The sequence below is a fragment of the Flavobacterium sp. S87F.05.LMB.W.Kidney.N genome (assembly GCF_004366435.1).
Classification (GTDB): domain Bacteria; phylum Bacteroidota; class Bacteroidia; order Flavobacteriales; family Flavobacteriaceae; genus Flavobacterium.
Genome location: NZ_SODX01000004.1, coordinates 576,714 through 692,056, shown reverse-complemented (window position 1 = coordinate 692,056; position 115,343 = coordinate 576,714). Strand labels below are relative to the sequence as shown.

The window sequence follows — 115,343 nt, the reverse complement described above, 5'->3', positions numbered from 1 at the left end:
TTTGACAGCCGAAACGCCATAAATATCTGATTTTTCATAAATGGTTAAAATATTGCCGCAGAAATTAATATCCGGAATTTCTTCAATATCAGAATCTCTAAAGCATCCAATAAATACAAAATTCACATCTGGATTTGCTAAATAAGTCGAAACGTATTGGGCAATATAACCGCCTTGTGAAGTTCCAATTACTGTAATATAATTTGGAGGGACACCTTTTTTAATTAATGCTTTTACCTGTTTTACGATCTTTTCTGCGTACTCAGCAGAATTTGTGTTTTTCTTTCTTTTTTCACTAAAAACAATAAAATTATCTTTTCTGAATGATTCTAAAATCTCATTGTATTCTGCTTTTCCATATTCAGGATGAGCTGCGTTTAAGGGATTTTCTTGAACAAATTTGTTGTGAAAAAAGAAAATGTAACGTTGGTGCTCATTTTTTGCCTGGCTAAAAGATAAAATGCTAGATAAAATTGTAAGCGAAAAAGTTAAGGCTTTAATGAGTTTTTTCATTTATTAAATTTGGTTTTTTGTTTGATCACATGTGAGATTTTTATTCGTAATCAAAAAGTTAAGTTTGAACAGACTGCAAGTAAAAATAAAGCGCTAATAAAACAATAAGTTTATCAGCGCTTTAAATATTTTAAATGATATTACAATTTCAAATCTTCAACATCATTGTAATGTACTTTTTTGACAACAACGCCTTTGCTTAGAACAACGATACTTGGATTGGCTCTTTCGATTGTTTTTAAAGTTGTTGCATCACAGAAATAAAAATCGGTATCTAAGTTGTATTGTTTTTTAGCTTTTGAAATTTCATCAGCACCAGAAGCAGTCATTGCAATTACTTTATAACCTTTTGCTTTGGCATCTGCCGAAACTTTAGCTAGTTTTTTCATTCCTTCTGGATTTGATTTTGTCAAATCGTAAGTAACAAAAATAACCAATTTTGGCTCTTGAAGTAATTCTTCTTTATAATCAGAATCATCTTTTGTCATTGTGAAATCGTGAATTGGCGGTACATAGCCTTCTGTAATCACTTTGTCTTTTCTATCTACAAATGTTGCTCCTTCTGGAATATTCATTAAATCTTTTTCTGTAAATTCTTTGTCTACACCGTTTACTTTGTAAACGAAAATCATTTCTACAACAGATTTTGGAGCTCCTTCGGGAATTTCCATTCCTTTTGGGATACTAGAACCTACTTTAAACGGACGAAAATCTTTGATCGGATTATGATTTAAAACCCAAACTGCCATAAAAACGCACAAAACAATGCTTATTAAAGTAATTAAGTTGGTAACTAATTTTGAAAATAAAGGTTTTACTAATTTCTTATTAACGAATAAAATCAAAATAAAGAAAAGTAAAACAACGTCTTTTGTGAATGACTGCCAAGGTGTTAAATGCAAAGCATCTCCAAAGCAACCGCAATCTTTTACCACATCAAAATAAGCAGAGTAGAAAGTAAGGAATGTGAAGAAAACAATTAAAAGTAATAATGCCCAAATCGTTAATTTTGATTTATAGCCAACTAACAGCATTACTCCTAAAACTACTTCTAAAATTACCAAGAAAATTGCTAAACCTAAAGCCAACGGTTCTAAAAACGGCATATTGAAAACAGGCTCGCTAAAATATTCGGCCAATTTATAAGAGAAACCAACAGGATCGTTTAGTTTTATTAATCCGGAAATGATAAATAATACACCGACAAATAATCGGGAGAATTGAGTAATGATGTTTTTCATAAATATTAAATTTAAAATCCAATTTTAAAATTCCAAATTCCAAAATCATGTTGAAAAGTTGGAATTTGGAATTTATTTTTTGGAATTTTTATTGACTGATTGGGTTTAAAATTAAAGCAAAAACAGAATAATTAATCATATCCTGATAATTGGCATCGATTCCTTCAGAAACTAACGTAAGACCTTTGTTATCCTCAATTTGCTTAACGCGAAGTAATTTTTGCAGAATCAAATCTGTTAAAGAACTTACACGCATGTCACGCCACGCTTCGCCATAATCGTGATTTTTTGCTTCCATCAAATCTTTGGTTAACTTTACTTTAGCATCATATAATTCAGTTGCTTTTTCAACGTCAAGATCTGGCTGATCGACAACGCCTAATTCCAATTGAATCAAAGCCATAATAGAATAATTGATGATTCCGATAAATTCTCCTTTTTCATCTTCATCAACTTTACGGACATCATTTTCTTGTAAACTTCTGATTCTTTGTGCTTTTATGAAAATTTGATCGGTCAATGAAGGAAGTCTTAAAATTCTCCATGCACTGCCGTAATCTTTCATTTTATTGATAAATAAGGTGCGGCAAACCGTAATTACATTATCAAATTCAAGGGAAGTATTCTTCATTTATTGCTGTATATTTGCTAAAATTTCTTCAAAAATAAGGATAATTTTTTAAGAGTTTCAAGTTTAAGGTTCGCTTTGTTTCAAGTTTTTTCTAAACAAAGTGTTAACGCTAACTTGAAACTCGAAACCTGAAACAAAATAAACAAATGACAATTAACTGCAAAGGCGAACTTATAGATTTATCGATTCCTAAAGTAATGGGAATTTTAAATGTTACGCCAAATTCTTTCTTTGACGGAGGAAAATATAAAAACCAAGACGAAATTATTTCGCAAGTAGATAAAATGCTTTCTGAAGGTGCGACATTTATTGATATTGGAGCTTATTCCAGTAAACCGAGTGCCGAATTTGTATCGGAACAAGAAGAAATCGACCGAATTGTTCCAGCCATAGAATTAATCTTAAAGCATTTTCCGAATGCATTATTATCAATTGATACTTTCAGAGCTGAAGTTGCAAAAGCAAGTATAGAAAGCGGCGCTACTATTATAAACGATATTGCTGCGGGCGAATTAGACGACAAAATGTTTGATGTAATTGCAAAATACAATGTTCCTTACATTATGATGCACATGCGCGGTAATCCGCAGACGATGCAGAGTTTGACACAATACGATGATATTATTAAAGAAATGCTTTTTTACTTTTCTGAAAAAGTTAAAAAAGCAAGAGCTTTAGGAATCAACGATTTGATTTTAGATCCTGGTTTCGGTTTCGCCAAAACAACCGATCAAAATTATGAAGTGATGCAAAAAATGGAGCTTTTCAATATTTTAGAATTACCAGTTTTAGCAGGAATTTCTAGAAAATCTATGATTTATAAAACACTTAATATTACAGCACAAGAAGCTTTAAACGGAACAACATTTTTAAATACTATTGCATTGACAAAAGGCGCTAAAATTCTTCGTGTTCACGATGTGAAAGAAGCGGTGGAATGCGTTACTTTGTTTGAGAAAATGAATTCATAATTTACCACTTGTCATTTCGACGAAGGAGAAATCACACTCGAAACTCGACAAAGATTAGCAATTCTCTTTGAGGAATTCCTAGTGTGATTTCTCCTTCGTCGAAATGACATACTTTGTGTAAAATGAACTTTAAAATTATGAGATACTTTACCCTAATCATCGCTTTTCTTCTTTTCTCCTGCGGAAAAAAAGAAGACGTTCTACTTCCAAAATCAAACATTACGATTGTAAAAGACGTACAAGATCTTTCGCCAATTTACATCTTTTTTAAAATCGAAGGAAAAGATACAATTGCAGATGTAAATAGAAAAAGCAGTATAATTTCGACCAATTGGATTTTGAACATTGACAAACGTTTGCCATTAAAATTGGTAATTCCAGAGGTGATGAAATTGCAGGAAAAAAAGCGAGCTGACAGCGCGCATAAAAACGAAAATGCAGAGAATTATTATTCCTACGCAGATTCTGTTGGAAAAAATTTAGCCTTTTTGCCTTTCACGAAAGTGTTTTATAAAATGGAGAAACCTGCTGCGGGAAGTTTTGTGGTTTATTTTAGTAAAGGGAAAAAACGAGTTTTTATGAGAAATCAGGAGATAAAAATATCAGAAATACTAAAACATTTTTACAGTATAAAGTTTGCGAAAGTACCAGATTTAGTCTTTTTATTTGATAAGAATATGAGTTATGAGGAATATATTCAATATAAGATTCTACTCCAAAAAGATGTGACTCACAATCTTGATACGCTTCCAGTGGAATTCATTTTCTAAAAACTTGAAACAAAGAAAACCTGAAACAAAAATATTATTGATGATGATAAGGTTCATTTCGTAAAATGGTAAATCCGCGGTACAATTGCTCTATAAAAAACAAACGAACCATTTGATGCGAAAACGTCATCAGCGAAAGCGAAATTTTTCCTTGGGCTTTGCTGTAAACTGTATCTGAAAATCCGTAAGGGCCGCCAATTACGAAAACAAGCGTTTTAATTCCGGAATTCATTTTCTTTTGTAATTCTTCAGAAAAACCAACGCTGGAGAAGTTTTTTCCGTTTTCATCCAATAAAATCAATTGATCGGTTGGCGAAAGTTTAGACAGAATCAATTCACCTTCTTTTTCTTTCTGCTGACTTTCAGATAAATTCTTCACGTTTTTGATATCAGGAATAATTTCCAAATCAAATTTGATGTAAAATGACAAACGTTTGGTATAATCGTCAATCAAAGTCTGAAGAGATTTGTTATCTGTTTTGCCTATGGCGATAAGTTTGATATTCATTAGTTATTTTTTTGCCACAAATTACACGAATTATATTTTTTATAGATATACATGGACAAACCTAACAGGTTTTAAAAACCTGTTAGGTTTAGAGTTTAATTTTTAGAAAACTTCGCTTCAAAAGTTTTAAATCTATTATCAAGATCTTTGATCAATTGCTTTTTAACGGCTTCATCCTGAATAAAACTGTAATTGATGCTGTTGTAAACATATTGTTTTATTGTGGCATACGAAACATCAGGATATCTTTTAGCTAACAAAACATATTGCTCTGTCATATTGCTTCTCAAAATTCCTGCATCGTCTGTACTAATTACAATTGGCACATTGAACTCTTTGTAAAGTGTAAACGGATGTCTGTTTTCTTTCACTTTCAAAATGAACTCATTACTTACTAAATTGATCTCGATCGGAATATTGTTTTTAGACATATATTTCAATAAATCATACGAATTTGCTTCGTAAGCAATGTCAACTCCATGACCAATTCGTTTAGCGCCCGCGATATAAATCGCGTCATTAATATGCCATGTTAAATCTTCCGGCTGTACCAAACCTAAAGTCAGTTCGCCCGCATGAAGCGTATATTTTACATTTGGAAATTTAGAATTACAGTATTTAAACATCACCATGTGTAACCAATAATCTTTCATGGAGTTTTCGCCATGTTCAGGAGAAACGATATTTACGCCTGCAGTTAGTTTGCTTTCGTTTGATGAAATAAAAGCGATAACCAGATTTTTAAATAGATCAACCGGTTCCATAAAACGCAGTACAAAGTTTTGATAACGCATTGTAAAACGCTCATCGTCAATTTTTAAGTCTTTGTGAAGTTTTGCTAGGAAATTATTGTTGAAATCTTCCGCATATTTTTTAGCGTCTTTTTTCTGAATTGATTTATACAATTCGTCTAAAAGTTTTAAAACTCCTTTTTCATCTTTTTGAGCAGATGCTTGACGAAGTTTCGCATTGAAATCTGTCAAATCTGAAACATTCATATCGCATGGAATTGTTGATAATTGTGTTTCGATATAAGATAAGTTTTCAGCAATGGCACGCTTTTTTAATTCGAGCATTCCTTCAGCAAAATGACCTGCAATTGTAGGTTCGAATTTCATAAAAGAATCAAAAAACTGATCATCAGAAGGTACAGAACCATTATAATCTTTAACCGACCATGTCTGCATAATTTGTTGTTCGTAAAATGGTAATTTTTCTTTAAGAGATGAAAAACGCTGCCAGTTTCCTTTTTCAGGTTTGGTTTTCGAAACTGCCATAGTTTCCAAATTCAAATAAAAGTCTTCTGCAATGGCTCTTTCCAAAAGCGGTTCTGCATAAATTGATCCTGAAAAATGGTGGTGTAAATCGCCTCCTTTTGGCATTTGTTGAAAAAAAGCTGTTAAGAGAGCTTCATTATTTCTGATTTTTTCTAAATAACTTTCAGCCGATTGAGAAAAGCCGATTTGTGCTATAAAAATACAGAAAAGCGTAATTATCCTTGTCATACTCTAAGTTTAAATTACATGCAAATATACGACTTTTCGGAGAAATTTAAAAATCGAATTTCTTTGTGTTTGTTTTTTAACGCAAAGAACGCAAGGTTGTATTCCAGATATCGCTTAATATAAATGCAAAAGTTCGCAAAGCTTTGCCTAAAAAAACTTTGCGAACTTTGCGTAATTCTTTGTGTGCTTTGCGGTTAAAAAAATCTTAGAATCTTAACAACTCAGAACCTTAGCATCTCTTTTAAGAAAGTACATCACGTATTTCCTCAACCTTATCAAAAACACTTTTTGCAAAAGGACAGAGCGGAATAATTTTTACATTGTTAGCTCTTGCATAATCTACAGCGGCTAAAACTAATTTTTTACCTACACCTTTTCCGTTAAAATCTGGACTTACTTCTGTATGGTCGATTATGAATTTTGAATCTCCTGCCCAAGTGTAAGTCATTTTTCCTGCTTCTTTTCCGTCTTCTATTGCTTCAAAATATCCTTTTCTTGTATCGTTTATTTGTTGAATTTCCATGATTATTATATTAATGTAGTTTTAATTTCTATTGAATGCGTAAGTGTTTTATGAATCGGACAGCTGTTTGCAATGGTTTCCAAACGTTGCTTTTGTGTTTCGTCGACTTCGCCTATTACTTCGATTTTTCTTGTGAATACTGATACACTTCGCTCAGCATCTCTTTCAAAATCAATTTTGACATTTATTTCCGAAACGTCCCATTGTTTACGATTGATGTACATTCGTAACGTAATTACGGTGCACGAAGCCAATGAAGCTGCTAAAAGTTCTGTTGGATTCAATCCTAAATTTTTGCCTCCCAATTCTTGCGGTTCATCAGAAATTAGAACATTATCGCTCGCTGATTTTACTTCCGTTCGATACAAACGTGTATCTATTTTTGCTGAAATTGTATCCATATTTATTTGATTCTTGGTTCTGGTAATGGAACAAATTCTGTTTCACCCGGAACTTTTGGGAAAGTTTGGTTTGTCCAGTCTGTTTTTGCTTTTTCGATGAGGTTTTTATCCGAAGAAACAAAATTCCAAAAGATAAAATGTTCTTCAGGAAATGGCTGTCCTCCAAAGATATAAACTGTAGAATTTTCAGCAATTTCAAACTCACAAAGTGTACTGTCGTTTGTAATCAAGATTTGTTTCGGATCGTAAACGTGTTCGCCGCTTTTGATACTTCCTTCTAAAATATACAAACCGCTTTCGCCGAATAAATGATGTCCGATATTGATTTTTTTTGCCTCAGTACTTTTAATTTCAATAAAATAAAGCGGACTGTAAACAGGAACGGGAGATTTTTTGCCAAAAGCTTCACCTGCAATTAATTTATAAGATACGCCGTCTTCTTCCCAAGCCGGAATATCGTCTGCTTCGACATGCGTAAAATTTGGGTCCATTTGTTCCAATTCTTTCGGAAGCGCCACCCAAATCTGTAATCCGTGCAGCATTTTATCTGAATGTCTTAAATATTCAGGCGTTCTTTCTGAGTGAACAATTCCTTTTCCGGCCGTCATCCAGTTTACGGCGCCAGGTTTTATTTCTAATTCTGTTCCTAAACTATCGCGGTGCATAATGCTTCCTTCAAACAAAAAAGTTAGAGTCGAAAGTCCGATATGCGGATGCGGCGGAACATCCATATTTTCATGATCACTTAAATGTGCAGGTCCCATATGATCGATAAAAACAAATGGACCAACAGCTCTTTTTTCACGGAAAGGCAGTAAACGGCCTACCATAAAGTTGCCAATACTGGCAGCACGTTCTTCGATAATTAAACTGATATTTGACATGTGGTATTTTGATTTGATTTGAAAACAAAATTACAGTTGTGATAGAAATCTGTAACTTAATTTAGGTTAAGAAAAGTTGTTTTTGGATTTTCGAATTATAAAAGTAAGGAAAATCGTTTATTAAGTTTTTATATATTTATTAAATTAAGTTGATGAATGTAGTCACAGCGGGACGAAATATTTATAGAAAAAGAATACCCTAATCGTAAAGCTCCAGTGGACCGAAATAATTTCGCTCCGCTGGAGCTTGTTGTTTGCGATGTACATTCTCAGTTGATTTTGATGTTTTGATGTTTTTTTGTGATTTCGACGAAGGAGAAATCTTCGCAAGAAACTCGACAAAGATTGGATTCTCGTTGCGGAGCTACTTGTGGAGATTTCTCCTTCGTCGAAATGACAAGTAGACGACTAAAACTTGATTATTTGCGAAATTTGTTTTTTTTAATCAATCAATTCAAACTCTAAAACTTCACTTTCAGTTCCATTTATGATAATCGACAGTTGATGATTTCCTGTATGAAAAACTCTCGTCGTAATTAACTTAAAAGACTGATTTCTTTCAATTTTAGTTAATTGATTAGGCTGATAGATTTTCTCGCTGATTTTAAAAACTTTTTTTGCCAAATGCCCTTTTGCTTTTTTATAATGAACAGCATATTCTAAACGAACGGTTTTAGGTTCTTCGTTTTTATTATTGAGATGAAATTGAAACTGAAGATAGTCTCCAATTTTTACAGTTGGTGTTTTAATTTCAAAATTAGAAAGTTCAATATTAGTGCTTTCTAGGCCATAATGACTTAAAATTTCTGGATGACCTTGTTTTAATAAAGTTCTGCTTCCGTGTTTTATGATTGCGTCGGTTTCTTTGGTGTGACCTTTCCATCTCGAAGCAATTTCAAGTACAATCTGCGGATTATCTTTTGCAATATCATTTAAATTATTAGCGACACTTCTTCGAACATATTCTGAAGGATCGTTTTTTAGATTTTCTAAAATAGGCAGAATAGAAGAAGGGTCTTTTTTTAAAAACGGAATAGCCATTGCCCACGGTAATCTCGGGCGTGAACCTTCGCTGGCTAATCTTCGTACGTGATGATTTTCGTGAAGTGACCATTTTACCATTTCGTCAATCATTTGTTCTTTATACTTTAAAATAAAAGGACGAACAGCAAATTCACAGCTTATAAATTGTGTTATCGAAACAAAGGCTTTTGCTGAGGTTTTAAAATCGTCTAAACCGTACATTTCGATATAATCTGCAAAGAATATGAATGCGAGATTGCCCTCAGTAAATTTATTTTTCTTGAGATTTTCGATGATTTTATCAATTACAAAAACAGCTTCAGGAAAATTTTGAGGCATAAATTGGTGTAACACAACTGTGGTGTGTTTCATTCTTTCTTTCCATTCTTTTTCAGCAAAATCGCCTTCGTAAATTGCTTCAATAAATTTTTGTTTGTTGAATGAAGGATGGACTTCGGCGACAGCCTGACTAAATTTTTCGTAAAAAGAAACCGAATAAATGTCTTTAATTAACCCCATAAATTTTCTTGATTGAACCTCAAAGATATTTAATGTTTTTAATTGATGATGTAGATTGTGCTAGAAAAATTAATACATAGCGATATAGGTTTTTATAGGAACATTCAATAAAAAGTTTAAAAAAAAATCTAGATTCTAACATATAGTTTATAAGCGCTGCTATGTGAATTTATATAAGTGAACGTCTTTTAAAAGTCTGCAAAAATCTATGTTCCTATGTGTTTAAAAAAATAGGCGATTTAAATATAAATTTAAGTTAATAAGAAACTTTTTGCAGAAAGTAAACTTTCAAATCCATAAAATATATCCTAATTTAGCATCTTATTAAAAATAGAAAAATGATTAGTGAAGCCCAATTTCAAGCAGAATTACAACTTTTGATAAGCAATGCCATTAGAGAAGATGTTGGTACAGGTGATTACAGTTCGCTTGCCTGTATTCCAGATACTGCACACGGTCAGGCTAAATTATTGGTAAAAGACCAGGGAATAATTGCCGGAGTTGAAGTCGCCAAAATGATATTTGAACATGTAGATCCAAAATTAAAAGTAAAAACTTTTATCGAAGATGGAACGCATGTAGAATATGGCGAAGTTGTTTTTGAAGTTTCGGGAAGTTCGCAGTCTATTTTAAAAGCTGAGAGAGTAGTTTTAAACACTATGCAGCGAATGTCGGCTATTGCTACTAAAACTAATCAATATGTTCAGCTTTTAGAAGGAACTGGTGCTAAAATATTAGATACACGTAAAACAACTCCAAATTTTAGAGCGGCTGAAAAATGGGCGGTAAAAATTGGAGGTGGAGAAAATCACCGTTTTGCGCTTTATGACATGGTAATGCTAAAAGACAATCATATTGATTTTGCAGGCGGAATTACGCGCGCAATTTCGAAAACAAAAGAATATCTGAAAGAAAATAATCTGGATTTGAAAATTATTGTTGAAGCTCGTAATTTAGATGAAATAAGAGAAATTTTGTTGAGCGACGGCGTTCACAGAATCTTGATCGACAATTTTAATTACGAAGACACAAAAACGGCAGTAAAATTGATTGGTACAAAATGCCAGACAGAATCTTCGGGAAATATTAACGAAAAAACCATTCGCGAATATGCTCTTTGTGGTGTCAATTATATATCATCTGGCGCTTTAACGCATTCTGTTTACAACATGGATTTGAGTTTAAAAGCTTTTTAGTGGAGTTTTGAGTTATAAGTTATGAGTTAGGTTTGCAGTCTAAAATCTAAACTCAACAATCTAAAATCAAAAAAAATATGTCGCAGGAGATAGAAGCTCGGATTGAAAAATTGCCTGTAATACGCAACCTGGCCCGACTTTTAAAAAGAATAAAGCTGCCTTGGCTCGAAGGTTTCTCATTATATGATTTGCTTGAAATGTATACTTTAGGAATTCTTGAAGGAGCATTTTCATATCATGCAAGTGCGGTTTCTTTTAGCTTTTTCATGGCTTTATTTCCTTTTGCGCTGTTTATTTTAAACTTGATCCCGTTTATTCCGATAGACAATTTTCAGGAAGATTTTTTGCAGTTTGTGCAGCAGAGTGTCCCTCCAAATACATACGATGCGATTAGTAAAATTATCAGCGATATTTTAAATAATAGTCACTCTGGCTTATTATCGTCTGGATTTTTGCTTTCTATTTTTTTAATGGCAAATGGTATTAACGGAATTTTAAGCGGTTTTGAATCTTCTAAACACGTTTTTGATAAACGTGGTTTTTTCAGTCAGTATTTGGTTGCATTGGCAATTTCGCTTGTTATGACGATTATTTTGTTTGTGACAGTGGCAACAATTGTTGTTTTTGAGGTATTCATTCAAAAAACAATCATTCAGGATGTTTTAAGTGACAGGATTCCTCTGATTATTTTAGGACGATATTTATTTGTTATTTTAATGATTTTGATAACATCTTCAATATTATTGCGTTATGGAACAAAACAGTATAATAAAGTTCCTTTTATAAGTATAGGTTCTGTTTTTACCACGATCTTAATTGTTATATCTTCGTTCTTTTTTGGGATTTGGGTTATAAAATTTTCAAAATATAACGAACTTTATGGTTCTATTGGAACATTATTAATTCTAATGTTTTATATTTGGATAAACTGTATGATTCTGCTTTTAGGGTTCGAATTGAATGCTTCTATCAGAAAATTAAAACAAAAAAAAGAAAAATAATATGAAAAATTTGATGCTAACTATCGGAGTGTTCTTCTTTGCCCTGACCATGCAAAGTCAAAGTGTAATTGGAAAATGGAAGACCATTGATGACGAAACAGGTGAAGCAAAATCTATTGTAGAAATCTACGAAAAGTCAGGAAAAGTTTATGGAAAAGTTATAGAAATTCTTCGTGATAGTCATAAAAAAGATCTTTGTACTAAATGTGATGGCGCAGAAAAAAATAAACCTATTTTAGGAATGGTTATTATTAACGGCCTTAAGAAAGATGGTTCTGAATATAACGGAGGAACAATTCTAGACCCAACAAGCGGTAAAAAATACAAATGTTATATTGCACTAGAGTCTGCTGATAAATTAAAACTTCGTGGTTATGTGGGAGTTTCTATTATGGGAAGAACACAGTATTGGACACGTGTGAAAAATTAAATCAAAATAATGCGAAAATTAGCTTCAATAATTTTATTCTTAGTCATAGCTTCAAATAGTTTTGCACAATCTAAGAATTCGCCATTACAAATAAGTCATCTTACAGGTGACTTTTATGTTTATAGAACTTTTAGTGATTATCAGGGAACAAAGATTTCTGCCAATGCCATGTATCTGGTTACAGACAAAGGTGTTGTGTTATTTGATGCGCCTTGGGATAAAACTCAGTTTCAACCGTTATTGGATAGTATAAAAACAAAACATCATAAAGAGGTTGTGATGCTTTTTGCCACACATTCTCATGATGATCGTGCTGGCGGATTAGATTTTTATAGAAAAAAAGGAATCAAAACTTACACTATAAAATTAACGGACGATATTCTTAAAAAGGAAAGCAAACCAAGAGCAGAATTTATAATTCCGAATGATAAAACTTTTACAGTCGGACAGTATACTTTTGAAGTTTATTATCCAGGAAAAGGACACGCATCAGATAATATTGTAGCTTGGTTTGAGAAAGAAAAAGTACTTTACGGAGGTTGTTTTATTAAAAGTGCCGATGCCAAAGATTTAGGTTATTTGGGAGATTCTGATGTAAAAGAATGGAAGCAATCAATAGGTAAAGTAAAGTCAAAATTTAAAAATCCAATTTATATTATTCCAGGTCACGAAGATTGGACTAATACAGAATCTTTAAATCATACTTTAAAATTGGTTGATGAGTATTTGGCTCAAAAATCTTTAGGAAAAAAGTAATTTTCCACTCATATATATAATTGCATGTTTTTTATAGAAGTTATTTTACCGCTTTCTTTAGCAAAAACCTTTACATATCGCGTTTCTGAGGCAGAATTCCATTTTATTAAAAAAGGAATGAGGGTTGCGGTGCCTTTTGGTAAAAATAAAATCTATACGGCGCTTGTTCTGGATATACATGAAAATGCACCAACATTATATGAGGCAAAAGAAATTCACCAAATCTTAGATGAAAAGCCAATTGCAACCGAAACCCAGATCAAGCACTGGCTTTGGGTTGCTAACTATTATATGTGTGGAATTGGTGATGTGTATCGTGGAGCTTTTCCAACTGGATTATTGTTAGAAAGTGAAACAATTGTCTCGCATAAACCAGAAGTTATTGTCAATGATTCTGAACTTTCTGACGATGAATTTTTGATTTATGAAGCGCTGCAACATCAGAGTTCGCTTAAAGTTCAGGAGATTGCTTCAATTTTAAATCGAAAAAATATTCTGCCAATTCTTCAAAAATTAATCGCCAGAGATATTATAGTTTTAGAAGAAGAAATAAAAGAAACATATAAGCCAAAATTGGTTCGCTATGTGAAATTGCATGCGCAATACGAAACAGATCGAGGTTTACAAGAATTGCTTGAAGTTTTGAAAAGTAATAAACAAAAGGAAATTGTTTTGGCTTATTTTCAAATTAGCGCTTCAGAAAAGAAACCTGTAACCGAGAAAAAAATAGTAGAAGTTTCAGGCTGCACTTCGGCTGTTATAAAAACTCTGGTTAAGAATGAAATTTTTGAGGAGTATTATCTGCAGCACGATCGCGTTTCGTTTAACGGAGAAAAATCTGAAAAAGAACTTCAGTTAAGTGAATCGCAGCAAAATGCCTTTACGGCAATTAAAGAAAGTTTTTCTGAAAAAGAAGTTTGTCTGCTTCACGGCGTTACTTCGAGTGGAAAGACGGAAATTTATATTAAATTAATTGAAGAATATCTTCATACGGGAAGACAAGTTTTGTACCTGCTTCCAGAAATAGCGCTTACAACACAATTGGTTTCTCGTTTACGACTTCATTTTGGAGATAAAGTTGCAGTTTTTCATTCGAAATACAGTAATAATGAAAGAGTTGAGGTTTGGAAACAAACACTCGAAAATTCAGAGAAAGCACAAATTGTAATAGGAGCAAGGTCAGCTTTGTTTCTGCCTTTTAATGATTTAGGCCTGCTGATTGTTGATGAAGAACATGAGCAGACTTTTAAGCAGACTGATCCAGCACCTAGATACCACGCAAGGGATGCGGCAATTGTTTTAGCAAATTTTCATAATGCTAAAGTTCTTTTAGGTTCTGCAACTCCAAGTATTGAGACGTATTTTAATGCTCAAAATGAAAAATATGGTTTGGTTACGCTTACAGAGCGTTATAATAATGTTCGTATGCCCGAAGTTGTTTTGGTTGACTTAAAAGACAAACATTTCAGAAAAAGAATGACAGGTCATTTTAGCGACCTTTTAATAGAAGAAATTGCAGAAGCCTTATCTTTAGGCGAACAAGTAATTTTGTTTCAAAATAGGAGAGGATATTCTCCCATAATAGAATGTTTGACTTGCGGTCACGTGCCGCATTGCCAGCAGTGCGATGTAAGTCTGACTTATCATAAACATAAAAACCAGCTTCGCTGTCATTACTGCGGCTATTCTATCGCAAAACCTACCAATTGTCACAGCTGTTCCAGCATCGATTTGACTACAAAAGGATTTGGTACCGAGCAGATCGAGCAGGAGTTAATCTCTCTTTTTCCGAAGGCTAAAACCGCTAGGATGGACCAAGATACCACTCGAGGTAAATATGGTTTTGAAAAGATTATTGATACCTTTAAAAATCGAGAAATTGATATTTTGGTCGGAACTCAAATGCTGGCCAAAGGCCTGGATTTTGATAATGTAAGTCTGGTTGGAATTATGAATGCAGATAATATGCTGCATCATCCAGATTTTCGGGCTTTTGAACGCAGTTTTCAAATGATGACTCAAGTTGCCGGAAGAGCCGGAAGGTCTGAAAAACAAGGAAAAGTAGTGATTCAAACCTATAATCCAAACCATAATACAATTCAGCAAGTTACAAACCATAATTATATGGGTATGTATAAAGAGCAATTGTATGATAGGCAGATTTATAAATATCCGCCTTATTTCAGAATTATAAAACTGACTTTAAAACACAAGGATTTTGATAAACTAAAAGAAGGATCAATGTGGTTGTATCAGGTTTTAAGCCAAAATTTAGGAATGCCTGTTTTAGGACCAGAAGAGCCTGCTATCAGCAGAATTCGAAATGAGTATATAAGGACTATTTTAATTAAGATTCCGCAAAACCTCCATCTCGGAAACACAAAAAAAACTATTCAGAAAATGTTGAATAGTTTTGAGGCCGTGGCTCAATACCGAGCTATAAAAGTTGTGAGTAATGTAGATTTCTATTAATGATAATTAAGAAGAAGTAGAAAGAGCTCTTACTAAATCTTCTTTTTTGTTACGGCTTAACGGTATTTTGGTTATCCCAATTTCAGCAAACTTGCTGTTGAAGCGCTCTACTTTATCTATGTTAATAATGTACGATTTGTGCACACGAATGAATTTATCTTTTGACAAATCATTTTCGAAAGACTTCATTGTTGAAAGAACAAGATTGCTGTCGTCTTCTGTCACAACTCTTACGTAATCTCCAAAAGCTTCAATCCATTTAATTTTAGAAGTGAAAATTTTAAGTTTTTTTAGATTACTTTTGATGAAAATATGTTCACCCTCTTCTTCTTTGACATCTTTTTTAAGCAAGTGCATGTCGATTGCTCTTTTAACAGAGGCGTTAAAACGATCTACCGCAATAGGTTTCTGTAAATAATCTGTTGCATCATAGTCGAAAGCTTTCAAAGCATATTCAGCTTTAGAAGTAATGAATATAATTTGAGGTTTTGATTTTAGGCCGTCTAAGAAGTCAAAACCATTAATAACAGGCATTTCTATGTCAAGGAATATTAAGTCGATATTATTTAAAGAGATACAGCTTTTCGCTTCAATAGCATTAGAGAAGTCACCAATTAAATGCAAGCCTGGGTGATTATTAACCAATTTGGCAATAATTGTCCTTTGTATAGAACTATCATCTACAACAACACAGTTTAGTTTCATAACATTTACATTTAGAATAAATTCAGGATAGCAGTAGTAAATGTATTATTTTTTTGGAAAAAAAACTAAAATGAGCGCACATTTTTTGCATTATGACGAATAAAAGGAAAAAAGTGTTGTATATATAAATATAATCATTACTTTTGCACCCAATTTTAACAAATAAAATTTTTATTTATGAATCATTATGAAACTGTTTTCATTTTAAATCCCGTTTTATCTGAGGTTCAGGTGAAGGAAACAGTAACGAAATTTGAAGAATTTCTTACTAGTAGAGGAGCTGAAATGGTATCGAAAGAGGATTGGGGTCTGAAAAAAATGGCTTACGAAATCCAAAACAAAAAAAGTGGTTTTTACCATTTATTCGAATTCAAAGTATCTGGAGAAGTTCTAATTGCTTTTGAAACTGAATTTAGACGTGACGAAAGAGTTATGCGTTTCTTAACTGTAAGTTTAGACAAGCATGCTATTTCATGGGCGGAAAGAAGAAGAGCAAAATTAAAATCTACTAAAGCTTAATTATTATGTCTACAATAGAGCAATCTGCAAAAGGAAAAAAAGACGGAGATATCAGATATTTAACGCCTTTAAACATTGAAACTAACAAAACTAAAAAGTATTGCCGTTTCAAAAAATCAGGAATCAAATATATCGATTATAAAGATGCTGATTTCTTATTGAAATTCGTTAATGAGCAAGGAAAAATTCTTCCTCGTCGTTTAACTGGAACTTCATTGAAATACCAAAGAAAAGTTTCTGTAGCTGTAAAAAGAGCTCGTCACTTAGCTTTAATGCCATACGTGGCCGATTTATTAAAATAATTAAAAACTCTAGTCGCTGGTTTCTGTTGAAACAGAACCTAACTTCTAAAATATAAGGACAACAACATGGAACTTATTTTAAAACAAGACGTACAAAACTTAGGATTTAAAGATGATGTAGTATCTGTAAAACCTGGTTACGGTCGTAACTTTTTAATTCCTCAAGGTTTTGCTACTTTAGCAACTCCTTCTGCTAAAAAAGTTTTAGCTGAAAACCTAAAACAAAGAGCACATAAAGAAGCTAAAATTGTTGCTGATGCAAAAGCATTAGCTGAAACTTTAAAAGCTCTTGAAATTAAACTTACTGCAAAAGCTGGTGGAGAGAAACTTTTTGGTTCTATCACTAACATCGATATTGCTGAAGCTTTAGAGAAATCTGGAAATGCTATCGATAGAAAATTCATCACTAGCGGTATCGTTAAACGTACTGGAAAATACAACGCAAGCATCCGTTTACATAGAGATGTAATCGTTGACTTACCATACGAAATTATTGCTGAAAAGTAATAGTTTTAAAATCTATACTAAAATCCCGATGTAAATCGGGATTTTTTTGTTTAATGAAATGATTATTAATTATTAGACTTGATGTTGATGGTTAAAGCATATTGCTTCTAGCGTACAGCGTAAAGCATAAAGCCTAAAAAAGAAATGAAATACGCAAGATTAACAAAGGAACAATTTGATGAACTGCATGCAGAATTTGCAAGTTTTTTAGCAACGCAGGCAATTGATAGAAAAGAATGGGAAGAGCTTAAAATTAACAAACCTGAAGTTGCTGAGCAGGAACTTGATGTTTTTTCAGATTTAATTTGGGAAGGCGTATTAACTAGAGCTGAATATCTAGAACACTTTTCAAAAAATCATATCTTTTTGTTTCAATGTTTTGATACTTACATAAAATCAATTGTTTTAAAATCGCTTTCTCCTGAAACTGATTTTTTAACTAAAGAAGGACTTCAATTGTTAAGTGATAATATGTTTACTGATAATATCGAAATGAAAGTAGGGAAAAAAGTATTTACTGAAGAACGAAATAGTTCAATTTTTGAATTGATAAAACAGGGTGCATTTTTAAGTGATGGCCAGTTATTTAATCAGATTAATACAATAATACAGTCGTAGTTTACTAAAATTTAGTGTATATCAATTTTGAAAAGGCAAACAGTTGATTGTTAATTGTTTGTCTTTTTTGCTTCTTTTTAACTTTTGTTTAAACTTTAATTTAAAATTTTACGCGTACATCTACCTGTTTTTTTTGAATCTTTCAATATTTAGTAATTTACAAGCGATTTTTAAATTTTAGATGTAGTTGGTCTAGATTGCGGATAATTTTGTCGATAAAATTTCAATAAATGTAAGATTAATATTTCAATTTTGTTTTTTAACATATTTTGTTTAACTTTTATTTAGGAAATTTTTTACATCATAAAAATGTTAAAATAGTAGGTTTTTCTGATGTTTCAAAGGCTTGAAGGTTCTTTGTTTTTCTTTTTAAAGGTGAAACATAAGAATTTTACACTTGTTTTGTGTTTGTGTTTTTTCTAATTTTAGAATACAAAAGTTAAACAAAGTTTTGCTTTGGTATTTTTTCAAAAACATAACGATAAAAAATAGTTTTTCATACTTCTAAATTATTATTCAAATTATGTTTTATTGAGATAGAAATTTACAATTATTTATAACTTAATAGACCTGCTTATGGAATTGACAATTACTTTCTTCATCAAATTTACTTTAGTTGTTCATTTTATTTTAGCTTTAGTTTTTATTCTATTAAGCTTACTTCGTCTTAATAATGATGAGATGAATCGTTATGCGATTTTTAAATCTAATTTTTTAACTAAAACTCCACATATTCTATTACCGTGTCTTTTCTATCCATTTCGGTGGCTTGGGAAAGAGCTGTAATCTTTTATATTGTTATAATTATTTCAAGTCTTAAATATCTTTTTTGTTTAAGTAATCTCAGAATGACTAATCAACTTTCTTAGAAAATTGGATTTAATTATACAAAAACAGAATTCCCCAATTCTGCTTCAACTAAAAATTTTCATTATGAAAATTAGACCTGCAACAAATCACTCCTCTAGGAAAACTGACTACAATCATTTTTCCTCACAAAAACTAGAACGTTTTTTATCTGTTCGAGATAAGATATGTTCTATGGCATATTTTGATATGTCGAATTCAACATAATTTTTTTAATAAACATAATTTGAAAACTTTTTTTTAAGATTTTAAATTTTGTTTTAACTATTTGATTTTTAACTGATTGTTTAATTGCGTAGGTGCTTGCACTTACTGCGAGAGGTGTTTTATTGTCCATTTTCTAATCTTCCAAATTATGAAAAAAAATTTTACTTTTTGTAATCTCAAACTTCAAAAGAGATTATTAGGACTTTTAACTTTATTCTTTTTATGCACTAATGCATTTTCTCAGACTATTTGTAGACCTGTGTCTCAAACTAATAGTCAAGGTGGGTTATTGTGTGTAGGTTTAAATGTTAGTAGTCCTGCCAATGCTTATGACAGCGCTGGCTTAACGACATTCGCAACTTTGACGAATGCCGTTGGTGTAGGTTGCTTTGTTGAAGAAACAGTAACCTTGAATCAGACGGCGAGGGCCGGAGATCAAATTGCTATTTACTTTGGCACGGGTAATGGCTTGCTGGATGTGAGTTTGTTAGCGAACGCGACTATTCAGGCAAAAAATTCAGGTGTCAATGTAGGTTCCAGCGTGCCTTTAAACAGTCCGCTGCTGAACCTAAACCTGTTAAATGGTAACACAGTTGCAGTCGCAAGATACACTTTGACAGGTGATGCGAATCAAATTCAAGTTCAAGTCGGCGGACTATTAAGTTTGTTGGTGAGTTTGAGGATTTATGATATTCGTTTAGAATTTGCTCAGCCAACGGTAACTGGTGGTCTATCGCAAACAGTTTGTGCTGGTTCTCCAACCACTCTTACTGCGACTCCGGCAGCAGGAACTACTCTTGCATGGTATGATTCTGCGGCTTCTACAACACCATTGGCAACAGGAAATACTTATACGACTCCTGCTTTGACAACTACAACTACTTATTATATAGGAATATCTAGAGTTGCAGGATGCGAAGGAAATGTTCGCGTCCCTGTGGTTTTAAATGTTTCTAATCCGGTTGCACCGGCAATTAATAATACCGGACTTACGGTTTGTTCTACAGGACCAACACAGCAAACGACATTGTCAGTTTTAAATGCTGTGCCTGGAACTATTTATACTTGGTATTCTGCAGCGAGCGGAGGTACAGTATTAGCAACGGGAACTACCTATTCTCCAACGGTTTCTTTAGGGACAACTCCATTTTTTGTAGAAGCCTCTATTGGAAGCTGTATTAGCCCAACGCGTGCGCAAGTAAATGTTGTTTCTACAGCAGTACCTGCGACTCCTACAGTTTTAACACAAAGTGTTACAATTCAATCGGGTCAGAATGCAACTTTAAACGCAGCTACTTCTGAACCAGGAGTACAATTAAATTGGTATGAAGCACCTTCAGGCGGAACGGCAGTTGCGACGAATACAGCTACTTTTATTACACCAATTTTAACTGCTACAAAAACATATTATGTTGAAGCAGAAAGTCCAAACGGAAATTGCGTCAGCGCAGCTAGAGTTCCTGTTACAGTAACGGTTCAACCAGCAGCTTTAGGAGGATGTCTTGAAGCAAGCAGTCAATCTACCACACAAAACGGTTTATGTTTATTGTGTAGTTCTACAAATCCTAATAACTCTGTAGATGGGAATCCTGCAACAGCGGCAAGACTTACAGTTCCTGTTGGATTAATTAATGGCTGGATACAGCAGACTTTGCAATTTACAAATCCAGGTAAAGCTGGTGATATTGTAGATGTAGAGTTGGAATTACCTGGCGGTTTAGCAGACGTTGCATTATTAGGAGCTGTTAATTTGGCAACTTACAATGGAGCCACTTATAATAATGATAGAACTGCAATTAATAATCCATTAATTACTTTGCAGCTATTAAGTGGTAATCGTTTTAGAGCCAGTGTTGTTGCTGGAGCAAATTTTGATCGTGTGGAAATTCGATTGGGAGGTTTGGCAACAGTATTAACTAGCGTAGATATTTATCAGGCAACTTACAGATATAAGGCTCCAACTATTACTGGAGACACAAGTGTTTGTAGTGGTCAAACAACAACATTAATAGCTTCACTTGCTGTCGGTGAAACTGCTAATTGGTATAGTGCTGCTACAGGCGGAGCTTCGTTGGCATCTACTGCAGCATTTACAACTCCTGCTATAACTGTACCAACAACTTATTATGTTGAAATAACGAGAAATGGATGTGTGAATGGCGAGCGTACTCCAGTTGCTATATCAATAGTTAATCCAGTATTACCTGTTGTTACAGCAGTTCCATCCACCATTTGTAGTGGGCGTTCAACGACATTAACAGTTGATACTCCAGTTGCTGGTACTACTTACAATTGGTACGATGATGCAACAGGAGGGAATTTATTATTTACTGGTACATCTTTTACCACACCTGCTTTAACAGCAAATGTAACTTACTATGTGGAAGCTGTTATTGGAAGTTGTTCAACACCAACACGTACTGCTGTACCATTAACTATTAGCCCTATTCCAGCCGTTCCAACTTTTGCTTCGTCAGATGTTATTATACAATCTGGACAAACAGTAACATTATCAGTTTCTAATCCTGTTGCTGGAGTTAGATACAACTGGCTGGATGCGCCAACTGGCGGGAATGTCTTAGCATTTAATACTACATCATATACACCAAGTCCAGCTTTAACTGCGAACCAAACGTATTATGTGGAGGCTTCAAGTATAGCGACTGATTGTGCTAACCCAACGAGAGGGGCTATAAATGTAATTGTGATTGCTAATACAAGTACATGTTTGCAGGCGGGAACTCAGGTAACAGATTTTAATCCAGCGATATGTGTTTTATGTTCTGTTGCAAATCCGAATAATTCTGTAGATGGAGATATTAGTACATATGCTCAGCTTTCTGTTCCTATTGGTACTGGAGGATATATCGAACAACAATTAATTTTTGGTAATCCAGGTCAGACTGGTGATATTATTGATGTTGAATTAGAGGTCCCAGGAGGTGTGCTCGATGTAAGTGCATTATCTTTTATAAGTTTAGCGACCTTTAATGGAACCACTTATAATAGTGACAGAACGGCAATCAATAATAATTTAATTAATATTCAATTACTCTCAGGAAATAGGTTTAAAGCTAGTATTATTGCTACAGCACCATTTGATAGAGTTGAAGTAAGATATAATGCAGGGGTTTCACTATTGACAAATTTATATATTTATCAGGCTTCTTACAGATTCCCAAATGCGACAATAACTGGAGCATCTACTCCAATTTGTGCAGGACAAACAGCATCTTTAACAGCTGCTTCTACTGGAACAGAAACTTTTACATGGTATGATGCACCAATTGGAGGCAATATTGTAGCGGTTAATCCAACTCTTCCTTTGACTTCAACTACAACATATTATTTAGAAGGGACACGTGGAGGAACTTGCGTAAACAGTTTGCGTCAGGGAGTTACGGTTACAGTAGTACCGCTTCCTACCGATGCCGATGTCGTTGTTACAACTCCTATTGAAGCTACCTGTGCGGGTGGGGCGGTTATAGCACCAACCTCTACTATTGCTGGAGCTCAATTTAAATATTATACAGATCAAAATAAAACTCAGGAAATAATAACAGGAACAACAGTAGCAGCTCAGCCAGGAGTAACATTCACAAAAGATGCTACTACGGGAGCACTTACAATCGCTGGTTTAAGTACTAGTGGAGCTCCTTTCAATTATTTTGTTTCTATTTTGAATGGAGGAACTTGTGAGAATGTAAACGGAACATTAAAACAAGTAACTATTAATGCTCCGTCAACTACTACTTTAAGTGTAATTGCAACTCCGTTAGAAGGTTGCGGAAGTGCTAGTTTAAGAAATGCTATTACTAACTTTGATGTATCAGGAAATACAACTTATACTTTCTACGATTCATCAAATAATGTAATAACTGCTGACGCAGCTGCCAATATTACTACTAGCGGAAATTACTCAGTTGAAGCTCAGTTGAACACTGATACATGTCCTTCAGCAAGAGCTACTATAGCAGTAGTTATAAGAGCATTACCAAGTTTGGTTGTAACTAATCCGCAAGAATCTGTGAACGTTGGTTCAAATGTTACTTTAGCAGCAGTTTCAACTGGAACAATTACTTGGTTTGATCCACAAGGAAATGCATTAACAGGACCTACATTTACAACTGGTGTTTTAAATACACCAGGAGTTTATACTTACACTGCTGTTGCTAATGATGGATTTTGTACAGCAACTGCAACAAAAATAATTAATGTTATCGATCTTAGCAGTTGCCAAACATTAGCAGAGAGAGTGTATGCAAATGCTCAGTCAACTGGAAATATAATTACTGGGACAGTTTCTAATCCTGCAAATGCTATCGATGGAAATCCACAAACATTTTCAACAATTACTACAGGATTAGGTCTTTTAGGAATTGGTACAACATGGCAAAATTTAACTTGGGCAAGTACTGTAACAAAAGGAACGCCAGTAACTGTTAAACTTGGATCTGAATACAGTTTATTGGCTGTGGGTCAAAATCTATCTGTAGTCGGAACTATTGGAGGAGTTGATATCGGAGCAATGCAGCCAGTATCTGGATCTCTATTAAATTTAATTTCAGGAGATAATACTTATGAATTTACTTTTGTTCCTTCAGATGCATCAGGTCCACAAGATTATGATGGAATTCGTATCCAGTCAGCTTCACTTGTAAGTGTTGCCCAAAACACAAAAGTTTTTGATGCACACTATAATAGACAAGTTACCAGTGTAGCTTGTACGCCTGGAGATATTCAGGATATTTTTTACGGAACGACCGACTTAGGTCTTCCTGTGGGAGCTGTAACCACTGCAGTAGGAGTAAGTGATGCATGGAATGTCGCAGATAATGATGTGACAACTTTTGCAACTATGTATAGCGGCGTTGGTGCATTAGCAGCGGCTGATTTAACAGTGCAATTTAAAACTCCATCTGTAGTGAGTGACTCTCTAAGAATAGTAATTTCTAAACCTGGAGCGCTTTTAGATGTTAATTTACTTACTGGATTTACAATTCAGCGTTATTTAGGGAATGTTGCCGTTGGAGCTCCAATTCAGAATACGAGTAATTTATTAAGCATAAGATTGCTGCCAGGTAACTCTTTGGCAATGGTACTGGTATCTTCACCAACAGAAATTTACGACCGAGTAAGAATTCGTTTAGGAGGTGTTGCAGGAGTATTAGATTTCTTAAGAGTTCATACTGTAGAAAGAACAGCAAACACAACAGTTATTGGAGCAGATCCTCAAAATAAAATTACGGTCTGCCCAGGAACAGACATTACACTTCAAATTCCAGAAGAAGCCTGTTCAACTTATATTTGGTATGATGCTGAAACTGGAGGAAATCCGCTTGCTACAGGTCTTACCTATACAATACCAGCAAATTTAGCTGCAGGAATTTATAAATATTATGTACAGCCAGTACGTTATGGCTGTGAAAGTTTTGCTAGAGGGGAAGTAACAGTTGAAGTAAAAGCTTCTGCTCCAGTAAATGCTTTGACTGATATCACATTAAATGGTGGCACATCAACTTCAGTTTGTTCTGTGTCTGGAACTGTAACTTTAGCAACTGGTTTAAGCGGAACGCCTGTTTTAACTAATCCAGTTTATGCATGGTACAGCTTTAATGGAACAACAAGCGTGTTAATTCCTGGCGAAACAACAGCTCAATTAGTAGTAAACGGATTAGCTCCGGGAACTTATACATATTATGTAGGAGTGAGTTCAGATCAATTTTGTGAAACTGCAGCAGCAGATAGAAAACAAATTACATTCACAATTCTGCCTCCTTCAACAGTAAATGATATTTTGGTTGATGATTTAACTATTTGCCATAGTTTACCAGCATCATTAACACCAACAGCACCTTCATTAACAGCACCTGTATTTACTTGGTATTTAGATGCTAACAAAACGCAGCCAATTACAAATGGTGCAGTTATTAATAATGTAACTTATACAATAGATGCTGCGGGCGTTCTTACAGCTGTAGGACTAACAAAAGCAATGAGTCCAATTACATATTATGTAGCTGTTTCAAGTACTAATACTTGTGAAAATCTTGCAGGAACATTGCAAGACGCAGTAATAATGATTAGTGATCCAAACACACCAACAACGACAGATGATACTCAGGATTTCTGTTTGTCTAATGCGCCAACAGTTGCTAGTATTCAAGTAAACGAAAGCAATGTTGTTTGGTACGATGCACCAACAGCAGGAAATGTAATTGCTTCGACTACAGCTTTAACAAGCGGTACTTATTATGCAGCAGCAACAGACGCTGTAACAGGCTGTGAAAGCAGTGTAAGATTAGCCGTAACGGTTACAGTTACTAATCTTGGAACACCAACATTGGTAACAGCAGGAACACAGAATTTCTGTTTAGTAAATGCACCAACATTTGCAAGCATTCAGACTAATGAAACTAATATTGTCTGGTACACAGCTTTAACAGGAGGAACTTTAATTCCGTCAACAACAGCTTTAACAACAGGACAGTATTTTGCAGCTATTTCTGATCCGGTTTCTGGCTGTGAAAGTGGTACAAGATTGACAGTTGATGTAATTGTGAATGATCCAGCAACACCAACATTGGTAACAGCAGGAACACAAAACTTCTGTCAGGAAGATGCGCCGACATTTGCGAGTATTCAGACTAATGAAACTAATATTGTCTGGTACACAGCTTTGACAGGAGGAACTTTAATTCCATCAACAACAGCTTTGACAACAGGACAGTATTTTGCAGCAATTTCAGATCCAGCTTCTGGCTGTGAAAGTTCTGCAAGATTAACAGTTGATGTAATTGTGAATGATCCGGGAACACCAACATTGGTAACAGCAGGAACTCAAAACTTCTGTCAGATAAATGCTCCTACATTTGCAAGTATTCAGACGAATCAGGCTAATATTGTGTGGTATACGGCTTTAACAGGCGGAACAGTTATTCCATCAACAACAGCTTTAACAACAGGACAATATTTTGCAGCAATTTCTGATCCAGTTTCTGGCTGTGAAAGTGCTTTAAGATTAACAGTTGATGTAATTGTAAATAATCCGGCGACACCAACATTGGTAACAGCAGGAACACAAAACTTCTGTCAGGTAAATGCACCGACATTTGCAAGTATCCAGACTAATGAAACAAATATTGTCTGGTACACAGCTTTAACAGGAGGAACAGTTATTCCATCTACAACAGCTTTAACGACAGGACAATATTTTGCAGCTATTTTAGATCCAGCTTCTGGTTGCGAAAGTGCTGCAAGATTAACAGTTGACGTAATTGTAAATGATCCAGCGACACCAACATTGGTAACAGCAGGAACTCAAAACTTCTGTCAGGAAGATGCACCGACATTTGCAAGCATTCAGACAAATGAAACAAATATTGTATGGTACACAGCTTTAACAGGAGGAACTTTAATTCCATCTACAACAGCTTTGACGACAGGACAGTATTTTGCAGCGATTTTAGATCCAGCTTCTGGCTGTGAAAGTTCTGCAAGATTAACTGTTGATGTAATTGTGAATGATCCGGGAACACCAACATTGGTAACAGCAGGAACGCAGAACTTCTGTCAGGTAAATGCTCCTACATTTGCAAGTATTCAAACGAATCAGGCTAATATTGTATGGTACACGGCTTTAACAGGCGGAACAGTTATTCCATCTACAACAGCTTTAACGACAGGACAATATTTTGCAGCAATTTCTGATCCAGTTTCTGGCTGTGAAAGTGCTGCTAGATTAACAGTTGATGTAATTGTAAATAATCCTGCAACACCAACATTGGTAACAGCAGGAACACAAAACTTCTGTCAGGTAAATGCACCTACATTTGCAAGCATTCAGACTAATGAAGCTAATATTGTATGGTACACAGCTTTAACAGGCGGAACAGTTATTCCATCTACAACAGCTTTAACGACAGGTCAATATTTTGCAGCAATTTTAGATCTAGCTTCTGGCTGTGAAAGTGCTGCTAGATTAACAGTTGATGTAATTGTGAATAATCCAGCGACACCAACAACAAATGCCGCAGCACAGACATTCTGTTCAGGAACAAATCCGACAGTTGCTAACATTCAAGTGAACGAAAGCAACGTAGTTTGGTATACAACTCAAACAGGAGGAACTGCCTTAGCTTCGACAGCCGCTTTGACAACAGCAACTTATTTTGGAGCTATAAAAGATCCTGCAACAGGTTGTGAAAGCAGTGTGAGATTGCAAGTAGCAGTAACAGTTGGAAACACAATAAATCCGACAACTAACAATACCGCTCAAACTTTCTGTTCTGCAAATGCACCAACAGTTGCCAGTATTCAAGTTAATGAAAGCAATGTAACTTGGTTCTCATCTGCTACAGGCGGAACTGCAATACCAGCTACAACAGCTCTTACTTCTGGAATTTATTTCGGAAATATTGTAGACGCTGTAACAGGATGCGAAAGCACAACACGTTTACAAGTGACAGTTACAGTTGTTAATCCAAGTGCGACACCAACAACAACTAGTGCAACGCAAAATTTCTGTACTTTAAATTCACCAACAGTGGCGAATATTCAAGTAAATGAAGCAAATGTAGTTTGGTACAGCACACCAACAGGAGGAACAGCAATTCCAGCTGCAACAGCATTGACAACAGGTACTTACTATGGTGCGGTTTCTAGTGCTATTGGTTGTGAAAACCCAGCTAGATTAGCAGTAACAGTAAATGTAAACACACCAAGTGTAGTTACAACGCCAAGAACGACTCAAACATTCTGTTTGAATGCAGCTCCAACGTTAGCTAATATTTTAGTAAACGAAGCAAATGTAGTTTTCTATACTAGTGCAACAGGAGGAACACCATTAGCAGCAAACACGCCGCTTACAGCAACAACGTATTACGCAAGTTCATTGACAAATACCTTTAATGGTTGTGATAACGGACCAAGATTAGGAATTACTATAGCATTCGAAAATGATGCTGCAGTTCAAATAGCAACTACAGATGATACTCCATGTGTATTCAAAGGAGTAACCTATTCAATTGCAAATGGAAAATCTAATTATGTTTGGACAGTTAATGGAGGAACAATAATTACTGGTGGAGGTACAACCGACGGATCTGTTACAGTTTCTTGGTCTGATATTGGCCCTGGTACAGTTACAGTAGCTTATGTTAATAATTGTGATGAAAGAACAATTAAAACATTAAATGTTAGTGTAACAAGCTGTTCAGATTTAACAATTACGCATACAGTAGATAACCCAACTCCAAATTTTGGCGATCAAGTAACCTTTACTATAACGGTTAACAATGTTGGAGAAGGAGATTTCATAAATACTATAGTTAGTGATTTACTTCCAAGCGGTTTAGAATTAGTAAGTTCATCTGCAACTTCAGGAACATATGATCCGAATACACAACTTTGGACAATGCCAAGTTTAAATGCTGGCCAAAGCGTAGTATTGACAATTGTTGCAGAAGTATTGCCTAACGGAAATTATACAAGCGTTGCAGCTGTAGAAATTTCAACTCCTTTAGATGTTGATGCTTCTAACAATTCAGCTTCGGTTACATTAGTACCAATTTGTTTAACAGTTTACAATGAGTTTACGCCTAACAATGACGGGAAAAATGATCTATTCAGAATTGATTGTATTGAAACTCATCCAAACAACGAGTTGAAAGTATTCAACAGATGGGGAGCATTAGTGTACAGCAAAGTGCATTATGAAAATGATTGGGACGGTACAGCAAATGTATCCGGAGTTGTTAATAGAGGAGATATGCTGCCAACAGGTACTTATTTTTATGTGATAACCATTGGAGATGGAACGGTTAAAAAAGGCTGGTTGTCTATTATGAGATAATCCACTTCTATTAATCATCTAATTAATTAAACTAAATAAGTATCGTTATGAAACTATATATAAAATCATTAGAAACGTATTTCATTTTAATATGTTCTTTTATCACGTTTTGTGCCACAGCGCAACAAGATCCTCAATATACACAGTATATGTATAACACTATGGCGGTAAATCCAGCTTACGCTGGATCTACCGGAACCATAGAAGCAGCACTTTTATATCGTTCACAATGGATTGGAATTGATGGAGCTCCAGAAACACAATCCTTCTCCATTCATTCTCCTCTTCGAAATGAAAAAATAGGTTTGGGTTTGAGTGTTGTAAATGATAAAATTGGTCCTTCTGATGAACTGTATCTTGATGGAAATTTCTCTTATTCAGTACCATTAGGTTATGAAAAAAGACTTGCTTTTGGATTAAAAGCAGGAATGAGAATGTTAAACATAGATTGGTCTAAAGGAAGATACTACGACAATGATGATGTTTTGTTAAATCAGAACATCAATAATCAAATGAAATTAGCAGTCGGAGCCGGAATTTATTATTATACTGATAAATGGTATGTAGGGCTTTCTGTTCCAAGTTTTATTAGAAATGATTACTATGACGATGTTCAGGAATCTATTGATTATGATCGTCTGCATTACTTTTTAATGGGAGGTTACGTTTTTGATTTGAATCCAAATTTGAAATTTAAACCAGCATTTTTAGTAAAAGCAGTAAGCGGAGCACCACTTACGGCAGACATATCAGCAAATTTTATGATTCAGGAAAAGTTTGTTATAGGAGGAGCGTATCGAACAGATGATTCTGTGAGTATACTGGCAGGTTTTCAAATTTCACCAAGTTTTTATCTTGGATATGCTTTTGATTACACTGTAAGCCAATTGAATAAATACAATGATGGTTCGCATGAAATCATCTTGCGTTATCAATTTGTTAAAAACCAAAGCAAAATTAAATCTCCTCGATTCTTCTAAAAATAAAACCTATGAGAAAACTATATATCCTATGTTTAATTTTGAGCGTTACGTTTAGTTTCGCTCAAAAAACAAACTTAAAGAAAGCAGATGCCTTGTTTAGAAACTTTTCTTATCTAGATGCTTCTAAAGCTTATGAGGAATGTTTGCAGAACATAAAAGATCCTTCAGCTCAAACCCTGAAAAATGCTGCCGATTCTTACTATTTCATTTCAGATTCTAGAAATGCACTTAAATGGTATAGAAAGCTGTATGAAGTTCAAGGAAATAATTTGACTGACATTTACTATCTGCGTTATATCCAATCGATGAAAGCCGTTATGGATTATGATGAAGCAGATAGAGTTACAAAAGAATATCTGGATAAAAAGGGAGATAAAAAAGAGATAAGCAGATATGTTGCCCAAAAGAAATATATGGACAGCGTGGCAAAAGCAAAACCTCTTTATACCATTAAAAATTTAGATATTAATACTAGTAAATCAGATTTTGGAGCCACTTTTTTCAAAGACAATGTGGTTTTTACATCGGCTCGTGACACTACTAAGTTTAGTGAAAAACTATATACTTGGAACAATCAGCCTTTTCTGAATTTATATCTTGCGGAAAGAAATCCTGCCGATGGAAGTTTGTTTAATGAAACAGTATTTCTTCCAAATGTAATGACTAAATATCACGAGGCAACAGCAAGTTTTGATACTCAGGGAAAAACGATTTACTATTCGACAAATATTGTAAAGAAAAACAAATTAGTTGTTGACGATGCAAAAATCAATAATTTTCAGATTATCAAAGGATCAATTGTTGATAATAAATTAGAGAATCCGCAGAAAGTATTTTTTGACAGTGATGATTATTCCGTAGGACATCCAGCATTAAGTGAAGACGGGCAGTGGCTTTTCTTCGCATCAGACATGCCAGGAGGATTTGGTGAAACAGATTTGTACGTGGTAAAAATCGCAGCTGACGGAACTATGAGCTCGCCTTTAAATTTAGGACCTAACATTAATACAATTGGTAACGAAGTATTTCCATTTTTTCAAAACGGGACTTTGTATTTCTCTTCAGACGGACATTATGGCTGGGGAGATTTAGATGTCTATGAAAGTAAATTTCTGGGAGATGGAAATTTCACGACCCCTAAAAATCTTGGTGCACCAGTTAATAGTAACAAAGACGACTTTTCTTTTATAATTGACAGAACAGATGGTTATGGATATTTTTCTTCTAATAGAGCAGGAGGAAAGGGCGATGATGATATCTATTCTTTCGTAAAAGGAAAACCAGTCTGCAATCAGAGTATTTCTGGAATGGCTATAGATCGTAAAAGCAAAAAACCTTTGACTGATGTTACGATAATGGCTTATAACTCTTTCAGCGAAGTTCTTGGAGAAACAAAAACCAATTTCGATGGAAAATATGCCATAGAAGTTCCTTGCAACAAAGTAATTAAAATGATCGCGGCAAAACCGAACTACAGCAGTGATGATAAAACGGTTGAAACCACTAAAGAAAATGGAGGCGAAATCAAAGATGTAAATTTTGAATTGAGTAACTACGATGACTTAGTTGTTAAAAAACAAGGGGTTGAAAAAGTCGATGTAAATCCAATTTATTTCGATTACGACAAATACGACATTACGCCAAAAGCAGTTGAAGAATTGTCTAAAGTAGTTTTTATTATGCGAAAATTTCCAAACATCAGAATCAAAATTGAATCACATACAGATTCTAGAGGAAAAGACGCCTACAATTTAAAACTTTCAGACAACAGAGCTAAATCTACAAGAGATTATATTGTCTCTCAAAACATTGATCCTTCTAGAATTGAAAGCGCAATTGGTTATGGCGAAACTCGTTTAATTAATAAATGTAAAAATGGTGTAAAATGTACAGAAGAAGAGCACCTGTTAAATAGACGTTCAGACTTTATCATTATTCAAAAATAGTTTTATGTTTTCGTGGTAATTTATTGATTATCATTCTAAAACATGTAACGTCGAAACCATTTGGAAGTTGGTTTTTATTAATTCTTTTTTTAAGAATAATGGACAAGGAGAAAATCAGACTGCATGAATTTGCAGTCTGATTTTTGATTTTTTAAAACTTTCAATTTTTATGCTTTTGAACAAAAATAAATTCTAATTTTGATATTCAGTTTATCACAATTATAATTTGCAATATTTTATGAGCATTCAAGAAACCATTCAAACATTACGAAATGAACTTAATCAACACAATTACAACTATTATGTGTTAGATAATGCAACGATTTCAGATTATGATTTTGATATAAAACTGAAAGAACTTCAAGATTTAGAAAATAAACATCCAGAATTTTTTGATGAAAATTCACCAACACAACGCGTTGGCGGAACAGTTACCAAAAATTTTAAAACCATAGCACATCAATATAGAATGTATTCTTTAGATAATTCCTATTCTAAAGAAGATTTGCTGGATTGGGAAAACCGCATTCAAAGAGTGCTCGGAAATGTTAATCTGCAATATACCTGCGAATTAAAATATGATGGTGCTTCAATTAGTATTTCCTATGAAAACGGAAAGTTAGTTCAGGCCTTAACGCGCGGAGACGGTTTTCAAGGCGATGAGGTAACCAATAACATTAAAACGATAAAATCAATTCCTTTACACTTAAAAGGAAAATATCCAGATAAATTTGATATTCGAGGAGAAATAATTCTGCCGCTTGCTGGTTTTGAAAAAATGAACCAGGAATTAATCGAAATTGGAGAAACACCTTATTCAAACCCAAGAAATACAGCTTCAGGAAGTTTAAAATTACAAGATAGTGCTGAGGTTGCAAAACGACCGCTAGAATGTCTGTTGTATTTTGTAACGGGAAATAACCTGCCTTTTTCGTCACAATTCGAAGGCTTAGAAGCCGCAAGAAGCTGGGGATTCAAAGTACCGAAAGAAGCAAAATTAGTCAATAATATGCACGAAGTTTTTGACTTTATTGATTATTGGGATGTGCACCGTCATAATCTTCCTTACGAAACAGATGGAGTTGTAATAAAAGTAAACAGCATTCAGCATCAGGAAGAATTAGGTTATACTGCAAAATCACCACGCTGGGCAATAGCTTACAAATTCAAATCAGAACAGGTTTCAACCAAATTAAAATCAATTTCCTATCAAGTAGGAAGAACTGGCGCCATAACTCCAGTTGCGAATTTAGAACCTGTGCAGCTTGCTGGAACAATTGTAAAAAGAGCTTCTCTTCACAATGCCGATCAAATCGAAAAATTAGATATTAGGGTAAATGATACTGTTTTTGTAGAAAAGGGCGGTGAAATTATTCCAAAAATCATTGCAGTAGATTTAGCCAAACGCCCAGAAAATTCAGAAGTAACACATTATATTTCCTATTGCCCGGAATGCCAGACTGAATTAGTTAGAAATGTGGGTGAAGCCAATCATTACTGTCCTAATTTCTACGGTTGTCCACCGCAGATTATAGGTAGAATTCAACATTACATTTCTAGAAAAGCTATGGATATCGAAGGTCTAGGCGGAGAAACTGTGGCGTTACTTTTCAAAAATGGCTTAGTACACAATTATGCAGATTTGTATGAATTGAGAGTAGAAGATATTCTGCATTTAGAAAGAATGGCTCAAAAATCTGCCGAAAACTTGGTAAATGGAGTTCAGAAATCAAAAGAAATTCCGTTCGAAAGTGTATTGTTTGCACTTGGAATTCGTTTTGTCGGAGAAACTGTAGCCAAAAAATTAGCCAAACATTATAAAAATATCGATGCTTTAAGCAAAGCTTCATTAATGGATTTAATTTTGGTTGATGAAATTGGAGAAAGAATTGCAAGAAGCGTTGTTGAATTTTTTGAAAATGAAGAAAATCAAAAAATCATTGAGCGCTTAAAAAATTATGGAGTTCAGTTTCAAATTGAAGAAAGAGTAAATCCAAATGCGACCGAGAAATTTATTGGAAAAACATTTGTGGTTTCTGGAGTATTTAGTCAATTTTCAAGAGATGAATTGAAGAAAGCAATAGAAGATAACGGAGGAAAAGTTGGAAGCTCTATTTCTGCAAAAACAGATTTTGTTGTAGCAGGAGATAATATGGGACCAGCGAAATTAGAAAAAGCCACTAAATTAAATATACCTATATTATCAGAAGAAGATTTTATAAACAAATTAAATGAAACCGAATAAACCGTCGTTAATTTTGTTTTTTCTGGCATTGTTATGTACAATCATTTTTGATTATACAGAACAAGACTTTTTTGCGACGTATGCCAAAGCAATAGTTCTCCCGTCTATTTTTATTTATTTTTTAATTAGCAATGAATTCAAAATTGGAAAATCAGAAGGTGTGATTTTCTTTTTTTGTTTTGTAGGGCAGGTATATGACTTAATGGATATTGAAAGTTCTGAAATAGGAGGAGTATTATGTTTTTTAATCGTTTACCTTTTAATTATTAGAATCTTCATTCGAGAGCACGAAAGAATAAAATTAACAAAACGCGATATTCTGCCTATTTCTATTGTGGTGGTTTTTATTGTCTACTTATTAGTTTCTGTCTTGAGTTTACAATTAGACAGTATGAAACGGTTTCACATAATTTACACTTTCTACGGAATCGTTTTAAGCGTCTTAAGTTATTACTGTTTTGTAAGTTACATCACCAAAGGAACGCATATTACTTTACTGATGTCATTAATGGCAGTAAGCTATATCTTCTCAGATATTTTCTATATTTTCAATGAATACTTCTCGTACTCAATCGTTTTGGTTTTAATACGAGACATAACTCAAATTCTAGCTTATTTCTTTATGGTAGAATACTTTTTAGAAAAAGCTAGAATTCAAAATAAAGCTACACCACAATAGTTGTACCTTGATTTGTATGTGCTTTGTCTTTATCAAAATAAAAATCTATTCGACCTAAATTGATTCCGTAACAGCCTACCTGATTTACCAATACCTCTTTACCAGCTTTATTTTTTACAATAGTTGGTTTGTCTAAAAAAGTATGAGTATGACCGCCAATAATTAAGTCAATATCTTGAGTTTGTTCAGCAAATTTCAAATCGCTTATTTTAGTTGGATCATCTTTATATTTATATCCCAAATGCGAAAGACAAATTACTAAATCACATTTTTGTTCCTTTTTCAAAAGCTGTGTCATGTCCTGCGCAATTTCTACAGGATTATTATAAACAGTTTCCTTGTATAATTGCTTGTCTACCAAACCTTGTAATTCAATTCCAACTCCAAAAACACCAACCTTAATTCCGTTTTTATTGAAGATTTTGTACGGTTTTACATGTCCGTCCATAACCGTATTTTTAAAATCATAGTTAGAACAGATAAAATCAAAAGTGGCGTGAGGAAGCTGAGCGTATAAGCCATCAAGGCTATTATCAAAATCATGGTTTCCAATAGTCGAAGCATCATACTTCATCATACTCATCAATTTAAACTCCAATTCACCGCCATAATAATTAAAATAAGGAGTTCCCTGGAAAATATCTCCTGCATCTAAAAGAAGCACATTCGAATTTTCTTTACGAATAGACTCAATTAATGCCGCACGACGAGATACACCGCCCATATTAGGATTACGCGGATCATCAGCAGGAAAAGGATCAATGTGGCTGTGCACATCATTAGTATGTAGAATTGTCAAATGCTTAATATCGTTAGTTTCAAAACTGCTTAAAGACAATCCTAAACTTAATAGGGCAGTACTTGCTGCTGTTTTTTCGATAAACTCTCTTCTTTTCATTTTATATTTTTTTTGCAGGAATGCTTACTTGTTTCTTTGATTTTTATTCTTCTGTAATTCTGATATTTTTCGGAGCCACAACTGTGTCTACATCTTTAAAATAATCAATCAATACATTTCTAAGTTTATAGTTTAAGTCAAACTTTTGGGTGCCTTTAGCAAAGAAAGTCATACTGTCACCGCCATTTGCCAAATAATCATTTGTAGCTACATAATAAGTCTTGTTCAGATCTAGCGGTTTTCCTTGAACTAGGATGTTTTTTGCAGTATTGTCTTTTGCAATTGTAAAAGTCATTCCAGACAGAGGCTGCGGTTTTTTCTCCTTAATAATATAGGCTGCAATTTCTAAAATTTGTTCCCCTTTTAAAGCTATAACAACCAGATTGTTTTCGAAAGGCATAATTTCAAAAGCGGTTCTCGTAGTTACATTTCCTTTAGGAAGAATTGCGCGGATGCCCCCATGATTTAAAAGACACAAATCGATATCTTTATTTTCACGGGCTTTAAAAACGGTATTTCCTCTTTGAAGGCAAACATCAGCCAATAGACTTCCAATGCTGGTCTGCCATTTTCCTGTACTCTTGTCTAAAGTTTCAGGAGCATAAGCCAAAACATTATCCAAATCTTGGTTAATGTGATCACGATAAGGTTTAATAAAGTTTTCAATTGCTGGAGTTTCAGCAGTTTTTTCAGTAACAGGAAGTTGTTTCCCTTCAATTTTGTTTAGATTATAATTTTTTTGACTACAGGAAACTGTAAAAAAAAGTGTTAAGAATATAACAAAAAGTTTCAAAAATCCGTTATACTTTTTTAGTTTTACCATTTTAAATGCAACTTAAATAATTAATTTTGTAATCTAGTAAAAGTACTATGTTTTTAAATTATATAAAGGAATTTTTTGTAAAAAAATCATTAAAAAATAACTTAAGTAACAATAAAAACGAGGTCTTTTCTAAGAACGTTCAAACAATTGGTTTATTGATAGATGAAAGTAATTTTGACCATTCTGAAGCGCTGATTAACGAATTAAAGCTTCATGGAATTGCTTCAGAAAACATAAAAGTTGTTGCATACAGAGGAAAAATTAACGAGAAAGAAACGTATTTAAGACCTACTTTTGGTAAAAAACATATCAATTGGAAAGGAGAAATTACCGAAGATTTTTTGAACAAATTTGTGAATTCAGAATTTGATCTTTTGTTGAGTTATTATAATGTCGAAAATGTCATTTTAATGATGATCACCAATAAATCAAAAGCTAAATTTAAAGTCGGATTTTCTGCTGTAGATCAAAATTTAAACCGCTGGATGATTAGTACAGAATTAGAAAATTACAAACTATTCGTTTCAGAATTGTTTAGGTATTTAAAAAATATAAAATAAATTACAATTAAAATATGCAATCATTAATAGGAACTGGTGTTGCTCTTGTGACTCCATTTAAAAAAGATTTTTCAGTTGACATCGAAGCTTTACAGCGAATTGTAAACTTCTCTATAGATGGCGGAGTGGAGTATCTTGTTGTTATGGGGACTACAGCAGAAAACGCTACCCTTACAGCAGAAGAGAAAGAATTGGTTATAAAGACTGTAATCGATGTTAATAAAGGAAGACTGCCTCTAGTTTTGGGAGTTGGCGGGAATAATACTATGCAGATTGTTGAAGAATTAAAAACAAGAGATTTTTCTGCTTTTGAAGCAATATTATCTGTTTCACCATATTATAATAAACCAACACAGGAAGGAATTTACCAGCATTTTAAAGCAATTGCAGAGGCTTCTCCAATTCCTGTAATTCTATATAATGTTCCAGGAAGAACATCAAGTAATATGCTTCCTTCAACCGTTATACGTCTTGCTAATGATTTTGAAAATGTTGTAGCAATTAAAGAAGCTGCAGGAGACATGGCGCAGGCAATGCAAATTATTAAAAATGCACCAAAAGATTTTCTAGTTATTTCTGGAGATGATATGCTGGCACTACCAATTGTTTTGGCGGGCGGCGCTGGTGTTATTTCTGTAATTGGACAAGGTTTTCCGAAAGAATTTTCAGAAATGATTCGTTTAGGATTGAATAAAAAAGTGGCAGATGCGTTCAAAACCCATTATTTCTTGTCAGACAGTATTGATATGATTTTTGAGCAGGGAAATCCAGCTGGAATTAAACAAATCTTCCAAGCCCTTGGAATTGCTGATAATACCGTTCGTCTTCCTTTAGTAAGCGTAGATGATTCATTGGCAGAAAGATTAAATGAATTTGTAAAAAACAGTATTAAATAAACGTAAGTTTTACGGTATTTTATTATACTAAAAAATATTTTGTAGTAGCTAAATTAATAACTAAATTTGCCACCGAAACTTCGGTGTGATTTTGCATTGGCAAATTGTCTGAGAGATCATAATAAAAGTAAGAAAATGAAAAGAATAGTATCGCTGTTAATTGTTGTGGCCCTTTTTTGTTCTTGTAGTGAGTATCAAAAAGCATTAAAAAATGAAGATGTTGCGGCTAAATTTGAGATGGCAACCAAAATGTATGATGCTGGTAAATATTCAAAAGCGATTCGTCTTTTCGAACAATTGGCTACATCTTATAGAGGAAAACCTCAGGCAGAAAAGCTATTTTACATGTTTTCGCAATCTTATTATAAAACAAAACAATATTATTTAGCTGGTTACCAGTTCGAAAGTTTTGTTTCAGGTTATCCACGAAGCGAAAAAGTGCAGGAAGCTGCTTTTTTAGGTGCATATAGCTATTCAAAACTTGCACCAGTTTACAGTTTAGACCAAACAGATACCGTAAAAGCATTAGAAAAATTACAAGCTTTTATTGATAATTATCCAAATTCAGAATATGTAGCTCAGGCAAATGAAACTGTGCAGCTGTTAAATGGTAAATTAGAGAAAAAAGCATACGAAAATGCTAAAGGTTATAATACAATTTCAGATTACAAATCAGCTTTAGTTGCTTTTGATAATTTTATCGCTGATTATCCTGGAACACCTTTTAAAGAAGATGCGCTGTTTTATAAATATGATTCAGCATATCAATTGGCAATCAATAGTGTGCCTTCAAAAATGGAGGAACGCTTAAATGTTGCCAAAGTAGCTTACAATAACTTAGTTAAGTTTAAAAGCGACACAAAATACAAAGTTAAAGCAGACGAAATGAATGCTAGAGTTGAAACAGATTTACAAAAATTTACTAAATAAATAAAGTCATGGATTTAAAAAAGACGAATGCTCCTGTTAACACAATAACTTACAACAAAACAGTTATTGAAGAGCCAACAGGAAATGTGTATGAGGCAATTACCATTATGGCTAAAAGAGCAAATCAAATTAATTCTGAGATTAAAAAAGAATTGACTGAAAAATTAGAAGAGTTTGCTACTTATAATGATAGTCTAGAAGAAGTTTTTGAAAATAAAGAACAAATCGAAGTTTCTAAATTTTACGAAAAATTACCTAAACCACACGCTTTAGCTGTTCAAGAATGGTTAGACGGTAAAACTTACCACAGAAGTTCAAACAAATAACAGTATAAATGTCAGTTTTAAACGGGAAAAAAATTTTACTGGGAGTTTCTGGTGGAATTGCAGCCTATAAAACAGCCTCATTAGTACGACTTTTTATAAAAGCAGGTGCACATGTCCAAGTGATAATGACACCTGCTTCTAAGGATTTTGTAACTCCATTAACTTTATCTACGTTATCTAAAAATCCAGTACATTCAAGTTTCTTTAATCAAGATGATGAAGATGCAGTTTGGAACAATCATGTTGAATTAGCACTTTGGGCTGATCTTATGTTGATTGCTCCCGCTACAGCCAATACATTATCGAAAATGGCTACAGGAAACTGTGATAATCTTTTAATTGCAACCTATTTATCGGCCAAATGTCCAGTTTATTTTGCACCTGCAATGGACTTGGATATGTATAAGCATCCTTCAACTTTATCGAGCTTTGCGGCATTAAAACAGTTTGGAAATGTAATGATTCCAGCTGAAAATGGCGAATTGGCTAGTGGCTTATCTGGTGAAGGACGAATGGCTGAACCTGAAAATATAATTGCTTTCTTAGAAGCTGATTTAGAGAGTAAACTGCCGTTAAAAGGAAAAAAAATACTAGTTACTGCAGGACCAACATACGAAGCGATAGATCCCGTACGTTTTATAGGAAATCATTCTTCTGGGAAAATGGGGTTTGATATTGCCAATGAAGCTGCAAGTCTAGGAGCAGAGGTGTTTTTAATTGCTGGTCCAACGCATTATAAGGCTAAGAATGCTTTAGTAAAAGTTGTGGATGTTGTATCTGCTCAAGAAATGTACGATGCTTGTCATTTGTATTTTAATGACGTTGATGCAGCAATCGCGGCGGCAGCTGTTGCAGATTATAGACCGAAATTTGTTGCAGACCAAAAGATTAAGAAAACTGCAGCTGAGTTTTCGATAGAACTTGAAAAGACAAAAGATATCTTGTCTTCTTTAGGAGCTATTAAAAAAAATCAGTTTTTAATTGGATTTGCATTAGAAACTGAAAATGAAATTGAAAATGCTAAGTTGAAAATTCAGAAAAAAAACTTAGATTTGATTGTTTTAAATTCCTTACAAGATAAAGGAGCAGGTTTTAAAAAAGAGACCAATAAAGTAACCTTTATTGATAAAAATTTTGAAATCGAACCAATGGAATTAAAATCAAAAGAATCTGTAGCGGCTGATATTTTGAATAAAGTTATTCTGCATTTTTCAAAATCTTAGATTTAAAATATACGCCGAGAACATAAATCCGAACAATTTATGTTTAAATTTAATATTTATACAATTATGAATAAGATAGTTACGCTGTTAGTATTTCTAAGCTTTGGTTTTGTGCAAGGGCAGCAGCTAAATTGTACAGTAACTATTAATACAGAGCGACTTACGAACCCGAATAATCAGGTTTTTAAAACGCTTCAAACCTCATTGTCTGAATTTGTAAACAAAACAGACTGGACAGGTTCAATTTTAAAACAAAACGAAAGAATTAACTGTTCGATGTATATCACTTTATCATCTAACAGTTCAGATCAATTTACAGGGACTATTCAGGTTCAATCTTCAAGATTGATTTTTAATTCTACGTATTCTTCACCTGTTTTAAATTACAACGACAAAGATTTTAATTTTAGATATACAGAATACGAACCATTGCTATTTAATCCAAATACTTATGACTCAAATTTAGTTTCTGTTATATCTTTTTATTGTTATATGATTTTAGGTATGGATGCTGATACTTTTCAAATGGGTGCAGGAAATCAATATCTTCAAACTGCTCAAAACATTGCTAACGTTGCGCAACAAGGCGGATTTAAAGGCTGGAATCAATCAGATGGGCTTCAAAATCGTTATTATTTGATTAATGATATGATTGCGCCAACTTACAGTGATTTACGTCAAACGATGTACGCTTACCATACTGGTTTAGACGGTATGAGTTTAGATTTAAAAGCCTCAAAAGAAAAAATAAAATCTGCATTAATGCTTATTGGTAAATTAAATTCAGTTAAACCAAATGCGTTTATAACCCGAGTTTTCTTTGATGCAAAATCAGATGAAATTGTTTCTATTTTTTCTGGCGGACCAAATATTTCTGTTACCGATTTAACAGATGTTTTAAACAAAGTTTCGCCATTAAATTCTACTAAATGGTCACAGATTAAATATTAAATCTGTTTCATTTTTAAAACCTACTTTAACCTTTATTTTTACAAAATTGCTCTATGATCACGTCACTGTCAATTAAAAATTATGCTCTTATTGAAAAACTAGCGATAGATTTTTCTAAAGGTTTTTCTATAATTACAGGTGAGACAGGAGCAGGAAAATCAATTATTTTAGGTGCTATTGGTCTCGTTTTAGGTAAAAGAGCAGATCTTACTTCTTTAAAAAATAAAGAAGAAAAATGTGTTATTGAAGCGCATTTTGAAATTTCGAAATACAATTTAAAAGACTTTTTTGAAGCTAATGATCTGGATTATGAAGATGAAACGATCATTAGACGTGAAATTTTGCCTTCTGGAAAATCGCGTGCCTTTATAAATGACAGTCCTGTTAATCTGCAGGAACTTCAAGATTTAAGTTTGTATTTAATAGATATTCATTCGCAGCAGCAAACTCAGGAATTGTCAGATGAAAATGTGCAATTCAAGATTATAGATGCTATTGCCAATAATGGAGGAGTTATTGCAGAATATCAAAAATTGCTTAAATCTTATAAAGCGGATAAATCAAAATGGAATGCTTTGATTAAAAAGCAGAGTGACTCAGGAAAGGAACAGGAATACAATACATTTTTGTTAAATGAATTAGTGTCTGCACAATTGAAATCTGGCGAACAAGAAGAGTTAGAGGCTGATTATGAAAAGCTAAATAATGTTGAAATAATCAAAGAATCTCTTGATAAATCGCTTACAATAGCAAACGAAGAACAGTTTGGTGTTTTTCATAATTTAAATGAAATTAAAGCAGCTTTGCAGAAAGTGGCTCCATTTTCACCAGAATATCAAAACTTATTTGAAAGAGTAACAAGCCTAGCTATTGAATTTGATGATGTTTCTAAAGAACTGGAAAATTGTTCGGAAAAATTGCTGAATGATCCGGTGCAATTAGAATTAGTAAATCAGAAATTGCAATTGATTTATAATTTGCAGAAAAAACATCAAGTAAATTCTGTTGATGATCTGCTTCAAATTCAAGCTGAATTAGGTAACAGTTTATTGGAACTCGATAATATGGATGAAGAAATAGCAGCTTTATCTAAAATTATTGAGGAGAAAACTATAGAACTAGATAATTATGCAGTTCAAATTCACCAAAACAGGGTAAATGCAATTCCGAAGCTTTCAGAACAATTAATTTCTATTTTAGAAACTTTAGGAATGCCAAATGTTCGTTTTAAAATGGAATTATTACCTTCTGAAGTTTACTTTCAAAACGGAAAAGACGAATTGCAATTTTTATTTTCTGCCAACAAAGGAACGGATTTTGGTTTGTTGAAAAAAGTAGCATCTGGAGGAGAGATGTCTCGTATTATGCTGGCTGTAAAAGCTATTTTAGCAAAATATTCGAAATTGCCAACCCTTATATTTGACGAAATTGATACAGGAGTTTCTGGAGAAATTGCGATTAGAATGGGTGAAATTATGAAAGAAATGAGTGCAAGCATGCAGATATTTGCCATTACGCATTTGCCGCAGATTGCAGCAAAAGGAGATTCTCATTTTAAAGTTTCAAAATCAACAGTTGGAGATGATACGCAGTCTGAATTAAAGCTTTTATCGCAGGAAGAACGAATTTTAGAAATTGCGCAGATGTTATCTGGAGCAAATATTTCTGATTCGGCTTTAAACCATGCAAAACAATTATTGAATTAAAAACATAGGAATGGAAAGTTTGAGTTTTTACGAAAATCAATTTATAAAAGCAGATGCGTTAATTTCTGAGGGAAATTCGGCAGACGCAAAAGAATTACTTGAAGAAATTTTAGCGCAGTATCCTGATTTTGGAAAAGCTCACAATCATTTAGGATGGATTTATTACAATAAATTAAGTGATTATGAGAAAGGAATTTATCATTACAAACTTGCGATGAAGTTCGATACTAAATATCCTGCACCTTATTTAAATTATACTTATTTATTAATTGATATTGGCAGATATGCCGAAGCAAAAGAGCATATTAATTTTACTTTGGCTAATTTAGAAAATGCAGATAATTCTACTTATAATAGTGAATTAGGTAGAATGGCAGAGTATGAAAGTCAATATATTATGGCTTATAATTATTATAAAGCAGCAACCAAAAATGCATTAAACCCAAATTTTATTGACAATATGAATGCTAATATGAAAAGGGTTAAGGATAAAATGTCTATTTTTGAAAAATTAAAACTGAAATTGAAATAATACAAAAAAAAATAATTGCAAGATGATTATAGAACCTAGAATGAGAGGATTTATTTGTTTGACTGCCCACCCAACGGGAGCTGAGCAAAATGTTAAAAATCAAATTGAATATGTTAAATCTAAAGGAGAAATTGCTGGTCCTAAAAAAGTTTTAGTGATTGGTGCTTCTACAGGTTTCGGATTGGCCTCAAGAATTACTAGTGCTTTTGGTTCTGGTGCTGCAACAATTGGAGTGTTTTTTGAAAAACCGCCGGTTGAAGGAAAAACTGCTTCTCCAGGATGGTATAATTCTGCAGCATTTGAAAAAGAAGCTCATAAAGCAGGTTTATATGCAAAAAGCATCAACGGAGATGCGTTTTCAAATGAAATTAAAAAAGAAACTCTAGATTTAATCAAAGCTGATTTAGGACAAGTAGATCTTATTATTTATAGTTTAGCTTCGCCAGTACGTACAAATCCTACTACCGGAGTTACACATCGTTCAGTTTTAAAACCAATTGGACAAACTTTTACAAACAAAACTGTTGATTTTCATACAGGAAAAGTTTCTGAAGTTTCTATCGCTCCAGCAAATGAAGAAGATATTGAGAATACAGTTGCTGTAATGGGTGGTGAAGACTGGGCAATGTGGATCGATGCGTTAAAAAATGAAAATTTATTAGCAGAAGGAGCTACAACTGTTGCTTATTCTTACATCGGGCCATCTTTAACAGAAGCGGTTTACCGTAAAGGAACGATAGGACGTGCAAAAGATCATTTAGAAGCTACAGCGTTTACAATTGGAGATTCTTTAAAATCTATTGGAGGAAAAGCTTATGTTTCTGTAAATAAAGCTTTAGTAACTCAAGCAAGTTCTGCAATTCCTGTAATTCCGTTATATATTTCTCTTTTATACAAAATAATGAAAGAAGAAGGAATTCATGAAGGTTGTATCGAGCAAATTCAACGTTTATTCCAAGATAGATTATACAATGGTTCTGATGTTCCTGTAGATGAAAAAGGAAGAATTAGAATTGATGACTGGGAAATGCGTGAAGATGTTCAGGCTAAAGTGGCTAAACTTTGGTTAGAAGCAACTACAGAAACATTACCAGAGATTGGTGATCTTGCAGGTTATAGAAATGATTTCTTAAATTTATTCGGATTTGAATTTGCTGGTGTTGATTATAATGCAGAAGCAAATGAAGTTGTTCAAATTGAAAGTATCAAATAACAATATTTACTTACTAGTAAGCAAAAACCATCAACCAAAAGTTGATGGTTTTTTTGTGAATATACCATATCTTTGTTAAAATTTTGAAACCTAAAAAATATACCCTTTAATAACGCGCATTCTGCTATGATTTTTTCCTTAATTATACCCGTGTATAATCGTCCAGATGAAGTTGATGAACTTTTAGAAAGTCTCTCAAAATCTGATTATAATGAAGCTTTTGAAATTGTTCTTGTCGAAGATGGATCTTCAATACCATGCAGAGATGTGGTAATGAATTATCAAGGAAAATTAAATATATCCTACTATTTTAAACAAAATTCAGGACCTGGAGATTCTCGTAATTTTGGAATGCAAAAGGCGAGAGGAGATTATTTTATCATTTTTGATTCAGATTGTATTATTCCTTCCAACTATTTGACGGAAGTACGTAAAGCATTAAATGAAAAATATGTTGATTGCTTTGGAGGACCAGATAAAGCGCTTGATAGTTTTTCGGATATTCAGAAAGCAATCAATTTTGCAATGACTTCTTTTTTGACTACAGGAGGAATTAGAGGTGGTTCTGAAAAGATCAATAAATTTCAGCCGCGAAGCTTTAATATGGGAATTTCTAAGAAAGCTTTTGAAGCTTCAAAAGGTTTTGGAAACATTCATCCAGGTGAAGATCCTGATTTATCTATCCGTTTATGGAATTTAGGATTCGAAACAAGACTGTTTTCTGAGGCTTATGTGTATCATAAACGTCGAATTGACTGGGAAAAATTTTCTCTTCAAGTAAAAAAATTTGGTATTGCAAGACCGATTTTAAATAGTTGGTATCCAGAACATAATAAGCTGACTTTCTTCTTCCCAACCGTCTTTATATTAGGTTTATTATTAGCTTTTTTATTGTTAATTTTCAATATTGATATTTTATTACAATTATATTTCGTATATTTCGTTATAATTTTTCTTACATCAAGTGTCCAAAATAAAAGTATTAAAATTGGATATCTTTCTGTAATAGCAGTGTGGAAACAGTTCTATGGCTACGGAACAGGATTTTTGGAATCTTTTATAAAAGTAATTTTATTAAAAAAGAAACCTCAGGAAGCTTTTCCACGTATGTTTTTTAAAGTATAATAATGACAAAAGTTATTGGTCTTACAGGAGGGATTGGAAGCGGTAAAACAACTATTGCAAACTATTTTGCAGCAATGGGAATTCCAGTTTATATCGCAGATGATGGAGCCAAAAGAGTAATGCAGTCAGATGTTATTCTTAAAGAAGTTAAAGCTGTATTTGGCCAAGATATTTTTGACGGACAAGTTTTAAATAGAGCAAAGTTAGCTCAGATAGTTTTTAATGATAAAGAACAATTAGCAAAATTAAATGCAATTGTGCATCCAGCAGTAAAACAAGATTTTAGATTATGGATGCAGGAGTATAAAAATTTTGATTATGTAATTTATGAAGCGGCCATTTTATTTGAAAGCGGACGTTATAAAGAATGCGATATAATCATAACGGTTACAGCTCCAGAAGAAGTAAGGATTGAGCGTGTTATTGAACGAGATAAAACTACAAGGGAACAAGTTTTAAGCAGGATGAAAATGCAATGGAATGACGAAAAACGAATTTCTATGAGCAATTTCGTGATTAATAACAATAATCTTAAAATTGCTAAAGAAGAAGTTGTTAAAATTCTTAAAATTTTGAATATAAAACAAAATCAGTCTTAAATGTTAATATTTGGTTAATGTATTATTTAGTATATTGTTAAAATATTAATTTTGTTTCGATGAATAAATTATTTTTTAGAATACTTGTTTTATTGATGAGTTTGTCCTTAATCGGGATAATTCTGGTACAGGTATTTTGGTTTAATTCTTCGTTCAAGAATAATGAAGAACAATTTAAATACCACGTTACTCAAGTAATTGGAAATGTTGCAGACAAACTGGAACAACAAGAAGAGTATAGTTTCTACGACAAATACAACCGTATAAAAGATAGTACGGGTAAAATTCCAAAAAAAGAAGATTTACTTGAAGTACTATATGTACAGAGAAACACTAAAACGAATAAAACAATTGTTTATTCGAATACCTTGACATCTGAAGATTACGATATTAATGGTTCTATTTTTAACAAAAAGTTCAGCAGTGAACGTTTTAAAAATTTTAGTTCAAAAAGAGTAACTGAAGTTTATAATAACAATGGGATTGATAATAATAGTTTAGGACAAAGTATTATTCCAGATATAAGGGATGAAAAATCTGGAAGTTTGGATATTTTAAATAAAGTTCAACAGCAGATTCAATATAAAGACATTGCCTCTTTGACTCCAATTGAAGGAAGAATTACAAAAGACAAGCTTTCTAAATTATTAAAGAAAGAGCTGGAAGAATATGGAGTTAAAACCAAATTTGAATTCGGAATTTATAGCAGCGGCGTTCCAACAAAAATAAAATCTGACGGATTTCATTATGACAAGGATGCAACTTACAATATTCCAGTTTATACAGATAATGAAGGAAATAGTAAATATGAATTGTCAGTTACTTTTCCGCATAAAAAGAAATTTTTATTATCTGAATTATTAAGTATCACTATTTTATCAATAGTTTTTACCTTAATTATAATTGTTGCTTACACGAGTGCATTAAATCAATTACTGCGTCAAAAACATATTTCTGAAATCAAAACAGATTTTATAAACAATATGACGCATGAGTTTAAAACTCCAATTGCAACTATAAATTTAGCATTAGATGCTATTAAAAATCCAAGAATTATAGAAGATAAAGAAAAAGTTTATCGCTATCTTCAAATGATTCGAGATGAAAATAAAAGAATGCATGCACAGGTGGAAAATGTTCTTCGTATTTCTAAATTAGAAAAAAGAGAACTTGACATCACCAAAGAGCCAACTGTAGTTCATGATATTATTGATGATGCAATTGAACACGTGAATCTAATTCTAGAGGATAGAAAGGGTACTGTAGTAAGACATTATAATGCAGCGAGAACAACCTGTTTGATAAATGAAGTTCATTTTACAAATGTATTGGTTAATATTTTGGAAAATGCCATCAAATACTCACCAGGTACACCAGAGATTGAAATCTTTACAGAAAATGTAAAAGATATGATTTTGATAAAAGTAAGAGATCATGGTTTGGGAATGAGTAAGATAGCTCAAAAACGAGTTTTTGAGAAGTTTTACAGAGAGCATACAGGAGATTTGCACAATGTAAAAGGCCACGGTTTAGGTTTGGCCTATGTTAAGAGAATTGTTGAAGACCACAACGGTCAAGTATATGTAGAAAGCGAAAAAGGAAAAGGTAGCACCTTTATAATAAAAATACCATTAATAAATTAAAATATGGAAAATACTAACAAAAGAATACTTTTAGTAGAAGATGACCTAAATTTTGGGGCAGTTCTTAAAGATTATCTAATGTTAAATGACTTTGAAGTTACTTTAGCTAAAAACGGTATGGAAGGTTTCGAAAAATTCAAGAAAGACGTATACGATCTTTGTATTCTTGACGTAATGATGCCTTATAAAGATGGTTACACTTTGGCCAAAGAAATTAGAGAGAAGAACAGTGAAGTGCCAATTATCTTTTTGACAGCCAAGTCTATGAAAGAAGATGTTTTAAAAGGATATAAAGCTGGTGCAGATGATTATTTAAATAAACCTTTTGATTCTGAGGTTCTTTTAATGAAAATTAAAGCAATCATTCAAAGAAAATCAGCAGATACAAAAGCAGAACAAGTACAATTTGAATTTAACATTGGTAAGTTTCATTTAAATTCAAAATTGAGATTCTTGACTTTCCAAGATGAAGAGCCAATCAAATTATCTCCAAAAGAGAATGAATTGCTTAAAATGCTTATTCTTCATGAAAATGACTTAATGCCAAGAGAGTTAGCTTTAACAAAAATCTGGAGAGATGACAACTACTTTACTTCAAGAAGTATGGATGTTTACATCGCTAAACTTAGAAAATACCTAAAAGCAGATGAAGATGTTGAAATCTTAAACATTCACGGTGAAGGTTTTAGATTAGTAGTAAAAAGCAAAGTTACTGAATAACAAATTCACACTAAAAAATATAAGCTCTGAGAAATCAGGGCTTTTTTTATGCTCCATTTTTTAGCTTACAACTCTAAATCTTGGATTCGTATGATTTTTTTCTTGCTGAAAAGAGAGAAAAACACATAGAATTATTGCTAGAGTTAGGGTTTTGATTTTTAGATAGATAATCTAGTTTTTATATATTTAGAATTCATCAATTATTTTTTTAGATGTATTTTCTTTAAATAAATTTGGAAAATCAAAAAACAATTCTGAATATTTGCAGACGAAAAAAATAATAACCCTTTAAAACGAAGAAAAAATGTTTGTACTTACATCGACATCACAAAGCTTCACACCAAACAAATTTGGTGCAGCACTTCTTCGTGGCTTATTTCAATCTTAGAAATACATTTTTAGATATATAAAAAAGCCCGAAGACATTTAGTTTCGGGCTTTTTTTATTCTAGACACTTCAAATTTTCCCGAAAAAAGATTCAAAATAATTATCCGGAAGGATAAAAAGTTTGTATGCTTAAATTTTATTTAATCCTTTTTGTATTAAGTGGACTTGGGCATGCTGTAAATAGTAGTATAAAAAATTTATGGGAAATAAATTATCTGGAAAAGACCTGATCAAATTAGGCTTTCCAAAAAACAATTCAATAAATATCGCCTTAGGGCAGATAAACAGATATAGAAAAAGAGAAAAAAAGGAATCTATTCTAACAGAAGCAAAAGACGTCTTGCTAAATCCTGAAAAGTACGAAGGAAACGGAACTTGGGGGAAAGTAGCCGAAGGCTTAATAAAACCAGTTCAAGTAAGGATGCATCAGTTGAAAACAACCAGAGCTCCTTTTACAATTTTTGGTGAAAATGAAATCGATCAGCAGGCAAAATTTCAATTGTATGATTCTTTGAAACTGCCAGTCTCGGTTGCAGGAGCATTAATGCCAGACGCACATTCTGGATATGGTTTACCAATCGGCGGTGTTTTAGCAACCGATAATGCTGTGATCCCATACGGAGTTGGGGTTGATATTGGGTGTAGAATGAGTCTTTCAATTTTTGATTTGCCAGCTTCTCATTTCAAAGGAAGAGAGCATCAACTAGAAGCTATTTTAAAAGACAATACCAAGTTTGGGATGTATGAAACGCATGCGTCAAGAGTAGACCATGATGTTTTTTATAAAAGTGAATTTCAAGATATTCCGCTGTTGAAGAATCTTTTACCTAAAGCTTACAAACAATTGGGATCTTCAGGCGGAGGAAATCATTTTGTAGAATTTGGAATTGCTAAAATCGATAATCCAGAAAACGAGTGGAAGCTCGAAAAAGGGGGGTATTTCGCTGTTCTTTCGCATAGTGGTTCACGTGGTTTGGGCGCAAACATTGCCAAACATTATACTTATTTGGCGACAAAGCAATGTCCGTTACCAAAAAATGTGCAGCATTTAGCATGGCTGGATTTGAATACACATGATGGTCAGGAATATTGGCTTGCAATGAATTTAGCTGGAGAATATGCAAAAGCTTGTCATGATGATATTCATAGAAGAATTGCCAAAGCTATTGGAAAAAGAGTAGTAGTAACGATAGAAAATCACCACAATTTTGCTTGGAAAGAAATGGTAAATGGTCAAGAATGTATTGTTCATAGGAAGGGAGCAACGCCAGCAGCTGAAGGTCAATTGGGAATTATTCCGGGTTCGATGACTGCGCCTGGATACATTGTAAAGGGTAAAGGAAATGCAGAAAGTTTAAACTCTGCCTCTCATGGAGCTGGCCGTTTGTTTTCGAGAGCAAAATGTAAAAGTACTTTTACGCAAAGTGAGATCAAAAAGGTTTTGAAAGCCAATGATGTAACCTTGATTGGAGGAAATATTGACGAAGCTCCAATGGCGTACAAAGACATTACAAAAGTTATGGCGAATCAAACCGATTTAGTAGAAGTTTTGGGAACTTTTACGCCAAAAATCGTTAGAATGGATCGTTAAAAAGAGATTAAAAAAAAATGGAAAGAATAATTCAGATAACAGCGGGTCGCGGACCTGCAGAATGCACTTGGGTTGTTGCCCAAGTGCTTAAAAAAGTTTTGGAAGAAGCTCAAGATCAACAATTAGAAACCGTTTTACTGCAGCGAGAAGCAGGTCAGGAAAATGGAACGGTTGAAACGGCTTCAATTGCTGTAAAAGGAAAAAATGCTGAGCAATTTGTAAAATCGTGGATTGGAACGATTCAATGGATTGGGCAGAGTCAGTTTAGAAAAATGCATAAACGCAAGAACTGGTTTATTGGAATTTTTGAAATCGAACCGCAGAAAAAGACAGCGGTTTCAGAAAATGATATTCAATATCAGGCAATGCGTAGTTCGGGAGCGGGCGGTCAGCATGTAAATAAAGTGAGTTCGGCAATTCGGGCAACACATATTCCAACAGGAATTGCAGTTGTTTCGATGGACAGTCGTTCTCAACACCAAAACAAAAAACTAGCAACAGAAAGATTATTAAAAAAATTAGAAGAAGAAAAACTGATTCAGCTTAAAAATCATGTTGGTAAACAATGGGAAAATCAACTCAATGTTGAGCGTGGAAATCCTGTGAGAGTTTTTACCGGAAGTGATTTTAAAAAGAATAAAGTGGAGAAGAGTTACAAAGGAACTCGTCAGAAATTAAAAAACGATTTACGAAATGAAAACAACTGATAAATATCTTTTTCAGGCCTTGGATAATTATCCGTTTTGGCTTGAAGGAACAATAGAATCTTTAGATTACGCTTTTTCTTATGATGATAAAACACAATGGTTTTGTGTTTATACGCACGAATTCAGGCAGAACAATTAATGAATTACGAAGAAGCAAAATCTTATTTTCAGCAAGCGTTAGCTATTAATATTCATGCTCTTGAAGTATATCCGTATTATTTGCAGACATTGATTGTGAATGAAGATTATGAAGAAGCTGAAAAGCTAATTGATTTTGCTTTGACTGTAAAAGGAATAAACAAGTCTGAAATTTATATCAAAAAAGCAATTTTATTAGAAGTACAGCATAAATTTAAAGATGCTTTAAAAGAAATTAAGCAAGCAAAATTACATTCTATTCAACATGATTATGACTCTGGAATTAGTGAAGTTGAGAAAAGAATTAAAGGTAAACTTGATTTGTTGAAAAAGAAGAAAGATAAAAAAACAAAAAAAGATTCTAAAAAGAAATCGAAATAATTTTAAACAAAAAACGATGCAATTTTGCATCGTTTTTTGTTTAATTAAGTTACAAACAAAGTTTGTCATTTCGACGAAGGAGAAATCTTCGTAAGTAATTCCACAATCAAAATAGTCAATCTTTGCAGAGCTTCTCGCGAAGATTTCTCCTTCGTCGAAATGACAATATTGAGGAATGTCAGATTTAAAAAACCTTTATTTCCAATGCAATTCCAAAGCAAAACATGTTTTTTCGCCTTTTGTAATACTGAATGTTGCTTTTGTATGATCGTCATCTTCACTTTCGTGAATGACAACATTGTCTTGTAATGAAAGCTCTTTCATGAAGTTCATTTCGAAACTTTTCACTTCTTGTTTTAAAATTCTTTTCGGATCAACGTGATCTATGCACCATTCCAGATATTTTACGTTATTAACGTGATTTACAATATCCAGATCTGATAAATAAACTGTTTTTTCAAAAACAGCTTCTTTTTCGTGGTTGATGTTTATTTTAGAAAAACCTTCTTCTGTAGCTCTATTTTCGGGAAATAATTCAAAGTGTTCATATGGTAAAGCCAACGCTTCTGGACGGCGCGCCTGCGTATTGAAAACAGCCCAATAGGTTTCACATCCTACAATTTTTTTTCCGTTTACATACATTTCAAGAGCACGAACTGAACGTGAATTTTCTAAACTATTAATCCATGTTTTTACAGTTACGACATCCTGCCATTTTGGTAAAGCATAAACTTCAACGCGCATTCGGCTTAAAACCCACGCTTGGTTAAATTCCTGCATATCATAGAAACTAATGCCACCAACTTCTGAATGTGCTGCAGCAGTTAATTGTAAAATATTACACAAATCGGTATACTTTAAATAACCAGCGGGCGTACATTGTGTGAAATTGATTTCCCAGTCTTTACTTAAAACTGATGTGAAATTTGGAGATATTGGCATTTTTTAATTTTAGATTTTTATTTTAGAAAATAGAAGGAAGATGAAAGAAAATAGATTTTTACTTTAGAAGATTTTCTATATAGCTTATAATTTCCTTTCTATCTGCCGCGTAATCAAACCATTTAGTGTTTTCATTACGTTTGAACCACGTTAATTGTCTTTTGGAAAATCTTCGAGTATTTTTCTTGATTTCTTCTATTGCAAAAGGCAATGTAAATTCTCCGTCAAAATAACTAAATAATTCTCTATAACCGACCGTTTGCAGAGCATTTAACGCTTTATTAGGATACAAGGTTTTGGCTTCTTCAAGTAAACCTTCGTTCATCATAATATCAACACGCTGGTTGATTCGGTTGTAAATGATTTCTCTTTCGGCATCTAAACCAATTAGAATAGGAGTGAAGCCTCGATTATTTTTCTTTTGATTTAAGAATGAAGAATACGGTTTTCCTGTTCCAATGCAAACTTCTACAAATCGCATCATTCGCTGCGGATTTTGTAGAGTTTGAGGATTTTCGATAGTTATTTTTTGGTAATAATCTGGATCTAGATTTTTTAGTTGTTCCTGAAGATATTCAATTCCGAGTTTCTCGTAATTTGAATTTACTTCTGAGCGAACTTCTGGATTGATTTCTGGAAATTCATCAAAACCTTTTAAAATGGCATCTACATATAATCCTGATCCGCCAATAAGAATTGCATAATCGTTGGTTTGAAAAAGTTCTTCGATTTTTACTAAAGCTTCTTTTTCGTAATCTCCAACAGTGTAATTTTCAAAAATGGATTTATTTTGAATGAAATGATGTTTGGCAGAATTCAATTCTTCTTGATTGGGGACGGCTGTACCAATAGTCATTTCTTTAAAAAATTGACGGCTGTCGCAAGAAACGATTTCGCATTTAAAATGTTGTGCCAAAGCAATACTTAAGGCTGTTTTGCCTATTGCTGTTGGTCCGACAATGGTTATTAGGTATTTCATATTTTTTAGCCCAGATGGAAATGAAAACCCCGGACTTATATTTGTTCGTTTTTTTTGGTGTAAAAGAGCGACCAGCGGAAGCTCCTTTTATGCCTTAAAAAAACAACAAAGATAAGGAGGAGTTGCAATGTACAGCTGGATTAGCTTCTAAAATTAATTATTTGGCAATTCTGTTCCACATTCGTAGCAATATTTTGCGCTGTCAAAATGGACTTGGGAATTGCAGTTTTTGCATGTTTTTTTGGTGCTTACTGCACTGTTTCTCAAACTGCTTTTGGCGAATTCTGCGGTAACAATTCCGGTTGGAACCGCAATTATTCCATATCCTAAAATCATTACTAATGCTGCAATAAATTGTCCTAAAGGAGTTTGCGGCGAAATGTCACCATAACCCACCGTCGTTAAAGTTACAATCGTCCAATAGATTCCCATTGGAATGCTTGTAAAACCAGATTCTCGGCCCTCGACTAAATACATAATCGTACCGATAATTACAGTGCTAATGAGTACAAAATATATAAAAACCAAGATTTTTTCTTTGCTAGCTTCTATTGCCTCTTTTAATTGCAGGGATTGATGTGAAATTTGCGGAATATGTAAGATTTTGAATAATCGCAAAAAACGTAAAGCTCTTACGATAGACAAAATACTTGCTCCAGGGAAAAATATAGATAAATACATGGGTAAGACTGCAAGCAAGTCTATAATTCCGTAAAAACTGAAGATATATTTAACAGGTTTTTGAATTGATATGATTCTTAAAATGTATTCTATTGTAAAAAAAACGGTGATAACCCATTCGCAAATAAGAAGTTGTTCATGACATTTTGAACTGATTCCTCTAACTGTGTCCAGCATGATTAAAAGAACGCTCAATAAAATTAAACCTAGCAGGACTAAATCAAACATGCGCCCTAAAATGGTATCGGTGCCATATAGAACTACCTTGACTTTTTCTCGAAAGATTTCGTATTGTGATTTTTTATTTTTCATATCCACTAAGATAATGAAAGTTTTATATTGTTAAAAATTTAAAATCTTAATAGATTTACTTTTACGGAGGTAGCTTTGAAGAATGTTTTTTACATCGCGGTTGTGCTCCATCGGAATCAAGATGTTTTTGAGAATTTCAATGTTCGTAATTTGATAATTAAGATCATAGTAAGCATAACCTTTATAGATTCCATTTTCGATTAAAATGGCGCTTCGTTCGTTTACGTTACGGCCTTTGTCAATCAGAATCATACTTTTATTTTCAAAACTATTTTCGGAAATAAATTGCTGTACTCTTAGATTGTAGACTTCAGGAGTTATTTCACCAATACAGGCGCCGTCACATTCTTTGATTGAATATTGAAAACACTCTTTCTTGCTATGATACAATCCTGTTAACTTTTGGCACAAATGATATTTCGCTGTGAATTTAAAAAGTGCATTTTTGCCTTCTTGCACAGAAACAAACGATGTGATGTCTTTTTTTCGTCCGTCAGCTTTTTCAAGTTTTAAATTGAGATAACCATTCGAGTCTTTCTCGGCATATAATGCAAAAGGAAATACTGTTTTTTTCTGCGAGCGATTATGTCTCGGACGATTAATTTTTACTTCCTGACTTTCTTTTAAAAGTGCAATTAATTCACTTCCTGTTTCATCGTAGGTTATGGTAAAAACTTCGGCCTGGATTCTTTTACTTTTAGTTGTAATTCCAGTAAAATGCTGGTTGACTCTTTTTTTTATGTTATGGCTTTTGCCAATATAAATTAAGGTGCCACTTTCATTATAAATATAATAAACACCAGTTTTAGCCGGCATTTGACTTAAAAGATCTAAGAATTTAGGGGCAATTCCTTTTTCGACTTCGAGTTTTATAAAATCTTTTACGATTGTTTTTTCTACGTCTTTTTCCAAGAGCATTTTAAACAGTTTTGTCGTAGCCATTGCGTCTCCGCTGGCACGATGTCTGTCTGCCATCGGAATTCCAAGTGCACGAACCAATTTTCCTAAACTGTAAGAAGGTTGTTCAGGAATTAGTTTTTTTGCCAATTCTACAGTACAAAGCGTTCTGGCTTCAAAATCGTAGCCTAAACGTCTGAATTCTGTTCTTAAAATTCGGTAATCGAAAGAGGCATTGTGAGCCACAATAACGCAGTCGGATGTTATTTCGATAATACGTTTGGCGACTTCATAAAACTTTGGTGCAGAACGCAGCATAGCATTATTGATTCCGGTTAGCTTTACTACGAAAGGCTGAATCGGAATTTCAGGATTGACAAGGCTTATGAATTGGTCAATTACTTCGTGTCCATCAAATTTATAGATGGCGATTTCAGTAATTCCTTCTTCGTTAAACTGCCCTCCAGTTGTTTCTATGTCTAGTATTGCGTACAAATTTAGTGTTCGGTCTCAGTTTTTAGTATTCAGTTTTTGTATAGGCGCGTATCCGTCCTTACGAAATGTGGTTTTTGATAATCAACGGCCTCCAAAAATGCTGCTTCCAATGCGAACCATTGTGCTGCCGCATTCTATTGCAAGCTGATAATCTCCAGACATTCCCATAGAAATTGTAGAGACGCATTGCAATGCATCTTTACCATATCCGTCAATGTTTTTTAATGAGTCAAAAATGGATTTTAAATGGGTAAATTCTTTTTTAATTTGGTTTTGATCTTCTGTGAAAGTTGCCATTCCCATTAAACCTAAGATACGAATATTTTTTAACTCTTTGAATGCTGAAGAAGTTAAAAGTTCGTTTAATTCGTTTTCGTCAAGACCAAATTTAGTTTCTTCTTCGGCAATATACATTTGAAGAAGACAATCTATAGTTCTATTATTTTTTAAAGCTTGTTTATTGATTTCCTGTAATAATTTCAAACTATCTACACCATGAATTAAACTCACAAATGGTGCCATAAATTTTACTTTATTCGTTTGAACATGACCAATCATATGCCACTGAATATCTTTTGGCATTTCTTCCCATTTTTCTGTCATTTCTTGGATTTTGTTTTCTCCAAAAATACGCTGGCCGGCTTCATAAGCTTGCATTAAATCTGAAACAGGTTTTGTTTTAGAGACAGCAACAAGAGTTACATGTTCAGGTAAACTTGTTTTGATTGTATTTAAGTTTGATGCTATTGACATTTTTATTTTATTTTTTTGAAAGCAGAATATGTAATCTTTCCTTTCTTTCCGATGGAATGTAAAAATCGATCTTTTTGTTTTCCATTTTTAATTGAGTATCGAATCCAGGACCTTTTGCATCATCTTCTAAAGGTGTATAAAACGATCCCATATCACTTTGAAAAAGACTCCCGAATACTTTATCATAGCAATCAAAGGAACCACAAGTATAACCTACTACTTTTTCATCAAGATTTACAACTATTATTTCAAAGTTTGATTTTATATCTAAATCTCTTAAATATAAAATTAAAAAATTGTGTTTTCGTTTTTTATCAAAACTTTCGGTGCTTTTAAAGACGCAATTATCATACTTTTTGTTATTGATATCTAATTGATAACCGTTTTCTTGTTTTAAAATTCGGGCTATTCCAAAGAAATAATTAATAGTCACTGGTTTGTAATAATAAAGAGCAACTAAACTAAAAACTATTAAAATGACTAATAAAAATATTTTTTTCATTGAATAAGCGAGATTTTACAAAAACTGCTTAGAGATTTTCTCTGCTTTTTTACTTTCACTATAATCATAAAAACCTTCTCCAGATTTTACGCCTAGTTTTCCTGCTCTTACCATATTAACCAATAATGGACAAGGAGCATATTTAGGGTTTTTGAAACCTTCGTACATTACATTTAAAATGGCAAGGCAAACATCAAGACCAATGAAATCAGCTAATTGAAGTGGGCCCATAGGGTGTCCCATTCCTAATTTCATTACAGTATCAATTTCGTAAACTCCCGCAACTTTATTGTATAACGTTTCAATTGCCTCGTTTAGCATAGGCATTAAAATTCTGTTGGCTACGAAACCAGGATAATCGTTTACTTCAACAGGAACTTTTCCTAATTTCTCAGATAAATCCATGATGATCTTTGTGACTTCATCGCTTGTGTTATAACCGCGGATGATTTCAACTAATTTCATAATTGGCACTGGGTTCATAAAATGCATTCCAATAACACGTTCAGGATGAGTTACAACAGAACCAATTTGTGTAATCGATATAGAGGAAGTATTAGTTGCTAAAATAGTATTATGAGAACAAGCTTCGTTTAATTGCTTGAAAATATTTAGTTTTAATTCTACATTTTCTGTTGCAGCTTCAACTACTAAATCAACACCCACAACACCATCTTTAATATCTGTATAGGTAATAATATTGGTAATAGTTTTAGCGACGTCTTCTTGTGTAATTGTACCTTTTGCAAGCATACGGTCTAAATTGGCCGCAATAGTTGCCATTCCTTTATCTAATGATTTTTCTGAAACGTCGATTAGTTTTACGGTAAAACCACTTTGTGCAAATGTATGAGCAATTCCGTTACCCATTGTTCCTGCACCAATTACAGCTATAGTTTTCATTTAATTTTGGTATTTAAATTTTAAAAGTTAAGGTTTAAAGTGACTTTTCTGCCAGCTTTAAACCTTAAAAATAATGAGTTATATTTTTTATTATTTATCGAAACAATCAATAATCTGGTAGGCTACACGCAAAGCATCTGTTGCTTGTTCTAGTGTTACAACCGGCGTTGTATCTGTATTAATTGCATGTGCAAAAGATTCTAACTCGTCCAGAATAGCGTTGTTTTGTTCAACATCTGGATTAGTGAAATAGATTTGTTTTTTTACACCTTCTGCATTTTGCAGAATCATATCAAAATCTCCAGGAACTTCCGGGGCATCTTTCATACGGACTACTTCACATTTCTTTTCTAAAAAGTCAACAGAGATATATGCATCTTTTTGGAAAAAACGAGATTTTCGCATATTCTTCATCGAGATTCTGCTGGCTGTTAAGTTGGCAACACAGCCATTTTCAAATTCAATTCTTGCATTGGCAATATCTGGCGTATCGCTGATAACAGAAACACCGCTTGCATGAATATCTTTTACTTTTGAATTTACCACACTCAAAATGGCATCAATATCGTGAATCATTAAATCCAAAACCACAGGAACGTCTGTACCACGAGGATTAAATTCTGCCAAACGATGCGTTTCTATAAACATCGGGTTTTCGATCATGTTTTTTGTTGCGATAAAAGCAGGATTAAAACGCTCAACATGACCAACTTGACCTTTTACATTGTACTCTTTAGCTAAAGCTATGATTTCTTCAGCTTCTGCTACAGTATTGGCAATTGGTTTTTCTATAAAAATATGTTTTCCTGATTTGATTGCCACTTTTGCACATTTATAGTGCGAAAGCGTTGGAGTCACAATATCGATTACATCGACAGCATGAATAAGTTTTGCAATTGTGCTGAAGTTTTTATAGCCAAATTCTTTAGAGATTCTTTCGGCATTTTCTTGATTTTCGTCGTAAAATCCAACTAATTCGTATTTGTCAGATTGTTGTAATAAGCGTAAATGTATTTTACCAAGATGACCAGCACCTAAAACTCCTACTTTTAACATGAGAATGTATTTTAAACAAAAATATAATTTATTTGTCGAAAGTGAAAATGAATTTAACTAATTGTGAGTTGTGAGTTATGAATTGTAAATTATCAGCTAGGGCTTTTGATTTTCGGCTTTTGACTTTCGATATTATTAATTTAATAATTAAAAATCAATATTTGATTTCCTTTTTAGATTCTTTACTTTTGCGAAAATAAAACCTACCCATTTTGAAAGACACTGCCAAACATCAAGGACTTCGTAATCAATTAGTAAGCACTTTAGAACAAAAGGGAATTACTGATAGAGCGGTTTTAGAGGCGATAAAAAAAATCCCAAGACACCTTTTTTTGAATTCAAGTTTTGAAGATTATGCTTATCAAGATAAGGCTTTTCCTATTGGAGCGGGTCAAACTATTTCGCAGCCTTATACGGTTGCCTTTCAATCGCAGTTATTAGAAGTGAAAAAAGACCACAAAATTCTAGAAATTGGAACTGGATCTGGATATCAAACTGCTGTTTTGTTTAATCTTGGAGCAAAAGTTTATACTGTAGAAAGACAAAAAGAATTATTTAAACAGACTTCTATTTTGTTTCCAAAACTAAATATTCGTCCTAAACATGTATCTTTTGGTGATGGCTACAAAGGGTTACCAAATTATGCTCCCTTTGACAGTATTATAGTTACAGCTGGTGCACCATTTATCCCGAAACCGTTAATGGCGCAGCTTAAAATAGGAGGAAGGCTTGTGATTCCGCTTGGAGAAGATGTTCAGATTATGACTTTATTAATTAGAAAGAATGAAACGCAATTTGAAAAACATGAGTTTGGAGAATTTAGGTTTGTTCCTTTATTAGAAGATAAAAATTAAAGAGAAAGCCCGGTTTATACTGGGCTTCTTTTATTTTTCGACTAATTGTATAGCCTTTTGTAGATTTTCCTTTTCAATTTTCAAGATATGATTAATAAAGATAGATTTATCGTTCTTAATTTTGCTTTCTTCTATAATAGATAGATATTCATCTATAGTATTTTGATTCTCTTCAACTGAAGCATACACATAATCATGTTGAAGCAAAATCCAATTTAATATCAAATTTGATATTTGGAGATTTCCGTTTTCAAAAGGACTAATTTCAAGTACTTTTAAATGTGCTTCAGATGCAAGAATTATTGGATGAAGGTTATTTTTATGTGATTCATACCAATTAAAAAATAAATTCATTTCTCTTGTAATCAACGAATCATTTTTATATTTTCCTGAATTTTCATTTTCAATTCCTTTAAATATTAGATTATGAATAAAGATCAATTCCTTTTCGTTTATTGATGTTTTCTTTTGACTTAAATCTTTAATATACAATGTTGTTTCTGAAAAATTAATTGCTTCAAGATGATTCTGTATACTTTTTCCAGCAATAGTTGATCCATCATTTATAACAGATTTAGTTTCTTCTAATGTTAAACTGTTTCCGTTTAAACGAATGCTCTTAAAAATAAAATCTAATTCTAAAGTTTTTGAAATTTTGCGTAATTCAAAATGATTAAAAGATTGAATTTTATTTTTTAATATTTCGATCTCATCTAAGATTGTTCGAATCGAAGATGATACAATAGTGTTAATTTCCTTTTTATTATTGTGAATTTCTTGTTCAGCTAAAAGTAGAGCCTTCAAAGCAAATTCTTCATCACCAATTTCATAAAGTATTTTTTCTTTAAGCCAGGCAATCATTAAGGTTTCATAATCAATTTCTAAAAGTTGCGCTAATTTTGAAATCTGTTCTTTAGTCGGTTTTCGGGTTCCCGACTCAAATTTGCTGATTAATGCCTGATCTATTCCTGCAAGCTGTGCCAGTTCACGGGTTTTTAAACCTTTTTGTTCTCTTGCGTTTTTTAAAAGCGATTTCATTATGAAAAATTTAGTCTTGACAAATTTAGTCAATTTTTTGTTTGTAAAAAAAGCGACCTTAAAGTCGCTTTTTTATATCTTTTATTTTGGAGGTAATGAACCGTCTTTTCTCATTTCTTTAACTACAGCCTGCATAATAGCATCAACTGTTTGTCCTAAATCTGTGACATATTGAGATTCTGTAGTTCCTGTCCAGATTAATTTATTTTCTTTTAATGAAAAAATATTGGTCTCTACCATATAGGATGTTGTTTCCTGATAATATCCCGGATCGTAGAAGTTTGGAGAATACATTCCGTACCAATTCCCAAAACCATAACCATACATTCCTGCATACATGCCGTCAAAACCTCCATAATACATTCCAGTGTAAGTTCCAGGAACATAGGTTGTTTCTTTTTCTTTACTAACTAATCGCATGGTTATTACTCCGTCAAAATTTTCATCTTGAAGTATTTTTAACTTCTGTTCTTTAGTAAGGTCTTTGGTAGATTCGTTTAAGTATTGGTAAGAAGTTTTGAAAATTTCGTTACCAGCAGCAATTCTGTTTTCCGTAACTCTTCGTGAAGCTTCATCTTTTACCAAAGCGACGACTAAAACCTTCTTGAAGTTTTCTTGAGAAACGGTAATTTTTGGATCTCTCCAGCTGTTTACGATCGAAGTATTACTGCCGCAACTTGATAACACCACTACAGTGAAAAACAAAAATAAATACTTTTTCATATTTTACAGTTAAATTGGTTATAAGTAAAAATAACGATAAAATATTAATAAATAGGAATTTACCTAAATTAAAAAAGCTTTTTAATTAAAAGCTTTTTTAATACGGTCTAAATCACGTTTAGTATCTTGTTCTTTTAACGATTCTCGCTTGTCGTAATTTTTCTTTCCTTTACACAGACCAATCTGAAGTTTTGCTAAACCTTTTTCATTTGTGAATAATTTTAGCGGAACGATAGTAAGTCCTTTAGCCTGAACACTTTTGTGAAGTGTTTTTAATTCTTTTTTATTTAAAAGCAATTTTCTTTCGCTTCTAGATTTATGATTGAATTGATTTCCAAATGAATACTCTTCTATGTAAGTATTGATAGCAAAAAGCTCCATACCGCTAAACTCGCAAAAGCTCTCTGTAATGTTCGCTTTTCCTAAACGTATCGATTTGATTTCGGTACCCGCTAAAACAATTCCAGCAGTATACGTGTCGATTATTTCATAATCAAATCGGGCTCTTTTATTTAATATATTGACTGATTTTAACATGTGTGCAAATGTAAGACAAAAATGAAAAACTTTATGAAGAGCTAAGATAATTAAAGTTTTTTTTTAATCTATGATTTTAATCAGCTGCGACAAAAATGCTTCCTTTTAAGTTTGCTTTATAATTCAAAAACAAAATTAAAATGAAAAAAATTGTAACACTGGTAAGTATTGTATTAATTAGTTTAACAGCTAAAGCCCAAGATTCAAGTCAAGGTATAAAGGGAACTTGGTTTGCAACATCTCAATTTGGTTATCAGCAGACGAAATCGGCTGATGCGAAAAACACCACTTTATCTGTACTGCCAATTGTTGGAACATTTGTAACGCCATCAGTTGCTGTTGGTGCAGGAGTTGGATATATTAATATTAAAGCAGATTCTGATGCAGGAACAGCCGCCAAAACAGATTTGTTTGTTGCGCAGCCTTTAGTGAGAAAGTATTGGAATGTTGCGGGTTCTCTTTATTTCTTTGGGCAGGTGGCAGTTCCAATTATTACTGGTAAAGAGAAAGAAAGTGAATTAAAAGTAAATCAGGTTGGTGTATCGCTATCAGGAGGATTCGATTATTTCGTAACTAAAAATTTCTCTGTCGAGTTTTCTTATGACTTGGCCAACTTTACATCGACAACAATTGATCCAAAAACGGGAGAAAAAACAACAGTTACCAATTTTGGTTTAGCTCATGTTGCAAATGTAGATCCGTTTTACAATACAGCTTTAGGAGGAAGTAATCCTAATTTAACGTCTCCAATTTCTGTTGGATTTAAATTCTTGTTCTAATTATTTTTTATTTGATTGATGTAAAATTCTATTTAGTAATTTTGCAAAAAAGAAAGACCGTACTTTTTTATAGTACGGTCTTTTATATAATTTAAAAAGTATAAAATGCAAAATCAGTCCAAAGATCCTTTACACGGAATCACACTTCAAAAAATTGTAGAAACTTTAGTAGATCATTATGGTTTTGATACTTTAGGAGAACTAATTCCAATTAAATGTTTTCAATCAAATCCAAGTATTAAATCGAGTCTTACTTTTTTAAGAAAAACAGATTGGGCTCGAAAAAAAGTTGAAGAACTTTACGTAAAATCGTTGCCCAAATTCTCTAATTTATAATTTATACGAAATCATTACGCCACCACGGTAAGGAAGCCATTCGCCGCTTTTATTCCAATGCACCGCTTTTTCATATCTTCCTGGAGTTCCATCGTTGTAATACCCATGATAAAAACCTTGATGCCAGCCTCCGCCAACGAAAAAGTCTAGTAAAAATTTGTCGTTTAATTTTAGGTTGTAACCTACAGTAGCACCAAGCCTATAACCGAACCCATCTTCATAATGATTACTATTCCAGTAATTCCATTTTTGTAATTCATATTTATCAGCTCCTATATGACCGCCTAAATAAAAGCCATTATATTTTTCTTTAAAATGGTAACGAATTTCTGGAGTTACAGTAATAAATTTCATTGGATTATAACCATTAAATGATTCCCAAAAAGAAGCCATTACATCAGCACTAAAAGTCATTTTTTCGCCAATACTTGTTTCAATTCCAACATTTGGGATTGCAAGCAAAGCAGTTGCTCCATTAAATTTTACAAAAGTCTGACTTTGCAACTGTATACAAAATAAAAGAACAAATAAGGCAGGTATTTTTTTCATAAAAGTGTTTTCAGGTTCAAAACAAGCAATTTTAGCTAATTTCGAGCGCAAATATAACGTATAATGGTAGATAACTATTGTGTAAAAAGTTACTTTAACAAGAAGAAAAGTTTATCTTTCTAGTAATGAATAAATTACCTTATCAAGAAATTTTCCTTCATAAAATTCAGCTTCTCTAAGATGGGCTTCCTTTGTAAAACCACACTTTTGGAGTACTTTTTCTGAAGCATAATTTTCTGGATCAATAACAGCTTCAATAGAGTGCAGTCTCAAGTCTTCAAATCCGAATTTTATAAGTCGAGTAACAGCCTCTGGAACTAAACCTTTTCCTTGAAATTCAGGTAAAATAATATAACCAATTTCAGCACGGTAATTTTCTGGCTGTAATCTGTAAAAACCAATAATTCCGAGAAGTTTAGAATTATCCTTCAATCGAATAGCCCAATTTATTCCAGTATTATTTTCAATTTTTTCCTTTATCATTTTAATATGTTCCAGCGCATCTTCATGATCCTTTACCAAAGGTCTTGGAATATATTTCATGGTTTCAGGATTAGAGCGTAGTTCAAAAACTTCTTTTACGTCTCCATCATTGACTTCATCCAAAATTAAACGCTCGGTTTCTACGACTGGGAACGGACTAAAATTAAAATCTAACATTTTGTTGTGTTATAATATTGTGATACTAAATTTTGCAGAGAAGTTTTTATTTTCTTCTAAAGTCAAAATTCCTTCTTTTTTATATAAATCTCCTGAGTTTTCGTCAGTATCGGAATATCCAAGCCATGGTTCAATGCAAATAAAAGGTGCATTTTCTTTGGTCCAAATTCCTAAACTTGGGAAATCATTATAAGCTACTTTTACATAAGGTTTTGAATCTTTAAGAATAGTCAAAGATTTTGATTCTAATGTTTTAAAGATCAAAGCATCATTTTTAAATAACTCATAATTCAAAGGCACAATATTATGAGTAGTTTCTAGAATTTTGGTTTGAGATGAAATCAAATCATTTTCAAGAATATAATATTTTAGTGCTTCTTCTTTTTCGAATTCAAGAGCGTAATCATCGAAATTTCCAGGAAGTGCAATTGCAGGATGTGCACCAATAGAAAAAGGCATAGTGGTATCTCCTTTATTAATAACCTTGTATTCTAAAGTTAGTGAACTTTCGTTAAGCGTATAAATAAGTTGTAGTTCAAATTCGAAAGGATATTTTGTCAATGTTTCTGTAGAAGACTGCAGTGAGAAAACTACTCTATTTTCGCTCTTATCGATTAATTCGAATTCCAGATCACGAGCAAAACCATGACGGGGTAAATGATATTCCTTATCGTTAATTTTATAAGAATTGTTTTTTAAAGTACCAACAATCGGAAAAAGAACAGGGGAGTGCTTGCCCCAGAAATCTGGATTGCCCTCCCAGATATACTCATTGTTTTGGTTGTTTTTTATAGAAAATAACTCAGCTCCAGAATGTTTTATAGAAGCGCTTAATATTGAATTTGATATAGTTGTAGTCAAAATAATAAGGATAAAATGAATGTGTTTATATACTGATGTAAATATATTTTATAAAATTTAGTTTTCTAAGAAAAAGGCTTAAATTATTTTATTGATAAAATTTTGCTAAAATTGAATTTATGTTTTAAATTTTCTCTGTGAATAGCTTTTTTTTTCATTAATTTGCTACATAAACAGCTAAAAAATATGAAAAAGCAATCTGCAAAAGCCATTTTAACCGCGGCTTTATTTTTTGGGATTTCATCTGTTTGGGCGCAGCAAACTCCGTCAGCGACAACAGCAAATCCAGTCAATAATTACAATTATCATGATGCCTTTGGTCCACATTTTTATACAAAAAATGGAACTACAACTCGTGCTGCGAGCGGTCAGCCTGGGCAGGAATATTGGCAGAATAGAGCCGATTATCAGATTACGGCAAAATTAAATGCAACTACAAATGAGATTGTAGGTACAGACGAAATCACATACACAAATAATAGTCCAGATAAATTGTCATTTGTATGGTTGAATTTAGATCAAAACTTATTTAAGGAGGATTCTAGAGGAAACGCTGTTGTGCCATTAACAGGAAGCCGTAACGGAGCTCAAGGGCAAGTTTTTGACGGTGGAAACAAAATTAAATCAGTAAAAGTAATTTCTGTTGGAAAAAAGAAAACAGAAGTTGATGCAAAATATATTATAACAGATACAAGAATGCAGATTTTTCTTCCAGAAGAATTGGCTGCAAAAGGAGCATCTGTAAAAATTAAAATCGAATTCTCTTTTATCGCGCCTTTCGAAGGGTCTGATAGAATGGGGGTTTTAGAAACTAAAAACGGAAAAATCTTTACAATCGCACAATGGTACCCGCGTATGTGTGTGTATGATGATGTAAGAGGGTGGAATACTGCACCTTATTTAGGCGCTTCTGAGTTTTACTTAGAATATGGCGATTTTGATGTGAAATTGACTGTTCCAGGAAATCATTATGTAGTAGCTTCTGGAGAATTATTAAATGGTCAGGAAGTATTTTCTGGTGATCAATTCAAAAAATACAAAGAAGCATCTGACAGCGATAAAACAGTTACAATTCGTTCTGCAGAAGATGTGGCAGCGACAGCAAATACAAACGCTGGAACAGAAAAAACTTGGCATTATAAAATAAAAAATGCACGTGATTTTTCTTGGGCATCGTCTCCAGCTTTCATTTTAGATGGAGCAAAAATAAACTTGCCTAGCGGTAAAAAATCTTTGGCATTATCTGCTTATCCTGTAGAAAGTGCTGGTCAAGGTGCTTATGGACGTTCTACAGAATATGTAAAAGCATCGATTGAGCATTATTCTAAACAATGGTTTGAATATCCTTATCCAGCGGCGACAAACGTTGCAGGAAATGAAGGAGGAATGGAATATCCTGGAATTGTTTTCTGTGGATGGAAATCTAAAGGGCAAGATTTATGGGGAGTTACAGACCACGAATTTGGTCATATCTGGTTCCCAATGATTGTTGGTTCAAACGAGAGATTATTCGGATGGATGGATGAAGGATTTAACACTTTCATTAATTCACTAAGTACAGAAGCGTTTAATAATGGAGAATACAAAGAGCCTGCAACAGATTTACATGAATCAGCAGAATCTTTTACTCGTCCTGATCTAGAAACAATTATGAGTTCTCCTGATAATATGAAGGAAGCAAATATTGGTATGTTGTGTTACTTCAAGCCAAGTGCAGGTCTTATTCTTTTAAGAGAACAAGTTTTAGGAAAAGAACGTTTTGATATTGCTTTTAGAACTTATATCGAACGTTGGGCTTATAAACATCCACAGCCAGATGACTTTTTCAGATCTATGGAAAATGTTGCTGGTGAAGATTTAAGCTGGTTCTGGAGAAGCTGGTTTGTAAATAACTGGCGTTTTGATCAAGGAATCAATTCAGTTAAATATGTAAAAAATGATCCGTCAAAAGGAGCTGTAATTACAGTTGAAAACTTTGATAAAATGCCAATGCCGATCGTTTTAGATGTTAAAGGAAAAAGCGGTAAAGTGACAAGGGTTAATCTTCCTGTAGAAATCTGGCAGAAAAATAAATCTTGGTCTTTCAAACATAATTCTACTGAAGAAATTGAAAGTATAACATTAGATCCAAATCATGCTTTTCCCGATAATAATGAATCAAACAACGTTTGGACAGCGGGAAAAGGTAAATTAGAGAAAGATATTATTTTAGACGGATATTTAGGAAATTATAGTACTTCTAAATCACCTCTAACAATTGAATTGACAGAGAAAAACAGTGTGCTAAATGCAGAACTTCCAAATTATCCAAAATTTGCTTTAGATCCTGTTGCAAACGAAAAAGATACATTTGAGTCGCAAAGAGCTGGATTAAAATTTAAATTTAATGAAGCCAAAACTGGTTTCGATATGATACTTTTAGGAAACGGTCAAGTAATTCCGTTTACGAAAAAGTAAAATTGTAAAAATATAAAATATTTAAAACCCGATAATTAGCAATAATTATCGGGTTTTGCTTTTGTGTTTATTCACAAAACGTAAAAAAAATGTTAGTTTTTTATTTTTTTGTCTTGTAAATAAAAAAATAATGTACTTTTGCACCGATGAATAAAATAAGTTTACATATAACTTCTTTGTCACGGACAAACTCACCGATTACTTCTCCCGAAGTACGGATACTATCTCTATAGTATTCACTGAGTTTTATAGCCGTATATTTATTCATATCCATTTTTCATTTTGAAATCACATAATTTGTCCATTGGACAAACATATCCTAAAAGTATTTATTATTTTGTAAATTTTCTGAATCAACATTTTGATTTTGAATATGTTACTTCTATTTTGATTAATTTTATTGGATTCAATTCTGGATTTCAAAACAAACAATATTCTTTAATTTTTAACTCTAACTTCAATTATTGAAATGAAGATCTCTATTGTTGTTACCCAGGAAGAACACTTCAAATTCGCACAAGAAATCTGCGATACGATAGAATCATCTGCCTTATTAAGAGGTACGGGGATTGCTAAAAGAACTCCTGAGTACATTCAGAAAAAAATGTCGAATGGTGATGCAATGATTGCTCTGGCAGACGGGAAATTTGCAGGTTTTTGTTATATCGAAAGCTGGCAGCACGGAAAATTCGTGGCACATTCGGGATTAATTGTACATCCTGACTATAGAAGTTTAGGTTTGGCAAAAAAAATTAAGTCGAAAGTGTTTGACTATTCTTTACAGAGATTTCCAGATGCAAAAATATTTGGTATTACCACTGGCCTTGCTGTAATGAAAATTAATTCTGAATTAGGTTACAAACCTGTTCCTTTCTCTGAATTAACGACAGATCCAAGTTTTTGGGCCGGCTGTAAAACTTGTACCAATTTTCCTATTTTACAAAGCAAAGAAAACAAAATGTGCCTTTGTACGGGGATGTTATACGACCCAAAAGAAAAACAAAAAACACCGCCGAGACACCCTTTTAATGAGGCTGTTTTGAGCAGACTTAAAAAAATTAAACAGGCTTTATTTTTAAACAAATTATTGTCGTTTGTTTTTTTATTCAAAATTTAATTAAAAAGAAATCTCAAACTGCTAAATACGAAAGTATTAGCCAAAATTATAAAAAATGAAAAAAGTAGTATTAGCTTATAGCGGAGGATTAGATACCTCGTATTGTTTGAAATATTTAAAAAATGAAAAAGGATACGAAGTTCATACTGTACTTGTAGATACAGGAGGATTCGATGCAGAAGAGTTATCAGCCATTGAAAAAAGAGCCTACGAATTAGGAAGTGCCCAGCACGCAAATCTTACAATCGTTGACAAATATTATGATAAAGCTATAAAATATTTGATTTTCGGAAATGTATTAAAAAACAATACTTATCCCTTATCAGTAAGCGCAGAACGTGTTTTTCAAGCAATTGAAGCTATAAAATATGCTAAGAAAGTTGGCGCAAATGCAATCGCACACGGAAGTACGGGCGCAGGAAATGACCAAATTCGTTTTGATTTAATTTTCCAAACCATCGCTCCGGAAATCGAAATTATTACGCCAATTAGAGATTTAAAACTTTCAAGACAAGAAGAAGTAGAATACCTTCAAAAAAATGGTGTGAGCTATTCTTGGGAAAAAGCACAATATTCTATCAATAAAGGACTTTGGGGAACAAGTGTTGGAGGAAAAGAAACTTTAACATCAGGGCAGCCATTGCCAAGTGAAGCTTATCCTTCTCAATTGCAAAAAGAAGGTGAAGAAAAAGTAACGCTTCATTTTGAGCAGGGAGAATTAGTTGGACTTAACGGAAAAACAGATAAACCTTCAAACAATATTGTAGCCCTTGAAAAGCTAGCAAATGCTTATGCAATTGGAAGGGATATTCACGTTGGTGACACTATTATAGGAATTAAAGGAAGAGTTGGTTTTGAAGCTGCTGCACCATTAATTATCATTAAAGCGCACCATTTATTAGAGAAACATACTCTTGGAAAATGGCAGCAATATTGGAAAGAACAATTAGGAAACTGGTACGGAATGTTATTTCACGAAGGTCAGTTCTTAGATCCAGTAATGCGTAATATCGAAACGTTTTTGCAAGACACGCAAAAAACAGTAAACGGGACTGTAACGGTTTCACTAAAACCATATCATTTCTCACTTGACGGAATTGAATCTAAAAACGATTTGATGAACACAGGTTTTGGCCAGTATGGAGAAATGAACAACGCATGGACATCTGAAGATGCAAAAGGATTTATCAAAATTCTTGGAAATGCACAAAACATATTTTCATCTGTAAATCAATTAGATCATGATTAATGTCGGAATAATTGGTGGTTCAGGCTATACAGCTGGAGAACTCATCAGAATATTAATGTATCATCCCAAAGTAAACATAGATTTTGTTTACAGCACGACAAATGCGGGAAAACCACTTTCTGTGGCGCACCATGATTTGATGGGTGATATTGAAATGAGTTTTACTGATATAATCAATCCTGACGTAAATGTGGTATTTTTATGTTTAGGACACGGAAAATCAATTTCATTTTTGCAGGAAAATAAATTCGCAAGCCATACAAAAATTATCGATTTAGGAAATGATTTCAGATTGAATAAAGATGCTCATTTCGAAGGAAAAGATTTTATTTACGGTTTGCCAGAATTGAACAAAGCTGAAATTAAAAAAGCAAATTATATTGCAAATCCAGGTTGTTTCGCGACAGCTATTCAGTTGGCTTTATTGCCTTTAGCGAAACATAACGGACTGAATAATGATGTTCATATTAATGCTACAACTGGAAGTACAGGTGCGGGCGTAAGTCTTTCTGAAACTTCACATTTTAGCTGGAGAAACAATAATATGTCGCATTACAAAGCTTTTGAACACCAGCATTTGGGAGAAATCGGAGAAAGTTTGGTGCAGTTACAAGAAGATTTCGAAAGCGAATTACTTTTTATTCCGAACAGAGGAGATTTTCCAAGAGGGATTTTTGCAACACTATACACACTTTCAGATGATAGTTTGGAACAATTGGTTGCGAAATACGAAGATTTCTATAGAAATGAACCTTTCGTAACCGTAACCACAACAAACATCAACATGAAGCAGGTGGTGCAAACGAATAAATGTATCATTAGTTTATTGAAAAAAGGAAACCGGGTTCTCATAACATCAATTATCGATAACTTAACCAAAGGTGCATCAGGACAAGCGATTCAAAACATGAATTTAATGTTCGGATTAGAAGAAACCACCGGTTTACATTTGAAACCAAGCGGATTTTAATAATAGTTTCAAGTTTAAAGTTTCAGGTTACACGTTCTGCGAGCAACTTGAAACATGAAACCTGAAACAAAATAAACAAAACAAAAATGAACTTATTCAACGTTTACCCATTATACAACATAACTCCAGTAAAAGCAGTAGATTGTACAATTATTGACGACAAAGGAGTAGAATACTTAGATTTATACAGCGGACATGGTGTGATTTCTATCGGACACACACAGCCTGATTATGTAGCAAAATTGAAGAATCAATTAGACCATTTAGGATTTTATTCCAATGCGATTCAGAACCCTTTACAGGTTGAATTGGCTCAGAAATTAGGAAAGCTTTCAGGTTTAGAAGATTATGAATTGTTTTTATGCAGTTCCGGTGCTGAGGCCAATGAAAATGCATTAAAGTTAGCTTCTTTTCATAATGGAAAATCAAGAGTTGTAGCTTTTGATAATTCTTTCCATGGAAGAACTTCTGCAGCTGTTGCGGTTACTGATAACAAAAAAATCGTTGCGCCATTAAATGCGCAGCAGGAAGTAACTTTTTTACCGCTAAATCAAATTGAATTAGTTGAGGCTGAATTGGCAAAAGGAGATGTTACAGCAGTAATTATTGAAGGAATTCAGGGAGTTGGAGGTTTAGACCAAGGAACTACCGAATTTTTTCAGGCGTTAGAAAAAGCGTGTAAAAAACATGATGTCGTTTTAATTTTAGACGAAGTACAATCAGGATACGGAAGAAGCGGAAAATTCTTCGCGTTTCAGCATCACGGAATCAATGCTGATATTATTTCAGTTGCAAAAGGAATGGGCAACGGATTTCCGGTTGGAGCCATTTTAATTTCTCCAAAATTTGAAGCAAGTTTCGGATTATTAGGAACTACTTTCGGCGGAAGCCATTTATCTTGTGCTGCAGGAATTGCGGTTCTTGATGTAATCGAAAAACTAGATTTACAGAAAAATGTAAACGAAGTTTATGAATATTTCTTAGAAAAAATCAAAGAAGTTGAAGGCATCAAACAAGTAAAAGGAAAAGGGTTAATGCTTGGAGTAGAATTCGATTTTGATGTTGCAGCTTTAAGAAAAAAGCTAATTATCGAGAAACATATTTTTACAGGAAGTGCCAACAACAAAAATCTATTAAGAATTTTACCGCCTTTAACTGTCAAAAAAGCTGATATTGATACGTTTGTAAAAGCTTTAAAAGAAAGTTTAGAAGAATTAAAAAACTAATTCTCATTACGTTAAACCTGACGGGTTTTTAAAAGCTGTCAGGTTTCGAAAGACAAAGTATAGTATCCTAACAGGTTTTTAAAACCTGTTAGGTATCAATAAAGTTTCGATAAAAAGAAACAACCAAAAAACAACCAACCACTAGAAATTATGAATCCATTATCAATTGAAAAACGCAATCTCGTTTTGCGCTCCATGGCAAAGCTAGTCGAGCAGGAGCGGAATGAGATTATCTTAACCAATCAGGAGGATCTTGCCGATTACGACGGTTCAGATTTAGCGATGGAAGAACGCTTAAAAGTAGATGATAAAAAAGTCGATGAGATGATTTTATCATTAAACCAACTAGCTTCTCAAGAAGACCCCGTTGGCGTTGAGCGTTTTCATTTTACGCATGATAATGGAATTAAAGTCATTAATAAAACAGCCGCTTTCGGAACGATTTTAATTATTTACGAATCACGTCCAGACGTTACAATTGAAGCCGGCGGAATCGCTTTTAAATCTGGAAATAAGATTTTATTAAAAGGGGGAAAAGAATCTTTAAAATCAAATTTGAAGATTGTGAGTCTTTGGCATCAAGCTTTGGAGGAAAATGGTGTTTCGAAAGAATGGGTGGAATATCTGAATTATAATCGTGCAGAAACTCAGGCTTTCTTAGAAAAACCAACTCAAAAAGTCGATTTAATTGTGCCGAGAGGAGGAGAAAAATTAATTGAGTTTGTAAAAGCACACGCCACTTGTCCGGTAATTGTTAGCGGACGCGGTAATAATTTTGTTTACGTTCATGAACATGCAGATACTGATTTGGCTTTAAAGGTAATTCTGAATGCCAAAACAGCTAAAATTTCAGCTTGTAATGCGGTTGATAAAGTTTTAATAGATTCTAAGCTTCCTAATTTTGAAGGTTTTACAGCCATTTTAATAGAAACATTAAAGGAAAATAATGTTGAAGTTATCGTCGACAAATCTTTAGAAAATTTTGAAGATACAGAAACCCTTCAAAACGAAGATATTTGGTACGAAGAGTTTTTGGATTATAAAATTGTAATCGGAACAATTGACTCTGAAGAATATGCAATCGAAAAGATCAATAAATATTGCGGCGGACATTCGGCAGTAATAATTACCAGAGACGACCAAGCAGCAAAAGAATTTATGGATGCAGTTGATGTTGCTGCTGTTTATCAAAATGCTTCAAGCCGTTTTACAGACGGAGGACAATTTGGTTTAGGTGGAGAATTAGCCATAAGTACTGATAAACTTCACCAAAGAGGTCCAATTGGTTTACAGCATTTAGTAACAAACAAATGGTACGTTTACGGAGAAGGACAAATTAGATAATTATTAGACTTTCTTAGATTGTTAGACTTCTTAGAATTTTAGATTTTAGATTGATGACTAACGATTTTGGAATTTGGATTTTCAAATTTGGAATTTAAGTATAGATAAAGCTTTGCGAACTTTGTGTTTACAAGCGTTTGCAACATTAAAAAAACCTTGCGCCCTTTGCGGTTAAAAATAATTAGATGAGCAAAAAAAGGATTTTATTAAAAATAGGAAGTAATACTTTAACCAAAGAAACCAATCATATTTCGCGGGGAAAGATTGAAGATCTAGGAATTCAAATTGCGGCTCTAAACGACGAATACGAATTTATTATAGTCAGTTCTGGAGCTATTGCAGCGGCCAAGCAATTTGTAAAGCTGGATAATCAAGATAAAGATGTTTTTGTAAAGCAGGCATTAGCCTCTATTGGACAACCTCATTTAATGCGGATTTACAATGAAAATTTTAAAGATTTAGGATTAAATACCTCACAGTGTTTACTTTCTTATTCTGATTTCGAAAAAGAACAGACCAAAAAGAATATTGTAAATACAATTAATGTATTAGTTAAAAACAATTACATTCCGATTATCAATGAAAACGATACTGTTGCCACAGATGAGATTCGGTTTGGTGATAATGATAAATTAGCAGCTTTAACGGCGGTGCTGCTAAATGTTGATATTCTGATAATTGCCACTAATACAAACGGAATTTACACCAAAGAATCCATTCACAATGAAGTTCCAGAAACAATCAAATTGGTAAATGATTTGAAAACGCTTGAAAAAGAAATCGGTGAATCAAAATCATCACATGGAACAGGAGGAATGCAATCTAAAATAGAAGCAGCCGGAATCGCAAAAGCAGCAAATATCGAAACCTGGATCGTAAATGGATTAAATGATAATTTTATATTGAAAGCATTAAAGGAAGAAATTTCTTTCACAAAAATTGTGTAGATTTATACGCGGATGACACGGATTCACTTCGTGAAAACGCGGATTTTTACGGATTTTTAAATGTTGAAATATGAATTTATTGCATGAGGAGTTGACGGATACTATAATTAAAACTTTTTATGAAGTGTATAATGAATTGGGATATGGTTTTTTAGAGAGAGTTTATCAAAATTCATTATACTTAGAACTAAAAAGTAAAGGATTGAAAGTTGAAGCTCAAAAGAAAATAGAAGTTTATTATAAAGGAATTGAAGTTGGACAATATTATGCCGACTTAATAGTAGAAGATTTAATTATTTTAGAATTAAAAGCAGCAGATTGCATAGCTAAAGAATTTGAAAATCAAATTTTGAATTATCTAAGAGGAACAAATTGCGAAGTAGGTTTGCTTTTAAATTTTGGTGCAAAACCAGAATTTAGGCGGAAAATTTTCGAAAACAGTCGCAAAGTAAGAATAGAAAAATCCGTATAAATCAGTGTCTTCGCGATAGCGAATCAGTATAATCAGCGTCTAACTTTAGACAACTAACAAAAACAAAAAACAAATGAACTATATCTCAATAAAAGACATCAACTCATTATCAAAATGGGTAAAACAAGCGATAAAAATCAAAAAGAATCCGCTTAAAAATCAAAGTTTAGGAAAGAATAAAACCTTAGGAATGTTATTTTTCAATCCGAGTTTAAGAACGCGTCTGAGTACTCAAAAAGCGGCTTTAAATTTAGGAATGAACGTAATGGTAATGAATTTTACCAACGAAGGATGGACTTTAGAATTCGAAGATGGAGCAGTAATGAATTCGGGTGCTTCAGAACACATTAAAGAAGCGGCAGAAGTAGTTTCTCAATACTGTGATATCATCGCAATCCGTGCCTTTGCAGGTTTGGTTGATAAAGAAAAAGATTACCAAGAAACTGTAATCTCAGGATTTTTGAAATACGCTACAGTGCCAATTGTAAATATGGAAAGTGCTGTTCGTCACCCGTTACAATCTTTAGCAGATGCCATTACAATGGAAGAATTCAAAACGAAACACAAACCAAAAGTAGTGCTTTCATGGGCTCCACATCCAAAAGCCTTACCTCAAGCCGTTGCTAATTCATTCGTAGAAATGATGCAGATGCAAAAAGATATGGATTTTGTAATCACACATCCAGAAGGTTACGAGCTAAGTCCGGAAATTACAAAAGAATGCACAATCGAATATGATCAAGATAAAGCTTTTGAAAATGCCGATTTCGTTTACGTAAAAAACTGGAGTAACTTCAACGACTACGGAAAAGTAACCAACAGCGATCCGAATTGGACTGTTACAGCTGAAAAAATGGCTTTAACGAATAACGGAAAATTCATGCACTGTCTTCCAGTTCGTCGTAATGTAATTGTTAGCGATGAAGTTTTAGACGGCGAAAATTCAATTGTAATCGAACAAGCGAATAACAGAACGTATTCGGCACAATTAGTTTTACAGAAGATTCTTAAAAAAATATAATTTTTTTAAAGTTGCTAAGATTCTAAGCTACTAAGATGCTAAGAAACTTTGCGCAAAAAAACTTAGTATCTTAGAATCTCAGAACCTTAGAATCTTATGAATGTATCAGTAATAAAAATAGGTGGAAACATCATCGATAATCCAGCAGAATTAGAACAATTCTTAACCGATTTTTCTAAAATTGAAGGACATAAAGTTTTAGTTCATGGTGGTGGAAAATCGGCTACAAAAATGGCGCAGAGTATTGGTTTGGTTCCCCAAATGATTGACGGACGCCGAATTACAGATGCTCCAATGCTTGATGTTGTGGTAATGATTTACGCCGGACAAATCAACAAACATATTGTGGCGCAATTGCAGGCCAAAGACAATAATGCAATTGGTTTTTCAGGAGCTGATGGGAATTTAATTCAATCGGTAAAAAGAAACCATCCAACAATCGATTATGGATTTGTAGGTGATGTAAAACAAGTGAATACCAAATTATTGGCAACTTTGTTAGAAGCTGGAGTTGTTCCTGTTTTCTGTGCCATTACACACGACAAAAACGGACAATTGCTAAACACAAATGCAGATACTATCGCAAGCGAATTATCAATTGCATTATCTGAAGCTTTTGATGTTACGCTGACATATTGTTTTGAAAAACAAGGCGTTTTGCAGGATTCAGAAGACGATTCTTCTGTAATAACAGAAATCAACGAAACATTATACAATAAACTAAAAGAAGAAAAAGTAATTCATTCTGGAATGATTCCGAAATTGGATAATTGTTTCAATAGTTTGTCAAGAGGTGTGCAGAAAATCAAAATTGGACATCACAGAATGCTTCAAAATTCAAATATTCCGCATACAACGATTACATTATAAAAAAATGTTGCCACAATTTGACTCTGATTTTTTTAGTTAAAAGAGAAAATAATTTTAGACTTACATGAAAAAGTTTATTTTGATTTTAAATCTGTCACAAAAAAGATAATTTGTGAAAATTCGTGCAAGTAGTGGCAAAAAAACGGAGCTGCGCAGTGCTTTTAGAATTTAATTTAAGAAATTTGCGCCAATCAAAAATGTCGCAAATTTAAATTAAAAAACTTTGTGACTTCGCACCTTCGTGGCAAAGAAACCAAACTTATGAAAAGTATAGATACGCTTACCCAAGAAGCAATTAGTTTATTAAAAAGCTTAATCGAAACCCCTTCATTTTCGAGTGAAGAAGATCAGACGGCTCTTTTAATCGAAAATTGGTTCAATCAAAACGAGATTCCTTTCAAGAGAGAAAACAATAATGTGTGGGCTTTCAATAAGTATTTCGACGAAAACAAACCAACACTTTTACTCAACTCACATCACGATACCGTAAGACCTAATCAGGCGTATACGAATGATCCGTTTAAAGCAATCGAAAAAGACGGAAAACTATTCGGATTAGGAAGTAATGATGCTGGAGGCTGTCTGGTGTCATTATTAGCGACTTTTGTTCACTTTTACGAAAACCAAAATCTATCGCATAATATTGTTATTGTGGCTTCCGCCGAAGAAGAAAGCAGTGGAAAAAACGGTTTAAACAGCGTTTTAAAACATTTACCAGAATTAGACTGCGCTATTGTAGGAGAACCAACTTTAATGCAGCTAGCAGTAGCAGAAAAAGGTTTATTAGTTCTGGATGTAAAAGTAAAGGGAACAGCAAGCCACGCAGCGCATCAAAACGACGATAATGCTTTATATAAATCAATTCCGGTAATGGAATGGTTTAAAAACTATAAATTCGACAAAATCTCAGACGTTTTAGGTCCTGTAAAAATGACCGTAACGCAAATCAATGCAGGGAAACAGCATAATGTTGTGCCGTCAGAATGTGACTTGGTTGTCGATATTCGCGTAACAGACCGTTATACCAACGCTGAAATTTTGGAAGTTGTAAAAGCAAATGTAAACGCCGAAGTAACACCAAGATCAATGCATTTAAATGCTTCTTCTATTCCAGTTGCGCACGGTTTAGTGCAGGCTGGAATTGCTTTAGGAAGAACAACTTATGGATCTCCAACACTTTCAGATCAATCGGTTTTGAGCTGTCAGTCTTTAAAATTAGGGCCAGGAGAAACGTTACGTTCGCATTCAGCAGACGAATTTATTTTTGTAAATGAAATTGAAGAAGGAGTCGATTTGTATATCAAAATACTAACTGATTTCTTTAAATTATAATATTTTTTAGGAGCTAATCCCGCTATCCGTTCCAATCTTTTATTTTTTTAAAGAAAAAAAATAAAAGGATTTCCACTGCTATCGGGGCTAGAACACTCGGGAACTTAGAAACATTAAGTGAAAAGAAACTTTGTGAATCTCTGAGAACCTTTGAGTATCTCTGTGAAACAAAAAACATACATCTTATGAAACTTTGGGAAAAAGGAATACCAACAGATAAACAAATCGAACAATTTACCGTTGGAAACGACCGTGAACTGGATTTGGTTCTGGCAAAATACGATGCTTTAGGTTCAATTGCTCATGCTAAAATGCTGGGACAAATTGGTTTATTAACTGAAGAAGAAACAACTTCTTTGGTTGATGCGTTAAACGAAATTATCGCTGATATTGTCGTTGGAAATTTCGAAATCGAAGACAGTTTTGAAGACGTACATTCTAAAATTGAATATTTATTAACGGTAAAACTGGGCGATGCCGGAAAAAAAATACACACCGCGCGTTCTCGTAATGATCAGGTTTTGGTAGACGTTCATTTATATCTTAAAGACGAATTAAAAGCGATAAAAGAACAAGTAAAAACACTTTTTGACTTGTTAATGGAATCTGCGGAAAAGCATCAAAACGTTTTATTGCCAGGTTATACACATTTACAAATCGCCATGCCATCGTCATTCGGAATGTGGTTTTCTGCTTATGCAGAGAGTCTTATTGATGATATTACGATGCTGAACGCCGCTTCAAAAATTGTAGATCAGAATCCGTTAGGATCTGCTGCAGGTTATGGAAGTTCATTTCCAATCAATAGAACATTTACAACAAAAGAATTAGGATTTGAAACCTTAAAATACAATGCCGTTGCAGCACAAATGAGCCGTGGAAAAGCGGAGAAAACAGTTGCTTTTGCGATGACAAGTGTGGCTGGAACGTTATCAAAATTTGCGATGGACGTTTGTTTGTATATGAGCCAAAACTTTGATTTTATTGGTTTACCGGCACATCTTACAACTGGTTCAAGCATTATGCCCCACAAAAAGAATCCTGATGTTTTCGAATTAATCAGAGGAAAATGCAATAAGATTCAGGCGCTTCCATACGAAATCACTTTAATCACCAATAATCTTCCAAGCGGTTATCATAGAGATTTACAGCTTTTAAAAGAAGGTTTATTTCCAGCGATTCAGACTTTAAAATCTTGTTTGGATATTGCAATATTTTCTATAAAAGATATTACAGTTAAAGATCATATTTTAGAAGATAAAAAATACGATTATTTGTTTACGGTTGATACTTTAAACGAAATGGTTGTAGCAGGAATGCCGTTTAGAGATGCTTACAAAGCTGTTGCTGAGCAATTAGAAGCGGGAAAGTATAAATCTCCAAAAGAAACCAAACACACGCACGAAGGAAGTATCAATAATTTATGCCTAGATGCTATTAAAGATAAAATGAAAGCAGCTTTTTAGTTTTTGTGAAATGTAAAAAGTTGGATGTAAAAAGTAAAAGGTCATTGATTTGTTTCAATGACCTTATTTTATGAAGTAAATTTAGTTTTTTACCAGTTTAAAAGTTTTGCTTCGGTTTTCTATTTGTACTTTACAGATATATAGGCCTTTGGTAAGATTTCCAACATTCAGTTCTAATTTTTCATCGCCAGAGATATTTTTTGATTGCGAATATACTTTTGCACCATTCGATGAAAATAAATTAACCTGAGCCAATCCATTATCTGTACTTGAAAAATCTATATTTAAAAGACGATTAATAACCGATGGATAATATTTTAGATCTAAGTTATTTGTATTTTCATTCAATCCTAAATTATTGCAGCTTGTAGATAAAACACCTTGAGCAGTAACTTGAAGTGTTGCTCCAGCACCACAAGAAGAATTCGAAACGAATCCTGCAACGTTAGCGATTGGTAAAGTACTGTAAGAATAAGAAGGTTTAGTTACAGCAGTTCCTGAACTTGTTGGCGCATTTAAACAATCTGAAAAAGCAATTCCAATTGTACCGCCATCTGTGCTCACATAGTTTTTAAAAGCAGTTCCAATTTTGGCAAAATCAGTACCTTCTACATAACAAGTTGTGTTGTTGCTTCCACCGCCTAAACCAATTGCAAGCGAACCCGATACTGATGTATTGTAATAACAGTTTAAGATATGAAGTTCGGCATTTCTTGCTCTAGGCATTCTTTCTTTACAGCCTTCAGCCCAATAACAGTTTTTAAAAGTAATGCTGTAATGACCGTCAGAAGGAGCGTCGGTTTTAGAAGAGCCTACTAAATCTGAAAAACGGTGGTCATCTGCACCGCCGGATCCGCCAGATTTTGGAGCCTTTAAGTAAATAAACTTACACCAAGAAACAGTTACATTATCTGCTGCACCTTTGTTGTCAAAATTTCCATCCATTCCATCTTGAAATTCACAATGATCAACCCATATATTGGTTGCTTCAGAGGTTAGATTATCGCGTCCGTCAACATCATAAGCACCTGGGCCCTCAAAAATTAGATTTCTAATGATAATATTATTTGATCCGGGTTTTAAACTTAAAATTCCAGAACCTGCAGCGGTTTGATCTAAGTTTACTAATCGTGCTCCAGGAAGACCGATAATGGTCTTGTCATTCACTAGGAGGCTCGTGTATGAACAATTTATAGTTCCAGAAACTAAAATAACCTGCGGAGTAGTCAGCTTTAATTTTGCTGTTAAATCGGTTAAAGTCGTCACAGTTACAGGAGGCGCATTTCCGCCTCCAGTTGCTGAAGCTCCAAATCCTTCTGGTGAGCTCATAAAATAATTTTGAGCAAAAAGATAGGAACATGGCAAAAGGAGTGCGAGTAGAATAAGTTTTGTTTTCATTTAAGCGTGGTTTTTTGTGGTTTTAATAGTTAATGTAATCGATTGCACAAATGTAAAAGAATAAAAATTATTTCAAATTAATTTATCAATTTTTTATCATTTAATGTTTTGATTACAAGTATTATAAGTGTTGTTTTTACACTAATAATTATTTCATGATATTAATAATCAGGTAAAAGATTCGGGTAATGATTGAAAAGGTTTTGAAGTAAAAGGAGAAAATTCATGCTAAATACATATATTTGATAATCACTTTAAACAATTCGAATGAAAAAATTTGACGAGCAGTCTACTTTAAGTCTTTATGAAAAAGGTTTAATTACAGAAAATCAGTTTGAAGAAGTTAAAGCATATCGAAATTTAAATATCTTTTCGGTAAATGCAGAATTAAAGTTATTTCTTTATTTATCTGTTTTATTATTTACTTCAGGAATAGGAATTCTGATTTATGAAAACATAGACACGATTGGTCATATTGCTATTCTTTCCCTTCTTTTAATCGTAATAGCAATTTGTTTTTATTATTGTTTCAAGAATTCAAAAGGTTTTCAAAAAACAGAAACAACTTTCGAGCATCCTGTTTTAGAATATCTGGTTTTATTAGCTAATATTTTAACCTGTATTTTTATTGGTTACCTTCAATTTCAATACAAACCTTTTGGAGAACATTATGGATTAGCAACTTTAGTTCCAACAATAGTCAGTTTCTTTTGTGCATACTATTTCGACAATAAAAGCGTATTAACAATTGCCGTAACCGGTTTAGCAGCTTATATCGGACTTTCGGTAACGCCTCAGGATTTATTAAACGGGAATGATTTTTATGCCAGCGATAGTTTGAGCTATTCTGCTGTTATGCTGGGAGTTTTACTCATAGTATGGACCATTTATAGTAATCGAATTTCCCTTAAAACTCATTTTAGTTTGATCTTTCTAACTTTTGCTCTGCATATTATCAGTATTGCGGCAATAAGCAATTTACTGCATCATTATATTTTAATTTGGCTGATTTTCGCAGGAGTTTTAATTGGTTCAACATTTTATTTTTATAAAGTTAGTTACGAATTCAAAGCAATGTCGATCTATGTATTTATGATTGTGTACGGTTATGTTGGAATAAATATATTGATATTTAGAATTTTCGAAAATGTTGATTTCTCCAATATTTGGGAATTATTTATTTTCTTATTACCGGCATATTTTATCGGTTCAATTATAATGTTCATCAAATTAATCAAAAACTTTCATAAAGAAATCGCGGAATGATAGTATACGACAAACAAATATTAAATAATGATGCATTAGTTGATGAAGCCGATACTTTATACAAAGGAGGTTTTATAAGCAAAGAGCAGAAGAAGTTTATAAAAAAAGAATTACCCGTTTTTAAAAGTCAAGATAATATTCTGGTGAGGCTGGGGTTCTTTTTGTTGGGGAATTTATTGTATAGTTCGATATGTGGAGCAATTTCTATTTTAGGATTAAGTTCAGAACATATCTTTCTTGAAATTTGCTGTTACTTGTTTGCTGCTGTTGGTTTTGTGGGCTCAGAATTATTGGCAAAACAGAATTTCCATAACCACGGTTTAGATGACTCATTTATATTAGGAGCACTTTTAAATGTGGGATTTGCTATCGGAATCACTACAGAAGGTTATGAAATAGTTATTGCTTTCTTTGTGGCTGTTGTGGCCATTTTTATGTTTTTGAGATATTTACATTTACTATCGATGCTGGTGTTTTGTCTAGCTGTAACAGCTTTTTTATTTTTCGGAATGTTTGAATTCGGAGATTTAGGAAAAGCTATTCTGCCTTTTACAGCAATGATTTTAGCTGCAATTTTTTATTTTGTAACAAAGAAATTAATTAATAATCTAAACGAAAGTTACTATTACAATGGACTTCTATTAGCCAATAGTTTTTGTTTAGTGCTGTTTTATCTTTCTTGTAATTATCTGGTAGTTAGAGAGCTTTCTGCAGAACTTTTAGGAACAGAAATTAAACCAGGAACTGATATTCCATTTGCATTTTTCTTCTACGGATTTACTTTTATTGTTCCAATTGTGTATTTGGTTCAGGCTTTAAAAACAAAAGATAGGATAATGTTGTGGATCAGTTTTTTAGCTATTGGATTTTCAATTTATACAATCCGTTTTTATTACGCAGTTTTACCTATAGAAGTTGCGCTGACTCTTGGCGGGCTTATTTTATTTGCAATTGCCTATTTCTCCATTAAAAAATTAAAAGGAAAGGAAAGTGGCTTAACTTTTAAGCCTGATAGAATCAATCATTCAGATGCTATTTTAAGCGCTGAAGCTTTAGTAGTAGCTTCTACTTTTGGAATGAAACCGGAAGTAAAACCACAAGCTTCTCCTATGGAGTTTGGAGGTGGAGGCTTCAGTGGAGGAGGTTCTGATGGAAGTTTTTAGAAATGTAAAATGTGACATGTAAAATGTGACATGTAAAATGTGACATGTAAAATGTGAAATGTGAAATGTGAAATGTGAGAAGAAATAACTATTACTCCTTAACTGTCTTACATTTCACATTTTACAAAAAAAAAATTACACTTTACTTTTTAAAGCTTGTGCGTCAATATCGCTGTGGGAAACATTATAAACTGCTTTTCCATTTTTAATTAAAATTAATTGCGGAGATTCGTGATAAACACCGAATCTGCTTGCTATTTCATTTGAAATATCGCGATGAGCAATCAAATCTAAGAAATACGCATCGACAATTCCTTCAAGATCATAATCTCTTTCAAATTGTTTTAATGCCATTCGGCTGATACTGCATCTTGTACTATGTTTAAAGATAACCACTGGTTTTTCATTTGATATTGCTTCGATTTCCATTAATTGAACAATATCTGTTAATTCTGTCCAGTTTACTTTACTTTTTGGAGCTTCTGAGTTCTCTGAACTTCCGAAGATTGAATTAAAAAAACTCATATTTGACTTGTTTTATGACTTTTTGACATTTAAAAATGATAAAAATCATCTTTTTAATGTCATTTTGTCTTTATTTTTGATATGGAATATAATTTGTCTATTCGAATACAAAGTTAGAGTATTTGAACTAAAAAAGTATCTCAATAAGTTGTAACTTTAATCTTATTGAATACCAGATAAATAAAATCAATCAAATTGAAAAAAATATGAATATTAACAAGTTTACTATTAAATCGCAGGAAGCCATTCAGTTGTCACAGCAAATAGCACAACGAAATGGCCAGCAGCAAATTGAAAATGAGCACATTTTCAAAGCAATTTTTGAAGTTGATGAAAACGTGGCGCCTTTTATATTGAAAAAATTAAATGTTAATGTGCCTTTGTTTTTACAAATTCTAGACAGTACAATTCAGAGTTTTCCAAAAGTTTCAGGAGGCGACATTCTGCTTTCGAGAGACGCCAATAAAGCTTTGAATGAAGCTGAAATTATTGCACAAAAAATGAACGACGAATATGTTTCGATCGAACATTTAATTTTAGCGATTTTCGACTCAAAAAGTAAAGTTTCTCAGATTTTAAAAGATCAGGGAGTTACTGGTAAAGGTCTAAAAGCCGCAATCGAAGAACTTCGCAAGGGAGAAAGAGTGACATCAGCTTCAGCTGAAGAAACTTATAACTCCTTAAATAAATATGCTAAAAATTTAAATGAGCTAGCGCGCACCGGAAAACTAGATCCTGTTATTGGACGTGATGAAGAAATTCGCCGTGTGCTGCAGATTCTGACTAGAAGAACCAAAAACAACCCAATGTTGGTTGGGGAACCCGGAGTTGGTAAAACTGCAATTGCAGAAGGTTTAGCACACAGAATCGTTGATGGGGATGTACCGGAAAACTTAAAAGATAAAATCGTTTTCTCATTAGATATGGGAGCTTTAATTGCCGGTGCAAAATTCAAAGGAGAATTTGAAGAACGCTTAAAATCAGTTGTTAAGGAAGTTACAGCTGCAGAAGGGGATATCGTTTTGTTTATTGATGAAATTCACACCCTTGTAGGCGCGGGTGGAGGAGAAGGCGCCATGGATGCTGCCAATATCTTAAAACCTGCTTTAGCTCGTGGTGAGTTAAGAGCAATTGGAGCAACGACATTAGACGAATATCAAAAATATTTTGAGAAAGATAAAGCGCTTGAAAGACGTTTCCAAAAAGTTCTAATCGACGAACCAGATACAGAAAGTGCGATTTCGATCTTACGTGGAATTAAAGAGAAATACGAAACACATCATAAAGTTCAGATTAAAGACGAAGCTATTATTGCAGCAGTTGAACTTTCGCAACGTTATATTACAAACCGTTTTTTACCAGATAAAGCCATTGATTTAATGGACGAAGCGGCTTCTAAACTGCGTATGGAAATCAATTCAAAACCAGAAGAATTGGATGTTTTGGATCGTAAAATAATGCAGTTAGAAATTGAGATTGAAGCCATTAAACGCGAAAAAGAAGAAAGCAAACTGAAGATTCTGCATATGGATTTGGCGAATCTAAAAGAAGAACGCAACGAAATCTACGCAAAATGGAAATCAGAAAAAGATGTTGTTGACGGAATTCAGGCTGTAAAACTTGAAATCGAAGACTTTAAGTATGAAGCAGAACGTGCAGAACGTGATGGTGATTACGGAAAAGTGGCCGAAATTCGTTACGGAAAAATAAAAGAAGCACAGGAACGTCAGGAAGCTTTGCAAAAACAATTACTTGAATTTCAATCGGGTACATCTTTGATTAAAGAAGAAGTTACCAGAGAAGATATTGCCGAAGTTGTAGCAAAATGGACAGGAATTCCAGTAATGAAAATGCTTCAAACAGAAAGAGAAAAACTCTTGCATCTTGAAGATGAGTTACACAAACGTGTAGTAGGACAGGAAGAAGCGATTGAAGCCGTAAGTGATGCTGTTCGCAGAAGTCGTGCTGGTTTACAGGATATGAAAAAACCAGTTGGAACATTCTTATTTTTAGGAACAACAGGAGTTGGTAAAACAGAGCTTGCAAAAGCATTGGCCGAATATCTTTTTGATGATGAAAACGCCATGACGCGTATCGATATGAGTGAATACCAAGAGCGCCACAGTGTGAGCCGTTTAGTTGGTGCGCCTCCAGGATATGTAGGTTATGATGAAGGAGGTCAATTGACAGAAGCTGTTCGTAGAAAACCATATTCTGTAATATTGTTAGACGAGATCGAAAAAGCACATCCAGATACCTTCAACATACTGTTACAGGTTCTAGATGAAGGGCGTTTAACAGATAACAAAGGTCGTCTGGCTGATTTTAAAAACACAATTATTATCATGACTTCTAATATGGGAAGCCAGATTATTCAGGAGAAATTCGAAAATCTGAAAGGTGGAGTAGAAGCAGCAACAGAAGCAGCTAAAAACGAAGTTCTAGGATTATTAAAACAAACTGTTCGTCCAGAGTTTATCAACCGTATCGATGAAATCGTAATGTTTACGCCGCTTACAGTTGATAATATTTCGAAAATTGTAAGTTTACAGCTTAAGAGCGTTACTAAAATGCTGGCATTACAAGGAATTACAATGGATGCAACTCCAGAAGCAATTGCTTATTTATCAGACAAAGGATATGATCCTCAATTTGGAGCAAGACCTGTAAAACGTGTTGTACAAAGAGAGGTTTTAAACCAGCTGTCAAAAGAAATTCTGGCAGGAAATATAACAACAGAGAGCATTATTTTATTAGACGCTTTCGATGGCAAATTGGTTGTTAGAAACCAGACAGCTAATTAATTTTTTTTTTTCATTGTTAATCTTAAAAGCATCAGTATTTTACTGGTGCTTTTTTTTTATCCGTGAATTCTGAAACTTTTACCCTCATTTGTGTAACAACAGATTTATTAAAAACATAGAATTTTATAATTAATATAAATCAAACAAATTCAAATAATTAATTTAAAAAAAGAAAAGCTATGAATAATATATTTAGAGGTTTAATCGCAGGATATGGTGCAAAAAAGTTAGGTGGAGGATGTTTCGGAACTATTTTAGTTTTTATTATTATCTGGGTTATTTTAGGACAATGCAGTTAATTTTTCTGCAGATTGTAATACAGAAAATTACGAATAAATCGATAAATTTTGACAAGATATTGTTGGGAAGATTAAGTCAAAATGTCTAGATTCGCATCACTAAAATAAATTTAAAAAATGGCTTCAGGTTTTTTCGTTCTATTAGATGATATCGCAGCAATTATGGATGACGTTGCAGTAATGAGTAAAGTTGCCGCAAAGAAAACAGCTGGAATTCTGGGTGATGATTTAGCAGTAAATGCTGAAAAAGCATCAGGATTTGCTTCATCAAGAGAACTTCCCGTTTTATGGGCAATTAGTAAAGGTTCGTTGCTGAATAAAATAATTATTCTTCCAATTGCATTTTTATTAAGTGCATTTTTTCCAATCGCAATCATGGTAATTTTAGTGCTTGGAGGATTGTTTTTAGCTTACGAAGGAGCCGAAAAAATATACGAATTCATATTTCCGCACAAACACGAAGAAGCAGAAGGAATTACTGAAGAAGTTTTAACCGAAGAAGAAATTCTAGTTGTAGAAAAAGCAAAAGTAAAATCTGCAATTGTAACCGATTTTATTCTTTCTGTAGAAATTGTGATCATTGCTTTAGGGACTGTGATCGGAAAACCATTATTGTCGCAGATTATTACAGTGTCGATTATTGCCGTAATTGCAACAGTTGGTGTTTATGGTATTGTAGCGCTTATTGTTCGCATGGACGAAGTAGGTTTCAAAATGATTCAGCACAGTAAAAAAGAAAACAGCCTTTTAAAAACTGTTGGAAACATTTTAGTTCAAGCGCTTCCAAAAGTAATTAAAGCACTAACTATTATCGGAACCATTGCATTAATATTAGTTGCGGGCGGATTATTTGTTCACAACATTGAATTCTTTCACCATCTTTTCCCATCATTGCCCGCAATAGTAAAAGAATTTTCCATTGGACTTGTAATGGGATTTATTGTTCTGGGAGTTGTAAATCTCTTCAAAAAGCTTTTTAAAAAGAAAATAGCTAAATAAAAAAAAGAAAATATATTTAAAAGAAACATCAGTTAACGCTGGTGTTTTTTTATTTAGAAGCACGCTAATTCGTTTTCAAAAGTACTTTTTGTCCCGCTATCCGCTATATCTTTTCCCCGCTAAAGAAGCGGGAAAAAGGATGCCGCTTCTATCGGGGCTAAGTAAGATCTTTTTATTTTCATAAGAATTAACGGTAATTGTAAAACTTTTTTTTAATAAATAAGTTTTTGATTTATAAGTGTTTAATGTCCGGTTAGAAATTTTTAACATTTTTTCAAAGCAACCATTGCAACCAACCCGCATCTTCATAGTAATTAACAATTAATTATTATTTTATATGAAAAGTTTTAGATTAAAATCAGTTTTGGTAGTATTATTTTTATCAATTGCATTTGTTTCATGCAACAACGACGACGATGAAAAGCCAGTAAACCAAAATACAAAGGCAGCATTAGTAACAGAAATTAAAGGACCAGCGACAGGAAAAGTAAATGACGAATTGAGCTATGAGGTAACGTATATTGTAGATAACGCTTGTGCTGAATTCGACAAAATCTCTGAAGTAACAATTGGAACAGAAAAAGGATTACAAGTAATTGCAAAATATCCATCAGAAGTTTGTACACAACAAGTTCCGGAACCTAAGAAAACAGTTTATAAATTTAAATCAACAGTAAAAGGAACTTTTGAAATTAAATTCAAAAAATCAGAAACAGAATTCTTAACTCAAAAAGTAGTTATCGAGTAACAACTTGCATAGTTGATTTTTTAGGTTGTAAAACCATTTTGCAAATGTTTAATTTTAAACTGCTGTGAAATGGTTTTTATAGTTTAAAAAAACTGATTCAAAATACTTATCTTTGAAAGATCAAAATAATATGATTATGGGAGCTTTAGAGTTGAGAGAAAGTGTGTTAGAATATATTAATACGGCTGATGAGCGTCTTTTAAAAGTTGTAAAAGCAGTTATTGAAAGCTATCAGGAAAAAGAAATAGTTGCATTTTCAGTAGAAGGAAAACCAATTACGAGGAGTGAATATAAAACTCAACTAGCAGATGGTAAATTAGAAATTGAAAAAGGACAATATACTTCTCAGGAGGATTTAGAAAAAGAATCTGAGAACTGGTAATGGAAAAGAATTTAAAGGTAGTGTGGACTGATACTGCCAAGAATCATTTAAAAACAATTTTTAATTATTATAAAGAAAAATCGATTCAAGGCGCTAACAATATTAAAAGTGAAATTCTAGGTACTACTAAAAATATACATTTTAGGGAACAGTATCAAAGAGATGAAATTGAACCAGAATATCGAAGAATTATAGTTAGGGATTATAAAATATTATATTTTGTAAAAGATGAAGTGATTTATATTTCTAAAATCTTTTCTACAAAACGAAATTTATAAACAATTATCGAAAGAGCTGAAGAGCTCTTTTTGTATATCATATAGTTAAGTAAAGTAAACTCGCTTTGCCATTCCTTTAAAAAGTGTTATTTTTGCACTCTAAATTTTATGTCATGCCGAAAAGAAAATATAAAATATCAGTAATTCAGTTAAACCTTAATGATGTTGCTGAAAATAATCTTAAAAAATGTATCAGCTGGGTAAGAGACGCTGCAAGTCAAGGAGCAGAAGTTATTTTACTACCTGAATTATATAGCAGTCATTATTTCTGCCAAAGCGAAGATGTAGATAATTTTGCATTAGCAGAACCACTTTACAGTACTTCATTTATTGCTTTTAGCGAATTGGCAAAAGAATTAGGAGTGGTAATCATTGTTCCTTTCTTCGAAAAAAGAATGGCTGGAATTTATCATAATAGTGCATATATCATTGATGCAGATGGTACAGAAGCAGGTTTATACCGTAAAATGCATATTCCAGACGATCCGCATTTCTATGAAAAATTCTATTTTACGCCAGGTGATTTAGGTTTTAAAGCAATTGAAACTAAAAAAGGAACAGTTGGAACTTTAATCTGCTGGGATCAATGGTATCCAGAAGCTGCACGTATTACAGCTTTAAAAGGAGCAGAGGTTTTATTCTACCCAACTGCAATTGGATGGCATCCTAAAGAAAAAGAACAATACGGAGAAAACCAATACGGAGCTTGGATGAACGTAATGAAAGGTCATGCCGTTGCAAATGGTGTTTTTGTCGCTGCAGCTAACAGAATTGGTTTAGAAAAATACATTGAAGGAACAGAAGGAATTCAATTCTGGGGAGCTTCTTTCATCGCTGGACCTCAAGGAGAAATATTAGCTCAAGCTTCTCACGATAAAGAAGAAATCTTAATTGCAGAAGTTGATTTAGATTTACAAGAAAATGTTCGTCAAAACTGGCCATTCTTTAGAGATAGAAGAATTGATGCTTTTGGCGACATTACAAAAAGAGCAATTGATAAATAATTAAATTTATCTTTATAATAGAAAAGGACAAAGCTTTTATGCTTTGTCCTTTTTTTATGTGCAAATAAAAAGGCGGTTTCAATATTTGAAACCGCCTTTTCTATATTTAAATTCTTTAGAATTATCTTACTTGGAAAGTAACTCTTCTCACGATTTGACGTGCTTCTTTAGAATTTTTGTTCACAGAAGTATCTTCACCGTTAGCAATTACATTTAATCTAGAAGCATCAATTCCAGCATTTGTTGCTACTTTTTTCACAGCTTCAGCTCTTTTTCTAGATAATTCAGTATTGTAGCTTGAGCTTCCAATTTCGTCAGCATATCCAATGATATCTGCAGATTTACCAGGATTATTTTTCAAGTATTTTACTAAGAAATCAACACCAGATAAAGAAGCGTTTGTTGGTTTAGACGAATTGAAATCGAAATAAACGTTTACATAACCACCGTTAATTAATTCTTCAACAGTATTGTTTGTAGCTGTTCCAGCGCCTTTCTTTTCGTAAGTTTTATCTAAATAGCTTTCTAACTCATCCGGCACACCATTTTGATTCGTATCAATAGATTGTCCTTTTGTGTTAACAGCTACTCCTGCAATTGAATTTGGTTCTAAATCGTATAAGTCAGCAACTCCATCTTTGTCTGAATCGATAAGACCAGTTTCGATTAAGTCCACTCTTTTTTCCAATTCACCAATTCTATCTTCTTCGCCAACCCAGTCAGCATGTTTTTCATTTTTACCTAGGTAGAAAGTTAAACCAACAGAAGCATTTAATAAAACACCGTCAAAAGATCCAGTTGTTGTATTACCCATTCCGTCGAAGTTCCAGTTTTGTCTTCCGTTAACAATTCCAGTAAGATCTCCAGTTAAGGCAACTCTATTGCTTAATTTGATTTGTCCAGTTAAACCAGCGATTCCATGTGCCATGTAATCTTGTCCGCCAAATCCTGTTTCAGTACTAATTTGAGAAACTCCAAAACCACCATGTGCCAAAACACCAATAGTGTTTGTCCAAGTTTCAAAATTTAAGGCACGTCCAACATTGATAACTCCTTGTAAACTCGCTCTAACGTAACGGCTTTCAAAATCTGGAGTATTTTTTTTCTCTTTAAATTGGTCGTATCCAACATCTAATTTCAAACCAAATTTTGGATTAAACATATATCTCACACCCAAATCTCCGTGAAAAAAATTCGCAGATTCTGTAGTGTAACCAGGAGTCATTGTTCTCGTAGGTTTGTTAACACCACCATTAAGTTCGATAGACCATTTGTTATATTCTTGATCTACACTTGGTGTGGTAGAAGTCGGAGCCATATTTTGTGCGCCTGCCGCAATGGATAGTAGTAATAAAGATACTGATACTAATTTCTTTTTCATGATATCAAAAATTAAATTGTTTTTATTTTAAACTCATGACAAAATTAGAGGACGTGTTTCAGAATGTGTTCTATATGCTCTTACATAATTCCCACCTTTTGGCATTTAATTATGTAAATACGTTAATATTAGTATAATAGAAACCAAAAAAAAAGAACAAAATTCACATTTTGTTCTTTTAAGTATTTGTTAAAATTGTATTATTTCAAATCTGGCTGATAAATTTTAACCGTTCCATCACCTTCACTGCTTACTACTAATAAGCTTCTTTTTGTAGGACTTTTCGAAGCTGGAATGAATAATATGCCTTCTGGTGCGTCACCTGTTTTTACAGTTTGTAAATATTGCGGCGAATTTGGATTAGTAACATCATAAGTCATAAACGCATCAGATCTTTCTAGACCAACAAACAAAATGTTTTGAGATCCCATTTTTGCCACATATACGGCTTCGGGTTCAGAACCTTTATCGTCACTTCGTTTATCATCGTAAGTTCCTAATTCGTTAGTTTTTTTATCTACATCATTTTTACTGTCATAAACGATTTTTCCAGTGTTTCCATTCCAAATAGAGAACGATCTTGCGCCAAAACTTACCATTTCGTCTAAATCTCCATCGCCATCTGTGTCTCCCATATCAGTAACAAGATTTAATCTTCCTAAATTAGCGTCTAGTTTCAAAGTAGCTGCATCAGGAAAAAGAGTTGCATCAAGTTTTAAACTTTTCATACGTTTGATATCTGTGTTGGCAGTATATTCTCTTGCATCACCTTCGTTTGCAGTCACAAAATAAGGAACATTATTAGCAGAAAAATGACTAATAGCATCTGGCATAAACATTCCTTTTACTTTCCAAGGATTAAAAGCAATTTTATCATCACTGTCGCTTACATCAATAGCATTTTCAGCAGTATTGAAATCTTTAAAACCTAAAGGATAAATAGCAGTAATTGTTTTAGAAGTTAAATCAACTTTTGCTACACCGTTGTTTTCTTGTAAAGTAACCCAGGCAGTTTTAGAATCGTCAGAAATTGTAATATATTCTGGCTCAATATCCTGAGCGAAGCTTTTAGCAGCTTTTGAAATTCTAAATCCATCTTTTGCTAATGCAGCAGCCTGACCGCTGAAAGAAGCGAAATCTAAAGTTGTTACAGTATAAGTACTAGTTTCGATGATTGAAATCGTTCCGTTTGGATCTTGAGAATAATCTGTATTTGGTTCACCCTCATTAGCAGTCATAATATATTTTCCGTCTGGAGAAAATGTAATCATGTCAGGCAAGGCTCCAACTGTAACTTGTTTGATTAAACTGTAATCTGAAGTATTGAAAACAGCAACTTTGCCGTTTCCTTGTTTGTTTGCTGTAGATTCTAAAGCCACAGCTAATTTTCCGTCAAAAACAGAAACACTATTTGCTGCACCTTCGTAAGCTACCAGATCAATTTTTCCAATTTTTGTTGGTTTTGTTGGATCGGTAATATCAATAACATCAATTTGGTTTACACCACTATTGTTTACAGTAAATAATTTTTTTGTTTTTTCGCAGTAAGCAGAGATTTCAGCAGCAGCTTCGCCTCCAATAGTAATAGAGCCAATTTCTTTAAAAGCTGCAGGGTTTTCGTTTACCACAATTTCAGGTTCGTTGTTTGTGTTTTCATCATTATTACAGCTTGCCATTATAAAAAGAGCTGTTAATAGAGAAATAGATACTTTTTTCATGTGTTAGTTTTTAGTTCCGGCAAAAGTAATTACAGCATTTCTGTTCAAGATTAAGAATGTATTATTTAATCTTTAACTTAATTTTTGGAAGATATTTGTTGTGAAACCCCAATCAATTTTAATCAATAGTTTTATAATCCTAGCGAATGCTTATCTTTGCACTTTCTAAATTAGAACCTATTTATGTCAACAAATAATAGAAGATTTCCAGCAGAATGGGAAAAGCAGCAAGGAATTGTATTGTGTTTTCCACATAATGGCAACGATTGGCCAGGAAAATACGAAGCAGTTCAATGGGCTTTTGTAGAATTCATTAAAAAAGTAGCCACTTTTGAAACGGTTTTTTTAGTCGTGGCCGATGAAAAGCTAAAAGAAAAAGTTGCCGAAATGCTTGAAAGAGCCCGCGTAAACATTCAAAACGTTTCTTTTATTATTCATAAAACAAACAGAAGCTGGATGCGTGATTCTGGACCAATTATAGTAAAAAATGGTTCTAAAAGAGAAGCTTTAAATTTCAACTTCAACGGTTGGGCAAAATATAAAAACTATCAGCTGGATAAATTTGTTCCAGGTAAAGTTGCTAATTTTATTGATGTTCCATTAACTCAGGTTACTTACAAAGGAAAACCAGTAATTGTTGAAGGCGGCGCTATTGATGTAAACGGAAAAGGAACATTACTTACTTCTGAAGAATGCTTAATGCATCCAACAATCCAAGTTAGAAATCCTGGTTTTACTAAAGAAGATTACGAAGCCGTATTTAAAGAATATCTTGGAGTTACCAATGTAATTTGGCTGGGAGACGGAATCGAAGGTGATGATACACACGGACATATAGATGATTTATGCCGATTTGTAAACGAAGATACGATCGTTACAATTGTAGAAACAGATAAAAATGATTCTAATTATAAACCTTTGCAGGATAATTTAAAACGTCTGCAAAATGCAAAATTAGAAAACGGAAAATCACCAGTTATTGTAGCGTTACCAATGCCAAAACGTGTTGATTTTGAAGATTTAAGACTGCCAGCAAGTTATGCTAATTTCTTGATTCTGAATAATTGCGTTTTAGTTCCAACATTTAATGACAGTAATGATCGCGTAGCATTGAATATACTTTCAGAATGTTTTCCAGACAGAGAAGTAATCGGAATCAGCTGCATTGATTTCATATGGGGATTCGGAACGTTACATTGCTTAAGCCAGCAGATTCCTTTATAGAAATAACTGCTACTAGCTAATACAGTATAAATTTTATTTTTTTGTCAGGCCTGAGCGAAGTGGAAGCCCACGCAAAGTTTTTTCTCAAAGTTTGAATAATATAATAATCTAAATCCGAAAGGTTTTTAAAACCTGTCGGGTTTTATTGCGTTTACTATAAAATGAAACAAGAATAAATTATCGCAACATTCAAAATAAAAAAAGCTTGTTAGAGTAAACTAACAAGCTTTTTTATAATTTATCGATACCATCAACCATTAACCATTAACCATTAACCATAAACAATTAAAAAAATTAAAAATTAAAAATTAAAAATTAACCATTAACAATTAATGTCTTTTCTCTTCATGGTCTAATAAATGGAGGTAAAAGCTGGCTGCAAACTTCTCCGAAACCAATTCTTACTTCTGCATTTTCGCAGAAACCTCTAATGATTACAGTATCATTATCTTCAATAAATTTACGTTCACTTCCATCATTTAATTTCAACGGATTTTTTCCGCCCCATGTTAATTCTAACATAGAACCAAAACTATCAGGAGTTGGTCCAGAAATAGTTCCTGAACCCATCATATCACCAGAATTTACACGGCATCCGTTAGAAGTGTGATGCGCCAATTGCTGACTCATCGACCAATATAAATACTTGAAATTTGATCTTGAAATAATAGTTTCTTCTTGATCCTCAGGTTTTAGAGATACTTCTAAATGAATGTCAAAAGTCTTTTTTCCTTTAGTCTGAAGATAAGGAAGCGGTGATGGATCTTGTTTCGGCCCCTTGGTTCTAAAAGGTTCTAGAGCATCCATAGTAACAATCCATGGAGAAATAGAAGTTGCAAAGTTTTTAGCCAAGAATGGTCCAAGCGGTACATATTCCCATTTTTGAATATCGCGCGCACTCCAGTCGTTCAATAAAACCATTCCGAAAATATAATCTTCGGCTTCATAAGTTGGGATATTTTCTCCCATTACATTTACATCTGTCGTAATAAAAGCAGTTTCAAGCTCAAAATCTACTAAACGAGACGGTCCAAAAACTGGATATTTTTCTCCAGCAGGCAGTGTTTGCCCCATTGGTCTGTGCACCGGAATTCCCGATGGAACAATTGTAGAGCTTCTTCCGTGATATCCAACTGGAATATGAAGCCAGTTTGGCAATAAAGCATTTTCTGGATCGCGGAACATCTTTCCTACGTTTGTAGCATGCTCTTTACTAGAATAGAAATCAGTATAATCACCAATCAAAACTGGTAACTGCATCTCTACATCTTCGATTTTAAATATAACAATATCTCTGTGTTTTGTTGAATCTCTTAGCTGTGGATTGTTTTCGTCGAAAATATCAGCGATGCGATTTCGCACCAGACGCCATGTTTTTTTTCCGTCAGAAATAAAATCATTCAGCGTATCCTGCATGAACATATCATCGGTTAAATCAATTCCTTCAAAATAGTTTAATTGTTGTAAAGCCCCTAAATCTATAGCATAGTCGCCGATTCTTGTTCCTACGGTAACGACATTTTCTTTGGTAAGAAACACGCCAAAAGGAATATTCTGAATAGGGAAGTCGCTATTTTCTGGCACTTCTAACCATGATTTTCTACTGGTGTCGTTGGCGGTTATAGGCATGTTTAATGTTAATTATTTGTTGAAAAATTACATGTCAAATATATCATAATCTAGCAGTTTGACAAACGTTTTTTTGTATTTTTGCGTGAAATTAACGAAAAACAAAGAAATGCAACGCGACGAACAAATTTTTGATCTTATCCAAGAGGAGAAAGAAAGACAAATTCACGGACTAGAACTTATCGCTTCAGAAAATTTTGTAAGTGATGAGGTAATGCAAGCAGCTGGGTCTGTTTTAACTAATAAATATGCAGAGGGTTATCCTGGCAAAAGATACTACGGCGGTTGTGAAGTAGTTGATGTTATTGAGCAGATTGCTATTGACAGAGCCAAAGAATTATTTGGAGCTGAATATGCAAACGTACAGCCTCACTCTGGTTCTCAAGCAAATACTGCTGTTTACCATGCATGTCTAAATCCTGGTGATACAATTTTAGGTTTCGATTTATCTCACGGAGGTCACTTAACTCATGGTTCTCCTGTAAACTTTTCAGGTCGTTTATACCGTCCTGTTTTTTACGGAGTAGATGCTGAGACTGGTCGTCTGGATTATGATAAAATTCAAGAAATTGCAACTAAAGAACAGCCAAAATTAATTATCGCTGGAGCTTCAGCTTATTCTCGTGATATGGATTTTGCTCGTTTCAGACAAATTGCTGACAGCGTAGGAGCGATCTTATTTGCTGATATTTCTCACCCTGCAGGTCTTATTGCTAAAGGATTATTAAACGATCCAATTCCACATTGTCATATTGTTTCTACAACAACTCACAAAACACTTCGTGGGCCACGTGGAGGTCTTATTTTAATGGGGAAAGATTTCGAAAACCCACAAGGTTTAAAAACTCCAAAAGGAGAAATCAGAATGATGTCTTCATTATTAGATTTAGCTGTTTTCCCTGGAAACCAAGGTGGGCCTTTAATGCACATCATTGCTGCTAAAGCGGTTGCTTTTGGTGAAGCACTTAAAGATGAGTTCTTTACTTATGCAATGCAATTACAAAAAAATGCAAACGCAATGGCTGATGCTTTCGTAAAAAGAGGTTATAATATTATCTCTGGCGGAACAGATAACCACATGATGCTTATTGACTTAAGAAATAAAAATATTTCTGGGAAAGAAGCTGAAAATGCATTAGTAAAAGCTGAAATTACAGTAAATAAAAACATGGTTCCGTTTGATGATAAATCTCCATTTATCACTTCTGGAATCCGCGTCGGAACAGCTGCAATCACAACTCGTGGTTTAGTTGAAAAAGATATGGAAACTATTGTAGCTCTTATCGATAAAGTTCTTACTGATCACACAAACGAAGATCTTATTGAAGAAGTTGCAGAAGAAGTAAACGAATTAATGAGCGAAAGACCGATTTTTGCGTATTAAGAAATAGTTTCAAGTTTAAAGTTTCAAGTTTAAAGTTTTACGCTGTTCGAAAGACAGTTTGAAACTTTAAACTTTTTTCGTTCCTAAAAGAACCTGAAACCTGAAACCTGAAACAAAATAACAAAAGACTATGGGCGTACTAAGATTACAATTGCCAACAGATCCAAGATGGGTAAATATTGTTGAGAAAAACATAGAAGAAATCTTGACAGATCACGCGTGGTGCGAGCAGAAAGCAGCAACAAACGCGATCACAATTATCACAAATAATTCAGAACATCAAGATTTAGTTCAAGATTTATTGGCTTTGGCCAAAGAAGAAATCGATCATTTTGAACAAGTTCATAATATCATCATCAAAAGAGGACTAAAACTAGGTCGTGAGCGTAAAGATGATTACGTAAATGAATTATACCAATACATGAAAAGAAGCGGTGACGGAAGTCGTGTTTCTGGACTTGTAGAAAGATTATTATTCTCAGCAATGATCGAAGCTAGAAGCTGTGAGCGTTTCAAAGTTCTTTCTGAAAACATAAAAGACGAAGAACTTGCTGTGTTTTACAGAGAATTAATGGAAAGCGAAGCGGGACATTATACAACTTTCATCACATACGCTCGTAAATACGGAAAAGGAATCGATGTTGAAAAACGTTGGAGAGAATGGCTGGAATTTGAAGAATCTATCATTACCAATTACGGAAAGGGAGAGACGATACACGGGTAAGTTTTAGTTTTAAGTCTCAGTTGCAGTTTTCAGTTTTTTCGTTTGTCAGGCTGAGAGAAGTCGAAACTATCTTGTAAATAAAAAAATCCGTTTTAATCAGCGTTTTCGCGAAAGCGAATCCGTTTAATCCGTGTTCTATTTACGCAATAATTTAATAAAATCTACAATCTAAATTCTAAAATTCCTTACATTTGAGAGTAACCAAAATCTTGAAATATGAGAATAGAAATGGATTTAAAACTAGGTTTTAAAGATGTAATGTTTAGACCTAAAAGATCAACGCTAAAAAGCCGTTCTGAAGTTTCTTTAGAACAAAATTTCAAGTTTTTGCACAGCACAGCATCTTGGACAGGAATTCCGATTATGGCTGCCAATATGGATACCGTAGGAACTTTTGAAATAGCGAAAGTCTTAGCGGGAGAAAAGCTCTTTACTGCAATTCATAAACACTATACTTTAGAACAATGGAATAGTTTCTTGAAAGACGTCACTCCAGATTTCTACGATTATATTGCTGTAAGTACAGGAACAGGGAAAGAAGATTTTGAAAAGATTGGAAAGATAATTACCGCAAATCCGTTGTTGAAATTCATTTGCATCGATGTTGCAAACGGTTATTCGGAGCATTTTGTTCAGTTTTTAAAGAAAACCCGTAAACAATATCCGGATAAAATTATTATTGCAGGAAATGTTGTGACAGGAGAAATGACCGAGGAACTTCTATTAGCTGGTGCTGATATCGTAAAAGTCGGAATTGGGCCTGGTTCTGTATGTACAACTCGTGTCAAAACGGGTGTTGGCTATCCGCAATTATCGGCAATTATCGAATGCGCCGATGCTGCTCATGGTTTGGGCGGACATATTATAAGTGATGGCGGATGTACAACTCCCGGTGATGTTGCCAAGGCTTTTGGCGCTGGCGCTGACTTTGTAATGTTAGGCGGAATGCTTGCAGGACATTCTGAAAGTGGCGGAGAACTGATCGAAGTAAAAGGTGAAAAATTCAAACAATTTTACGGAATGAGTTCTAAAACCGCAATGGACAAACATGCTGGTGGTGTAGCAGAATATAGAGCAAGTGAAGGAAAAACAGTTCAGGTTCCGTTTAAAGGAGATGTGATTCATACTGTTTTAGATATACTAGGAGGAATAAGAAGTACCTGTACTTATGTAGGAGCTTCAAGGTTAAAAGAATTGACTAAACGAACGACTTTCATCCGCGTAAGCGAACAGGAAAATCAAGTTTTTACAAAATAAAATATGATTACAATTACCGAAGCATCAATTGAAGATATTACTAAAATTCAAGAGATTGCAAACATTACATGGCCGAGAACTTATGGTGAAATTCTAACAAAAGAACAGTTAGATTATATGCTGGATTTGATTTATTCTGATCAAGCGTTATCGAAACAAATCAAGAATAAAGAACAGTTGTTTTATTTAATTTCAGATTCAGAATCCATAATTGGATTCATTGGAATTGAGCATAATTATAAAAACGAGGCAATTACCAAAATTCATAAAATCTATCTTTTGCCAGAGACGCAAGGAAAAGGTTATGGTAAAATTGTTTTTGAAGAAATTGGAAAAATGGCTTTAGAAAATAATTCGAATGAGCTTTTATTAAATGTAAACCGATTTAATACGGCGTTGAATTTCTACAAAAAACTTGGTTTCGAAATCAAAGAAACGGTTGATATAGAAATTGGGAATGGGTATTTAATGGAAGATTATGTGATGGGGAAAAATATTTAAAAGTAGTTTTTTCTCAATCTTGTCATTTCGATCCCGAGGCTTCGGGAGAGAAATCACACAAGTATTTCCGCAAAGTAAATCGCCAATCTTTGTCGAGTGTGATTTCTCTCCCGAAGCCTCGGGATCGGAAAACAAACTGTACGTATTTGGCTCATTCAACTCACAATCACATCATGCTTAAACAATAATCCTTTAACTTCATTCAAAGAAAAAACAGCTTTCTTTAATTTAGTTTTAGAAGGATCAATAGTATAATTATAACTCGTTTTAAAATCGGCTTTGTTGGCTATGGCTTTTGCAAATTCAGCGCGGTACAAATCGCAGTTGTCAAAAATTACACTTGTTAAATCTACTGCCATAAAGTCAACTGCTATCAAACTGCAATTCGTAAATACTGTTCCTTTTAGTTTTAAGGTATAAAATTTAGAGAAATCCAAAATGCAGTTATTAAATGCAATTTCAAAAATCAGTTTGTCACACATTGCAAAATTCACATCTTTAATTTCACAGCGGTTAAACGTGGCTGTTCTAAAGGCAACATAATTAATTTTTGCTTCATTAAAAATACAATCGTTAAAAATGCAGTCAATAAAGGTTACAGCAAGAAAAGTACAGGCAGAAAAATTACAATTATTAAAAACGCAGCATTCAAAATCTTTAAAATTAAGATCGTCTTTGTCGTAAATAATCGTATTGTATTCTTTATCAAGAAAATATTCGCTTTCTTTTTTCAACTGTATTGTGATAATTATTTGAGGCTGAAAAGGTAATAATTTACCACAAAATATTCTTCGTTAATTGTAAATGATTTTGATTTCATTCATATTTTTATCCATAATTTGATGTAGCTTTACGCTTATTTTTTTTAGTCAAAACATATTATTTTATTATATGGAACCAACAAGAAAGGAACATGATTTTTTAGGGGAATTAGAAATTCCGAATCATTTATACTACGGAATCCAGACTTTTAGAGCTGTAGAGAATTTCAATATTACAGGAATTCCGATTTCAAAAGAACCTTTGTTTATCAAAGCTTTAGGTTATGTGAAAAAAGCTGCAGCTCTTGCCAATAAAGACTGTGGCGCAATTGATCCTAAAATTGCTGAAGCAATCTGCTACGGAAGCGATCAGGTTATTGCTGGTAAATTTGATCAGGAATTTGTGAGCGATTTAATTCAGGGCGGCGCAGGAACTTCGGTAAATATGAATGCAAACGAAGTTATTGCGAATATCGGATTAGAATATTTAGGTCATAAAAAAGGAGAATACAATTTTCTTCATCCAAACAATCATGTAAACTGTTCACAGTCTACAAACGATGCGTATCCTTCGGCATTTAGAATTGCTTTGTATTTGAAAATGGAAAGTTTTATTAAAACTTTTGCAGGTCTTGAAGTTGCTTTTGCGAAAAAAGGAGAAGAGTTCAAAGAAGTTTTAAAAATGGGAAGAACGCAGCTGCAAGATGCGGTGCCAATGACTTTAGGACAAGAGTTTAAAGCTTATGCCACAACAATTGGAGAAGATATTCAACGCTTAAAAAATGCTCAGGATTTATTATTAGAAATCAATATGGGAGCAACGGCGATTGGAACAAAAGTTAACGCTCCAGAAGGATATCCTGAAATTTGCGTAAAATATTTAGCTGAAGAAGTTGGAATTCCTTTAACGCTTTCACCAGATTTGATTGAAGCAACGGTAGATACAGGCGCTTACGTTCAGATTATGGGAACATTAAAGCGTTCTGCGGTTAAGATTTCTAAAATCTGTAACGATTTACGATTGTTGAGTTCTGGACCAAGAACTGGTTTTAATGAAATCAATTTGCCAGCGCGCCAGCCAGGTTCATCAATTATGCCTGGGAAAGTAAATCCAGTAATTCCAGAAGTGGTAAACCAGACTTGTTTTTATGTAATTGGTCAGGATTTAACGGTAACAATGGCTGCAGAAGCAGGACAGTTACAGCTAAACGTTATGGAACCTGTTATTGCTTTTGCGATGTTTACGTCTTTAGATTATCTTTCAAATGCAATTCAGACTTTAATTGATAAATGTATTAACGGAATTACAGCAAACGTTGATCATTGTTATAATATGGTGATGAACAGCATCGGAATTGTAACGCAGTTAAATCCAATTATTGGTTACGAAGAAAGTGCAAGTATTGCGGGTGAAGCTTTAAAAACAAACAAAAGCGTACATCAAATTGCGGTTTTGGAAAGAAAATTAATTACTCAGGAAAAATGGGATGAAATTTATTCTTTAGAAAATTTAATTCATCCAAAGTTTATTACGAAATAATATTTATTATAACATTAAAAAGCCGTCAATTACTAATTGACGGCTTTTTTAATTTATTCAGTGATTATTCTTAGTTGATTATTTTATAAAATAAACCAGCCATAAAAACAAATGCAATGAGACATAATATATTAACTCCAAAAACTTTTAAGTATTTTTTTACGGCAGTATCATCACTTCTAAAAAAAGTATAATTCATAACGGTCGCAACCCCGCCAATAAATCCGCCAATTGCTCCACCACTAAGTACAACAAGAATAGGGAGTCCGCCGATAATATATTCGTACCATTTTAATTTCGCTGCCATGCGGTATTTTTGACCATTTATATTTAAGCATTGTGCAGAAATATCAGGAATATTGGCTTTAGGAAAAGCTTTAACTATTTCATCATTAGCTCTTTTTATTAAAAATGGTTTTCCTTTTTCTTTGCTTTGTTCTACCAGAGCACCATTTTGTTTTAAAGTTGCTTTTCCTGAAAATATATTATTTTCATATTCAAATTTGTCATTTGGAAAATCTGTCAGGGTAAATTCAAAATTATTTTTCATTTTATGTATGCTTTTTGTTTTTTAATGTTCTCAAAATGAGATCAATACTTGTTTTGTAAATATTTTACAAAATTACTCTGTGCTGATTTTCAATTATGTTTCTAAAAGCCAAAAAAATAATAGAATAAGATTTTTTATTATATAAATCTGAAAAATCTAAAGATTTGTTTTGTGTAAAATGTTGAAAATAAATACTATATTTACTATAGGTTACTGGTTTTTATTAAAATAAACTTTTCTTAAATGGTGAATTTTTTAAAAAATAATGCCTTTCAGTACAAGTATAACATCTTAGGATTATTGTTTTTTATTTCATCTAATTTATATTGCCAAGAAGAAATAACGAATCCAGAGCTCTGTCCGCCCAAAACTATTTTTGATATTTTTAAAAAACAAGACGATGCTTTAGTCGTTAAACCCACCAAAAATAATTTCTTTTTAGTAATTCCAGCTATTGGTTCACAGCCAGCAACTGGATTTTTTTTTGGTGCTGTAGCGCAGTATACTTTCAAAGGAAAAGAAGAGAAAGATAAATATTCCATTGCTAATGTTGGGGTTACATATACATTAAAAGATCAGTGGCTGGTTAATATCAAAAACAATATCCTGCTAAAAAATAATAAAATCTTTTTGAGCGGCGATTATCGTTTGTACTTGTTTTCTCAGCCCAATTATGGACTTGGAACAGATATTATTCCGCCAAGACGCGATAGGAGTCCAAGTTTTAGTATTGATTCTATTGCACAGGATATGGATTATAATTATTTGAAATTTCACCAAACCGTTTCATTTGAAGTAAAAGAAAATTATTATGTAGGCGGAGGAATTAATATTGACTGGTATTCCAGTATTAACGATAAAAAATTGGATGTTGAAAATGGCGTATTCACCTATCATTATAATTACAGTCAGAAATACGGATTTGATAATTTAGAGTATTTCCTAAATGGAGTAAGTTTGAATTTGGTTCACGATTCTCGTGATAATCAGGTAAATGCTTCGCGAGGCTGGTTTGCAAATATCAATTATAGATTTAATCCTGTTTTGTTTAATAATCAGGAATATAGTAGTGTATTGTTTGCAGAGTATAAGCATTTTATACCTGTTTCGCATAAAAATCCAAATTATATTTTAGCCATTTGGACTTATGGTCAGTTTGTAACCCGAGGAAAAGTTCCATATTTAAATTTGCCTGCAATTGGCTGGGATCAGCGAAGCAGGAGCGGGGAGGGCTATACGCAAGGGCTTTTTAGAGGAAATGGTTTGGTTTATTTATCTACAGAATTTAGATTTCCAATAACCTGCAATCAATTATTAAGCGGCACTGTTTTTACCAATTTTGTTACTGCCAGTAATTCAGATACTAATTTGGAGCTTTTTAAATCGATTCAGCCGGCTGCTGGGATTGGTTTGAGGCTTTTAATTGATAAAGCGACAAAGACAAATTTGATTTTAGATTATGCGTGGGGTAATAATTCGAAAGCTTTTTATTTAAATGCTGGAGAGACTTTTTAGGTTGTTAAGGTTTTAATATTCAATTATTTGAGTTTTAATATTTAAGTTTTTTCTTTCTAAAAATATTCTTTTTTTGAAAGAAAAAAGCTAAATTTGATTATCCAATTAACAATCAAAATCAAAAATTATGAAACAGTACAGTTTATTATTAGTTGTATTTCTGTCGGCGATAGGAATGCAGGCTCAGGATGCAGGGTCTTTTTCGCTTAATTTGTATGGTGGTTATAATTTTTCAGATAAGCTGGAGTACGACGGTTATTCTGCAACAATAGAAGATGGTTTTCAATACGGAGCAGGGTTTGAGTATTTCTTTTCAACCAATAACTCAGTGGAATTAAAGTACTTAAGATCAGATGTTAAAATACCATTATATAATCCTTCTGGAGCTCAAATCAACACAAACGATAAGGGAGCATTTAATTTTATTTTAGCAGATTTCACCCATTATTTTGATACAGGTTCAAATCTTCTGCCTTATTTGGGTGCTGGTGCTGGAGTTGGTATCGTAGAATCACCCCAAGGCGGAAGTGGCACTTATTTTGCCTGGGATGTCAAGGGCGGGGTAAAAATCAAAACTGCATCATCTGTTTCTGTAAATATTAATGCTTATTTACAATCCATGTCGGCAGCAGTGGGTGAAAGTTATTATTGGTCCTATTGGGTAGGTCCAGTAGCATTTGAAGATTATATTTCTACTTATCAGTTTGGACTTGGAGCGGTTGTTAGTTTTAATTTCAAAAATTAGTAATTATAAGGCATTAAATGCAAGATAAATATCAAAAAGCAGGCTATTAGGTCTGCTTTTTTTATTCTTCATAATTAAATCATAATTTGTAAATATGTGCCGTTTTTGTTAAATTCAATTCTTATTTTTGTTGTATATACAAACTTCTCAAGATGAAATTACTAATAGTCGAAGACGAACCAAATCTATTATCTATTCTGCGTAAAGGATTTGCCGAAAATAATAATGAAGTAAGTGTGGCTCTAGATGGTAAAACTGCTCTGGAGATGATTCATAATTATACTTTTGATGTTGTAGTTTTAGATGTAATGCTTCCAGATATTAACGGAATTGAAATCTGCAGAAGACTTCGTGCCAGCAAGAATTTTGTACCTATTTTACTTTTAACAGCTTTAGGAACTTCAGAAAACATCGTGACTGGTCTTAACGCCGGCGCAGATGATTATTTGGTAAAGCCTTTTAAATTTGGAGAATTAGATGCTCGTGTAAATGCACTCTATAGAAGATCGCATCAAGAAACAGAGAAAATTGATACTATTACAATTGGTGATCTGGAGATCAACGGACGCGCTAAATCGGTAAAGAGAGGTGGAGAAAACATTGTTTTAACTGCAAAAGAGTTCAAACTATTGTATTATCTGGCAAAAAATACGGGTCGAATTGTTTCCCGCGATCAGATTTTAGATAATGTCTGGGATATTAATTTTGACATGAATACGAATGTTGTTGATGTATATATAACCTATTTAAGAAGAAAAATTGATAAGCCTTTTGATACCAAACTTATTCATACCATGAAAGGATTGGGTTATGTTATAAAATCGTAAAATGGACATTAGAAAAAAAATTACTTTTAACTACGTTGCCCTTTCTACCTTTAGTACATCACTATTGTGTATCATTGTTTTTTTCTTATTTAGAGAAAACAATCGTTATCACTTTTTAAAACGTTTAGATGACAGATCAAAAATTGTAGCTTCAATACATTTTCAAAAAGATCCAGAAAAAATAAAATATTATAAGAATCTTCAAAAAAATGGACTTGAAGAATTAATCGAAGAAGAAGAATATGTATTAAAAATCAACAGCCATAATAGTTTTGATTATAATACAAATCTTAATCTTCCGAATACTTTTTATACCAATATTTTAAGCACAGGAAAAGACTCATACGAAAAAGATAATAAATATTATTTAGGTCAGATTTTTGAAGAAAACGGACAAAAATATATTGTAATTGTAGGTGCTAGAGATCGTAAAGGAAAAGATACGACTATTTATATTGTCAAAATTATGCTTTTTGGCGGAATTGGTTTTGTGATTCTTGCCTTTCTTTTAGGACGTTTTCTAGCCAAACGTGTCATTAATCCAGTTGCACGAATTACCAAAGAAGTAAAAAGAATTAGTGCGTCGAATCTTCATAATCGTCTTCCTGAAGTTAAAAACTCTGATGAAATATCCGATCTGACCAATACTTTTAATAATATGCTGGACAGGCTGGAAACCTCTTTTGAAATCCAGGCTAATTTTATCAATAATGCTTCTCATGAATTAAAAACGCCCATAACAACTATTATTGCCGAAGCAGAAATTATGCTGCTCAAAGAGCGAGAAGTTCAAGAATATGTACAGTCTTTAGAAAATATTTATAGTCAGGCATCTAGATTAGGAAACTTAACGGAAAGCCTTTTGAAATTGACTCAAACAGGTTATGACGGTCAAAAACAAGTATCTGACATTGCCAGAATTGACGAATTGCTAATGGATGTAAAATCGGATTTGGATAAAATATTTCCAGGAAACCGAGTGAGCATTAAGCTTAACTTTGCTCCAGAAGATTCTAATTTATTATTGCTTCCGTGCAACAAACCATTGTTGGAATTAGCAATCAACAATATTATTACCAATGGTGTTAAATATTCTGATAATAATGAAGTATTCGTAAATCTTTCGGCAAACGAAGAAATGATTAAAATTACGATTAATGATATCGGTATAGGAATTCCGCCAGAAGATATTCCGCATTTGTATGAACCTTTCTTTAGAGGTAAAATTGCGGCAAAATATATTGGTTACGGTTTAGGATTGCCGCTGGCTTCTAAAATAATTCGTATGCACGATGGAGAATTGCAAGTACAGTCTGAGCAGAATAAAGGTACAATCGTCACGATTATCTTTAAAAAACTGAAGATTAAAAAATCTAATGTTTAATCTTAGAAAATTCTAATTTTAAATTAATAAAGGTATAATTAGCGGATAGTTATTTTGTAGGTATAAAACTAAACAATTATGCTTATGAAAAATTTTCTTATACCTACGACTTTAAAAGATGACACAATCTCGGCTGTTAAATCTGCGGTGAATCAGTCAAAAGATACTGAATCAGAAATTATTTTAGTATTAGTTTCAGAATCACCAGACACATTTTCGACTTCAAGTTTTTTACGCGAAATGCGATCAGGATTAACCAGAAGCCAGGAAGAGGTATTGGAAACCTGCAGATATATTATCGACCATTCTCCAAATACAAAACTGAAAGTTCACAACCAATACGGACTTTCGGCTCCAATTTTCAAGCGTCTTATCGAAGCTTTTTCTGTAAAATTGGTTATTCTCACACATTCTTATAAACAAGAAACCAAAAGAATTCATCAATATTTGGTTCAGCTGGCTGGAAATCAAAAATGTCCAATTCTGCATTTAAGTACAGAAATTAATAAAGAAGTCTTCAGCAAAGCTCTTTATGTAGAAAATTCAAGCAAAAGCATACATGTAAAAGATGTACAGCAGTATTTAAGTGAAAATTTCTCTTTCGAAATAGTAAGTCAGACTGCCAATTTTGAAGACAATTACGAGAATGTTGCGCCATTTTTATCAGAAGCCATTTCAAAGCATAATATCGACATGCTTGTAGAAACTCGGAAAGGCGAAAAAATCAAATTCAAAAAAGTAAAAAAAGAAAACATCAATGAGAAGCTGGGACTTCCAGTTCTTTCATTGTACGAAGAGATTGTTTAGTTCTTAGTGATTAATAATTAGTCCTTAGTCCTTAGTAATTAACTCTTAGTAATTAGTTCTTAGTAATACTTATAATTAATCCGTTTTGTACTGTAAGAATAGGAAATATATTTTTTTAGGCTGTTATTAAACTACAGTTAATTACTAAGGATTAATTACTAATCACTAAGAACTAAAAAAAAGCTATAATATTTAATTTAAAACCGAAAATATGTTATTAAAGAAAAGAATACCAATGAAGTACGTTCTCGGGAAAATTAAAGTAGAAATCGTTCTAGTATTGGCTTATACCATACTATTTGAAATATTTCACCACTATTTTGTTACCCTTCCTGTAGATATTCCAATTGCGATTCCAACCATGATTGGAACCATTATTTCCTTATTATTAGCCTTTAAGTCCAATCAGGCTTATGACAGATGGTGGGAAGCCAGAATTGTTTGGGGCGCAGTTGTAAACGATTCCAGAACATTAATTCGTCAGGTTTTGACGTTTTATAAAGATCCTGATTTTTCTGTTGAAGCCAGCGAATTCAAAGAGAATTTTGCTAAAAGACAAATTGCATGGTGTTATAGTTTAGGGCAGTCACTTAGAAATAAAGATGCCATAAAACCACTTGAAGGTTTGATGAGTGAAGAAGAAATAAAATACATTAAGAATCATCAAAACGTTCCAAATGCTATTTTGATGCTGCACGCCCGCGATCTTAGAAATGCTAAGAACGAAAAGAAAATCAACATGTATCAGCAGGTTGAAATCGACAATACATTGTCAAGATTATGTGATGAAATGGGAAAATGTGAGAGAATTAAAAACACCATATTTCCAACAACATACAGTATGTACATCAGGCTGACATTGTGTTTGTTTATTTTGTTACTGCCTTTTGGGTTAACAAGTGTTTTAAGCTGGTTTGCAATTCCGTTAATTACAGCTATTGGCGGGGCTTTCTTTTTGATCGAAAGAATGGCGATTCATTTGCAGGATCCATTCGAAAACCGACCTACAGATACGCCTGTAACGACGATTGCAAATACTATTGAAAAAAATATCAAGCAAATGCTTAATGAGTATCAAAGTGAATTTGATATTCTAAATGAATTTGAATTGAACAACGAACCTAAGAAAGTCGAAAAAGGCGCTTATTTCGTACTATAACTATTTAATTTTGGTCTTCTTTTAATTGTTGGCTGGACAGTGTGTAGTTGCGCTGTCCAGTTTTTTTATTTTTTATAGGTGTAGTTCGTCATTTCGAGGAACGAAAAATCACACTTGCAAATCCATAAAGATTAGCGAATATCTATACAGAATTTGTAGTTCCTAGAATGACAAAAACTTGCTCTACAATTGTGTTTGAGCTAGTCTTCCCAACGTTTGAATAGCAGTTCTTAACTCATTTGACCACGGCAGACCAAAACTCAATCGCATACAATTTGAAAATTGATCTTGAAACGAAAAAATCCTGCCAGGTGCAATACTGATATTGTGTTTCATCGCTAAATGATAAAAAGCAGCAGTATCAATTTTTTTATCCAATTCAATCCACAGAAAAAATCCACCTTGAGGCTGACTTACTTTTGTTCCTTTCGGAAAAGATTCCAGAACTGTATTAATATAATTGTTGCAATTATGATTTAATATTTGGCGTATTTTTCGAAGATGATTTTCATAACGTCCGTTTTTTAAAAAATCCCCCACGACTTCGTGTGTAATAGTAGGCGAGGAGAGCGAATGATAAATTTTGTTTCTTAAGATTTGTTTTTTGAATTTCCCAGGCGAAACCCATCCCACGCGATAACCGGGAGCTAATGTTTTTGAAACAGAGCTGCAGCAAAGTACAATTCCGCTTTCATCATAAGTTTTGCAATTTGTTGGTCGGCTCGAACCAAAGTACAAATCGCCGTGAATATCATCTTCAATCAATGGAATGTTGTAGAACTCCATTAATTTCACCACTTCTATTTTATGCTCTGCCGGCATCATACTTCCAGAAGGATTGCTAAAATTACTCATCAGCAAACATAGTTTTACTTTTTTAGAAGAAAGCGATTTTTTGAGTGCTTCTAATTCTATTCCAGTTGTCATGTTTGTAGGCAGTTCCATGATATACAATCCCAATGATTTGGCCAATTGCAAGATGCCAAAATAAGCAGGACTTTCTGTAATTATGGTATCGCCGGGCTGTGTTAACGTCATCAAACAATGTGATATAGCACTTGTACAGCCAGGCATTGTAATAATATCTTCTTCTGTTAGCGATCCTCCCCATGTAAAAGACCATCGGGCAATTTCTCTTCTTAAATTAAGATTACCTTTTACTTGCTCATAACTCGTTCCGCTGTTTGGAAGTTGACGCATCGCCTGAACCATTCCCTTATTTAATTTAGCAATAGGAAGAAGTTCGTTTGACGGAAATCCCAAAGAAAGCATCGTAATATTTGGATCTGTCATATTGCCGTAAACCTGATCGATTAAATCTTCGCGGTCAATATTGGCACATTTTAAAATCGGACTGCTGGGCGATGGTTCTGGAATCGTTCTTGCTGAAATATTACTCACATAGTATCCCGACTGCGGTCGAGATTCAATCAAAGAACGGCTTTCGGCTTCATAATAAGCCTTACTTACAGTGCTCATGCTGTAACCCGTTTCTGCGCAAACTTCTCGAATAGAAGGCAGTTTATCGCCAACGCTCAAGACACCAGACTTAATTTGTTTTTCGATACGGTCAGCAAATTGAAGATATAAGTAATTAGAATTTTTCATAAAAAAATAAAACTGTTATGGTGCAATTTACAAAAACTGTATCTGTATTGCTGTTTTATTTTTTAGAAATTTGCTTAAATAGAAAACTAAACAATAAACAACATCTCGTGAAAACAACAAAATACTACATCGCTGCTATTACATGTTTTGTAATCTGGGGATTTTTCAGTTTGGTTTTGAGACCAATACATGACTATCCTTCTTTAGATATTTTATTCTATCGTGTTTTTAGCTGTAGTATTTTAATGCTTCTTATTGCATTTTCTTTCAAGAGAAAAAGAATGAAAGAAGCTGTACAAACTTTTAAATCAATGCCGGCTTTTGAGAAACGTAAAACTATCCTATTAAATATTGGCGGAAGCGTTTTTCTAATGGCGAACTGGTTTACATTTATTTATGTAATGAACCATGTTAGTGTAAAAGCGACTTCCTTGGCTTATTTGGTTTGTCCTATTTTAACCACGCTGCTGGCTTATTTTATTTTGCATGAAAAACTAAATAAAACACAATGGATTGCGGTAGGATTAAGCATTTCAGGATGTATTCTGTTGTCTTATGCAAATATTATGGATATGCTTTTTAGTGTTGTAATAGGGTTTACATATGCTTCATATTTAGTAAGTCAGCGTGTCAATAAAGGTTTTGATAAATTTATAATTCTAACTTTTCACATCACATTAGCGGCATTATGTTTACTGCCTTTTTATCCATTTTACAGCGGAACAGTTCCAACAGAATTTAAATTTTATTTCTGTATCGAAACCATTGCCATTTTGTTTACCATTTTTCCATTGTTTCTTAATTTATATGCCCTTTCGGGAATAAATTCTTCGACAGTCGGAATGCTTTTAAATATTAATCCAATGATTGCTTTTTTATTGGCAATGTTTTTATACAAAGAACAATTCGGATTTATACAAATTGCTGCATACGGAATTATTTTTGCCGCAGTTGTAGTTTTCAATTCACATCATATTTTTGCGGCCAAGCAAAAAAGAACCGCAATATCCAAAGGTTCTCAATAATAGTTTTCATATTTTTTATTGGTTTAAAATCGAAAATTACCAGAATCTTAACAGGATGTTTAAACAGGAATGATTATTTTTCATTCCTGTTTTTTTTATCGCATTTGAGTTTCGTTTAGTTGAATAAAATCAGTTATAAATTTTACTACATTTCCTTTTTTATCATATCCAACATATCTTGAATAAAGTCCATCACCATATCCTGAGCCAAACATAATAATGTTTCTATCAGATTGTTCAAGGCTGTAATTAATCCAGTCTTTACCTCGTGAGCTTTTAGGGATAAATTCATTTTTATCAAAGTATGATGCTAGAACATCATTATAATAATTAGCTTTTTTATCTATATTGTAGAAATCCTTGATTTCTTGTTCATAAATTTTGAAGGTTTCGAAATCCGAAAAACAACTTAAACCTGTTTCAACAGGATATAAACCATTCATCTTTTTTTCAAAATCATCTGATAGTAATTCTTCTGAAATTAAGGATAATTCCCAAAATGCTGGAACTTCATCTTTAACAACTAATTCAGCATAAGCAACACGACCATTAAAATCATCTTCCAAACCTATGTATAAATAGACGGGATATTTACCCTTATCAATTGTCCAGCTTTGCGGCAATCCCAATTCTTTATATAGTGGATCAGTGCATACGACTTTTCCACTAATAATATTTAAGTTGCCAGCCAAAAATCGGTCATAATATTTATTATTTTTTAAATCATTAAAATCAGAATAATTAAACTTTGTTTTTTCTCCAAAGACAACTTGAGAAACCACCTTGCTTTTAGGATCTTGTTCAGACTGAAGATGAAATTTTTGATTTTGTTTATCATTACAAGAAAAGAATGTCCAAATTGAAGCCATAATAAATACTATTTGAAATTTATTCATAATATATTTTTCGCAAAAGTAAATTTTTTATAATATTTAGCTTGTTAAAATTATGAATTTTAATTGTATGACTTTTGAATTTTTTGAATTTTTAGATTATCAAATATCATTTTTTACGATTTAATTAACGTATCAGAAAATTATGTTAGTAAGGAAAATTCATAAATTTAACCAATGCTAAATTATTCCTTATAATATGAAAAATACCAAACTTCAAGCCTTTACTCCGTTATTTTATTTAGTGTGGTCAGATGATTTATTGACACAAAAAGAATTTGGAACATTAAAAGAGTTTATAAATTCCCTGAATGCTTTATCAGAAGAAGAAAAAGAATATTTGCGTTCTAAAGTAGATATTTCAAATCCGCCTTCGCGAAATGAACTCACACAATGGAAATTGGATATTGAAAAAAGTATTCAAGATAAATCTTCTATCAAATCGATTTTTGATATTGCAAAAGCACTTTCAGGAAACGATTTGGATTTAACACCAATAGAATCAGATTTCAAAAAATTAGAAAATGATTTAGGAATTTTAGGAGAAGAAGCACTTCAAAATTTTAAAACAAAAGCAGGTTCTTACACGGTAAATTCTCATACTAATGCCACTTTCGATATCCAGAAAATAACCAAAATTTTAAACGGAAAAGAAGCAGCAATAATTGAAAAAGTAAAATCGGTTATTTCTAGACCTGAATTTGCTTATGAAACTTCTACCGATATCAATGTTTTTAGGGAGACTGTTTACAAATGGTGCAAAATTCTAGCCGATGAAAATCTTGGAAATATGGCTTATCCAAAACAATATGGAGGAGGAGAAAACATAGCCGATTATTTTGCGATTATGGAAACGCTGAGTTACCACGATCTAAGTTTAGTAATAAAATTTGGAGTTCAGTTTGGATTGTGGGGAATGAGTGTTCAATCTTTAGGAACAGAAAAACATTACGCTAAATATTTAAAAGACATTGGTTCGCTAAAACTTCCAGGATGTTTTGCCATGACCGAAACACATCACGGATCAAATGTAAAAGGATTGGAAACGACGGCAACTTACAATCATAACGATCAGACTTTTACCATTCATACACCAAATAAAAATGCCCAAAAAGAATACATTGGCAATGCAGCAGTTCATGGCCAAATGGCAACTGTTTTTGCAAAACTAATTATAGACGATCATGATTATGGTGTAAATGCATTTGTGGTTCCGTTACGTGATCCTAATGGAAATGTTGTAGATGGTGTTACAATTGGTGACTGCGGTCATAAAATGGGATTAAACGGAGTTGATAACGGTACTATTAGTTTTGATACTGTTGTGATTCCGAAAGAAAATATGCTTGATCGTTTTGCTTCGGTAAATGAAAATGGAGAATTTGAAAGTCC

106 protein-coding genes (2 of these 106 cut by a window edge) are annotated in these 115,343 nt (G+C 33.2%); 70 read left to right on the top strand and 36 right to left on the bottom strand.

Features of this window, described 5'->3' with window-relative positions; all coding sequences use genetic code 11:
• The 3 genes from EDB96_RS15585 to EDB96_RS15575 form a co-directional block, all read right to left on the bottom strand.
• On the bottom strand, positions 1-513 hold the 5' portion of the coding sequence (locus tag EDB96_RS15585) for an alpha/beta hydrolase (RefSeq protein WP_134141815.1). The gene continues 147 nt to the left of window position 1, outside the view; the window shows 513 of its 660 coding nt (coding positions 1-513); its start codon is at positions 511-513; its stop codon lies off the left edge, out of view.
• A gap of 140 nt (positions 514-653) precedes the next feature.
• Positions 654-1,754 carry a BT_3928 family protein gene (locus EDB96_RS15580; RefSeq protein WP_134141814.1) on the bottom strand — a complete coding sequence of 367 codons (1,101 nt, stop codon included), beginning with the start codon at positions 1,752-1,754 and terminating at the stop codon, positions 654-656.
• A gap of 88 nt (positions 1,755-1,842) precedes the next feature.
• Positions 1,843-2,385 carry a DUF1599 domain-containing protein gene (locus EDB96_RS15575; protein WP_134141812.1) on the bottom strand — a complete coding sequence of 181 codons (543 nt, stop codon included), beginning with the start codon at positions 2,383-2,385 and terminating at the stop codon, positions 1,843-1,845.
• A 146-nt stretch (positions 2,386-2,531) separates the two neighbouring features.
• On the opposite strand from EDB96_RS15575, the gene folP reads away from it, so the two are divergent.
• Complete coding sequence (gene folP / locus EDB96_RS15570; protein WP_134141811.1) at positions 2,532-3,356, top strand: dihydropteroate synthase; 825 nt, start codon at positions 2,532-2,534, stop codon at positions 3,354-3,356.
• Positions 3,357-3,493: 137 nt separating this feature from the next.
• Positions 3,494-4,126 (top strand): hypothetical protein, encoded by a 633-nt coding sequence (locus EDB96_RS15565; protein WP_134141810.1) that lies wholly within the window; start codon positions 3,494-3,496, stop codon positions 4,124-4,126.
• A 34-nt stretch (positions 4,127-4,160) separates the two neighbouring features.
• Here EDB96_RS15565 and rlmH read toward each other — a convergent pair whose 3' ends face one another.
• The 6 genes from rlmH to EDB96_RS15535 form a co-directional block, all read right to left on the bottom strand.
• Positions 4,161-4,634, bottom strand: coding sequence for a 23S rRNA (pseudouridine(1915)-N(3))-methyltransferase RlmH (gene rlmH, locus EDB96_RS15560; protein WP_026982293.1), 474 nt, complete (start codon positions 4,632-4,634; stop codon positions 4,161-4,163).
• Between the two features lie 95 nt (positions 4,635-4,729).
• Entirely contained in the window at positions 4,730-6,139 is a 1,410-nt protein-coding gene (locus tag EDB96_RS15555; RefSeq protein ID WP_134141809.1) for an adenosine deaminase, read from the bottom strand.
• A 241-nt stretch (positions 6,140-6,380) separates the two neighbouring features.
• Positions 6,381-6,662 carry a GNAT family N-acetyltransferase gene (locus EDB96_RS15550; RefSeq protein ID WP_134141808.1) on the bottom strand — a complete coding sequence of 94 codons (282 nt, stop codon included), beginning with the start codon at positions 6,660-6,662 and terminating at the stop codon, positions 6,381-6,383.
• Between the two features lie 5 nt (positions 6,663-6,667).
• Positions 6,668-7,063, bottom strand: a complete 396-nt coding sequence (locus EDB96_RS15545; protein ID WP_134141806.1) for an OsmC family protein — start codon at positions 7,061-7,063, stop codon at positions 6,668-6,670.
• Between the two features lie 2 nt (positions 7,064-7,065).
• Positions 7,066-7,947: a pirin family protein gene (locus EDB96_RS15540; protein WP_134141805.1), complete on the bottom strand. Its 882-nt coding sequence runs from the start codon at positions 7,945-7,947 to the stop codon at positions 7,066-7,068.
• A gap of 441 nt (positions 7,948-8,388) precedes the next feature.
• Positions 8,389-9,489, bottom strand: a complete 1,101-nt coding sequence (locus tag EDB96_RS15535) for a DNA alkylation repair protein (protein ID WP_134141804.1) — start codon at positions 9,487-9,489, stop codon at positions 8,389-8,391.
• Between the two features lie 338 nt (positions 9,490-9,827).
• Between EDB96_RS15535 and nadC the strand changes: the two genes are divergently transcribed.
• The 5 genes from nadC (at position 9,828) to priA (ending at position 15,344) form a co-directional block, all read left to right on the top strand.
• Positions 9,828-10,685 (top strand): carboxylating nicotinate-nucleotide diphosphorylase, encoded by an 858-nt coding sequence (gene nadC / locus EDB96_RS15530; protein WP_134141802.1) that lies wholly within the window; start codon positions 9,828-9,830, stop codon positions 10,683-10,685.
• A 77-nt stretch (positions 10,686-10,762) separates the two neighbouring features.
• Positions 10,763-11,686: a YihY/virulence factor BrkB family protein gene (locus EDB96_RS15525; protein ID WP_057118471.1), complete on the top strand. Its 924-nt coding sequence runs from the start codon at positions 10,763-10,765 to the stop codon at positions 11,684-11,686.
• A gap of 1 nt (position 11,687) precedes the next feature.
• Complete coding sequence (locus EDB96_RS15520; RefSeq protein WP_057118470.1) at positions 11,688-12,116, top strand: DUF2147 domain-containing protein; 429 nt, start codon at positions 11,688-11,690, stop codon at positions 12,114-12,116.
• Between the two features lie 9 nt (positions 12,117-12,125).
• Positions 12,126-12,872 carry a subclass B1 metallo-beta-lactamase gene (gene bla-B1-FLAV / locus EDB96_RS15515; RefSeq protein ID WP_134141801.1) on the top strand — a complete coding sequence of 249 codons (747 nt, stop codon included), beginning with the start codon at positions 12,126-12,128 and terminating at the stop codon, positions 12,870-12,872.
• A 24-nt stretch (positions 12,873-12,896) separates the two neighbouring features.
• Positions 12,897-15,344 carry a primosomal protein N' gene (gene priA, locus EDB96_RS15510; RefSeq protein WP_134141800.1) on the top strand — a complete coding sequence of 816 codons (2,448 nt, stop codon included), beginning with the start codon at positions 12,897-12,899 and terminating at the stop codon, positions 15,342-15,344.
• Positions 15,345-15,350: 6 nt separating this feature from the next.
• On the opposite strand, the gene EDB96_RS15505 is transcribed toward priA, so the two are convergent.
• Complete coding sequence (locus EDB96_RS15505; protein ID WP_057118467.1) at positions 15,351-16,049, bottom strand: LytR/AlgR family response regulator transcription factor; 699 nt, start codon at positions 16,047-16,049, stop codon at positions 15,351-15,353.
• A 177-nt stretch (positions 16,050-16,226) separates the two neighbouring features.
• On the opposite strand from EDB96_RS15505, the gene rpsF reads away from it, so the two are divergent.
• The 9 genes from rpsF to EDB96_RS15460 all read left to right on the top strand — a co-directional run bounded on the left by rpsF (position 16,227) and on the right by EDB96_RS15460 (position 34,775).
• On the top strand, positions 16,227-16,568 hold the full coding sequence (gene rpsF / locus EDB96_RS15500; RefSeq protein ID WP_041518692.1) for a 30S ribosomal protein S6: 342 nt from the start codon (positions 16,227-16,229) through the stop codon (positions 16,566-16,568).
• Between the two features lie 5 nt (positions 16,569-16,573).
• Entirely contained in the window at positions 16,574-16,870 is a 297-nt protein-coding gene (gene rpsR, locus EDB96_RS15495; protein ID WP_002987043.1) for a 30S ribosomal protein S18, read from the top strand.
• A gap of 66 nt (positions 16,871-16,936) precedes the next feature.
• Positions 16,937-17,377, top strand: coding sequence for a 50S ribosomal protein L9 (gene rplI, locus EDB96_RS15490; protein ID WP_134141799.1), 441 nt, complete (start codon positions 16,937-16,939; stop codon positions 17,375-17,377).
• A gap of 144 nt (positions 17,378-17,521) precedes the next feature.
• Positions 17,522-17,995, top strand: coding sequence for a DUF6495 family protein (locus EDB96_RS15485; protein WP_134141797.1), 474 nt, complete (start codon positions 17,522-17,524; stop codon positions 17,993-17,995).
• Between the two features lie 1,222 nt (positions 17,996-19,217).
• On the top strand, positions 19,218-28,922 hold the full coding sequence (locus EDB96_RS15480; protein ID WP_134141796.1) for a gliding motility-associated C-terminal domain-containing protein: 9,705 nt from the start codon (positions 19,218-19,220) through the stop codon (positions 28,920-28,922).
• Positions 28,923-28,969: 47 nt separating this feature from the next.
• Positions 28,970-29,902 (top strand): type IX secretion system membrane protein PorP/SprF, encoded by a 933-nt coding sequence (locus tag EDB96_RS15475; RefSeq protein WP_057118463.1) that lies wholly within the window; start codon positions 28,970-28,972, stop codon positions 29,900-29,902.
• A gap of 11 nt (positions 29,903-29,913) precedes the next feature.
• Complete coding sequence (locus EDB96_RS15470) at positions 29,914-31,851, top strand: OmpA family protein (protein ID WP_134141794.1); 1,938 nt, start codon at positions 29,914-29,916, stop codon at positions 31,849-31,851.
• A gap of 238 nt (positions 31,852-32,089) precedes the next feature.
• Positions 32,090-34,096 (top strand): NAD-dependent DNA ligase LigA, encoded by a 2,007-nt coding sequence (gene ligA / locus EDB96_RS15465; protein ID WP_134141792.1) that lies wholly within the window; start codon positions 32,090-32,092, stop codon positions 34,094-34,096.
• Entirely contained in the window at positions 34,083-34,775 is a 693-nt protein-coding gene (locus tag EDB96_RS15460) for a lysoplasmalogenase family protein (RefSeq protein WP_134141791.1), read from the top strand. Before ligA ends, EDB96_RS15460 begins: the two co-directional genes overlap by 14 nt.
• On the opposite strand, the gene EDB96_RS15455 is transcribed toward EDB96_RS15460, so the two are convergent.
• Together EDB96_RS15455 and EDB96_RS15450 are read right to left on the bottom strand one after the other, a co-directional pair.
• Positions 34,762-35,673: a bifunctional metallophosphatase/5'-nucleotidase gene (locus EDB96_RS15455; RefSeq protein WP_134141789.1), complete on the bottom strand. Its 912-nt coding sequence runs from the start codon at positions 35,671-35,673 to the stop codon at positions 34,762-34,764. The genes EDB96_RS15460 and EDB96_RS15455 overlap by 14 nt on opposite strands.
• A gap of 43 nt (positions 35,674-35,716) precedes the next feature.
• The gene (locus EDB96_RS15450) at positions 35,717-36,496 is read right to left on the bottom strand and encodes a 5'-nucleotidase C-terminal domain-containing protein (protein WP_134141788.1); all 780 of its coding nucleotides are present in this window, start codon (positions 36,494-36,496) and stop codon (positions 35,717-35,719) included.
• 47 nt (positions 36,497-36,543) lie between these two features.
• Between EDB96_RS15450 and EDB96_RS15445 the strand changes: the two genes are divergently transcribed.
• From EDB96_RS15445 to EDB96_RS15370, 17 genes are all read left to right on the top strand, one after another.
• Entirely contained in the window at positions 36,544-37,056 is a 513-nt protein-coding gene (locus EDB96_RS15445) for a DUF6913 domain-containing protein (RefSeq protein WP_057118457.1), read from the top strand.
• Between the two features lie 14 nt (positions 37,057-37,070).
• Positions 37,071-37,952 (top strand): 4-hydroxy-tetrahydrodipicolinate synthase, encoded by an 882-nt coding sequence (gene dapA, locus EDB96_RS15440; RefSeq protein WP_134141787.1) that lies wholly within the window; start codon positions 37,071-37,073, stop codon positions 37,950-37,952.
• 135 nt (positions 37,953-38,087) lie between these two features.
• Positions 38,088-38,882, top strand: coding sequence for an outer membrane protein assembly factor BamD (locus EDB96_RS15435; RefSeq protein ID WP_057118455.1), 795 nt, complete (start codon positions 38,088-38,090; stop codon positions 38,880-38,882).
• Positions 38,883-38,890: 8 nt separating this feature from the next.
• Positions 38,891-39,208, top strand: coding sequence for a DNA-directed RNA polymerase subunit omega (locus EDB96_RS15430; protein ID WP_008463064.1), 318 nt, complete (start codon positions 38,891-38,893; stop codon positions 39,206-39,208).
• Between the two features lie 8 nt (positions 39,209-39,216).
• Positions 39,217-40,431 carry a bifunctional phosphopantothenoylcysteine decarboxylase/phosphopantothenate--cysteine ligase CoaBC gene (gene coaBC, locus EDB96_RS15425; protein WP_134141785.1) on the top strand — a complete coding sequence of 405 codons (1,215 nt, stop codon included), beginning with the start codon at positions 39,217-39,219 and terminating at the stop codon, positions 40,429-40,431.
• Positions 40,432-40,497: 66 nt separating this feature from the next.
• Entirely contained in the window at positions 40,498-41,382 is an 885-nt protein-coding gene (locus EDB96_RS15420; RefSeq protein WP_134141784.1) for a DUF4835 family protein, read from the top strand.
• 53 nt (positions 41,383-41,435) lie between these two features.
• Entirely contained in the window at positions 41,436-43,088 is a 1,653-nt protein-coding gene (gene recN, locus EDB96_RS15415; protein ID WP_134141783.1) for a DNA repair protein RecN, read from the top strand.
• 10 nt (positions 43,089-43,098) lie between these two features.
• Positions 43,099-43,620 carry a tetratricopeptide repeat protein gene (locus EDB96_RS15410; RefSeq protein ID WP_057118452.1) on the top strand — a complete coding sequence of 174 codons (522 nt, stop codon included), beginning with the start codon at positions 43,099-43,101 and terminating at the stop codon, positions 43,618-43,620.
• Between the two features lie 22 nt (positions 43,621-43,642).
• Positions 43,643-44,833 carry an enoyl-ACP reductase FabV gene (fabV, locus tag EDB96_RS15405; protein WP_057118451.1) on the top strand — a complete coding sequence of 397 codons (1,191 nt, stop codon included), beginning with the start codon at positions 43,643-43,645 and terminating at the stop codon, positions 44,831-44,833.
• Between the two features lie 126 nt (positions 44,834-44,959).
• Positions 44,960-45,958: a glycosyltransferase gene (locus tag EDB96_RS15400; protein WP_057118450.1), complete on the top strand. Its 999-nt coding sequence runs from the start codon at positions 44,960-44,962 to the stop codon at positions 45,956-45,958.
• A gap of 2 nt (positions 45,959-45,960) precedes the next feature.
• Positions 45,961-46,557 carry a dephospho-CoA kinase gene (gene coaE, locus EDB96_RS15395; RefSeq protein WP_134141781.1) on the top strand — a complete coding sequence of 199 codons (597 nt, stop codon included), beginning with the start codon at positions 45,961-45,963 and terminating at the stop codon, positions 46,555-46,557.
• A 59-nt stretch (positions 46,558-46,616) separates the two neighbouring features.
• Entirely contained in the window at positions 46,617-48,200 is a 1,584-nt protein-coding gene (locus EDB96_RS15390; RefSeq protein ID WP_057118448.1) for a sensor histidine kinase, read from the top strand.
• 3 nt (positions 48,201-48,203) lie between these two features.
• Positions 48,204-48,920 carry a response regulator transcription factor gene (locus tag EDB96_RS15385; RefSeq protein WP_057118447.1) on the top strand — a complete coding sequence of 239 codons (717 nt, stop codon included), beginning with the start codon at positions 48,204-48,206 and terminating at the stop codon, positions 48,918-48,920.
• Positions 48,921-49,507: 587 nt separating this feature from the next.
• Positions 49,508-50,899, top strand: coding sequence for an RtcB family protein (locus EDB96_RS15380; RefSeq protein WP_134141780.1), 1,392 nt, complete (start codon positions 49,508-49,510; stop codon positions 50,897-50,899).
• Positions 50,900-50,916: 17 nt separating this feature from the next.
• Positions 50,917-51,606 carry a peptide chain release factor H gene (prfH, locus tag EDB96_RS15375; RefSeq protein WP_134141778.1) on the top strand — a complete coding sequence of 230 codons (690 nt, stop codon included), beginning with the start codon at positions 50,917-50,919 and terminating at the stop codon, positions 51,604-51,606.
• Entirely contained in the window at positions 51,593-51,745 is a 153-nt protein-coding gene (locus EDB96_RS21215; RefSeq protein ID WP_243839356.1) for a hypothetical protein, read from the top strand. The genes prfH and EDB96_RS21215 overlap by 14 nt, the downstream gene beginning before the upstream one ends.
• Entirely contained in the window at positions 51,709-52,125 is a 417-nt protein-coding gene (locus EDB96_RS15370; RefSeq protein ID WP_243839355.1) for a hypothetical protein, read from the top strand. The genes EDB96_RS21215 and EDB96_RS15370 overlap by 37 nt, the downstream gene beginning before the upstream one ends.
• 195 nt (positions 52,126-52,320) lie before the next feature.
• Here the strand turns inward: EDB96_RS15370 and EDB96_RS15365 are convergent, their stop codons facing one another.
• From EDB96_RS15365 to EDB96_RS15330, 8 genes are all read right to left on the bottom strand, one after another.
• Positions 52,321-53,067 carry an acyl-[acyl-carrier-protein] thioesterase gene (locus EDB96_RS15365; protein WP_134141776.1) on the bottom strand — a complete coding sequence of 249 codons (747 nt, stop codon included), beginning with the start codon at positions 53,065-53,067 and terminating at the stop codon, positions 52,321-52,323.
• Between the two features lie 58 nt (positions 53,068-53,125).
• Positions 53,126-54,046, bottom strand: coding sequence for a tRNA (adenosine(37)-N6)-dimethylallyltransferase MiaA (gene miaA, locus EDB96_RS15360; protein WP_057118442.1), 921 nt, complete (start codon positions 54,044-54,046; stop codon positions 53,126-53,128).
• 153 nt (positions 54,047-54,199) lie between these two features.
• Positions 54,200-55,039 carry an ion transporter gene (locus EDB96_RS15355; protein WP_134141775.1) on the bottom strand — a complete coding sequence of 280 codons (840 nt, stop codon included), beginning with the start codon at positions 55,037-55,039 and terminating at the stop codon, positions 54,200-54,202.
• Between the two features lie 30 nt (positions 55,040-55,069).
• Entirely contained in the window at positions 55,070-56,431 is a 1,362-nt protein-coding gene (locus tag EDB96_RS15350; protein WP_134141773.1) for an exonuclease domain-containing protein, read from the bottom strand.
• A gap of 81 nt (positions 56,432-56,512) precedes the next feature.
• Positions 56,513-57,184, bottom strand: coding sequence for a YggS family pyridoxal phosphate-dependent enzyme (locus tag EDB96_RS15345; RefSeq protein WP_134141772.1), 672 nt, complete (start codon positions 57,182-57,184; stop codon positions 56,513-56,515).
• 7 nt (positions 57,185-57,191) lie between these two features.
• A complete protein-coding gene (locus tag EDB96_RS15340) occupies positions 57,192-57,686 on the bottom strand; it encodes a hypothetical protein (RefSeq protein ID WP_057118438.1) in 495 nt (164 codons plus the stop codon).
• A 15-nt stretch (positions 57,687-57,701) separates the two neighbouring features.
• On the bottom strand, positions 57,702-58,589 hold the full coding sequence (locus tag EDB96_RS15335) for a 3-hydroxyacyl-CoA dehydrogenase family protein (protein WP_134141771.1): 888 nt from the start codon (positions 58,587-58,589) through the stop codon (positions 57,702-57,704).
• A 90-nt stretch (positions 58,590-58,679) separates the two neighbouring features.
• Positions 58,680-59,645 carry a Gfo/Idh/MocA family protein gene (locus EDB96_RS15330; RefSeq protein ID WP_057118436.1) on the bottom strand — a complete coding sequence of 322 codons (966 nt, stop codon included), beginning with the start codon at positions 59,643-59,645 and terminating at the stop codon, positions 58,680-58,682.
• 212 nt (positions 59,646-59,857) lie between these two features.
• On the opposite strand from EDB96_RS15330, the gene EDB96_RS15325 reads away from it, so the two are divergent.
• Positions 59,858-60,499, top strand: a complete 642-nt coding sequence (locus tag EDB96_RS15325) for a protein-L-isoaspartate(D-aspartate) O-methyltransferase (protein WP_057118435.1) — start codon at positions 59,858-59,860, stop codon at positions 60,497-60,499.
• Positions 60,500-60,529: 30 nt separating this feature from the next.
• Here the strand turns inward: EDB96_RS15325 and EDB96_RS15320 are convergent, their stop codons facing one another.
• From EDB96_RS15320 to smpB, 3 genes are all read right to left on the bottom strand, one after another.
• Positions 60,530-61,537, bottom strand: coding sequence for a helix-turn-helix domain-containing protein (locus EDB96_RS15320; protein WP_134141770.1), 1,008 nt, complete (start codon positions 61,535-61,537; stop codon positions 60,530-60,532).
• Positions 61,538-61,618: 81 nt separating this feature from the next.
• Entirely contained in the window at positions 61,619-62,260 is a 642-nt protein-coding gene (locus EDB96_RS15315; protein WP_134141768.1) for a lipoprotein, read from the bottom strand.
• An 81-nt stretch (positions 62,261-62,341) separates the two neighbouring features.
• Positions 62,342-62,797, bottom strand: coding sequence for an SsrA-binding protein SmpB (gene smpB / locus EDB96_RS15310; RefSeq protein WP_057119835.1), 456 nt, complete (start codon positions 62,795-62,797; stop codon positions 62,342-62,344).
• A gap of 140 nt (positions 62,798-62,937) precedes the next feature.
• Here smpB and EDB96_RS15305 point away from each other — a divergent pair, with 140 nt between their 5' ends.
• Together EDB96_RS15305 and EDB96_RS15300 are read left to right on the top strand one after the other, a co-directional pair.
• Positions 62,938-63,576, top strand: coding sequence for an outer membrane beta-barrel protein (locus tag EDB96_RS15305; protein WP_134141767.1), 639 nt, complete (start codon positions 62,938-62,940; stop codon positions 63,574-63,576).
• Between the two features lie 105 nt (positions 63,577-63,681).
• Positions 63,682-63,912 carry a VF530 family DNA-binding protein gene (locus tag EDB96_RS15300; protein WP_057118431.1) on the top strand — a complete coding sequence of 77 codons (231 nt, stop codon included), beginning with the start codon at positions 63,682-63,684 and terminating at the stop codon, positions 63,910-63,912.
• Here the strand turns inward: EDB96_RS15300 and EDB96_RS15295 are convergent.
• From EDB96_RS15295 to EDB96_RS15285, 3 genes are all read right to left on the bottom strand, one after another.
• The gene (locus tag EDB96_RS15295; RefSeq protein ID WP_134141766.1) at positions 63,907-64,461 is read right to left on the bottom strand and encodes a DUF3575 domain-containing protein; all 555 of its coding nucleotides are present in this window, start codon (positions 64,459-64,461) and stop codon (positions 63,907-63,909) included. The genes EDB96_RS15300 and EDB96_RS15295 overlap by 6 nt on opposite strands.
• Before the next feature lie 111 nt (positions 64,462-64,572).
• Positions 64,573-65,121: a GNAT family N-acetyltransferase gene (locus EDB96_RS15290; RefSeq protein ID WP_134141765.1), complete on the bottom strand. Its 549-nt coding sequence runs from the start codon at positions 65,119-65,121 to the stop codon at positions 64,573-64,575.
• 9 nt (positions 65,122-65,130) lie between these two features.
• On the bottom strand, positions 65,131-65,982 hold the full coding sequence (locus tag EDB96_RS15285; protein ID WP_134141763.1) for an aldose 1-epimerase family protein: 852 nt from the start codon (positions 65,980-65,982) through the stop codon (positions 65,131-65,133).
• A 186-nt stretch (positions 65,983-66,168) separates the two neighbouring features.
• Between EDB96_RS15285 and EDB96_RS15280 the strand changes: the two genes are divergently transcribed.
• Positions 66,169-68,439: a M1 family metallopeptidase gene (locus EDB96_RS15280; RefSeq protein WP_134141762.1), complete on the top strand. Its 2,271-nt coding sequence runs from the start codon at positions 66,169-66,171 to the stop codon at positions 68,437-68,439.
• 100 nt (positions 68,440-68,539) lie between these two features.
• On the opposite strand, the gene EDB96_RS21080 is transcribed toward EDB96_RS15280, so the two are convergent.
• Positions 68,540-68,707, bottom strand: coding sequence for a hypothetical protein (locus EDB96_RS21080; RefSeq protein ID WP_157848518.1), 168 nt, complete (start codon positions 68,705-68,707; stop codon positions 68,540-68,542).
• A gap of 201 nt (positions 68,708-68,908) precedes the next feature.
• Here EDB96_RS21080 and EDB96_RS15275 point away from each other — a divergent pair, with 201 nt between their 5' ends.
• The 11 genes from EDB96_RS15275 to argH all read left to right on the top strand — a co-directional run bounded on the left by EDB96_RS15275 (position 68,909) and on the right by argH (position 80,453).
• Entirely contained in the window at positions 68,909-69,556 is a 648-nt protein-coding gene (locus EDB96_RS15275) for a GNAT family N-acetyltransferase (RefSeq protein WP_057118427.1), read from the top strand.
• A 55-nt stretch (positions 69,557-69,611) separates the two neighbouring features.
• Positions 69,612-70,805, top strand: a complete 1,194-nt coding sequence (locus tag EDB96_RS15270) for an argininosuccinate synthase (protein WP_134141761.1) — start codon at positions 69,612-69,614, stop codon at positions 70,803-70,805.
• Positions 70,798-71,775 (top strand): N-acetyl-gamma-glutamyl-phosphate reductase, encoded by a 978-nt coding sequence (gene argC / locus EDB96_RS15265; protein ID WP_134141759.1) that lies wholly within the window; start codon positions 70,798-70,800, stop codon positions 71,773-71,775. Before EDB96_RS15270 ends, argC begins: the two co-directional genes overlap by 8 nt.
• 86 nt (positions 71,776-71,861) lie before the next feature.
• Positions 71,862-73,001, top strand: a complete 1,140-nt coding sequence (locus tag EDB96_RS15260) for an aspartate aminotransferase family protein (protein WP_134141758.1) — start codon at positions 71,862-71,864, stop codon at positions 72,999-73,001.
• Positions 73,002-73,151: 150 nt separating this feature from the next.
• The gene (locus EDB96_RS15255) at positions 73,152-74,345 is read left to right on the top strand and encodes a glutamate-5-semialdehyde dehydrogenase (protein ID WP_134141757.1); all 1,194 of its coding nucleotides are present in this window, start codon (positions 73,152-73,154) and stop codon (positions 74,343-74,345) included.
• Positions 74,346-74,530: 185 nt separating this feature from the next.
• Entirely contained in the window at positions 74,531-75,292 is a 762-nt protein-coding gene (proB, locus tag EDB96_RS15250) for a glutamate 5-kinase (RefSeq protein ID WP_134141755.1), read from the top strand.
• A gap of 70 nt (positions 75,293-75,362) precedes the next feature.
• A complete protein-coding gene (locus EDB96_RS15245) occupies positions 75,363-75,764 on the top strand; it encodes a GxxExxY protein (RefSeq protein ID WP_134141753.1) in 402 nt (133 codons plus the stop codon).
• Positions 75,765-75,837: 73 nt separating this feature from the next.
• Positions 75,838-76,785: an N-acetylornithine carbamoyltransferase gene (locus EDB96_RS15240; RefSeq protein ID WP_134141752.1), complete on the top strand. Its 948-nt coding sequence runs from the start codon at positions 75,838-75,840 to the stop codon at positions 76,783-76,785.
• Positions 76,786-76,881: 96 nt separating this feature from the next.
• The gene (gene argB, locus EDB96_RS15235) at positions 76,882-77,655 is read left to right on the top strand and encodes an acetylglutamate kinase (RefSeq protein ID WP_134141751.1); all 774 of its coding nucleotides are present in this window, start codon (positions 76,882-76,884) and stop codon (positions 77,653-77,655) included.
• 261 nt (positions 77,656-77,916) lie between these two features.
• Positions 77,917-78,987: a M20 family metallo-hydrolase gene (locus EDB96_RS15230; RefSeq protein ID WP_057118419.1), complete on the top strand. Its 1,071-nt coding sequence runs from the start codon at positions 77,917-77,919 to the stop codon at positions 78,985-78,987.
• 185 nt (positions 78,988-79,172) lie between these two features.
• A complete protein-coding gene (gene argH / locus EDB96_RS15225) occupies positions 79,173-80,453 on the top strand; it encodes an argininosuccinate lyase (RefSeq protein WP_134141750.1) in 1,281 nt (426 codons plus the stop codon).
• Positions 80,454-80,534: 81 nt separating this feature from the next.
• Here argH and EDB96_RS15220 read toward each other — a convergent pair whose 3' ends face one another.
• Complete coding sequence (locus EDB96_RS15220; RefSeq protein WP_243839354.1) at positions 80,535-81,782, bottom strand: T9SS type A sorting domain-containing protein; 1,248 nt, start codon at positions 81,780-81,782, stop codon at positions 80,535-80,537.
• A gap of 336 nt (positions 81,783-82,118) precedes the next feature.
• On the opposite strand from EDB96_RS15220, the gene EDB96_RS15215 reads away from it, so the two are divergent.
• Positions 82,119-83,117: a DUF2157 domain-containing protein gene (locus EDB96_RS15215; RefSeq protein ID WP_134141747.1), complete on the top strand. Its 999-nt coding sequence runs from the start codon at positions 82,119-82,121 to the stop codon at positions 83,115-83,117.
• The gene (locus EDB96_RS15210; protein WP_134141746.1) at positions 83,114-84,280 is read left to right on the top strand and encodes a hypothetical protein; all 1,167 of its coding nucleotides are present in this window, start codon (positions 83,114-83,116) and stop codon (positions 84,278-84,280) included. Before EDB96_RS15215 ends, EDB96_RS15210 begins: the two co-directional genes overlap by 4 nt.
• 135 nt (positions 84,281-84,415) lie before the next feature.
• Here the strand turns inward: EDB96_RS15210 and ytxJ are convergent, their stop codons facing one another.
• A complete protein-coding gene (gene ytxJ / locus EDB96_RS15205; RefSeq protein WP_134141745.1) occupies positions 84,416-84,805 on the bottom strand; it encodes a bacillithiol system redox-active protein YtxJ in 390 nt (129 codons plus the stop codon).
• Between the two features lie 206 nt (positions 84,806-85,011).
• Between ytxJ and clpB the strand changes: the two genes are divergently transcribed.
• From clpB to EDB96_RS15175, 6 genes are all read left to right on the top strand, one after another.
• Entirely contained in the window at positions 85,012-87,609 is a 2,598-nt protein-coding gene (gene clpB / locus EDB96_RS15200; protein WP_134141743.1) for an ATP-dependent chaperone ClpB, read from the top strand.
• A gap of 416 nt (positions 87,610-88,025) precedes the next feature.
• Positions 88,026-88,907 (top strand): DUF808 domain-containing protein, encoded by an 882-nt coding sequence (locus tag EDB96_RS15195; RefSeq protein ID WP_134141741.1) that lies wholly within the window; start codon positions 88,026-88,028, stop codon positions 88,905-88,907.
• A gap of 337 nt (positions 88,908-89,244) precedes the next feature.
• Entirely contained in the window at positions 89,245-89,655 is a 411-nt protein-coding gene (locus tag EDB96_RS15190; RefSeq protein WP_057118411.1) for a hypothetical protein, read from the top strand.
• A gap of 112 nt (positions 89,656-89,767) precedes the next feature.
• Positions 89,768-90,037 (top strand): hypothetical protein, encoded by a 270-nt coding sequence (locus EDB96_RS15185; protein WP_134141739.1) that lies wholly within the window; start codon positions 89,768-89,770, stop codon positions 90,035-90,037.
• Positions 90,037-90,315, top strand: a complete 279-nt coding sequence (locus EDB96_RS15180) for a type II toxin-antitoxin system RelE/ParE family toxin (protein WP_134141738.1) — start codon at positions 90,037-90,039, stop codon at positions 90,313-90,315. Before EDB96_RS15185 ends, EDB96_RS15180 begins: the two co-directional genes overlap by 1 nt.
• A 113-nt stretch (positions 90,316-90,428) precedes the next feature.
• A complete protein-coding gene (locus EDB96_RS15175; RefSeq protein WP_057118408.1) occupies positions 90,429-91,319 on the top strand; it encodes a carbon-nitrogen hydrolase in 891 nt (296 codons plus the stop codon).
• A 121-nt stretch (positions 91,320-91,440) separates the two neighbouring features.
• Here the strand turns inward: EDB96_RS15175 and EDB96_RS15170 are convergent, their stop codons facing one another.
• Positions 91,441-92,700 carry an OmpA family protein gene (locus tag EDB96_RS15170; protein ID WP_057118407.1) on the bottom strand — a complete coding sequence of 420 codons (1,260 nt, stop codon included), beginning with the start codon at positions 92,698-92,700 and terminating at the stop codon, positions 91,441-91,443.
• Positions 92,701-92,900: 200 nt separating this feature from the next.
• Positions 92,901-94,418 (bottom strand): choice-of-anchor I family protein, encoded by a 1,518-nt coding sequence (locus EDB96_RS15165; protein WP_134141737.1) that lies wholly within the window; start codon positions 94,416-94,418, stop codon positions 92,901-92,903.
• A gap of 183 nt (positions 94,419-94,601) precedes the next feature.
• On the opposite strand from EDB96_RS15165, the gene EDB96_RS15160 reads away from it, so the two are divergent.
• Positions 94,602-95,642 (top strand): agmatine/peptidylarginine deiminase, encoded by a 1,041-nt coding sequence (locus EDB96_RS15160; protein ID WP_134141735.1) that lies wholly within the window; start codon positions 94,602-94,604, stop codon positions 95,640-95,642.
• A 345-nt stretch (positions 95,643-95,987) separates the two neighbouring features.
• On the opposite strand, the gene fahA is transcribed toward EDB96_RS15160, so the two are convergent.
• Positions 95,988-97,271: a fumarylacetoacetase gene (gene fahA, locus EDB96_RS15155; RefSeq protein ID WP_057118404.1), complete on the bottom strand. Its 1,284-nt coding sequence runs from the start codon at positions 97,269-97,271 to the stop codon at positions 95,988-95,990.
• 109 nt (positions 97,272-97,380) lie between these two features.
• On the opposite strand from fahA, the gene glyA reads away from it, so the two are divergent.
• The 4 genes from glyA (at position 97,381) to EDB96_RS15135 (ending at position 101,137) form a co-directional block, all read left to right on the top strand.
• On the top strand, positions 97,381-98,655 hold the full coding sequence (glyA, locus tag EDB96_RS15150) for a serine hydroxymethyltransferase (protein ID WP_057118403.1): 1,275 nt from the start codon (positions 97,381-97,383) through the stop codon (positions 98,653-98,655).
• Between the two features lie 130 nt (positions 98,656-98,785).
• Positions 98,786-99,379, top strand: coding sequence for a tRNA-(ms[2]io[6]A)-hydroxylase (locus tag EDB96_RS15145; RefSeq protein ID WP_113678404.1), 594 nt, complete (start codon positions 98,786-98,788; stop codon positions 99,377-99,379).
• 216 nt (positions 99,380-99,595) lie between these two features.
• On the top strand, positions 99,596-100,636 hold the full coding sequence (locus tag EDB96_RS15140; RefSeq protein WP_057118401.1) for a GMP reductase: 1,041 nt from the start codon (positions 99,596-99,598) through the stop codon (positions 100,634-100,636).
• Positions 100,637-100,639: 3 nt separating this feature from the next.
• Positions 100,640-101,137, top strand: a complete 498-nt coding sequence (locus EDB96_RS15135; RefSeq protein ID WP_134141733.1) for a GNAT family N-acetyltransferase — start codon at positions 100,640-100,642, stop codon at positions 101,135-101,137.
• 155 nt (positions 101,138-101,292) lie between these two features.
• Here the strand turns inward: EDB96_RS15135 and EDB96_RS15130 are convergent, their stop codons facing one another.
• The gene (locus tag EDB96_RS15130) at positions 101,293-101,871 is read right to left on the bottom strand and encodes a pentapeptide repeat-containing protein (protein ID WP_134141731.1); all 579 of its coding nucleotides are present in this window, start codon (positions 101,869-101,871) and stop codon (positions 101,293-101,295) included.
• Between the two features lie 157 nt (positions 101,872-102,028).
• Between EDB96_RS15130 and aspA the strand changes: the two genes are divergently transcribed.
• A complete protein-coding gene (aspA, locus tag EDB96_RS15125; protein WP_057118398.1) occupies positions 102,029-103,438 on the top strand; it encodes an aspartate ammonia-lyase in 1,410 nt (469 codons plus the stop codon).
• A gap of 70 nt (positions 103,439-103,508) precedes the next feature.
• Here aspA and EDB96_RS15120 read toward each other — a convergent pair whose 3' ends face one another.
• Positions 103,509-103,988: a hypothetical protein gene (locus tag EDB96_RS15120; RefSeq protein ID WP_134141729.1), complete on the bottom strand. Its 480-nt coding sequence runs from the start codon at positions 103,986-103,988 to the stop codon at positions 103,509-103,511.
• Positions 103,989-104,231: 243 nt separating this feature from the next.
• On the opposite strand from EDB96_RS15120, the gene EDB96_RS15115 reads away from it, so the two are divergent.
• From EDB96_RS15115 to EDB96_RS15090, 6 genes are all read left to right on the top strand, one after another.
• Complete coding sequence (locus EDB96_RS15115) at positions 104,232-105,503, top strand: BamA/TamA family outer membrane protein (protein ID WP_134141727.1); 1,272 nt, start codon at positions 104,232-104,234, stop codon at positions 105,501-105,503.
• Positions 105,504-105,630: 127 nt separating this feature from the next.
• Positions 105,631-106,248 (top strand): outer membrane beta-barrel protein, encoded by a 618-nt coding sequence (locus tag EDB96_RS15110; protein WP_134141726.1) that lies wholly within the window; start codon positions 105,631-105,633, stop codon positions 106,246-106,248.
• A 152-nt stretch (positions 106,249-106,400) separates the two neighbouring features.
• On the top strand, positions 106,401-107,075 hold the full coding sequence (locus EDB96_RS15105; protein ID WP_134141724.1) for a response regulator transcription factor: 675 nt from the start codon (positions 106,401-106,403) through the stop codon (positions 107,073-107,075).
• 1 nt (position 107,076) lies between these two features.
• On the top strand, positions 107,077-108,459 hold the full coding sequence (locus EDB96_RS15100; RefSeq protein WP_134141722.1) for a sensor histidine kinase: 1,383 nt from the start codon (positions 107,077-107,079) through the stop codon (positions 108,457-108,459).
• 84 nt (positions 108,460-108,543) lie between these two features.
• Complete coding sequence (locus EDB96_RS15095; protein ID WP_057118392.1) at positions 108,544-109,266, top strand: hypothetical protein; 723 nt, start codon at positions 108,544-108,546, stop codon at positions 109,264-109,266.
• Positions 109,267-109,477: 211 nt separating this feature from the next.
• Complete coding sequence (locus tag EDB96_RS15090) at positions 109,478-110,425, top strand: bestrophin family protein (RefSeq protein ID WP_134141720.1); 948 nt, start codon at positions 109,478-109,480, stop codon at positions 110,423-110,425.
• A 183-nt stretch (positions 110,426-110,608) separates the two neighbouring features.
• Here EDB96_RS15090 and EDB96_RS15085 read toward each other — a convergent pair whose 3' ends face one another.
• Positions 110,609-112,033, bottom strand: a complete 1,425-nt coding sequence (locus EDB96_RS15085; RefSeq protein WP_057118390.1) for a PLP-dependent aminotransferase family protein — start codon at positions 112,031-112,033, stop codon at positions 110,609-110,611.
• A gap of 107 nt (positions 112,034-112,140) precedes the next feature.
• Between EDB96_RS15085 and EDB96_RS15080 the strand changes: the two genes are divergently transcribed.
• Positions 112,141-113,058: an EamA family transporter gene (locus tag EDB96_RS15080; RefSeq protein WP_134141719.1), complete on the top strand. Its 918-nt coding sequence runs from the start codon at positions 112,141-112,143 to the stop codon at positions 113,056-113,058.
• 95 nt (positions 113,059-113,153) lie between these two features.
• Here the strand turns inward: EDB96_RS15080 and EDB96_RS15075 are convergent, their stop codons facing one another.
• Positions 113,154-113,927, bottom strand: a complete 774-nt coding sequence (locus EDB96_RS15075) for a DUF4241 domain-containing protein (RefSeq protein ID WP_166669312.1) — start codon at positions 113,925-113,927, stop codon at positions 113,154-113,156.
• 223 nt (positions 113,928-114,150) lie between these two features.
• On the opposite strand from EDB96_RS15075, the gene EDB96_RS15070 reads away from it, so the two are divergent.
• Positions 114,151-115,343: the 5' portion of an acyl-CoA dehydrogenase gene (locus EDB96_RS15070; protein WP_134141717.1), read on the top strand. The gene runs 1,066 nt beyond the window's last position; only the first 1,193 of its 2,259 coding nucleotides appear in the window; it begins with the start codon at positions 114,151-114,153; its stop codon lies off the right edge, out of view.

Coding starts and splice junctions, on each gene's coding strand:
- EDB96_RS15580 (WP_134141814.1), bottom strand. CDS start 1,754: ATGAAAAACATCATTACTCAATTCTCCCGATTATTTGTCGGTGTATTA.
- EDB96_RS15575 (WP_134141812.1), bottom strand. CDS start 2,385: ATGAAGAATACTTCCCTTGAATTTGATAATGTAATTACGGTTTGCCGC.
- folP (WP_134141811.1), top strand. CDS start 2,532: ATGACAATTAACTGCAAAGGCGAACTTATAGATTTATCGATTCCTAAA.
- EDB96_RS15565 (WP_134141810.1), top strand. CDS start 3,494: ATGAGATACTTTACCCTAATCATCGCTTTTCTTCTTTTCTCCTGCGGA.
- rlmH (WP_026982293.1), bottom strand. CDS start 4,634: ATGAATATCAAACTTATCGCCATAGGCAAAACAGATAACAAATCTCTT.
- EDB96_RS15555 (WP_134141809.1), bottom strand. CDS start 6,139: ATGACAAGGATAATTACGCTTTTCTGTATTTTTATAGCACAAATCGGC.
- EDB96_RS15550 (WP_134141808.1), bottom strand. CDS start 6,662: ATGGAAATTCAACAAATAAACGATACAAGAAAAGGATATTTTGAAGCA.
- EDB96_RS15545 (WP_134141806.1), bottom strand. CDS start 7,063: ATGGATACAATTTCAGCAAAAATAGATACACGTTTGTATCGAACGGAA.
- EDB96_RS15540 (WP_134141805.1), bottom strand. CDS start 7,947: ATGTCAAATATCAGTTTAATTATCGAAGAACGTGCTGCCAGTATTGGC.
- EDB96_RS15535 (WP_134141804.1), bottom strand. CDS start 9,489: ATGGGGTTAATTAAAGACATTTATTCGGTTTCTTTTTACGAAAAATTT.
- nadC (WP_134141802.1), top strand. CDS start 9,828: ATGATTAGTGAAGCCCAATTTCAAGCAGAATTACAACTTTTGATAAGC.
- EDB96_RS15525 (WP_057118471.1), top strand. CDS start 10,763: ATGTCGCAGGAGATAGAAGCTCGGATTGAAAAATTGCCTGTAATACGC.
- EDB96_RS15520 (WP_057118470.1), top strand. CDS start 11,688: ATGAAAAATTTGATGCTAACTATCGGAGTGTTCTTCTTTGCCCTGACC.
- bla-B1-FLAV (WP_134141801.1), top strand. CDS start 12,126: ATGCGAAAATTAGCTTCAATAATTTTATTCTTAGTCATAGCTTCAAAT.
- priA (WP_134141800.1), top strand. CDS start 12,897: ATGTTTTTTATAGAAGTTATTTTACCGCTTTCTTTAGCAAAAACCTTT.
- EDB96_RS15505 (WP_057118467.1), bottom strand. CDS start 16,049: ATGAAACTAAACTGTGTTGTTGTAGATGATAGTTCTATACAAAGGACA.
- rpsF (WP_041518692.1), top strand. CDS start 16,227: ATGAATCATTATGAAACTGTTTTCATTTTAAATCCCGTTTTATCTGAG.
- rpsR (WP_002987043.1), top strand. CDS start 16,574: ATGTCTACAATAGAGCAATCTGCAAAAGGAAAAAAAGACGGAGATATC.
- rplI (WP_134141799.1), top strand. CDS start 16,937: ATGGAACTTATTTTAAAACAAGACGTACAAAACTTAGGATTTAAAGAT.
- EDB96_RS15485 (WP_134141797.1), top strand. CDS start 17,522: ATGAAATACGCAAGATTAACAAAGGAACAATTTGATGAACTGCATGCA.
- EDB96_RS15480 (WP_134141796.1), top strand. CDS start 19,218: ATGAAAAAAAATTTTACTTTTTGTAATCTCAAACTTCAAAAGAGATTA.
- EDB96_RS15475 (WP_057118463.1), top strand. CDS start 28,970: ATGAAACTATATATAAAATCATTAGAAACGTATTTCATTTTAATATGT.
- EDB96_RS15470 (WP_134141794.1), top strand. CDS start 29,914: ATGAGAAAACTATATATCCTATGTTTAATTTTGAGCGTTACGTTTAGT.
- ligA (WP_134141792.1), top strand. CDS start 32,090: ATGAGCATTCAAGAAACCATTCAAACATTACGAAATGAACTTAATCAA.
- EDB96_RS15460 (WP_134141791.1), top strand. CDS start 34,083: ATGAAACCGAATAAACCGTCGTTAATTTTGTTTTTTCTGGCATTGTTA.
- EDB96_RS15455 (WP_134141789.1), bottom strand. CDS start 35,673: ATGAAAAGAAGAGAGTTTATCGAAAAAACAGCAGCAAGTACTGCCCTA.
- EDB96_RS15450 (WP_134141788.1), bottom strand. CDS start 36,496: ATGGTAAAACTAAAAAAGTATAACGGATTTTTGAAACTTTTTGTTATA.
- EDB96_RS15445 (WP_057118457.1), top strand. CDS start 36,544: ATGTTTTTAAATTATATAAAGGAATTTTTTGTAAAAAAATCATTAAAA.
- dapA (WP_134141787.1), top strand. CDS start 37,071: ATGCAATCATTAATAGGAACTGGTGTTGCTCTTGTGACTCCATTTAAA.
- EDB96_RS15435 (WP_057118455.1), top strand. CDS start 38,088: ATGAAAAGAATAGTATCGCTGTTAATTGTTGTGGCCCTTTTTTGTTCT.
- EDB96_RS15430 (WP_008463064.1), top strand. CDS start 38,891: ATGGATTTAAAAAAGACGAATGCTCCTGTTAACACAATAACTTACAAC.
- coaBC (WP_134141785.1), top strand. CDS start 39,217: ATGTCAGTTTTAAACGGGAAAAAAATTTTACTGGGAGTTTCTGGTGGA.
- EDB96_RS15420 (WP_134141784.1), top strand. CDS start 40,498: ATGAATAAGATAGTTACGCTGTTAGTATTTCTAAGCTTTGGTTTTGTG.
- recN (WP_134141783.1), top strand. CDS start 41,436: ATGATCACGTCACTGTCAATTAAAAATTATGCTCTTATTGAAAAACTA.
- EDB96_RS15410 (WP_057118452.1), top strand. CDS start 43,099: ATGGAAAGTTTGAGTTTTTACGAAAATCAATTTATAAAAGCAGATGCG.
- fabV (WP_057118451.1), top strand. CDS start 43,643: ATGATTATAGAACCTAGAATGAGAGGATTTATTTGTTTGACTGCCCAC.
- EDB96_RS15400 (WP_057118450.1), top strand. CDS start 44,960: ATGATTTTTTCCTTAATTATACCCGTGTATAATCGTCCAGATGAAGTT.
- coaE (WP_134141781.1), top strand. CDS start 45,961: ATGACAAAAGTTATTGGTCTTACAGGAGGGATTGGAAGCGGTAAAACA.
- EDB96_RS15390 (WP_057118448.1), top strand. CDS start 46,617: ATGAATAAATTATTTTTTAGAATACTTGTTTTATTGATGAGTTTGTCC.
- EDB96_RS15385 (WP_057118447.1), top strand. CDS start 48,204: ATGGAAAATACTAACAAAAGAATACTTTTAGTAGAAGATGACCTAAAT.
- EDB96_RS15380 (WP_134141780.1), top strand. CDS start 49,508: ATGGGAAATAAATTATCTGGAAAAGACCTGATCAAATTAGGCTTTCCA.
- prfH (WP_134141778.1), top strand. CDS start 50,917: ATGGAAAGAATAATTCAGATAACAGCGGGTCGCGGACCTGCAGAATGC.
- EDB96_RS21215 (WP_243839356.1), top strand. CDS start 51,593: ATGAAAACAACTGATAAATATCTTTTTCAGGCCTTGGATAATTATCCG.
- EDB96_RS15365 (WP_134141776.1), bottom strand. CDS start 53,067: ATGCCAATATCTCCAAATTTCACATCAGTTTTAAGTAAAGACTGGGAA.
- miaA (WP_057118442.1), bottom strand. CDS start 54,046: ATGAAATACCTAATAACCATTGTCGGACCAACAGCAATAGGCAAAACA.
- EDB96_RS15355 (WP_134141775.1), bottom strand. CDS start 55,039: ATGAAAAATAAAAAATCACAATACGAAATCTTTCGAGAAAAAGTCAAG.
- EDB96_RS15345 (WP_134141772.1), bottom strand. CDS start 57,184: ATGTCAATAGCATCAAACTTAAATACAATCAAAACAAGTTTACCTGAA.
- EDB96_RS15340 (WP_057118438.1), bottom strand. CDS start 57,686: ATGAAAAAAATATTTTTATTAGTCATTTTAATAGTTTTTAGTTTAGTT.
- EDB96_RS15335 (WP_134141771.1), bottom strand. CDS start 58,589: ATGAAAACTATAGCTGTAATTGGTGCAGGAACAATGGGTAACGGAATT.
- EDB96_RS15330 (WP_057118436.1), bottom strand. CDS start 59,645: ATGTTAAAAGTAGGAGTTTTAGGTGCTGGTCATCTTGGTAAAATACAT.
- EDB96_RS15320 (WP_134141770.1), bottom strand. CDS start 61,537: ATGAAATCGCTTTTAAAAAACGCAAGAGAACAAAAAGGTTTAAAAACC.
- EDB96_RS15315 (WP_134141768.1), bottom strand. CDS start 62,260: ATGAAAAAGTATTTATTTTTGTTTTTCACTGTAGTGGTGTTATCAAGT.
- smpB (WP_057119835.1), bottom strand. CDS start 62,797: ATGTTAAAATCAGTCAATATATTAAATAAAAGAGCCCGATTTGATTAT.
- EDB96_RS15305 (WP_134141767.1), top strand. CDS start 62,938: ATGAAAAAAATTGTAACACTGGTAAGTATTGTATTAATTAGTTTAACA.
- EDB96_RS15300 (WP_057118431.1), top strand. CDS start 63,682: ATGCAAAATCAGTCCAAAGATCCTTTACACGGAATCACACTTCAAAAA.
- EDB96_RS15295 (WP_134141766.1), bottom strand. CDS start 64,461: ATGAAAAAAATACCTGCCTTATTTGTTCTTTTATTTTGTATACAGTTG.
- EDB96_RS15290 (WP_134141765.1), bottom strand. CDS start 65,121: ATGTTAGATTTTAATTTTAGTCCGTTCCCAGTCGTAGAAACCGAGCGT.
- EDB96_RS15280 (WP_134141762.1), top strand. CDS start 66,169: ATGAAAAAGCAATCTGCAAAAGCCATTTTAACCGCGGCTTTATTTTTT.
- EDB96_RS21080 (WP_157848518.1), bottom strand. CDS start 68,707: ATGAATAAATATACGGCTATAAAACTCAGTGAATACTATAGAGATAGT.
- EDB96_RS15275 (WP_057118427.1), top strand. CDS start 68,909: ATGAAGATCTCTATTGTTGTTACCCAGGAAGAACACTTCAAATTCGCA.
- EDB96_RS15270 (WP_134141761.1), top strand. CDS start 69,612: ATGAAAAAAGTAGTATTAGCTTATAGCGGAGGATTAGATACCTCGTAT.
- argC (WP_134141759.1), top strand. CDS start 70,798: ATGATTAATGTCGGAATAATTGGTGGTTCAGGCTATACAGCTGGAGAA.
- EDB96_RS15260 (WP_134141758.1), top strand. CDS start 71,862: ATGAACTTATTCAACGTTTACCCATTATACAACATAACTCCAGTAAAA.
- EDB96_RS15255 (WP_134141757.1), top strand. CDS start 73,152: ATGAATCCATTATCAATTGAAAAACGCAATCTCGTTTTGCGCTCCATG.
- proB (WP_134141755.1), top strand. CDS start 74,531: ATGAGCAAAAAAAGGATTTTATTAAAAATAGGAAGTAATACTTTAACC.
- EDB96_RS15245 (WP_134141753.1), top strand. CDS start 75,363: ATGAATTTATTGCATGAGGAGTTGACGGATACTATAATTAAAACTTTT.
- EDB96_RS15240 (WP_134141752.1), top strand. CDS start 75,838: ATGAACTATATCTCAATAAAAGACATCAACTCATTATCAAAATGGGTA.
- argB (WP_134141751.1), top strand. CDS start 76,882: ATGAATGTATCAGTAATAAAAATAGGTGGAAACATCATCGATAATCCA.
- EDB96_RS15230 (WP_057118419.1), top strand. CDS start 77,917: ATGAAAAGTATAGATACGCTTACCCAAGAAGCAATTAGTTTATTAAAA.
- argH (WP_134141750.1), top strand. CDS start 79,173: ATGAAACTTTGGGAAAAAGGAATACCAACAGATAAACAAATCGAACAA.
- EDB96_RS15220 (WP_243839354.1), bottom strand. CDS start 81,782: ATGAGCTCACCAGAAGGATTTGGAGCTTCAGCAACTGGAGGCGGAAAT.
- EDB96_RS15215 (WP_134141747.1), top strand. CDS start 82,119: ATGAAAAAATTTGACGAGCAGTCTACTTTAAGTCTTTATGAAAAAGGT.
- EDB96_RS15210 (WP_134141746.1), top strand. CDS start 83,114: ATGATAGTATACGACAAACAAATATTAAATAATGATGCATTAGTTGAT.
- ytxJ (WP_134141745.1), bottom strand. CDS start 84,805: ATGAGTTTTTTTAATTCAATCTTCGGAAGTTCAGAGAACTCAGAAGCT.
- clpB (WP_134141743.1), top strand. CDS start 85,012: ATGAATATTAACAAGTTTACTATTAAATCGCAGGAAGCCATTCAGTTG.
- EDB96_RS15195 (WP_134141741.1), top strand. CDS start 88,026: ATGGCTTCAGGTTTTTTCGTTCTATTAGATGATATCGCAGCAATTATG.
- EDB96_RS15190 (WP_057118411.1), top strand. CDS start 89,245: ATGAAAAGTTTTAGATTAAAATCAGTTTTGGTAGTATTATTTTTATCA.
- EDB96_RS15180 (WP_134141738.1), top strand. CDS start 90,037: ATGGAAAAGAATTTAAAGGTAGTGTGGACTGATACTGCCAAGAATCAT.
- EDB96_RS15175 (WP_057118408.1), top strand. CDS start 90,429: ATGCCGAAAAGAAAATATAAAATATCAGTAATTCAGTTAAACCTTAAT.
- EDB96_RS15170 (WP_057118407.1), bottom strand. CDS start 92,700: ATGAAAAAGAAATTAGTATCAGTATCTTTATTACTACTATCCATTGCG.
- EDB96_RS15165 (WP_134141737.1), bottom strand. CDS start 94,418: ATGAAAAAAGTATCTATTTCTCTATTAACAGCTCTTTTTATAATGGCA.
- EDB96_RS15160 (WP_134141735.1), top strand. CDS start 94,602: ATGTCAACAAATAATAGAAGATTTCCAGCAGAATGGGAAAAGCAGCAA.
- fahA (WP_057118404.1), bottom strand. CDS start 97,271: ATGCCTATAACCGCCAACGACACCAGTAGAAAATCATGGTTAGAAGTG.
- glyA (WP_057118403.1), top strand. CDS start 97,381: ATGCAACGCGACGAACAAATTTTTGATCTTATCCAAGAGGAGAAAGAA.
- EDB96_RS15145 (WP_113678404.1), top strand. CDS start 98,786: ATGGGCGTACTAAGATTACAATTGCCAACAGATCCAAGATGGGTAAAT.
- EDB96_RS15140 (WP_057118401.1), top strand. CDS start 99,596: ATGAGAATAGAAATGGATTTAAAACTAGGTTTTAAAGATGTAATGTTT.
- EDB96_RS15135 (WP_134141733.1), top strand. CDS start 100,640: ATGATTACAATTACCGAAGCATCAATTGAAGATATTACTAAAATTCAA.
- aspA (WP_057118398.1), top strand. CDS start 102,029: ATGGAACCAACAAGAAAGGAACATGATTTTTTAGGGGAATTAGAAATT.
- EDB96_RS15120 (WP_134141729.1), bottom strand. CDS start 103,988: ATGAAAAATAATTTTGAATTTACCCTGACAGATTTTCCAAATGACAAA.
- EDB96_RS15115 (WP_134141727.1), top strand. CDS start 104,232: ATGGTGAATTTTTTAAAAAATAATGCCTTTCAGTACAAGTATAACATC.
- EDB96_RS15110 (WP_134141726.1), top strand. CDS start 105,631: ATGAAACAGTACAGTTTATTATTAGTTGTATTTCTGTCGGCGATAGGA.
- EDB96_RS15105 (WP_134141724.1), top strand. CDS start 106,401: ATGAAATTACTAATAGTCGAAGACGAACCAAATCTATTATCTATTCTG.
- EDB96_RS15100 (WP_134141722.1), top strand. CDS start 107,077: ATGGACATTAGAAAAAAAATTACTTTTAACTACGTTGCCCTTTCTACC.
- EDB96_RS15095 (WP_057118392.1), top strand. CDS start 108,544: ATGAAAAATTTTCTTATACCTACGACTTTAAAAGATGACACAATCTCG.
- EDB96_RS15090 (WP_134141720.1), top strand. CDS start 109,478: ATGTTATTAAAGAAAAGAATACCAATGAAGTACGTTCTCGGGAAAATT.
- EDB96_RS15085 (WP_057118390.1), bottom strand. CDS start 112,033: ATGAAAAATTCTAATTACTTATATCTTCAATTTGCTGACCGTATCGAA.
- EDB96_RS15075 (WP_166669312.1), bottom strand. CDS start 113,927: ATGGCTTCAATTTGGACATTCTTTTCTTGTAATGATAAACAAAATCAA.